97 protein-coding genes and 1 tRNA gene (2 of these 98 cut by a window edge) are annotated in these 115343 nt (G+C 34.0%); 59 read left to right on the top strand and 39 right to left on the bottom strand.

Annotated elements, in window-relative coordinates; genetic code table 11:
* Positions 1-327 carry the start of a LacI family DNA-binding transcriptional regulator gene (locus JS605_RS04220; protein ID WP_203256407.1) on the bottom strand. 711 nt of this gene lie to the left of the window's left edge, so 327 of the gene's 1038 nt are visible here — the first part of the coding sequence; its start codon is at positions 325-327; its stop codon lies beyond the left edge, outside the window.
* 172 nt (positions 328-499) lie between these two features.
* Here JS605_RS04220 and JS605_RS04215 point away from each other — a divergent pair, with 172 nt between their 5' ends.
* The 32 genes from JS605_RS04215 (at position 500) to tsaB (ending at position 40723) form a co-directional block, all read left to right on the top strand.
* Positions 500-3127 (top strand): TonB-dependent receptor, encoded by a 2628-nt coding sequence (locus tag JS605_RS04215; RefSeq protein WP_203256406.1) that lies wholly within the window; start codon positions 500-502, stop codon positions 3125-3127.
* 96 nt (positions 3128-3223) lie between these two features.
* A complete protein-coding gene (locus tag JS605_RS04210; RefSeq protein ID WP_203256405.1) occupies positions 3224-3586 on the top strand; it encodes a glutaredoxin family protein in 363 nt (120 codons plus the stop codon).
* Position 3587: 1 nt separating this feature from the next.
* Positions 3588-4940, top strand: a complete 1353-nt coding sequence (locus tag JS605_RS04205; protein WP_203256404.1) for an MFS transporter — start codon at positions 3588-3590, stop codon at positions 4938-4940.
* Positions 4941-4958: 18 nt separating this feature from the next.
* Complete coding sequence (locus JS605_RS04200; protein WP_239000247.1) at positions 4959-5897, top strand: carbohydrate kinase family protein; 939 nt, start codon at positions 4959-4961, stop codon at positions 5895-5897.
* Between the two features lie 9 nt (positions 5898-5906).
* Positions 5907-7469 (top strand): sucrose phosphorylase, encoded by a 1563-nt coding sequence (gene gtfA, locus JS605_RS04195; RefSeq protein WP_203256403.1) that lies wholly within the window; start codon positions 5907-5909, stop codon positions 7467-7469.
* A 103-nt stretch (positions 7470-7572) separates the two neighbouring features.
* The gene (locus JS605_RS04190) at positions 7573-9867 is read left to right on the top strand and encodes an NADP-dependent malic enzyme (RefSeq protein WP_203256402.1); all 2295 of its coding nucleotides are present in this window, start codon (positions 7573-7575) and stop codon (positions 9865-9867) included.
* Positions 9868-9922: 55 nt separating this feature from the next.
* Complete coding sequence (ruvA, locus tag JS605_RS04185) at positions 9923-10504, top strand: Holliday junction branch migration protein RuvA (protein WP_203256401.1); 582 nt, start codon at positions 9923-9925, stop codon at positions 10502-10504.
* A gap of 6 nt (positions 10505-10510) precedes the next feature.
* Entirely contained in the window at positions 10511-17800 is a 7290-nt protein-coding gene (sov, locus tag JS605_RS04180; protein WP_203256400.1) for a T9SS outer membrane translocon Sov/SprA, read from the top strand.
* Between the two features lie 275 nt (positions 17801-18075).
* Entirely contained in the window at positions 18076-18456 is a 381-nt protein-coding gene (gene gcvH / locus JS605_RS04175) for a glycine cleavage system protein GcvH (protein WP_203256399.1), read from the top strand.
* Complete coding sequence (locus JS605_RS04170) at positions 18449-18829, top strand: VanZ family protein (protein WP_203256398.1); 381 nt, start codon at positions 18449-18451, stop codon at positions 18827-18829. Before gcvH ends, JS605_RS04170 begins: the two co-directional genes overlap by 8 nt.
* Positions 18830-18891: 62 nt before the next feature.
* The gene (locus JS605_RS04165) at positions 18892-19611 is read left to right on the top strand and encodes an energy transducer TonB (RefSeq protein ID WP_203256397.1); all 720 of its coding nucleotides are present in this window, start codon (positions 18892-18894) and stop codon (positions 19609-19611) included.
* 268 nt (positions 19612-19879) lie between these two features.
* Positions 19880-20629 (top strand): energy transducer TonB, encoded by a 750-nt coding sequence (locus tag JS605_RS17665; protein WP_203256396.1) that lies wholly within the window; start codon positions 19880-19882, stop codon positions 20627-20629.
* Between the two features lie 219 nt (positions 20630-20848).
* On the top strand, positions 20849-22942 hold the full coding sequence (locus JS605_RS04155) for a gliding motility protein RemB (RefSeq protein WP_203256395.1): 2094 nt from the start codon (positions 20849-20851) through the stop codon (positions 22940-22942).
* Positions 22943-23490: 548 nt separating this feature from the next.
* The gene (locus JS605_RS04150) at positions 23491-23916 is read left to right on the top strand and encodes a DUF6252 family protein (RefSeq protein ID WP_203256394.1); all 426 of its coding nucleotides are present in this window, start codon (positions 23491-23493) and stop codon (positions 23914-23916) included.
* 221 nt (positions 23917-24137) lie between these two features.
* On the top strand, positions 24138-24704 hold the full coding sequence (locus JS605_RS04145; RefSeq protein WP_203256393.1) for a DUF6252 family protein: 567 nt from the start codon (positions 24138-24140) through the stop codon (positions 24702-24704).
* A gap of 84 nt (positions 24705-24788) precedes the next feature.
* Positions 24789-27455 carry a GPI inositol-deacylase gene (locus JS605_RS04140; RefSeq protein WP_239000246.1) on the top strand — a complete coding sequence of 889 codons (2667 nt, stop codon included), beginning with the start codon at positions 24789-24791 and terminating at the stop codon, positions 27453-27455.
* An 18-nt stretch (positions 27456-27473) separates the two neighbouring features.
* On the top strand, positions 27474-28082 hold the full coding sequence (locus tag JS605_RS04135; protein WP_203256392.1) for a T9SS type A sorting domain-containing protein: 609 nt from the start codon (positions 27474-27476) through the stop codon (positions 28080-28082).
* Positions 28083-28324: 242 nt separating this feature from the next.
* Positions 28325-29218, top strand: a complete 894-nt coding sequence (gene cyoE / locus JS605_RS04130; RefSeq protein WP_203256391.1) for a heme o synthase — start codon at positions 28325-28327, stop codon at positions 29216-29218.
* 1 nt (position 29219) lies between these two features.
* On the top strand, positions 29220-29801 hold the full coding sequence (locus JS605_RS04125) for a cytochrome c oxidase subunit 3 (protein WP_203256390.1): 582 nt from the start codon (positions 29220-29222) through the stop codon (positions 29799-29801).
* Between the two features lie 246 nt (positions 29802-30047).
* Positions 30048-31040 (top strand): cytochrome c oxidase subunit 3, encoded by a 993-nt coding sequence (locus JS605_RS04120; protein ID WP_203256389.1) that lies wholly within the window; start codon positions 30048-30050, stop codon positions 31038-31040.
* A 52-nt stretch (positions 31041-31092) separates the two neighbouring features.
* The gene (locus tag JS605_RS04115) at positions 31093-31473 is read left to right on the top strand and encodes a cytochrome C oxidase subunit IV family protein (RefSeq protein ID WP_203256388.1); all 381 of its coding nucleotides are present in this window, start codon (positions 31093-31095) and stop codon (positions 31471-31473) included.
* Between the two features lie 97 nt (positions 31474-31570).
* Entirely contained in the window at positions 31571-32296 is a 726-nt protein-coding gene (locus tag JS605_RS04110) for a hypothetical protein (protein WP_203256387.1), read from the top strand.
* Complete coding sequence (locus JS605_RS04105) at positions 32280-33032, top strand: SCO family protein (RefSeq protein ID WP_203256386.1); 753 nt, start codon at positions 32280-32282, stop codon at positions 33030-33032. Before JS605_RS04110 ends, JS605_RS04105 begins: the two co-directional genes overlap by 17 nt.
* Positions 33025-33558, top strand: a complete 534-nt coding sequence (locus JS605_RS04100) for a DUF420 domain-containing protein (RefSeq protein ID WP_203256385.1) — start codon at positions 33025-33027, stop codon at positions 33556-33558. The genes JS605_RS04105 and JS605_RS04100 overlap by 8 nt, the downstream gene beginning before the upstream one ends.
* 13 nt (positions 33559-33571) lie before the next feature.
* A complete protein-coding gene (locus JS605_RS04095) occupies positions 33572-33790 on the top strand; it encodes a hypothetical protein (RefSeq protein WP_203256384.1) in 219 nt (72 codons plus the stop codon).
* Between the two features lie 107 nt (positions 33791-33897).
* The gene (locus tag JS605_RS04090) at positions 33898-34599 is read left to right on the top strand and encodes an ABC transporter ATP-binding protein (protein WP_130936438.1); all 702 of its coding nucleotides are present in this window, start codon (positions 33898-33900) and stop codon (positions 34597-34599) included.
* On the top strand, positions 34592-35821 hold the full coding sequence (locus JS605_RS04085; protein ID WP_203256383.1) for an ABC transporter permease: 1230 nt from the start codon (positions 34592-34594) through the stop codon (positions 35819-35821). The genes JS605_RS04090 and JS605_RS04085 overlap by 8 nt, the downstream gene beginning before the upstream one ends.
* A 1-nt stretch (position 35822) precedes the next feature.
* Positions 35823-37067, top strand: a complete 1245-nt coding sequence (locus JS605_RS04080; protein ID WP_203256382.1) for an ABC transporter permease — start codon at positions 35823-35825, stop codon at positions 37065-37067.
* Between the two features lie 12 nt (positions 37068-37079).
* The gene (locus JS605_RS04075; RefSeq protein ID WP_203256381.1) at positions 37080-38201 is read left to right on the top strand and encodes an efflux RND transporter periplasmic adaptor subunit; all 1122 of its coding nucleotides are present in this window, start codon (positions 37080-37082) and stop codon (positions 38199-38201) included.
* Positions 38202-38203: 2 nt separating this feature from the next.
* A complete protein-coding gene (locus tag JS605_RS04070; protein WP_203256380.1) occupies positions 38204-39535 on the top strand; it encodes a TolC family protein in 1332 nt (443 codons plus the stop codon).
* 22 nt (positions 39536-39557) lie between these two features.
* Positions 39558-40052: a TlpA family protein disulfide reductase gene (locus tag JS605_RS04065; protein WP_203256379.1), complete on the top strand. Its 495-nt coding sequence runs from the start codon at positions 39558-39560 to the stop codon at positions 40050-40052.
* The gene (tsaB, locus tag JS605_RS04060; RefSeq protein ID WP_203256378.1) at positions 40052-40723 is read left to right on the top strand and encodes a tRNA (adenosine(37)-N6)-threonylcarbamoyltransferase complex dimerization subunit type 1 TsaB; all 672 of its coding nucleotides are present in this window, start codon (positions 40052-40054) and stop codon (positions 40721-40723) included. The genes JS605_RS04065 and tsaB overlap by 1 nt, the downstream gene beginning before the upstream one ends.
* Here tsaB and JS605_RS04055 read toward each other — a convergent pair.
* The 4 genes from JS605_RS04055 to JS605_RS04040 form a co-directional block, all read right to left on the bottom strand.
* The gene (locus tag JS605_RS04055; RefSeq protein ID WP_203256377.1) at positions 40720-41535 is read right to left on the bottom strand and encodes a mechanosensitive ion channel family protein; all 816 of its coding nucleotides are present in this window, start codon (positions 41533-41535) and stop codon (positions 40720-40722) included. The two genes, tsaB and JS605_RS04055, sit on opposite strands and share 4 nt — an antisense overlap.
* A gap of 76 nt (positions 41536-41611) precedes the next feature.
* On the bottom strand, positions 41612-41965 hold the full coding sequence (locus JS605_RS04050; protein ID WP_203256376.1) for a DUF1304 domain-containing protein: 354 nt from the start codon (positions 41963-41965) through the stop codon (positions 41612-41614).
* A complete protein-coding gene (locus tag JS605_RS04045; protein ID WP_239000245.1) occupies positions 41962-44067 on the bottom strand; it encodes a thioredoxin domain-containing protein in 2106 nt (701 codons plus the stop codon). The genes JS605_RS04050 and JS605_RS04045 overlap by 4 nt, the downstream gene beginning before the upstream one ends.
* 79 nt (positions 44068-44146) lie before the next feature.
* Positions 44147-44347, bottom strand: a complete 201-nt coding sequence (locus JS605_RS04040; RefSeq protein WP_203256375.1) for a dodecin family protein — start codon at positions 44345-44347, stop codon at positions 44147-44149.
* Positions 44348-44553: 206 nt separating this feature from the next.
* On the opposite strand from JS605_RS04040, the gene JS605_RS04035 reads away from it, so the two are divergent.
* Entirely contained in the window at positions 44554-46752 is a 2199-nt protein-coding gene (locus JS605_RS04035; RefSeq protein WP_203256374.1) for a beta-glucosidase family protein, read from the top strand.
* Between the two features lie 618 nt (positions 46753-47370).
* On the opposite strand, the gene JS605_RS04030 is transcribed toward JS605_RS04035, so the two are convergent.
* The 7 genes from JS605_RS04030 to JS605_RS04000 all read right to left on the bottom strand — a co-directional run bounded on the left by JS605_RS04030 (position 47371) and on the right by JS605_RS04000 (position 65630).
* Positions 47371-48999, bottom strand: a complete 1629-nt coding sequence (locus tag JS605_RS04030; RefSeq protein WP_203256373.1) for a PKD domain-containing protein — start codon at positions 48997-48999, stop codon at positions 47371-47373.
* 36 nt (positions 49000-49035) lie between these two features.
* Complete coding sequence (locus JS605_RS04025) at positions 49036-52353, bottom strand: VCBS repeat-containing protein (RefSeq protein ID WP_203256372.1); 3318 nt, start codon at positions 52351-52353, stop codon at positions 49036-49038.
* A 133-nt stretch (positions 52354-52486) separates the two neighbouring features.
* Positions 52487-53989, bottom strand: coding sequence for a RagB/SusD family nutrient uptake outer membrane protein (locus JS605_RS04020; RefSeq protein WP_203256371.1), 1503 nt, complete (start codon positions 53987-53989; stop codon positions 52487-52489).
* 10 nt (positions 53990-53999) lie between these two features.
* Positions 54000-57089 carry a SusC/RagA family TonB-linked outer membrane protein gene (locus JS605_RS04015; protein ID WP_203256370.1) on the bottom strand — a complete coding sequence of 1030 codons (3090 nt, stop codon included), beginning with the start codon at positions 57087-57089 and terminating at the stop codon, positions 54000-54002.
* A 168-nt stretch (positions 57090-57257) separates the two neighbouring features.
* Positions 57258-59897, bottom strand: a complete 2640-nt coding sequence (locus tag JS605_RS04010) for a glycoside hydrolase family 3 C-terminal domain-containing protein (RefSeq protein ID WP_203256369.1) — start codon at positions 59895-59897, stop codon at positions 57258-57260.
* A 240-nt stretch (positions 59898-60137) separates the two neighbouring features.
* Complete coding sequence (locus JS605_RS04005) at positions 60138-64415, bottom strand: hybrid sensor histidine kinase/response regulator transcription factor (RefSeq protein ID WP_203256368.1); 4278 nt, start codon at positions 64413-64415, stop codon at positions 60138-60140.
* Between the two features lie 309 nt (positions 64416-64724).
* Positions 64725-65630, bottom strand: coding sequence for a NifU family protein (locus JS605_RS04000; RefSeq protein ID WP_203256367.1), 906 nt, complete (start codon positions 65628-65630; stop codon positions 64725-64727).
* A gap of 134 nt (positions 65631-65764) precedes the next feature.
* Between JS605_RS04000 and JS605_RS03995 the strand changes: the two genes are divergently transcribed.
* The gene (locus tag JS605_RS03995) at positions 65765-66769 is read left to right on the top strand and encodes a PorP/SprF family type IX secretion system membrane protein (RefSeq protein WP_203256366.1); all 1005 of its coding nucleotides are present in this window, start codon (positions 65765-65767) and stop codon (positions 66767-66769) included.
* 66 nt (positions 66770-66835) lie between these two features.
* Here the strand turns inward: JS605_RS03995 and JS605_RS03990 are convergent, their stop codons facing one another.
* On the bottom strand, positions 66836-67990 hold the full coding sequence (locus JS605_RS03990) for a vWA domain-containing protein (RefSeq protein WP_203256365.1): 1155 nt from the start codon (positions 67988-67990) through the stop codon (positions 66836-66838).
* 16 nt (positions 67991-68006) lie between these two features.
* Positions 68007-68720 carry an SIMPL domain-containing protein gene (locus JS605_RS03985; RefSeq protein WP_203256364.1) on the bottom strand — a complete coding sequence of 238 codons (714 nt, stop codon included), beginning with the start codon at positions 68718-68720 and terminating at the stop codon, positions 68007-68009.
* 208 nt (positions 68721-68928) lie between these two features.
* Between JS605_RS03985 and JS605_RS03980 the strand changes: the two genes are divergently transcribed.
* From JS605_RS03980 to JS605_RS03960, 5 genes are all read left to right on the top strand, one after another.
* Complete coding sequence (locus tag JS605_RS03980) at positions 68929-71100, top strand: tetratricopeptide repeat-containing sensor histidine kinase (protein ID WP_203256363.1); 2172 nt, start codon at positions 68929-68931, stop codon at positions 71098-71100.
* Positions 71101-71159: 59 nt separating this feature from the next.
* On the top strand, positions 71160-71894 hold the full coding sequence (locus JS605_RS03975; RefSeq protein WP_203256362.1) for a LytR/AlgR family response regulator transcription factor: 735 nt from the start codon (positions 71160-71162) through the stop codon (positions 71892-71894).
* Between the two features lie 51 nt (positions 71895-71945).
* On the top strand, positions 71946-72461 hold the full coding sequence (locus tag JS605_RS03970; RefSeq protein ID WP_203256361.1) for a gamma carbonic anhydrase family protein: 516 nt from the start codon (positions 71946-71948) through the stop codon (positions 72459-72461).
* A 264-nt stretch (positions 72462-72725) separates the two neighbouring features.
* Positions 72726-73091, top strand: coding sequence for a cupin domain-containing protein (locus tag JS605_RS03965; protein WP_203256360.1), 366 nt, complete (start codon positions 72726-72728; stop codon positions 73089-73091).
* On the top strand, positions 73092-74030 hold the full coding sequence (locus JS605_RS03960; RefSeq protein ID WP_203256359.1) for a 2-hydroxyacid dehydrogenase: 939 nt from the start codon (positions 73092-73094) through the stop codon (positions 74028-74030).
* 120 nt (positions 74031-74150) lie between these two features.
* Here the strand turns inward: JS605_RS03960 and JS605_RS03955 are convergent, their stop codons facing one another.
* Both JS605_RS03955 and JS605_RS03950 read right to left on the bottom strand, forming a co-directional pair.
* Positions 74151-75458, bottom strand: coding sequence for a DUF7151 family protein (locus JS605_RS03955; RefSeq protein ID WP_203256358.1), 1308 nt, complete (start codon positions 75456-75458; stop codon positions 74151-74153).
* A gap of 100 nt (positions 75459-75558) precedes the next feature.
* Positions 75559-76845 (bottom strand): DUF7151 family protein, encoded by a 1287-nt coding sequence (locus JS605_RS03950; RefSeq protein ID WP_203256357.1) that lies wholly within the window; start codon positions 76843-76845, stop codon positions 75559-75561.
* Between the two features lie 287 nt (positions 76846-77132).
* Here JS605_RS03950 and pheS point away from each other — a divergent pair, with 287 nt between their 5' ends.
* Positions 77133-78152, top strand: a complete 1020-nt coding sequence (gene pheS, locus JS605_RS03945) for a phenylalanine--tRNA ligase subunit alpha (RefSeq protein WP_203256356.1) — start codon at positions 77133-77135, stop codon at positions 78150-78152.
* A 22-nt stretch (positions 78153-78174) separates the two neighbouring features.
* Here pheS and JS605_RS03940 read toward each other — a convergent pair whose 3' ends face one another.
* From JS605_RS03940 to JS605_RS03910, 7 genes are all read right to left on the bottom strand, one after another.
* Positions 78175-79272, bottom strand: a complete 1098-nt coding sequence (locus JS605_RS03940; protein ID WP_203256355.1) for an HNH endonuclease — start codon at positions 79270-79272, stop codon at positions 78175-78177.
* Positions 79272-79766 (bottom strand): hypothetical protein, encoded by a 495-nt coding sequence (locus tag JS605_RS03935; RefSeq protein ID WP_203256354.1) that lies wholly within the window; start codon positions 79764-79766, stop codon positions 79272-79274. The genes JS605_RS03940 and JS605_RS03935 overlap by 1 nt, the downstream gene beginning before the upstream one ends.
* The gene (locus JS605_RS03930) at positions 79711-80772 is read right to left on the bottom strand and encodes a DNA adenine methylase (protein ID WP_203256353.1); all 1062 of its coding nucleotides are present in this window, start codon (positions 80770-80772) and stop codon (positions 79711-79713) included. The genes JS605_RS03935 and JS605_RS03930 overlap by 56 nt, the downstream gene beginning before the upstream one ends.
* The gene (locus JS605_RS03925) at positions 80765-81763 is read right to left on the bottom strand and encodes a DNA cytosine methyltransferase (protein WP_203256352.1); all 999 of its coding nucleotides are present in this window, start codon (positions 81761-81763) and stop codon (positions 80765-80767) included. Before JS605_RS03925 ends, JS605_RS03930 begins: the two co-directional genes overlap by 8 nt.
* Positions 81760-82092: a helix-turn-helix domain-containing protein gene (locus JS605_RS03920; protein ID WP_239000244.1), complete on the bottom strand. Its 333-nt coding sequence runs from the start codon at positions 82090-82092 to the stop codon at positions 81760-81762. The genes JS605_RS03925 and JS605_RS03920 overlap by 4 nt, the downstream gene beginning before the upstream one ends.
* 95 nt (positions 82093-82187) lie before the next feature.
* Positions 82188-82631 (bottom strand): pyridoxamine 5'-phosphate oxidase family protein, encoded by a 444-nt coding sequence (locus JS605_RS03915; protein ID WP_203256351.1) that lies wholly within the window; start codon positions 82629-82631, stop codon positions 82188-82190.
* Positions 82624-83352 (bottom strand): hypothetical protein, encoded by a 729-nt coding sequence (locus tag JS605_RS03910; protein ID WP_239000243.1) that lies wholly within the window; start codon positions 83350-83352, stop codon positions 82624-82626. The genes JS605_RS03915 and JS605_RS03910 overlap by 8 nt, the downstream gene beginning before the upstream one ends.
* 76 nt (positions 83353-83428) lie before the next feature.
* Between JS605_RS03910 and JS605_RS03905 the strand changes: the two genes are divergently transcribed.
* Entirely contained in the window at positions 83429-83824 is a 396-nt protein-coding gene (locus tag JS605_RS03905) for a hypothetical protein (RefSeq protein ID WP_203256350.1), read from the top strand.
* Between the two features lie 164 nt (positions 83825-83988).
* Here the strand turns inward: JS605_RS03905 and JS605_RS03900 are convergent, their stop codons facing one another.
* On the bottom strand, positions 83989-84990 hold the full coding sequence (locus JS605_RS03900; RefSeq protein WP_203256349.1) for an NAD(P)H-dependent glycerol-3-phosphate dehydrogenase: 1002 nt from the start codon (positions 84988-84990) through the stop codon (positions 83989-83991).
* Positions 84991-85118: 128 nt separating this feature from the next.
* Between JS605_RS03900 and JS605_RS03895 the strand changes: the two genes are divergently transcribed.
* Positions 85119-86057, top strand: a complete 939-nt coding sequence (locus JS605_RS03895) for a nicotinic acid mononucleotide adenyltransferase (protein ID WP_203256348.1) — start codon at positions 85119-85121, stop codon at positions 86055-86057.
* 191 nt (positions 86058-86248) lie between these two features.
* Here JS605_RS03895 and JS605_RS03890 read toward each other — a convergent pair whose 3' ends face one another.
* The 6 genes from JS605_RS03890 to JS605_RS03865 all read right to left on the bottom strand — a co-directional run bounded on the left by JS605_RS03890 (position 86249) and on the right by JS605_RS03865 (position 91276).
* The gene (locus tag JS605_RS03890) at positions 86249-87145 is read right to left on the bottom strand and encodes a sugar phosphate isomerase/epimerase family protein (protein ID WP_203256347.1); all 897 of its coding nucleotides are present in this window, start codon (positions 87143-87145) and stop codon (positions 86249-86251) included.
* A gap of 56 nt (positions 87146-87201) precedes the next feature.
* Positions 87202-87780: a nicotinate (nicotinamide) nucleotide adenylyltransferase gene (gene nadD / locus JS605_RS03885; protein ID WP_203256346.1), complete on the bottom strand. Its 579-nt coding sequence runs from the start codon at positions 87778-87780 to the stop codon at positions 87202-87204.
* A gap of 9 nt (positions 87781-87789) precedes the next feature.
* Positions 87790-88374: a guanylate kinase gene (gene gmk, locus JS605_RS03880; protein ID WP_130936402.1), complete on the bottom strand. Its 585-nt coding sequence runs from the start codon at positions 88372-88374 to the stop codon at positions 87790-87792.
* Positions 88375-88410: 36 nt separating this feature from the next.
* Positions 88411-89268 carry a YicC/YloC family endoribonuclease gene (locus tag JS605_RS03875; RefSeq protein WP_203256345.1) on the bottom strand — a complete coding sequence of 286 codons (858 nt, stop codon included), beginning with the start codon at positions 89266-89268 and terminating at the stop codon, positions 88411-88413.
* 65 nt (positions 89269-89333) lie between these two features.
* Positions 89334-90242, bottom strand: coding sequence for a 3-keto-disaccharide hydrolase (locus JS605_RS03870; RefSeq protein WP_203256344.1), 909 nt, complete (start codon positions 90240-90242; stop codon positions 89334-89336).
* 125 nt (positions 90243-90367) lie between these two features.
* Positions 90368-91276, bottom strand: coding sequence for a hypothetical protein (locus JS605_RS03865; RefSeq protein WP_203256343.1), 909 nt, complete (start codon positions 91274-91276; stop codon positions 90368-90370).
* Between the two features lie 352 nt (positions 91277-91628).
* On the opposite strand from JS605_RS03865, the gene JS605_RS03860 reads away from it, so the two are divergent.
* The 10 genes from JS605_RS03860 to JS605_RS03820 all read left to right on the top strand — a co-directional run bounded on the left by JS605_RS03860 (position 91629) and on the right by JS605_RS03820 (position 99894).
* A complete protein-coding gene (locus JS605_RS03860; RefSeq protein WP_203256758.1) occupies positions 91629-91802 on the top strand; it encodes a hypothetical protein in 174 nt (57 codons plus the stop codon).
* 76 nt (positions 91803-91878) lie between these two features.
* Entirely contained in the window at positions 91879-93825 is a 1947-nt protein-coding gene (locus JS605_RS03855; RefSeq protein ID WP_203256342.1) for a tetratricopeptide repeat-containing sensor histidine kinase, read from the top strand.
* A gap of 10 nt (positions 93826-93835) precedes the next feature.
* Positions 93836-94501, top strand: coding sequence for a response regulator transcription factor (locus JS605_RS03850; RefSeq protein WP_203256341.1), 666 nt, complete (start codon positions 93836-93838; stop codon positions 94499-94501).
* A 98-nt stretch (positions 94502-94599) separates the two neighbouring features.
* Complete coding sequence (locus tag JS605_RS03845) at positions 94600-95652, top strand: type I restriction endonuclease (protein WP_203256340.1); 1053 nt, start codon at positions 94600-94602, stop codon at positions 95650-95652.
* Positions 95653-95996: 344 nt separating this feature from the next.
* Complete coding sequence (locus tag JS605_RS03840) at positions 95997-96338, top strand: YegP family protein (RefSeq protein WP_203256339.1); 342 nt, start codon at positions 95997-95999, stop codon at positions 96336-96338.
* A gap of 74 nt (positions 96339-96412) precedes the next feature.
* Positions 96413-96655 carry a DUF6804 family protein gene (locus JS605_RS17730; RefSeq protein WP_394369015.1) on the top strand — a complete coding sequence of 81 codons (243 nt, stop codon included), beginning with the start codon at positions 96413-96415 and terminating at the stop codon, positions 96653-96655.
* A gap of 81 nt (positions 96656-96736) precedes the next feature.
* Complete coding sequence (locus tag JS605_RS03835; RefSeq protein ID WP_203256338.1) at positions 96737-97144, top strand: hypothetical protein; 408 nt, start codon at positions 96737-96739, stop codon at positions 97142-97144.
* 2 nt (positions 97145-97146) lie between these two features.
* Positions 97147-98442 carry a beta-carotene 15,15'-monooxygenase gene (locus JS605_RS03830; RefSeq protein ID WP_203256337.1) on the top strand — a complete coding sequence of 432 codons (1296 nt, stop codon included), beginning with the start codon at positions 97147-97149 and terminating at the stop codon, positions 98440-98442.
* A 1-nt stretch (position 98443) separates the two neighbouring features.
* Positions 98444-99370, top strand: a complete 927-nt coding sequence (locus JS605_RS03825) for a hypothetical protein (protein WP_203256336.1) — start codon at positions 98444-98446, stop codon at positions 99368-99370.
* A gap of 2 nt (positions 99371-99372) precedes the next feature.
* On the top strand, positions 99373-99894 hold the full coding sequence (locus JS605_RS03820) for a DUF4236 domain-containing protein (RefSeq protein WP_262896312.1): 522 nt from the start codon (positions 99373-99375) through the stop codon (positions 99892-99894).
* A gap of 30 nt (positions 99895-99924) precedes the next feature.
* On the opposite strand, the gene JS605_RS03815 is transcribed toward JS605_RS03820, so the two are convergent.
* The 3 genes from JS605_RS03815 to JS605_RS03805 all read right to left on the bottom strand — a co-directional run bounded on the left by JS605_RS03815 (position 99925) and on the right by JS605_RS03805 (position 101441).
* A complete protein-coding gene (locus JS605_RS03815; RefSeq protein ID WP_203256335.1) occupies positions 99925-100734 on the bottom strand; it encodes an endonuclease/exonuclease/phosphatase family protein in 810 nt (269 codons plus the stop codon).
* A gap of 268 nt (positions 100735-101002) precedes the next feature.
* Positions 101003-101084: transfer RNA gene (locus JS605_RS03810), tRNA-Leu, on the bottom strand.
* Between the two features lie 3 nt (positions 101085-101087).
* Positions 101088-101441 (bottom strand): GIY-YIG nuclease family protein, encoded by a 354-nt coding sequence (locus JS605_RS03805; RefSeq protein ID WP_239000242.1) that lies wholly within the window; start codon positions 101439-101441, stop codon positions 101088-101090.
* Positions 101442-101585: 144 nt separating this feature from the next.
* Here JS605_RS03805 and JS605_RS03800 point away from each other — a divergent pair, with 144 nt between their 5' ends.
* The 4 genes from JS605_RS03800 (at position 101586) to JS605_RS03785 (ending at position 105237) form a co-directional block, all read left to right on the top strand.
* Positions 101586-102527, top strand: a complete 942-nt coding sequence (locus JS605_RS03800; protein WP_203256334.1) for a ribose-phosphate pyrophosphokinase — start codon at positions 101586-101588, stop codon at positions 102525-102527.
* Between the two features lie 23 nt (positions 102528-102550).
* Positions 102551-103186, top strand: coding sequence for a 50S ribosomal protein L25/general stress protein Ctc (locus JS605_RS03795; protein ID WP_203256333.1), 636 nt, complete (start codon positions 102551-102553; stop codon positions 103184-103186).
* A 167-nt stretch (positions 103187-103353) separates the two neighbouring features.
* The gene (gene atpD / locus JS605_RS03790; RefSeq protein ID WP_203256332.1) at positions 103354-104862 is read left to right on the top strand and encodes a F0F1 ATP synthase subunit beta; all 1509 of its coding nucleotides are present in this window, start codon (positions 103354-103356) and stop codon (positions 104860-104862) included.
* Positions 104863-104961: 99 nt separating this feature from the next.
* Positions 104962-105237: a F0F1 ATP synthase subunit epsilon gene (locus tag JS605_RS03785; RefSeq protein ID WP_203256331.1), complete on the top strand. Its 276-nt coding sequence runs from the start codon at positions 104962-104964 to the stop codon at positions 105235-105237.
* 486 nt (positions 105238-105723) lie between these two features.
* Here JS605_RS03785 and JS605_RS03780 read toward each other — a convergent pair whose 3' ends face one another.
* The 6 genes from JS605_RS03780 to JS605_RS03755 all read right to left on the bottom strand — a co-directional run bounded on the left by JS605_RS03780 (position 105724) and on the right by JS605_RS03755 (position 113179).
* Positions 105724-106353 (bottom strand): response regulator, encoded by a 630-nt coding sequence (locus JS605_RS03780; protein WP_203256330.1) that lies wholly within the window; start codon positions 106351-106353, stop codon positions 105724-105726.
* A gap of 53 nt (positions 106354-106406) precedes the next feature.
* Positions 106407-106850 carry a retropepsin-like aspartic protease family protein gene (locus JS605_RS03775; protein ID WP_203256329.1) on the bottom strand — a complete coding sequence of 148 codons (444 nt, stop codon included), beginning with the start codon at positions 106848-106850 and terminating at the stop codon, positions 106407-106409.
* The gene (locus JS605_RS03770; protein ID WP_203256328.1) at positions 106819-109395 is read right to left on the bottom strand and encodes a CHAT domain-containing protein; all 2577 of its coding nucleotides are present in this window, start codon (positions 109393-109395) and stop codon (positions 106819-106821) included. The genes JS605_RS03775 and JS605_RS03770 overlap by 32 nt, the downstream gene beginning before the upstream one ends.
* Positions 109396-109424: 29 nt before the next feature.
* Positions 109425-111380, bottom strand: a complete 1956-nt coding sequence (locus tag JS605_RS03765; RefSeq protein WP_203256327.1) for a PKD domain-containing protein — start codon at positions 111378-111380, stop codon at positions 109425-109427.
* A gap of 306 nt (positions 111381-111686) precedes the next feature.
* Positions 111687-112655, bottom strand: a complete 969-nt coding sequence (locus JS605_RS03760; protein ID WP_203256326.1) for a hypothetical protein — start codon at positions 112653-112655, stop codon at positions 111687-111689.
* Between the two features lie 89 nt (positions 112656-112744).
* Positions 112745-113179: a hypothetical protein gene (locus JS605_RS03755; RefSeq protein WP_203256325.1), complete on the bottom strand. Its 435-nt coding sequence runs from the start codon at positions 113177-113179 to the stop codon at positions 112745-112747.
* A gap of 131 nt (positions 113180-113310) precedes the next feature.
* Here JS605_RS03755 and JS605_RS03750 point away from each other — a divergent pair, with 131 nt between their 5' ends.
* The 3 genes from JS605_RS03750 to JS605_RS03740 all read left to right on the top strand — a co-directional run.
* A complete protein-coding gene (locus JS605_RS03750; protein ID WP_203256324.1) occupies positions 113311-113892 on the top strand; it encodes an RNA polymerase sigma factor in 582 nt (193 codons plus the stop codon).
* A 5-nt stretch (positions 113893-113897) separates the two neighbouring features.
* Positions 113898-114644: a tetratricopeptide repeat protein gene (locus tag JS605_RS03745; RefSeq protein ID WP_203256323.1), complete on the top strand. Its 747-nt coding sequence runs from the start codon at positions 113898-113900 to the stop codon at positions 114642-114644.
* Between the two features lie 128 nt (positions 114645-114772).
* Positions 114773-115343 carry the 5' portion of a TatD family hydrolase gene (locus JS605_RS03740; RefSeq protein ID WP_203256322.1) on the top strand. 197 nt of this gene lie beyond the right edge of the window, so the window shows 571 of its 768 coding nt (coding positions 1-571); the start codon lies at positions 114773-114775; the stop codon falls past the right edge of the window.

Raw genomic sequence — 115343 nt, 5'->3', positions numbered from 1 at the left:
TTGCTTTTTTTCTAATTCGTAAGATTCATCCGATTGGAGAATAATAACGAGATACCCTTTTTTTTCAGCTTGGGAAATAATACCTTTTATAACATTCGAAAAAAAATGATGTACAATTACAGGGATAATTAGACCAATGGTTTTAGATTCTCTAGTTCTTAGATTAACAGCAAAAGCATTGGGCTTATAATTAAGGGTTTTAGCAAGTTCTCGTACTTGTAATTTAGTTTTTTTACTAACATCAGGATAATCCTTTAGTGCTTTTGAAACTGTGGTTACAGAAATGTTTAATTGTTCGGCAATATCTCTTAGAGTAACAATTTTCATTAAAAATGAGTTTAATTTCAGGTAATAAATATATTAAAAATATAAAATCGAAAACGTTTTCGTTATTTTCGAAAACGTTTTCGATTAATAAAAACATATTTTATGTAGTACATAAATATAGATTTGATAAAAATTAACTAGATAATTTATCGAATAACTAAAAAAGACAAAAATGAATGCAATTAAAAAAAGTACGTTTTTATTAGTATTGATGTTGTTTTCAACAAGTGCATTAATTGCACAATCAATATCAGGAAACGTTAAAGACGAAGCAGGAGTGCCATTGCCAGGTGTAAATGTTATTTTAGAAGGTACTACTAAAGGAGCAGTTACAGATTTTGATGGAAATTATACTATTAATGATATCGAAAATGGCGATTACACATTATCTGCTACATTTTTAGGCTACGCAAAGTTTTCGCAACAGGTTGCTGTACAAGGTAATGCTATTACAGTAGATGTTATTATGAAAGAAGATGCTCAATCTTTAGATCAAATTATTGTAACAGGTGTTGTTAACCCTAAATCTAAAATAGAATCTAGTGTATCTGTTTCAACTATGGATGTAGAGTTAATAGAACAAGCTGCGCCAAGGAGTTCTGGTGAACTTTTTAGAAATATTCCAGGTATTCGCGCAGAATCTTCTGGAGGTGAGGGTAACGCCAATTTTAATGTTCGTGGTGTGCCAATTTCTTCAGGGGGATCAAGATATTTTCAAATTCAAGAAGATGGGTTGCCATTAAATTTATTTGGAGATACGTCTTTTGGAAACGCCGATAATTTTTTAAGAATAGATTCTAATATAGGAAGAGTTGAAGCTATAAGAGGTGGTTCTGCATCTACGCAAACATCTAATGGGCCAGCAGGTATCATCAACATGATTAGTAAAACAGGAGCTACGGAGGGAGGTTCTTTAGGGACAACTTTTGGGTTAGACTATCAAACCAGTAGATTGGATTTTGAGTATGGCGCACCATTAGAAAATGGCATGTCGTATCACTTTGGAGGTTTTATTAGAACAGGCGAAGGACCTAGAGATATAGGATATCAAGGTAATAAAGGAGGACAGTTTAAGGCAAACCTTACTAAAAGATTTGATGCAGGTTATGTGCGCGTGTACGCAAAACTATTAAACGATAGATCTGTGATGTATTTGCCAATGCCCATGTTATTGGAAGGAAATAATGATGACCCAACATTTTCAAACCTACCAGGTTTTGATATTACTAGTGATTCTCAACACTCGGCTTATTTGCAACAAAGTGCTGGTACAAATCCTTTTGATGGAGGAGGAAGACATGTAAATGATGTTAGAAATGGTAATAATCCTGTGTCTAAATCATTAGGTACTGAGTTTTCTTTTGACTTGGGAGGAGATTGGAAAATAGCAGGTAAAGCACGTTACTCTAATAATAGTGGAGAGTGGGTGTCGCCATTTACAGCAGCTGTAGGCACGGTTTCTGAAATTGAAACTACAGCCAGAGACGCTTCAAATGCTACAGGTACTTTGGTGTATGCTGATGGTGATAGAGAAGCATTTAACCCATCAAATGGTTTGGCTCAAATAATACACATGTTTGATGTAACGGTAGATGATTTAAGTAACTTTTTTAGTGATGTAAAAATCTCAAAAAAATTAAGTGATAATGTTGGCGTAACTGCAGGACTGTTTACGGCTACTCAAAACACAAAAATAGGATGGCAATGGAGTTCATTTATTTCTGAAGTTAAAGGTGGTGGAGAAGCAAGATTGGCGGATTTTGATGGTTTCTCAAGAAACGGACAATACTCTTATGGTACGCCAGTATGGGGTAATTGTTGCCAGCGTAGATATAATACTGTACACAATGTGAATTCGCCGTATGTAGGTGTTGATGCAGAGATAACTGAAAAATTAAATTTTGATGGAAGTATCCGTTTTGAAAACGTAAATGTAAACGGTACAATAGCTAGCGGCCCTACAAGTCAAGAGGCTTACGATTATGATGGTAATGGTACAATAGAAGGAATAGAGCAAGTGGTACCAGTAATTGCAGGTAATGCTGGGCAAATAGTAAACGACGATTATAACTTTGTGTCTTTCTCAGCAGGTTTAAATTATAAATTGAATCAAGGGTCAGCTGTATTTGCAAGATATAGTTCTGGTGCTTCAGGAAGGGCTCCAGATAGAAATAACTATGGTACAGATGGTAAGGCAGATGTGCAGTACGATGAAGTATCACAATTAGAAGTTGGTTTCAAGAAAAGATTAAACAATGGGGTGCTTAACCTTACAGGATTTATGAGTAATACCGATGAAGGGTTGAGTAATGAATTAAACAGATCTGTAGGTAATCCATTTAAAGCCTTAGGTCTTGAAGCTGAAACAGCACTTGCCTTTGGAGAAAACTTCAACTTTAATGGTTCGTTTACTTGGACAAAAGCCGAAATAGATGGAGGAGACAATAAAGGTAATAAACCAAGAAGACAAGCAGATTTGGTGTACAACTTATCGCCATCGTATAATTTTGGGGAGAACAGCAAGCATGGTATAGCATTAAGCATATTAGGTACAACAAAATCTTATGCACAAGATGATAACGACTTGGTAATGCCAGCTTATGCATACTTTAACTTAATAGGCAGAGCAGGTTTAACAGAAGGGCTTTCACTTGTATTGAGTGTAAACAATCTCTTTGATACAGTTGGTATCACAGAGGTTGAAGGAAATGGAGATGGCGCTTTTGGCTCAAATCGTTTAGTAAGAGCCAGATCAATTAGTGGACGTTCTACTACGTTATCATTACAGTATAAATTTTAAAAGGATTAGTTTAGTTTGATTTGCGGTTGTTAATAAAAGAGTTGGGGTTAAACAAGGTCCAACTCTTTTTATCATCAAAAACGAAACAGTTACAATATGAGAGATTATATTCTATGTGTAGTATTTAGCTTAACTTTTGGTTTCGTAAGTTTTAGTCAAGCTAAGCATTCAGATAAAGAGGTAATAAAATCGAATAAAGTGATAGTGTATGGCAGTGATACGTGCCATTATTGTACAGATACTAAAGTATTTTTAAAAGAACAGCATGTAGAATTTGTGTATTATGATGTAGATGTGCGTCTAGAAAAGCAAAAAGAGATGGTGGAAAAATTACAAAATGCAGGAATACCTCTAGATGCTATATCGCTTCCCGTAGTAGATGTATATGGAAGCTTAAAAATGAACGATGTAACTAATTTTGAAGGCTTTCTAAAAAGTTTAATAGAAAAAACGAAATAAGATGAAAATAGCAAAACCAAAATTATCCTTTTGGCAGATTTTTAATATGAATGTCGGCTTTCTGGGGATTCAGTATAGTTTTGGTTTACAACAAACAGCTGTAAATCCTATTTTTTCATTTTTAGGCGCAGAGCACGACCAGTTACCATTATTAAATTTAGCTGGCCCTGTAACAGGTTTAATTATACAACCTATTATTGGAGCAATTTCAGATAAAACATGGTCGCCACGATGGGGAAGACGTAAGCCTTTCTTTTTAATAGGAGCTTTGTTGGGAAGCTTATGTTTATTCGCTTTTCCGTTTAGTCCAGTATTATGGTTTGCGGTAGGGTTACTGTGGATTTTGGATGTAGGGAACAACATGGCAATGGAGCCATACCGCGCTTTTGTGGGCGATAAATTACCAAATAGTCAATTAAGTTTTGGCTACCAAATGCAAAGTTTATTTGTTGGAGCAGGTATCGTATTGGCAAATGCATCGATTTTTCTGTTTCAAGACTGGTTTGGTGGTACTGAAGAAGTTACCGAAAGTGTAACTTCTATACCAAAATGGTTATACTATTCCTTTTTTATAGGAGCTGTTTTGTCTATTTCAACCATACTTTGGTCGGTATTGAAAACACCAGAAATACCACCATCAGATAAAGAGTTAGAAGACATTAAAAGGCATAACAATTTATCGCTTTCCGAAAGGATAAAAACACCATTTCTAGAAATTGTTGACGCTATAAAGGAGATGCCCAAGTTTATGTGGAAATTATCAGGTGTGTATTTATTTCAGTGGTACGCTTTATTTGTGTATTGGCAGTTTATAGCACCTATGTTTAAAGAAAGTATGGGGTTTAATAGTTCTGAAGCATTAAGTCAAGCAGCGAAAATGAATACCACATACAATATATCAACAATAATTTTTGCGCTAGCCCTAGTGCCATTAGCTTTAAAATTTGGCGGAAAAAAAGTATATGTGTTTAGTCTGTTTTTAACAGGAATGGCAATGCTAAGTATTCCATACATTCAAGATTCGCTTTTGGTAATCTTACCTATGATATTATTTGGTATTGGTTGGGCTGCAATGATGGGTATTCCGTACGCTATGGTGTCTAAAATAGTGCCGCAAGAACGGCGAGGTGTGTATATGGGTATTTTAAATATGATGATTGTAATTCCAATGGGAATCCAAACGGTAACATTTGGCCCCATAGTAAAACATCTACTAGATAATAGTGCGGTTAAAGCTATAGTATTTGGCGGGGTGTTTTTTATAATAGCAGGAATTTTAGCGTTGAGGTTAAAGCAGCCAAAATCTACTGAAGGAGATGAAGGTATAGTTGTATCTGGAGGGAGTGGGCATTAATTTTTGAAAAAAATAATTTTGAAAGAGAATATAAGAGATATAGACATTCTATGTGTTGGAGAGGTACTTGTAGATTTTATAGGGCACCAAACAGGAGTGCTTATCAATAATACAAGAGACTATCATAGGTATTTAGGGGGTTCGCCAGCTAATGTAGCTATGAATTCAGCGAGATTAGGTTTGCAGTCCGTTTTAGTGGCAACAGTTGGTAATGATGGTTTTGGGGAGTATATTTTTGAGCGACTTACGGGTGTTGGTGTGAACACGAGTTACATTGAAACAATTAACGATAAACCTACAAGTGTTGTGTTTGTGTCAAAAACCGATAGTACACCAGATTTTATACCTTTTAGAAAAGCAGATGCTTATATAACTGAACATCAAATCTCGGCAGATTTACTTTCAAAAACCAACATATTTCACACCACATGTTTTGCTTTAAGTAAAAAACCTGCGCAAACAACGATATTAAAAAAGGCTGAAGAAGCGTTCAATTTAGGTTGTAAATTAAGTATCGATGTTAATTATGCTGAAAAATTATGGAACAGCCAAGAAGAAGCCATTAAGGTAATAAAATCGTACTGTAAATTTAATCCCTTAGTAAAGGTTAGTGAAGACGACATGTTAAGACTGTTTGGGCAACAACTTCCGCATGAGGATATTTTTAATTTCTTTCATTCAGAAGGGGTTGATACGATATGTTTAACCCTAGGGAGTAAAGGTGTAAAATTATCAGAAAAAGGGAGCGGTATTATCCAATTACCAGCTATACAAATAGATGTTGTGCAAGATGCAACGGGAGCAGGAGATGCATTTTGGTCTGGGTTTTTATTTGCTTATATAAAAAAACGCCCTATTGAAAAATGTTTAGAAGTAGCTCTACAGCTGGCAGCGTTAAAACTTCAAAATGTGGGAAGACTACCAGACAACATTAATATTTTATCAGAACTTTTATAAAATTAATCGATGTTAAAAGACTCTAATATCACAAACGGTGTTATGCTCAATGCATACCCAGATAGTATTGGTAGAACACTTACAGATACCATTAATATGCTTAAACGTCCAGAGTTTAAAGATGTGTTTTCGTTATTTTACATATTGCCAACATTCTTTAATAGTGATTTAGACAGGGGATTTTCTATAATTGATTATAATCGTAATGAAGAATTAGTGTCAAAATCTGATTTGGAAGATTTAGAGCAACTCAATATTCAACTAAAGTTGGATATTGTATTAAATCACTTATCGGTGGCATCCCCTCAATTTAAAGACCTGCTTAAAAACGGAAATCAATCAAAATACAAGGATTTTTTTATCAACTGGAATACCTTTTGGAAGGGTAATGGTACTATGGGAGAGGATGGCATAGTCATTCCTAAAAAAGAATTTCTAGACAAATTATTTATGCGAAAATCGGGGTTGCCAGTTTTAAAAGTGTCTTTTCCTGATGGATCAGAAGAGCCTTATTGGAATACGTTTTACCAAAAAATAAATCCAGATAACAGTGTTTTAGGGCAGATGGATGTTAACGCAACGTCTCAACTGGTTTGGGATTTTTACAAGGACACCCTGCAAAAAGTTAGTAGTTACGGGTGCAAAATATTGCGACTGGATGCTTTTGCATATTTGCATAAAGCTGTAGGAGCATCAAACTTTTTTAATAAACCAGGAACTTGGGATTATCTTGAGCGTATCAAGCAAATTGCAGATAAAAATAATTTAACGCTTTTACCAGAAATACATGCAGAATATGGTACATATTTGCATGATGAGGTAGCAAAAAAAGGATACCAAATATATGATTTTTTTCTACCGGGTTTAATGATTCATACTATCGAAAAAAAAGATAACACGGCGTTGTTAAACTGGGCTAACGAGATTATTATTAAAGGCTATAAAACAGTGAATATGTTAGGGTGCCATGATGGTATCCCCGTTTTAGATTTAAAAGGGAAAGAGTTAGATGGTACATACTATAAGGGGTTGTTGTTAGATGAAGATATAGAAGATATCATGAATATTATTATTGAACGGGGAGGCAGAGTTAAAAATTTATACGGCCCAGACGGTAAAAAAATATCCTATTATCAAGTTAATGCTACGTTTTTCAGTGCATTAGGGGAAGATGAACAAAAATTATTATTAGCAAGAGCTATTCAAATATTTATGCCAGGAATACCACAGGTTTGGTACCTGGATGTTTTCGCAGGTAAAAATGATTATAAAGCTGCGGATAATGCCGGCAGTGGCGGACATAAAGAAATTAATAGAACAACGCTTTCAGTAAAAGATATAGAAGAAGGGATTAAAAAAGATGTGGTTTTAAATCAGTTAAAATTGTTGAGGTTAAGAAATACATCAAAATCATTTTCAGGGTCTGTGCAAATCAATATGTCTTCACACAAAATTATCGATATCAAATGGGTTAATAAAAATGAGTTTGCCCACCTTAAGGCAAATCTTAACACATGTAACTTCACAATAGATTACACCGAATCAGGAGAAAGTAAATTTTATGCTTTCTAAGTTGTATTTTTTAGGTTTAAAAAGAAACATCAATTTCTTAAAAGATTAGGCGTTTACTTCGTAGGATTGTTATATTTGTTGGTTTAGTTGACAATCCATTATTATGAGCGAAGAAAGTAAGAGAAGAGAGGCACTGATATACCACGCAAAACCCACTCCTGGAAAAATAAAAGTAGTTCCTACCAAGAAATATGCAAGTCAGAGAGATTTATCATTAGCCTATTCTCCTGGAGTAGCTGAGCCCTGTTTAGAGATTGAAAAAGATAAGAACAATGCCTACCGTTACACAGCAAAAGGAAACTTAGTAGCAGTAATTTCTAATGGTACGGCAGTATTAGGTCTTGGAGATATTGGTCCAGAAGCATCAAAACCCGTTATGGAAGGTAAGGGATTGCTTTTTAAGATTTTTGCAGATATTGATGTGTTTGATATAGAGGTTGATACTAAAAATGTGGATGCATTTATAGAAACCGTAAAAAATATTGCACCAACTTTTGGGGGCATAAATTTAGAGGATATCAAAGCGCCAGAAGCGTTTGAAATAGAGAAAAGGCTTAAGGAGGAATTAGATATTCCTGTAATGCACGACGACCAACATGGTACTGCAATTATATCAGCAGCAGCCTTAATAAACGCTTTAGAACTTGCCAACAAAAATATTGAAGATGTAAAAATTGTGATAAGTGGTGCTGGAGCCGCAGCAATTTCTTGTTCGCGTTTGTACCAATCCTGCGGTGCCAAGCGGGAAAATATGGTAATGCTGGATAGCAAAGGCGTTATACGTGATGATAGAGATAATTTAACATCGCAAAAAGCAGAATTCGCCACACACAGAAAAATTGATACACTAGAGGAAGCTATGGTAGATGCCGATGTGTTTATTGGGCTTTCCATGGCAGATATCCTGTCTCCCGAAATGCTCAAAACAATGGCAAAAGACCCCATAGTCTTTGCCATGGCAAATCCAGATCCAGAAATAAAATACCAACTTGCTGTAGATACTAGAGATGATATTATTATGGCTACTGGACGTAGTGATCATCCTAATCAAGTAAATAATGTGTTAGGGTTTCCATTTATCTTTAGGGGCGCATTAGATGTTCGTGCCACAGGTATAAATGAAGCAATGAAAATGGCTGCAGTAAAAGCCCTAGCAGCTTTAGCTAAAGAGCCAGTACCAGAGCAAGTAAATGTAGCTTACGAGCAAACACGTTTAGCATTTGGTAGAAAATACATCATTCCAAAACCATTCGATCCTAGACTTATCGCCGAAATTCCACCAGCAGTTGCAAAAGCAGCAATAGAAAGTGGCGTAGCGCAAACAGAAATTACCGATTGGGATAAATATAAAGATTCCCTTAGAGAGCGTTTGGGTTCTGATAATAAGTTGGTAAGGTTACTTTTAAGCCGTGCAAAACTGAATCCGAAACGTGTAGTGTATGCTGAAGCAGATCAACTAGCTGTTTTAAAAGCGGCACAAATCGCACATGAGGAAGGAATTGCGATTCCAATACTGTTGGGTAGAAAAGAGACGATTCAAGATTTAATGAAGGAAATTGATTTTGAAGCCGATGTGACTATAATCGATCCTAAAACAGAGGAAGAAAATCCAAGAAAGGATAGGTACGGACGCACATATTGGGAGCAACGCAAAAGAAGAGGCGTGACATTATATGCAGCCAAAAGACTGATGCGCGAGCGAAACTATTTTGCGGCCATGATGGTAAATGAAGGGGATGCTGACGCCTTAATTTCAGGGTATTCTAGAAACTATCCCTCAGTGGTAAAACCCATGTTGGAGCTAATAGGCATGGCTAAAGGAGCAACTAGAATTGCAACTACTAACGTGATGATGACTAAAAGAGGTCCCATGTTCTTGAGTGATACATCCATAAATATAGATCCTACAGCCAAGGATTTGGCTAAAATTGCAGTAATGACCTCTAAAGTGATAAAAACTTTTGGTTTTGAACCTGTTATGGCATTAACATCGTATTCAAATTTTGGGTCTTCGGATAATGAACGAGCTTCAAAAGTAAGAGAAGCCGTGTCTATGTTGCATCGTCATTATCCAGATTTGGTAGTAGATGGCGAGTTGCAAACCGACTTCGCTTTGAATGATGAAATGTTACGTGACCAATTCCCTTTTTCAAAATTAGTAGGTAGAAAAGTAAATAGTTTAATTTTCCCCAATTTAGATTCCGCTAACATTACCTACAAACTATTAAAAGAGTTAAACGAGGCAGATTCCATCGGGCCCATTATGATGGGTATGCGAAAACCAGTACATATATTACAGCTAGATGCCAGTGTTGACGAAATAGTGAATATGACCGCAATAGCGGTTATAGATGCTCAGAACAAAGAAATGTGGGAGCTTGAAAAAGATATTCCGTAGACCACTAAAACGTAAATAATTTCATTACATTTGGCTGGTTAAGAGCGATTTTAATATGATTACGCATATACAAGGGAAACTTATTGAGAAAAACCCAACCGATGTTGTTATAGATTGTAATGGTGTTGGGTATCTGTTAAATATTTCCTTACACACATTCTCTCAGATTCCAGATAAGGAATTCTTAAAACTGTATACACATCTACAAGTAAAAGAGGATTCGCATACACTATTTGGGTTTTCATCATTAGCAGAACGTGAAATATTCCGTCTTTTAATTTCAGTAAGTGGTATAGGTGCTAGCACTGCAAGAACAATGTTGTCTTCATTAACACCAAAACAGGTTAGAGAAGGTATTGCTTCAGGAGATGTGCCTTTAATCCAGTCCATAAAAGGTATTGGTGCAAAAACAGCACAACGTGTAATACTAGATTTAAAAGATAAAATTTTAAAGATTTACGATATAGACGAAGTTTCAGTTTCCAAAGACAATACCAATAAGAATGAAGCGTTATCTGCTTTAGAAGTTCTTGGTTTTGCAAAAAAGCAGGCGGAGCGTGTTGTGGACAAAATTATAGTCGCACAACCAGATGCTACAGTAGAAACTATTATAAAACAAGCCTTAAAAAATTTATAAGAGATTTTGAACATAACTAACCATAGCTGTAATAAATCGATTAAAACCTATGTTGCCCTAATTGCCCTCCTACTTGTATCAGTATCGGTATGGGCGCAACAACCTACACAAGATTCAACAAAAACAGGTTTTAGTTTAGGTAAAATTAAATTTCCTAAACTTAACGGAATAGAATCTAAATACACTTACGATCCAGTAACAGATAGGTACATTTACACAGAAAAAATAGGCGAGTTTAACATTAACTACCCAATTATTTTAACACCGAAGGAATTTAAGGATTTGGTGGCCAAAGAAAATTTAAAAAACTATTACAAAGAAAAAATTGATGCCTTTGATGGTAAAAAGAAAGGTGCCGAAGACGAACAGAAAAATTTGTTACCAGAGTTTTATGTAAACTCAAGTTTTTTTGAAACCATTTTTGGAGGTAATACCATAGAGGTAGTGCCACAAGGTTCTGTAGAAATGGATTTAGGTGTGTTGTTTTCAAGACAAGATAACCCATCTTTTTCTCCAAGAAACCGTAGTAATTTTACCTTTGATTTTGACCAACGTATCAGTTTAAGCCTCTTGGGTAAAGTAGGTACAAGGCTTCAAGTAAATGCCAATTACGATACACAATCTACATTCGATTTTCAAAATATCATAAAACTAGACTATACACCAACAGAAGATGATATTATTCAAAAAATAGAAGTTGGTAATGTTAACATGCCCTTAAACAGCTCTTTAATAACGGGAGCCCAGAGTTTATTTGGGGTAAAAGCACAATTGCAGTTTGGTAGAACAACGGTAACAGGAGTGTTTTCAGAGCAACAATCCCAAGGTAATACAGTAGTGGCACAAGGCGGTGGTACTTTAGAGGAGTTTGATTTCTTTATTAGGGATTACGATGAAAACCGACATTTCTTTTTAGCACAATACTTTAGGGATACCTATGATGAGGCACTTAGAAATTATCCTTTCATCAATAACAGAGGATTACAAATTACGCGTTTAGAAGTATATATTACCAACCGAAGTAATAGAACAGATAATGTTAGAAATGTGGTGGCGTTACAAGATTTAGGGGAAAGTGATAAGTTGTTTTCAGGATCAGTAAATGTTACTGCTGGCCCTGGAGCTTTTCCAGATAACGGCAATAACAATCTAGATCCAACAGCCATTGGTAATGGATCTGTTTTAACAGAAGCCATTCGTGATATTGCTACAGCACAACAGGGGTTTGGAGCCATACAAAATAATGTAAATGAAGGATCTGATTACGGGAAAATTGAAAATGCCAGAAAACTACAAAACGGACAAGAATATACCTTTAATGCAGATTTAGGATACATTTCATTAAACCAACGTTTAACAGCTGATGAGGTTTTAGCAGTAGCTTATCAATTTACAGTGGGCGGACAAGTTTACCAAGTAGGGGAATTTGCCAACGATGGTGTAAATCCTAATGAAGTTGATACCAACAATCAAGGACAAGTTACCCAAGTAACCAACAAAGCATTGGTGTTAAAAATGTTGAAGAGTAGTGTCACTAATGTACAACAACCGATTTGGGATTTAATGATGAAAAACATCTACGATACAGGTGCTTTTAATTTAAGTCCAGATGATTTTACATTGAATATATTTTATAATGAGGCATCGCCGTTAAATTTTATCTCACCCGTAGAAGGCACAACATTTCCACTATTCGATAATCATACGCCCACAACCCCAGGGGATGATAGAGAAATAGAAGAAACCACGTTAATACGATTATTTAATTGGGATAAGCTTAATTTTAACAACGACCCACAAGGCAATGGAGATGGGTTTTTCGACTTTGTACCTGGAATTACGGTACAACCGCAAAACGGAAAGATTATCTTCACTAAAGTAGAGCCTTTTGGGCGTTACTTATTCGATGTGTTGGATGATGATAACAATCCAAATAATAACGATGCGGATTATGAAGCAGATGTGTATACCAATCCAAATCAAGAAAAGTACGTTTACGATATTCTCTATAAAAGCACAAAAATTGCAGCATTAGAAGAAGCAGATAAAAACAAGTTCAAACTAAAAGGGCGTTACAGTTCTAGTGGAGGCGGAGATGGTATCCCCATTGGAGCATTTAATGTGCCAAGAGGTTCAGTAAGGGTTACAGCAGGAGGGCGTGTACTGGTTGAAGGTGTAGATTATACGGTAAATTATCAACTGGGGCGTGTGCAAATTCTAGATGAAGCCCTAAAAGCATCCAATACACCAATTCAGGTTTCTACAGAAAACAATGCAGTATTTGGCCAACAAACAAGACGTTTCACAGGGATTAATGTGGAACACAAATTCAATGATAATTTCGTAATAGCTGGTACACTTTTAAATTTAAATGAGCGCCCCATTACACAAAAAGCAAATTTTGGCTCAGAACCCATAAACAATACCATATTCGGTTTTAATGGTAACTTTTCATCAGAAGTGCCTTTCCTAACCAGAATGGTAAATAAGCTACCAAATATAGATACAGATGTGCCATCAAATATTTCGTTACGTGGAGAGTTTGCGTATTTGGCACCTGGCGCACCGAATGGTACCGATTTAAATGGAGAGGCCACCTCATATATCGATGATTTCGAGGGTACACAAAATGCCATAGATTTAAAGGCGCAACAGTCGTGGTTTTTATCAAGTAGACCTTTAGATTTAGGAGGAAATGTTCCAGGAGATGACCAAGCAGGGATCCAAAACGGTTATGGTAGAGCAATGTTAAATTGGTATACTGTTGACCCCATTTTTTATAGCGTAAGACGACCAAGTGGCGTATCAGATGAAGACCTATCTAGTTTGTATACCAGTCGTGTATTTATCAATGAATTATTTCCAGAGCAGGATTTAGTTCAAGGCCAAAATTCAATTTTATTCACATTAGATCTAGCCTATTACCCTGAAGAGCGTGGCCCTTATAACTTCAACCCAGATGTTGACACTACGCTTCCAAATAACCGTTGGGCAGGAATTACACGTCAATTAACATCAACAGATTTAGAACAAGCCAATGTAGAATATATCGAGTTTTGGTTACAAGACCCATTTCAGGAAAATCCTGCAAATCCAGGTGGTAAATTAGTATTCAACCTAGGGAATATATCGGAAGATGTCGTAAAAGACGGAAGAAAACTTTACGAAAATGGTTTGCCAGAGGATGGTAATGTTGATCTTCTACCAATTACTGCAGCAGGTGCTGTGGTACCACTCAATCAATCCTTAGTATATGCATTTGATACTACGGGGCAGGAACGTACTAACCAAGATGTAGGGTATGATGGTTATTCAGATTTAAGAGAGAAAACGCCGATAACAACAACAAGTTCTGATCCCGCAGAAATAGCTAGGATACAACAAATTAATGATATTATTCAGCCGTTTAGAAGTTTAGACGATCCAGCCAACGATAACTACACCTTCTTCCTAGATGCTGAAGGAGGTATTTTTGAACGTTATAAAAAATTCAATGGTGTAGAAGGAAATACTCCAGATGTGTTTACAGATACACAACGTGGTACCAATCCCCAGCCAGATGTAGAAGATATCAATAGAGATAATACCATGAATACTATTGATAGCTACTTTGAATATGAACTAGATATCACACCAGCTACATTAAATATCAATAATGAGTTTATTGTAGATACTAAAAATGTGGAGGCACAAAGTGAAGATAATAGGCGTTTACTTGAAAATGGAGAAGTAGTATATCCAAAATGGTACCTGTTTAGAATCCCCGTAACTAAAAGTACCAGAGCGGTAGGTGGTATAACAGATTTTAGATCAGTACGATTCGTGAGAACCTATTTAAAAGACTTTAACCAAAATACCGTATTCCGCTTTGGAACCCTAGATTTGGTAAGAAGCGATTGGAGACGTTATAACCAAACCTTACAGGCAAATAATGACGATCCCACTGATGATGATACCGATTTTTCAGTAGGTATAGTAGGGACTATTGATAATGAAGGGTCTTATGTGCGTCCTCCAGGGATTGAACCAGAGCAGTTATTCAATAATAATACAGTAGTGCGCCAAAACGAACAAGCCTTAGTCGTTAATGTGTGTGATTTAGAATCTGAAGATTCAAGAGCAGTATTTAAAAACATCAATATAGATATGCGTCAGTACAAACGCTTAAGAATGTTTTTACATGCACAGGATGATGATTACGGATTTACCGATACGAATACTGAACGTTTGGTTGGTTTCATGAGAATAGGTAACGACTTAAATGATAACTACTATCAAATTGAGATTCCGTTAGTAAAATCCCCAAATGGGTCTTTAAGACGAGAAGACGTATGGCCATTAGAAAATGAAATTAACTTATCACTTGATATTCTGGGTAAAATAAAAGCTGAAGGTATTGCAAATGGTACTTTACTTGATGGAGAACCAACATATTATGACGTTATTGGAGACAACATAGTAGAGGTTGCAAATGAACTTACAGGCTATGTTACTGGGCAACATCGTGTAGCCATAAAGGGTAATCCAAATTTCGGGGATGTTAGAACATTAATGGTTGGTGTTAAAAATGCTACAAACAGTGATGTTTGTGCCAATGTTTGGTTTAACGAATTACGTTTATCCGATTTAGATAACGAAGGCGGCTGGGCTGCAGTTTTAGCCGTAGATAGTAATGTGGCTGATTTTGCAAATGTAAGTGCCACAGGTCGTATGAGCACATCAGGTTTTGGTGGTTTAGAACAAGGCCCAAGTGAACGAGCACTTGAAGATGTACAGCAGTATGATGTAGTTACCAATATAAATGCAGGGCAGTTATTACCTAAGAAATGGGGTATACAAATCCCGTTTAATTATGCCCAAAGTGAAGAATTAATTACCCCAAAGTTCGATCAGTTTTACAAAGATTTAAAATTACAAGATCGCATTGATGCTGAAGACACCCAAGAAGGAAAAGATCGTGTAAAAGAACAATCGGAAGATTATACAAGACGTCAAAGTATCAATTTAATAGGTGTAAGAAAGAACAGGACTACCGATAAAACACCAAGGTTTTATGATGTTGAAAACTTTACGTTTAATTACTCCTATAATAAAGTGGAGCACCGTGATTTCGAAATTGAAAATTCAGTAAATAAAACCTTGAGAGCAGGTGCAAATTATGCATTCAACTTCAATCCGATTACAGTAGAACCTTTTAAAAAGAACGATTCCTTATTCACAGGGAAATACTGGAAGTTGTTAAAAGAATTTAATGTGAATTTGTTGCCTACGAGTTTTGCGGTAAATACAGATATTAACAGGCAGTTTAACCGTCAAAGATTTAGGGAAATAGATTTAACAGGAGGTAATATTGGTGTAGAAGAATTATTTCGTAGAAACTATACCTTCGATTTTCAATATACCATAAACTATAACCTAACCAAAGCCCTGCAACTTAACTTTACTGCAGCAAATAACAATATTGTTAGAAATTACTTTTTAGGAGATGATTTAATTGCAGGAGAACAAGACCCAAGATTAGATGTATGGGACGGACTTTTAGATTTTGGAGATCCCAACAGGCAAACCCAAAGTTTAGGTATCAATTACCAATTGCCTCTAAACAAAATACCAACTTTTAGCTTTATTGACGTTACCTACCAATACAACGGAGAGTTTCTTTGGCAAAAAGGCTCAGATTTTTACGAAAGACCAACGGCAGATGGTGGTATAGGTGGGCCAGCGCATACTGTACAAAATTCTAATATCCATAAACTAAACTCGAGTTTAGATATGAGGCGTCTGTACAAATATATAGGTTTAGTAAAGAAGCCAACACGTACGGTAAGAACACGTACCAGAAGCACTGGAGGCCCTCCAGGAAAGGACGAAGGCGCAGATAAGGCAAAGTCTAAACGTAAAAGTAGTAAACCAGGAACAAAACTATTAAATGCAGGAATAGATATAATTACCAGTATAAAACGTGTACAAATTGGTTACTCAGAAAATAACGGTACATTTTTACCGGGCTATACAAGAACCCCTGGTTTTGTAGGGACGTTAAAGCCATCTTTTGGATTTACTTTTGGATCACAAGCAGATATTAGACAAGAAGCAGCAAGACGTGGTTGGCTAACAACGTTTCAAGAGTTTAACCAACAATTTACACAAACCCACAGTGAGCAATTGGACATTTCAGCGAGTTTAGAACCCGTACGAGATTTAAAAATTGATATCTCTGGGAACAAAACCTATTTTGAGAATTTTGCCGAAAATTTTAGGGTAGATCCAGTAACATTAGACTATGTTAATTTAACCCCTAATACCTTTGGAAACTTCAATATCTCAACAGTTTTAATAAAAACTGCTTTTGGTAAAAGTGACGAAACAGGCTCTGATGCGTTTAACGATTTTAGAGCCAACAGACTCACAATAGCAAGACGCGTTGCCGCAGCAAGAGGTGCAGATGTAAATGATGTAGACGCAGAAGGTTTCCCAAGAGGTTTTGGTAAAAACAGTCAAGCAGTGTTATTACCAGCGTTTTTAGCAGCATATTCAGGTCAAGATGCAAATAATATAAAATTGGGTGCCTTCAGAAGTGTACCAATCCCCAACTGGGATTTAAAATATACAGGATTTATGAAATTTGCTTGGTTTAAAAAGAATTTCAGACGTTTTTCAGTAACGCATGGGTACCGTTCTAGTTATAACATCAACCAGTTTCAAACAAATTTAGACTATACAGCCCCAGATTTTAGTTTAGACTTTGATAGTCAAGATCCAGATACCAAAGATCAGTCAGACAACTTTAAAAATGAACGTTTGTTTAGTAACATCAACCTAACGGAAATGTTTAGTCCGTTAATTAGAATTGATATGGAAATGAAAAATTCCATGAAAATTTTAGCAGAGGTTAGAAAAGACAGATTATTATCCTTGAGTTTTGACAACAACTTGCTAACAGAAGTTATAGGTAATGAATATGCTATAGGATTGGGGTATCGTATAAAAGACGTACGCATTAAATCTAATTTAGCGGGGCCAAAAAAACGTATTGTAAGCGATTTAAATATGAAAGCCGATATTTCGGTTAGGGATAATAAAACCATAGTACGCTATTTAGATTTAGAGAATAACCAAGTTACCTCAGGGCAAACCATTTGGGGGCTTAAATATTCTGCAGATTATGCGTTTAGCAGAAACCTAACAGCTATTTTCTATTTTGATTATGCCTTTGCAGACTATGCTATTTCCACAGCGTTTCCACAAACCACCATACGTTCAGGATTTACCCTAAGATATAATTTTGGAAATTAATTTGGTTTCCCCATATCCACAATAGTTTCCCTCCTAATAAGAAGGGAGTAAGGGGTGTAGAACTTATAAATAAACTCCGAAAATACTTTTTACAAGATTGTCCCCTTAAGGGGACTTTAGGGGTGTTTTGAGTTAATCAAATAAAGATATCATTTAGACAAGATGAGTTCAATGATATAACAGCGTAATCAAACAGTTTTTTAATTAACATAAACCTATTTGAAATGTAGTTTTGAATAAATACATTTGCGTAAACAACTTTTTAATTTTTTACAATGAACATACCATCAGAATTAAAATATACAAAAGACCACGAATGGGTAAGAATAGAAGGCGACTTGGCCGTTGTAGGGATTACCGATTTTGCCCAAAGTGAATTAGGGGATATTGTTTATGTTGAGGTGGAAACCGTAGACGAAACTTTGGATGCTGATGAAATTTTTGGTACAGTTGAAGCCGTAAAAACAGTTTCTGATTTATTTCTACCCTTATCAGGAGAAATAGTAGAGTTTAATGAAGGGTTAGAAGACGAACCAGAAAGTGTAAATTCAGATCCGTATGGAGAGGGATGGATGATAAAGATTAAATACTCTGATGCATCCCAAATAGAAAGTTTACTATCTGATGAAGCATATAAAGCATTAATAGGTGCTTAAAAAAGCTGCGCTTTATCTTGCAATTCCATATACCATTGCTCTAGCAGTAGTAAGCTTGATTAATTTAAGCGGAAAATTACCAGATATGGAAATTGAGTATGGCGACAAAATCTTTCATTTTTTAGCCTATGCCTTACTTTGCTTTTTATGGTATACAGTATTTTATTTTAAACAAAATAAGCCTCGGAAGAAAGCTGTGTTAAGTGCCATACTTCTATCGGTTATTTATGGTATAATTATTGAGGCATTACAAGGTACAATAACATCTCACAGATCGCTTGATGTTTACGATGCATTAGCCAATAGTCTAGGGGCAATGCTAACAGGAGGAGCACTTTTGTTGAAGAAAGTAAGAAGACAAGTTAAAAATTAACAAAGACTTGTTTTTTTCCTAAATAAGTACTTATTTTAGCAATCTGGAAAAAAATAAAAATTATGGAACCTAAAAAAAATCCACAAGCTAACGTAGGCAGAAACAGTTCGCTGTATTTTGCAATAGGTTTAGCACTAATGCTGTTTTTAGCATATTCCGCTATTAATTACAAAACCTATGATAAAGCGGACATTGATATAGGACAATTAAACTTAGAAGAAGAGTTAGAAGAGGAAATTCCATTAACACAGCAAATAGTAACACCTCCACCTCCACCGCCACCTCCTGCAGCTCCAGAAGTTATTGAAGTTGTTGAAGATGAAGAAGAAGTTGAGGAAACCGTAATCGAGTCTACCGAAGTAGATCAAGAAACTGAGATTGTTGAAGTTGAAGAGATTGAAGTAGAAGCAGTAGAAGAAGACGTTGAAGTGCCGTTTGCAGTAATTGAAAACGTTCCAGTGTTCCCAGGATGTGAAAAAGGAAGTAATGCGCAAAAGAAAAAGTGTATGTCTGATAAGATTGCAAAATTTGTAAACAGAAAATTTAATACGGAATTAGCGTCCGACTTAGGATTATCAGGAAGACAGCGTATCAATGTGATTTTTAAAATTGACAAAACAGGTAGCATTACTGGTATTCGTGCAAGAGCACCGCACCCAGGTTTAGAAAAAGAAGCTAAACGCGTTATTAGTCAATTACCTAAAATGAAACCAGGTAAGCAAAGAGGTAAACCAGTTACAGTACCATATTCGTTACCTATTATTTTCCAAGTACAAGATTAAGTTAGTTCTGCTTACGCAGATATTATAAAAATTAAAATCCCGCTACATTATTTGTAGCGGGATTTCTTGTTTTGGTATGCTTCTTGTGATTTTATCATAATATTAACATCACAACTATGATAATAAAATGAATAAGACCAATTCGCTGTTTTTTGCATGCTAACAGTTCTTGTCTTAGGAATTTCAATTGATTGTAGTTTTAGAAAAATCACAACAAATGAAAAATTCAAAACAATCTCACGACATCGTTCGGCAAAACGATGAAAGCGTGAAAAAACCACATCGGCATGATGCAAATTTACAAAAAAACTCAACCCTCTTTTTTCAAGTAGGCCTTATTGTTTGTCTATTAACTACATTAGGCCTATTGGAAATGCGCTTTGAAACAAAACCTGTATACGTTGCTTATGACTATGAAGATCCTGATGATGTCTTTGATATGGAGGCTATTAATTATAAGCCTTATGTGGAACCAGAGCAAAAACAACAAATAAAGAAGCAGGAAAAAGCGACCAAGAAGTTTATTAATAAAATTGAGAAAGCTAAAGATGATACCGATTTACCCGAAGATATCGTTGAAACACCTACAAAGAAGACGGCAGATCTGCCATTAAATCCTTATGCGGTAGACAACATTGAAAGGCCAGATATTCCAGATGAAATAGATTTTATTGTAATTGAGAATGTCCCTGTCTATCCAGGTTGTGAAGATAAAGTTGGAAACAAAGCTCGGAAAAAATGCATGTCTGATGCTATTACAAGATTAGTACAACGTAAATTCAATGGTTCAGATATTGCCTCTAGGTATGGCTTGGAAGGAAAACAAAGAATAAGTGTACAGTTCTTAATAGATAAAACAGGAAAAGTAACAGATATAAAAACAAGAGCACCACACGAAAAATTGGAAGCTGAAGCGAAAAGAGTTGTGAATAAAATTCCAGATATGAAACCCGGAAAGCAACGAGATAGACCTGTTGGTGTTCGTTATACTTTACCTATTATGTTTATAGCACAGTAATATTATAATTTAGCATGCACTAAACCGTTATCGTAAGAGATAGCGGTTTTTTTATATCAGCAAGAATATTCAATCGTCTTAATAAAATATACTATCTTTCAGTCCAAAATGTAATCATATCCATGATATGAAATGAGCTATTGCAATACGTTGATTTTTTTGCCAAAATATCCAATAGCGAATTACATCTGACCTTTTAAAAACAATAAAATCTATCAGATGAAACAATTTGTAGCCTTTCTACTGTTTATTTGCCATTATACTGCTTTTTCCCAAAATGAAAATATTTACGAAAAACCACCTATTTTTCCTAAATGTGCTAACATGGCTATTGATAGTTTACAACAGTGTTTTGATAGTCATGTATTTCAACATATAAAAGATAATTTTAAGGTGCCCCAAAATGTAATTGATGAAGATTACAAAGGTAAAATAGTGGTGCTTTTTGAAGTCGATACCACTGGAGCATTTAGAGTAATGTATGTGGATGCTATGTATGATACACTAAAACAAGAGGCGCAAAGGGTTTTTAATTTATTTCCAAAAATAACCCCCGCAACATATAGTGGACGCAAGACTTTTAGACAATATTCCATTCCAATTCAAATCCCAATTGAAGATTTTAAGCTGTCAAGTTCAAAAAACACGCAAGGAGTCAATAAAATAGAACAACAAGCCTTAGCAACAAAACAAGAATTTGATAGTGTGAATACTACACTAAAACCCTATACAAATAGGGCGTTAAGAAGTCAATTAAATATTCAATTTACACATAGCGATTATGCGAGGTTTGATAGGGTTATGAATCTTGTGGGCACCAATAGCCATACGGCACAAAAACCATTCTTGTACGAAGATGTTTCTAAATATTATGATTTTGAAGTAGAGAGAAAAACATTGAAAAAGGATGCCAAGACTTGGGCAGGGAAAAAAATATGGAATGAACATTTGGTACAGATTGAAGGTAAAGACTATTGGTTTACGATAGATCCAATTTTTGATTTACAAACAGGAACAGACTCAGAAGGGGGAAGCACCTACAACAACACAAGAGGTATTTGGGTTCAAGGAGGCCTGGGTAAAAAGTTTAATTTTTACACTACGATTTTTGAAAGCCAGGGGCGCTTTGCAGACTATGTAAATAGATATATCGAAAGTATTAGAGCCTCAGGTTCTGAGCCTGTAGTGCCAGGGAGAGGTGTTTCTAAACGGTTTAAAACTGATAGCTACGATTACCCAGCAGCAGAAGCATATCTGTCGTATTCGCCAGCAAAGTTTTTAAATGTTCAATTTGGACATGGTAAAAATTTTATTGGGGATGGATATCGTTCTTTAATTTTAAGTGATGTTACCAGTCCGCATCCATTTTTAAAATTAAACACCAACTTTTGGAAAATTAAGTATACCAATACCTTTATGTGGATGCGTGATGTAAGACCTGAGGTAAAAGAAGATGGTGCTTTTTTAACTAAGTATATAGCCAACCATTATTTAAGCTGGAATGTATCTAAACGCTTAAATTTAGGTTTTTTTGAATCGGTGCTATGGACTAACAGTAACAACCGAGGGTTTGACGTTAATTATTTAAACCCTATTATTTTTTACCGTGCCATAGAGTTTGAAACAGGGCAAGATGCTGGTAATGCACTTTTAGGAGCTTCTGGTAAGTATAAATTTAATGATAACGTTAATGTGTACGGACAATTTATTTTAGATGAGTTTTCTCTGGGCGATGTTAGGGCAGGCAACAAAAGTTGGAAAAATAAATTTGGTTACCAACTGGGGGTTAAGTATTACAATGCGTTTAATGTAGATAATTTGTTATTACAATTGGAATTAAACCGTGTAAGACCCTATACCTACTCACACAATACCATCGTTTTAAATTATGGGCACAATAATCAGCCAGTGGCACATTTATGGGGCGCCAACTTTAGTGAGGTTATATTAATTGGGCGGTACCGTAAAGACCGTTGGTTTGCTGATGCAAGACTTATTTTTGGAACCCGAGGGTTTGATGTTTTAGACGGAACAGATAACTTTAATTACGGTGGTAATATTTATCGCGTTGAAGGCGATAGACCAGCTGATACAGGCATTGAAATAGGACAAGGTATAAAAACCAAAACGTTTTATGGTAATTTGCAAGCAGGGTATATAATAAACCCCGCATCTAATTTAAAGTTGTTTACAGATATTACAGTTAGAAACTTTAACCCAGACATTAACACCGCAGCTACATTTAAGAATGATACCGTTTGGTTAAATTTTGGATTAAGAACCGATTTGTTTAATTGGTATTTTGATAATTAAAGTTATTGAAATACTAAGTAAAATGTAATATAGTTAGGTTGCAGTTACGAATTTGAAGACACATTTAAAAGTGTCTTGTTATTTCTTAAAATACATAGAGTAAACTATATTATTTCTGGAACTTTTTAATTTTCAACTGTCACAGATAATTGCGAAACCATAAATATCGCAAACGGTCATTCTTATATGAAATATATCCCATAAAAGAACCTTTAGCATATTGTCTTTTTAAAATTATAAAAACCTAACATTTGTCATAAAAAAACTACTAGTTTTTGTAAATTTACTACGTAATATAGATAATACAACTACTCAAAGTTTTTAAGTTAGAATACATCTCTCTATTATGTGTTTAACCTTAAAATATCTCTCATTTTAGTAGTATTAAATTAAAAATAGCTATACAAAAACTAACGTTAATTGCAGTAGTAATACTGAGTATATTTATACTTAGTGCTATAAGTTGTAAAAATGGTGATGATATCCCAACAAACCCCATAGATCAATTACCGATAGCAACGCAAACTGGGGTAAACACTATTGGGTGCTTGGTAAACGGAGAAGTTTTACTACCTAAAGGTAGTCCCTTGGCTGGTCCTATAAAAAGTGCATTTTATCAGTTAATTGATGGGGACTATTTTTTTAGCTTGAGTTTAAATTACAGAAATGGAAATGAGAGAAAAGGTCTCACGATTGAATTAAAAAGAATAGAATTAAGCGAAAATTCTGTTATAATTTTAGATAAAAATAGAGTTGTAGATAGAGATGATGATGGCGGTTTTGGGTACTATTATTTTACACCAGACTGGATGGATACCAGTCTAGGTAATGAATACTATAATACAAGTGATGTTAATGGAGAGATTATAATTACGAATCTAAATGAGTCACAACAAATCATTTCAGGAACATTTTGGTTTGATGCTGTCAATAATGATGGAGAAATAATAGAAATACGAGAGGGCCGTTTTTGATATGCCCTATTCCAAATAAAAATGAATGGTTTTACGCCAACAAAACCATTCAACTATAAATTAAACATTTCATAAATATTTAATCTAAAAATCACACAAATTTATGGAAGCTATTAAAATGTGCACCTCATTAAATTTAACAAAAGTATAATACAATTTACGGGTTTTCCATAGCATAACATATAAAGATATTACCTACATTTATATAAAAAACGTACACTATGAAAAGATTACTTTTACTACTATTGGTTATGGCTTTAAATGCCTGTAACAACGATGATGATACCCCAACAAACCCCATAGATCAATTACCGCCAGCAACGCAAACTGGAGCAAACACTATTGGGTGCTTGGTAAACGGAGAAGTTTTACTACCTAAAGGTAGCCCCTTGGCTGGCCCTGTAAAAAGTGCATTTTACCAGTTGATTGATGGGGAGTGCTTTTTTGGGTTATCTCTAAATAATAGAAATGGTGAGCGTAAAAAATCTATAAGGGTTTTTGTATCAAGAATTAAATTAATTAAAAATCAGATAGTTACTATAGATAAGAATTTTACAGATGATGGAGAATATACAGGAGGAGGAGGAGAGTATGGAGTATCTACAAGTGTTTTAGAAGGAACCATAGGATATGTTACTGCTTCAACTGTTACAGGGGAATTAACGATTACACATTTAGATGAATCAAAACAAATAATATCTGGTACGTTTTGGTTTGATGCTGTCAATAATGATGGAGAAATCGTAGAAATAAGAGAGGGCCGTTTTGATATGCCCTATTCCAAATAAAAAAGAATGGTTTTGCGCCAACAAAACCATTCAACTATAAATTAAACATTTTATAAATATTTAATCTAAAACCATAACAAAGTTATGAAAACTACAACTACCAGCATGCGCTATGCACAAAAGTACGCCCTGTGCCTTATTGTAATATGCGCTATGATGCTATCCATGGGGCACAACATTTTTGCGCAACAGGATATTAATACATCCTTTAAAACTTTAATGGATAATACGTTTCAACCACTGGAGAAGCACCGTGTGCCACATGGTATTCTATTAGATTTTGGCATGGAGTTTACCCATGTGCCTGCCTATAACGGTACGCTTACCGATACTACCTTTATTAACAAAAGAGTACTAAAGGAAATTTACAATACCTTGTTAATGAGTCGTATTACTACAACTTCAACAGGCTTTGTAACCTCAGAAGATTTTAATACAAACTGGCGTAACAATCGTAGCTCGAATTATATTGCATTATCTGGCTTGTTTTTTAATTACAGTAGATTTAATCAGAATGCTTACCCCAACAAACTTAATTATGTAAACAATAAATTTGATGATAAATATATTAATGGTGTCTGGCAAAACCCCTACGAAACTTTAAAAACTTTTGCAATAGCCACACCTATAGATGTGTACGACGGGTTAAACTTTAATGTAAAAGTGCCACAGAGCATTTTTTATAGTAATGCATCGTCCAGCATTAACAGGTTGGAGATAGATTTTGCAGACGGTAATGGGTATAGGCAAGTTGGCTTTAATCAAGAAGTATCCGTAAATTACACAACTGCAGGTAACAAAACTTGGAAATATAAGTTGGTACTAACCAATGGGCAAAGTTTATATGCCCAATCTAAAATTAAAATAACAGGAAGTGTTACATATACAGGAAATATTGCGGCTAAAACTTTAGGGCAAAAAGGTGTGGCCAATTGGGTATGCGATAATTCTGGGCGGTATCAGTTAGAGGCCGAGGCAGAAATTGCACATTTGGGTGTTTTCGGTACAGCTACCATTACCTTGGACGATGCTGGTAACGATTGCCAAATTACAAGGCCGTTGATTGTTGCTGAAGGTTTTGATGTAGGGGCGTTGTTAAATCCTGAAACACCACTTGGAAGTTCTGATATTGAAAGTTTTTTTGAAGAGATTAATGACTCAGGAAGTAATGATTTAAGGGATTTAATTATTGGAGCTTTCGCAATCCCAAATGACCAAGATTACGATATTATCTATATAGATTGGAACAATGGTGCAGATTATTTACAACGCAATGCCTATGTTTTGGAGGAGGTGATTAATTGGGTAAACGCTACCAAAGTTGCAGATGCCAATGGTGTAGTACAACAAAATGTAGTGTTGGGCCAAAGTATGGGTGGTGTTGTGGCACGTTATGCCCTTAGTGATATGGAGGCTAGGGGCGATACACACGATACGCGTTTGTTTATATCGCAGGATGCTCCACAACAGGGTGCTAATGTGCCTTTAAGTTACCAGTTTATGTATAGGCATTTAGTTAGGCAATATGTTACTACCTCCAATACATTACTGGGTAATGTTGTTACAATACCTATTGCAGATAATTTAGTTGAGAATGGCAGTATTGCCAACTATACATCTATACTAGATATGCCAGCAAGCAGACAATTGTTAAAAAACTGGTCTACATCCTCTTATACTATCGATAATAATTGGCACGATAATTTTTATAACGAATTAAGGACACTTAACAGTAATGGGGGCTATCCACAACAAGGGGGAATTAGGAATATTGCCATGAGTAATGGTAGCGAATGTGGTACACCACAAACTTACAATGCTGGAAGCCATCTTATTAATGTACAAATGAATGAAAAACTCTCCTTTTTAGAGAATCTTGCTTTTACCGTTTTAAGTCCTTTAGTTGGTATTTTTGGTGGTCTTACAATAGATGCTGACTTTTTTAAAGTTGGATTTTTAGGTAATATCCCAGGAAGCTCCAGATTTATAATTGATGTTCAAGCCAAAGCCTTATCTTATACTAATAATGCACATATTTATAAGGGATTAATTCGTTACAAGAAAAAAATAATAGGCTTGTTTGATTCCCAAGTAAGTATTACTAATGTAAACCAAAACCAACCTAGTGGTATTTTACCTTTTGATTATTATGGTGGTGGTTTTTTTGATACTTCTGGGCAAAATGATATTATTGATGTTGGTATTGGGAATATTACTGTGGCAGTAGAAGATAAATTTAGTTTTATTCCTACTGCTAGTGCTTTAGATATAAAACAAAATAGTAACAATCTTAATGATGCAGATTATTTAAGAAAATATGTTGGTGGGCAGATAACTCCTACCACATCATTCGATAATTTCGCTACTGCTTTCACTACTCCTAATGATGTACACAATAATAATGAGGAACATTTGGAGTTTAACCTACGCAACGGTGATTGGCTCGCTGCTGAGATTGATACGGGAACTGCCATTCAATTTACAGATTGTAGTTATATCTGTAGCGATGCAGGGATTTCTGGAGCTTCCACCTTTTGTAGTAGTGCAACCTATAGTGTGCCAAGTGGCGCAACTTTTTATAATTGGTCTATTACAGAAGGTAGTGGGGCAGCTACCCTATCAGGAACAGGTACTTCTGTAATTTTAAGTAGAAATGGTGTAGGTTCTGGTTATGTTACTGTTCAAGTTGAGTATGGCGATAATGGTTTGCAGTGTGGTAATGTAACTTTAACGAAAAGAGTTTGGGTATGAACACCTCAAATAGCAGATATGGTTGAATTTTATAATACCAGTGTAGGATCGGTAGGTTATTTGTGCTCATTTTATACAGGCAATCAATTTAGATTTACCATGAGTGGCGCCAACCATGTTAAAAAATTTCAATATAGAATGAAATTATGGAACAGTTCAACCTACGCTTACCAATCACGAACAAAATCAGCAATTAGTAGCACTGTTGTGGAAGCGGCACCTAGTAGTCTATCACCAGGAGTGTATCATTTTGAGATAAGGCTGGAGAATTCTTGTGGATGGTCTCAGTGGTTTACCTATTTTGTTCAATATAATGATTGCAATAATCAAGGTATGTTTAGGGCTTACCCAAACCCTACTTCAAATACTTTAACTATTGCAGCTAAAGAAAGTGATGAGGTAAGTAAAAGTAGTGCGTTTAATGAAACTAATACATTAAGTAGTGCAATGGCTATTTCAAGGAACGACAACACATTTAATTTCTATGATTTTAGTGGTAATAAGGTATTGTCTGGGCAGTTACAAAATATAACCGATGTAAATGTGTCTAAATTAAAGAAAGGCACTTACATTCTTGAGATTATTGCGAATGGACAAGAAGAAACACATCAAATTGTGATTGAATAAAAAACATTTAATATGTATTTGCAAAAGCCACTTATTGAGTGGCTTTTACTCTTTAGGATATAGTGATAAGACTTAGCTGGCAATAAAATGACAAAAATGACTAGGCTTGGTTTGTAATGGATTGAAATTTAAGAGATGTTTAATTGTGCATCCTTAAGTATTTTACTTTTAATTACATTGCTCAAATTAGTTTTAAGGCGTATCTTTGCACTCGCAAATAAAAAGCGATTAATAGGATAGCCTTGAGTAACTCAAAAACTTCAGTAACAGCACCTTCGGTAATTTCAGATTTTAAGGAAATCACTAAAATGCGCTTGTCTGTTAGTGTTGTGTTTTCCTCGCTTGCAGGCTATTTGTTAGGTGTTGAGGTTGTAGATTTTAAAATACTTACCTTACTGGCTTTGGGAGGCTATTTTATGGTGGGCGCTTCCAATGGTTTTAATCAGATTATAGAAAAGGATTTGGATGCGTTGATGAATAGGACTAAAAACAGGCCTATCCCAGCTGGACGTATGAGTGTAACAACAGCCTTTATCATCTCTTCCCTATTCACTTTACTTGGGATAATTATTCTATATAGTATCAACAAGCAAACCGCTATGTTTGGTGCTATTTCTATTTTTTTATATACCTGTGCCTATACACCTTTAAAAACAAAAACACCATTAGCAGTTTTTGTAGGAGCAATACCAGGTGCTATTCCGTTCATGTTAGGATGGGTAGCTGCAACAGATGATTTTGGAATTGAGCCAGGCACTTTATTTGCGCTGCAATTTTTTTGGCAATTTCCACATTTTTGGGCTATTGGTTGGTTTTTGTACGATGATTATAAAAAAGGAGGCTTTTACATGTTACCTACTGGGAAACAAGATAAGGGAACAGCCGTACAAACCATAATGTATTGTATTTGGACAGTGATAATTTCTATCCTCCCCGTGTTTGGATTTACTGGGCGATTACATTTATCCATCATTGCAGCAATTATTGTTTTTGGATTAGGATTATGGATGATTTATTACGCTGTAAGGCTGTTTAGGCTAATGACGGAGAAGGCAGCCAAACAACTAATGTTGGTAAGTGTATCTTACATTACGTTGGTACAGATAGTTTATGTAATTGATAAATTTTTAAGTTAACATGGATTTAACCCAAGGAACACCTAAAGAAAAGAATAGCAGGGCAAAGAAAATGATGCTTTGGTTTGGTATTGTGTCCTTAATTATGAGTTTTGGCGGATGGACAAGTGCGTTTTTGGTAAGTAGATCGAGACCAGATTGGGTTACCGATTTTGAGTTACCAAATGCTTTTGTTATTAGCACAGTGGTAATTGTGCTGAGCAGTATTAGTTTTATTTTAGCAAAGCTAGCTATAAAAAAAGGTAACCGTGCTCTTGCAACAGTTTTATTGTTAACTACTTTAGTGTTGGGTGTGCTGTTTATTATAAACCAGGTAAATGGTTTTAACCAGATTATTGATTTGGGATATAATTTTACAGGACCTACCAGTAATGTTACCATGTCTTACATTTATTTAATTGCTGCTGTGCATATTTTGCATGTAGTAGCTGGATTGATATGTGTTTTAGTGGTAATTTATAATCATTTTAAACAAAAGTATGATTCCGAGAATTTACTGGGTCTTGAGCTAGCAGCTACGTTTTGGCATTTTATTGATATTCTTTGGGTGTATTTATTTTTGTTCTTATACTTTGTGGGGTAAAGTGCTTGTACACAGAAAGATGGTATGTGTTTTAACTGGTGGATGGCGGGTAAGCCTGCATTAGGGATAGAACGGTATGTTTGAAATCCCCGACGATAGGAGGGATTGAGTAGTGAAAGCCCGACCCGACCGAAGGAGGGTAATGCCAATAAAAGAAAAAATCTGGGTCTATTTTTAGAGAGCGATATTTCGTTAGATGAATAAAATGATTATTTTTGTGCAACTTTTAAATAACAACCTTTATATATGAGTACAGCAGTAGCAGAAGGCAAAACTTGGGGCGGAGGTAATAAACCTTTACAGGCGAGTTATGGTAAAATGATGATGTGGTTTTTCATCGTTTCTGATGCATTAACATTCTCTGGGTTTTTGGCAGCCTACGGTTTTTCTAGATTTAAGTTTATAGATGCATGGCCTATTGCAGATGAGGTGTTTACTCACTTCCCGTTTTTACATGGCGTAGATGCACCGATGTATTACGTTGCTTTTATGACGTTTATACTTATTATGTCTTCTGTAACCATGGTGTTGGCTGTTGATGCTGGGCACCATTTAAATAAAGCAAAAGTTACTTTATACATGTTTCTTACCATTATAGGAGGTTTAATATTTGTTGGATCTCAAGCTTGGGAATGGAACACGTTTATTAAAGGCGATTACGGTGCTGTACAAACTAAAGGTGGTAACATTCTACAGTTTGGACACTATGTAGATAAGGATGGAGAAAAGATCTTTAAGCGTGTTGCTGTAAGGGATTTTGCTGTTTCTGCAGCTCATAAAGATAGAGCACAGCACGAAAGAAAGAATGGGTTGTGGTTTGTTAGCGAGGGTGCGTTACCTAACTATACTATGGATGAAGTGATTCATGGGTTACAGGCTAACAAAGATATCTTGGTAAGAACGCAAATACTTAACGAAGAAGGGGAAAAGACAGTTTTATCAAGAGAAGAATCCATAAACCAAATTATGAAAAATGGTAAGGTTTACGTTGAAGGTGCCAATCTTCATGTAAATGAATATGGGTCTCCTTTATTTGCTGACTTCTTTTTCTTTATCACAGGATTCCACGGGTTTCACGTATTTTCTGGAGTAGTTATAAACATTATTATTTTCTTTAATGTTGTTTTAGGTACTTATGAAAGACGCAAGAGCTACGAAATGGTAGAGAAAGTAGGATTGTATTGGCACTTTGTAGATTTAGTTTGGGTATTTGTATTTACATTCTTCTACTTAGTTTAATAAAAAAATATTAGCCAATAGCTAAAAGCTAAAGGCCAAAAGCAAAATTAAAATGGCACACGAACATAAATTAGAAATATTTAGAGGTTTATTAAAGTTTAAAAGTAACACTCAAAAAATCTGGGGTGTTTTAATTTTCTTGAGTATTGTAACAGCTATAGAAGTTGCGCTTGGTATTGTTAAACCAGAGTGGTCTATGGCAAAGTTTCTTGGGATGAAACTTTTAAACTGGATATTTATTGGTTTAACCATTGTAAAGGCATACTACATTACTTGGGATTTTATGCACATGCGTGATGAAACCAAAGGTTTGAGACGCATGGTAGTTTGGACGACTATATTCCTAATTATATACCTGATTTTTATTCTTTTACAAGAAGGAGGATATGTGTTTGATGTCTATGACGATGGTTTTATAAAAAGAGATTTTTAAGCACAATTTCGTGTTAAAATATATAACTAAGGTGGTTTTTAAGAACCACCTTTTTTATTTTTGCAGAAGTATTTACTAAAGGGTAATCTAAGGTTTTATGAAATATAAAAAAGCAGGTATATACGCAATTTTAGGAATTCTTTTTTTTCTTCCGGTTACCTTCTTATTGTTTTTATACCCAGCAACCCATAATTACACGCCACTTGATATTGTAAATGAAAATGTACTGGATTTAAGCGATTTTGATTCTGATACTGAAGACAAAATTGTTTTAAAAGATCATATTACCGTATTAAGTTTTTTGGGTGCTAAACCTATGGAACGATTAACAGCGACTTCTAATCTAAAGGAGTTAGTATATGATAAGTTTAAGGGCTTTAAGAAGTTTCAAATAGTTTTAATTGCACCTCTAGCAAGTAAAGCGGATGCTGAAAAATTACGAAAGGAGATTAGCCTTTATGAAGATTTACGTTTCTTACATCTTGTATATGGTACACCAGAGCAAATAACTAACCTGTTTAATAGTATAAAATATACCCAATCTTTAGATGAAAATTACGCCACAGATAATGTTTTTATTATTGATAAAGATTTGAGCCAACGTGGGCGTATTGATGATAGGGAAGATCGTGAAATAGAAAAAGATAAACCTATCTATGGGCTTAATTCATATAACTGCATAGAGGTGGCTACCATTAAAAATAAAATGAGTGAGGACTTACGTATCTTGTTTACTGAATATAGGCAAAAGCGCAAAGGCGAATTTAATTCTGATACACGAAGAGCAGACGATTTAAAAGGAAGAGATGAAACGAAAGAATAATTACTCTTACATAGGTATAGCATTTGTGATTCTGGTTTTTGGTATATGGTTTGTACCAAGAATTGTAGATAGGATAACTAATAATGATGTGTCGCGCAAGGAAAGCAGAAGCGATCAAAAACGAGAACAAGTGAAAACGTCTACTGCTTCTGATTTAGCATTTATTGAAAATAATGGTCAAAAGCGAAAAGTGCCAGAATTTAGTTTTACAAATCAAAACGGTAAGTTAATTACCAATAAGGATTATGAAGGAAAGGTATATGTTATAGAATTCTTTTTTACAACATGCCCAACCATTTGCCCGAGAATGAATAATAACTTGGTTAAAATTCAAAACGAGTTTAAGGATTTACAGAATTTTGGTGTAGCATCATTTACTATAAATCCAGAATACGATACTCCCGAAGTCTTAAAAGAATATGCTGCAACCTATGGTATTACAAACCCTAATTGGCATTTGATGACTGGGGATAAAGCAACCATATACGAGTTGGCAAACGCAGGGTTTTATATATATGCTGCCGAAAACAGTGTTGTAGAAGGAGGTTTTGAGCATTCTGGAAACTTTGCGTTGATAGATAAAAATGGCTTTATCCGTTCGCGAAAAGATACATTTGGAAATCCTATAATTTATTACAGAGGTATTGCTTCCCAAGAGGAAGGTGTTGATGATAATGGAGAAACCGAACAAATTGGTATTTTAAAAGAGGATATAAAAAAGTTGCTAAATGAATAATTCAGAAAAGTTACTCGATGAAAAAAAGTATAACACCTTAATTGTTGTATTGTCTATAGCTATTCCTGTTGTAGTAGCTGTTTTGTTTCGTGTTAAGATTGATGCGACACTACCTGTGTTTTTACCGCCAATATATGCAGCTATCAATGCGGTTACTGCTGGGGTTTTAATAGCAGCCTTAATAGCAATTAAAAATAAAAAGATTAAACTACATGAGCGCTTAATGAAGTTAGCTATCGTTTTATCTGTGTTGTTTTTAGTAATGTATGTAGCTTATCATATGACTAGCGATTCTACTAAATTTGGAGGCGAAGGTGCAGTTGCATATATCTATTATTTCATTTTGATCTCACATATTTTACTGTCTGTAGCAGTTATACCTTTTGTATTAATAACTTACGTTAGGGCTATTACCAATAATATAGAACGGCATAAAAAAATAGCCAAAATTACATTTCCTTTATGGCTGTATGTAGCTATAACCGGTGTGGTGGTTTACATTATGATTTCTCCTTACTATACCTAATGCTTTTAAAAAGATGAAGTCTAAAGTTGTCTTATTGCTTGTTTCCTTTTTCTTGTACTTAGAAAGTAATGCGCAATGTGCGATGTGTCGCGCAGTATTAGAGAGTGAGGAAGGGCAAACTGCAGCTGAGGGTATTAATAATGGTATTATGTATTTAATGGCGATTCCTTATATATTGGTTGCTGGTGTTGGCTACCTGATTTACAGGAAGTTCTATAAGTTAAAAAAGTAATAAAAGTTTTTTCACACATTTTTTGTAACATTTCTTTGTAATGTTAGTCTTATTGCAAAGTGCATTGGTTAAAAGTGACTAATTGAACGTTCTCAATCAATCAAAAAATGTTAAAAATAAACGCATTACACAAGTCCTATGCTATAGGTGATTCCAGTTTACATGTTTTAAAAGGTATAGATTTATCTGTAGAAGAAGGTGAGATGGTAGCTATTATGGGATCTTCAGGTTCAGGAAAATCTACCTTATTAAATATTATAGGAATGTTGGATGTTGCAGATTCTGGAGAATATATTCTAGATGGTTTGCCAATTGATAATCTTACCGAAAAAAAAGCAGCAGTGTACAGGAATAAGTTTCTAGGGTTTATATTTCAGTCCTTTAACCTTATTAACTACAAAAATGCACTAGAGAATGTGGCATTGCCATTATATTATCAAGGCTTAAAACGTAAAAAGCGTCAAGAGCTGGGGATGTTTCATTTAGAGAAAGTGGGTTTGGCAGACTGGGCGCACCATCTTCCTAAAGAACTGTCTGGTGGGCAAAAACAACGCGTAGCTATTGCCAGAGCCTTAGCCGCAAATCCCAAGTTACTTCTTGCAGACGAACCTACTGGTGCACTAGATACCAAAACGTCATACGAAATTATGGAGTTTATCCAACAGCTTAATGATGAAGGGAAAACCATTTTAATGGTAACCCATGAGGAGGATATTGCAAATATGTGTAAGCGTATTGTAAGATTGCGAGACGGTGTTATAATGGAGGATAAAAAAGTAACTCAAGTAAGAGCCAATCAGTATGTTTGATTTAGACCTTTGGCGGGAAATATTTCAAAGTATCAATAAGAATAGAACGCGTAGTTTGCTTTCAGGTTTCACTATCGCATTTGCTATTTTATTGTTTACCATACTTTTTGGTATTGCCAATGGTCTTGAAAACACATTTATTGAATTATTTGGTACCGATGCACAAAATTCCATTGTTGTATTTCCAGGTAGAACCAGTAAAGCTCACAAAGGGTTGCAATCTGGACGTAGAATAAGGTTTAAAAATGAGGATTATGACTATATACTTAAGGAGTTTGGAGACGACGTTGAGTTTATTACATCTAAAGTAAATAGAAATGTAGAAGCATCTTTTAAAGGAGAAAAAAATTCTTATCAAGTAAGAGCGGTACATCCAGAGCACATGTACATTGAGAATAATATTGTTGAAAAGGGACGATATATTAATAATTCCGATTTAGAGAATAAAACTAAAGTAGCTGTTATAGGCGAGGCCATAAGTGAAGATTTATTTGCAAATCAAGAAGCCATTGGAGAGTATATTAACTTAAGCGGAATCCCGTATAAAGTTGTAGGAATATTTTCTGATGACGAAGGAGATAGTGAAGAAAACGTTATCTATACGCCAATTACAACGGCACAACGTGTTTATGGTAATAACGATTATATAGATTTTATCCATCTTACCTATAACCCAAAATTAAGTTACGATCAGGCCATTGCATTTGGTAATTCGCTAACCTTAAAATTAAAAGAGAAGTTTGATGTAGCAAGAGATGACCAAAGGGCTATTAGGGTAAGAAACTTTGCAGAAGGTACCAAAGGCGTGAGTCAGATGATGTTTGTGTTAAACTTTATAGTATTGTTTGTTGGCCTAGGAACTTTAATAGCAGGCATCATGGGCATAAGTAATATTATGGTGTTTATTGTTAAAGAACGCACCAAAGAACTTGGTGTTAGAAAAGCTTTAGGCGCTTCTCCAAGATCTATTGTATCTATAATATTATTGGAATCTATCCTGATAACATCTTTAGCAGGCTATGTTGGGCTATTAATAGGAGCAGCAGTTTTAAAAATTATGGGCCCTGGTTTAAAAGATTATTTTATTACTAATCCAGGAGTAGATACATCAGTTGTAATAGGAGCAACAATTTTACTAATTATTTCAGGAGCACTAGCAGGATATTTACCTGCGAATAAGGCATCAAAAATAAAACCAATAGTAGCATTAAGAAACGAATAGAATGATAAAGTTTTTATTTGATGGCGATACATGGCAAGAGTTGTACGATAGTATTCGGAAGAATAAACTACGTACACTTGTTACCATTTTTGGTGTTGGCTTTGGGATATTTTTGTTAATAGTATTATTGGGTTCAGCTAAAGGGATGGAGAATAGCTTTAATAGGTTGTTTGGCGATTTTGCTACGAACACTGTTTTTATTTGGGGGCAGCGTACCAGCAAGCCTTTTAAAGGGTTTCAAGAAGGAAGAAGAGTGCAATTAAAACTAACAGATGCATATAGGGTAGAAGAGAATATTCCAGGAGTAGAATTTGTAGTTCCTAGAAATCAAAGAGGTTCCCAAGTTAATAGAGGTTTCTTATCTGGGAGTTTTCAAATAGGTGGAGATTATCCGCTTTTAGATGAAGTTGAAAAGAAAAAAATAATCCATGGCCGTTTTATCAACGAAAACGACATGCTAAACAAAAGAAAAGTAGCCGTTATTTCTGAAGATGTATACAAACAGCTATTTAAAAAAGATGAAAAAGCAATTGGAGCATATATAGAAATAAACAGTATAAACTTTAAGGTGGTAGGAGTATTTAAAGTGTCTAATATAAATATGGGGCCGCGCATTAATATGCACATACCATTTACAACTTTTCAGCAAATCTTTAATCAAGGAGGAAGAATTGGTTGGATGGTCATAACCGCTAAACCCGAATTTAATATTGTTCAAGTAGAAAAAGATAGTAAACTGTTGCTTAAGAATATGCATAATATTCATCCTGATGATCGAAGAGCTTTTGGGAGTGCAAACGCAGGGAAAGAATTTGGAAAAGTTACAGGGTTTTTAACCGGAATGCAATTTTTAACATGGTTTGTGGGTATAGCTACATTAATAGCAGGTGTATTTGCGATTGGTAATATTTTATTAATCACAGTAAGGGAACGTACTAAAGAAATAGGCCTGAGGCGCGCCATAGGGGCTACTCCTTTGGAAATAATGAGTCAAGTAATACTCGAAGCAATAGTACTATGCTTAATAGCCAGTGTTATTGGGATTATCTTTGGAGGGCTAACATTAATGCTAATAAATGCCACAGTGGGTCAAGGGCCAGATGCTACTTTAGTTAATCCATCAGTTTCAATTGCTGTAGTAGGCTTTGCACTTGTAATTTTAGTAGTCCTAGGGGTGTTAATTGGTTTAATACCAGCATTTAAAGCAAATAGTGTGAAACCTATAGAAGCATTAAGAGAAGAATAAACAATCAAAAAAATGAATAAAACAGTAAAAATTATTTTAGTTCTATTAGCGGTCGTCGCTTTAGTCTTTGTATTAAGGTATTTTATGGATGCTAATTCAAAAGATGTTGAAGAATTTGATGTGGCAGAACCATTTTACACAACCATTAGTTCGCAAGCTGTAGCAACAGGTAAATTAAACCCAGAGGAAGAGATAGAGTTAAAACCTCAAATTACAGGAATTGTGGATAAGATTATTGTAGAAGAGGGAGATAAGGTTAAAAAAGGAGATTTAATAGCCCAAATAAGGGTAGTACCTAACGAACAAAGTTTGGCTAATGCAAAAAGTAGAATCGCTACCTCAAAACTATCAGCAGACAATGCTACAACTCAATTCCAAAGAGATAAAAAGTTATTTGAAAAAGGGGTTATTTCCATTCAAACTTTTGAGAATAGTGAGTTAAGTTATAAGCAAGCATTAGAAAACCTAAGACAAGCGCAAAACGATTATCAAATTATAAAACGAGGCTCTATATCTGGTGGTAGTGCCGCCAATACCAATATCATAGCTCAAATTTCTGGAACCATTTTAGAAATTCCTGTAAGAGAAGGCGATCAAGTGATTCAAAGTAACAACTTTAATGCAGGTACAACTATTGCTACTATTGCAGACATGAGTAATATGCTTTTTGAAGGAAAGGTTGATGAAGCCGAGGTAGGAAAGCTAGAGGAAGGCAAGGCTATAAAAGTAGTGCTTGGTGCAATTAATGATAAGGAATTCCCCGCTAAATTAACCTTTGTTGCACCTAAGGGTATAGAAGAAAATGGAGCAGTTCAGTTTACAATTAAAGCAAATGTTACATTAGACAGTATTGCAAATATAAGAGCAGGTTATAGTGCAAATGCAGAAATAGATTTAGAAGGAAAAGATAGTGTTTTGGCTATAAAAGAGGCGTTATTACAGTACAAAAGATCTAGTGATAAGCCGTATGTGGAGATTCAAGATGAAAGCGGAAAATTCAAACGAAAAAATGTGAAAATTGGAATTTCTGATGGTATTAATGTTGAAATTTTAGATGGTGTTGAAGAAGGCGATAAAATTAAAGTCTGGAATAAAGCTTCTGAGGATAAGGAAGAAGAAGAAAACAACGATTAAGGATGGGTAAGGTTATTAAAAATACGATATTACTAAGTTTATGCTTAGCTGGGTTTATAGGGGGTTCTCAACAAAAAAAATGGACGCTTCTAGAATGTGTAAACCATGCTTTAGAAAATAATATCACAGTATCTCAAAACGAAAATTCCATTCTTTTGAACGAACAAGATGTTATTGAAGCCAAGGGGCAATTTTTACCTTCCTTGGGAGGAAGTATTAGGCATAACTTATCCATTGGTAACAGAGAATTGTTTCCAGGACAGTTTGTTGATAGAACCGATAATAGTACAAGTATTGGTGTGAGTGCAAACCAAACCATATTTAATGGGTTTAGACTCACGAATTTGTATAAACAATCACAATTAAACTTAGAAACCAGTAAGTTGGAATTGAGTAGAATTAAAGATGATATCTCTTTAAATGTGGTAAATTCATACCTTAATGTTTTGTTCAATAAAGAGCGTTTAGAGACGGCAAGGGCGCAGTATAATTTTTCAAAAAAACAAGTAGAACAGGTTAAAGAACTTGTAGATGCGGGTACGCAGCCAAAGGTTAATATTTATGATGCCGAGGCAACTTTAAGTACAGATGAACAGAATTTAACTGTTGCTGAGAATAATTATAATTTAGCGTTGCTTACATTATCGCAATTGTTACAATTGCCTTTTAACGGGTTTGACGTTGAGATTATTGAAATAGATAATCCATCAGAAACCTTGTTATATGATAATGTTTCCCCAATTGTAGATCATGCTTTTGAAAATAGAAATGAGATTAAAGTAGCTGAAAAACGAATTGAAAATGCTGAATTAGGCACAGAAATTTCTAAGTCAGGATATTATCCATCATTAACGTTTAATTATGGTTTCGGGTCAAATGCTTTTTTTACCAACGTACTGGATACCGAAGCAGATTTTATTTCTCAATTAAATAACCAAAAAGCGCATGCCTTTACTTTGAATTTAGGCATCCCTATATTTTCTAGATTTCAAAATAAAACAGCAGTTGCCAGATCTAGAATTCAAGAGGAACAGGCAAAATTAGGTCTAGAGCAGGCAAAATTAGATTTAGAATCTAACATCCAACGTGCTTTTACAGATGCCCAAGCAGCATTTAAGGCATACAGCGCAGCCAAAAAATCTCTAAAGTCGCAAGAGTTGGCATTCCAAAATGCTCAAGAACGTTATAATATTGGTGTTATGAATGCTTTTGAGTTGGAGCAATCTAGGGTAAGATTTATTAATGCGGAGTCTGCCTTAATTAATGCTAAATATGATTTTGTTTTTAAGACAAAAGTTTTAGATTTTTACATGGGAAAATCTCTTACTAATTAAGAGATCCCATGAAACTCTAATTATGAGAAAAATTGTATTGGTTTTTGTGTGCCTATCTTGTTTTGTTGTAAGCGCACAGAAAAAGAAGATTTGGGCAAAATCTTTTCTTAATAAAAAAGCACCCGAATTAGTTGTAGAGAAATGGCTTACCGATACTCCAGACACTAAGGGAAAATTTATCCTTTTAGATTTTTGGGCTACTTGGTGTGGACCTTGTAAAAAGGCTATTCCTAAGCTTAACAAGTATCAAGAAAAATTCAAGGACAATCTAGTGGTTATTGGCATAAGTGATGAAACTAGGGCTAAAGTAAAAAAAATGAAAACACCTGTAATGAAATATTACAGTGCTATTGATACCAAAGAACGTTTAGAGCAAAAGTATGAGGTAAAAGGTATTCCACATTGTGTACTTATAGATCCTAATGGGATAGTACGTTGGGAAGGTTGGCCAGATTTGGAAGGTTTTGAATTAACATCAGAAGTTATAAAAGATATCATTGAAAAATACAGCTCTTAATGTCTATAATACTTAGCTTAGAAACAGCTACTACTAACTGTTCGGTGGCATTATCAAAAAACGGAGAAACTATTGCTTTAAAAGAAGATGCCAGAAACGGGTATTCCCATGCTGAAAAATTGCATGTTTTTATCAATGAAGTTTTAAAAGAAATTAATGTTAAGCGTTCTAATATAGATGCTGTTGCGGTTAGTAAAGGCCCTGGCTCTTATACGGGTTTGCGTATTGGTGTTTCTGCTGCAAAGGGGTTGTGTTTTGCTCTAGATAAACCATTAATTTCCTTACCTACATTAGAGGTTTTAGCACAGCAAGTTTCTATTGATGAAGGTGTTATTATACCTATGTTGGACGCACGACGGATGGAGGTGTATTCTGCTATTTTTGATGCAAAATACAATCAAACAAGAGACACCCAAGCCCAAATTTTGGATGAAAGCTCTTTTAGAGAGTTCCTAGACCAAGGAAACGTATATTTTATTGGTAATGGTGTGGAGAAAACTAAAGAAATTATAGGGCATCCAAACGCTGTTTTTATAGAAAACAAGTTGCCATCTGCCAATGAGATGGGAGCTTTGGCTTATGATAAACACAAAATAAGCGACACCGAAGATGTCGCTTATTTTGAACCTTATTACTTAAAAGATTTTGTAGCTATAAAGCCTAAATCTTAAGCATCTTTATGTATTTCAACACTGTGTGGGTAAGGAATTTCAATGCCTGCTTTATCTAGTGCTATTTTAACATTTTCAGTCACGTCAAAATAAACATCCCAGTAATCCTCAGTTTTACACCAAGGTCTTGTTGCGAAATTCACAGAACTATCTGCAAGCTCTAAAACCGTAACGGCAGGGGCAGGATCTTTTAAAACTTTAGGGTGCGCTGTTAAAACATCCAGTATAACATTTTTTGTCTGTTTTATATCTGCATCATAACTAACACCAAATACTAAATCCACACGACGCGTGCCTTCAGTAGTATAATTGATAATATTTCCATTTGAAAGGGCACCATTGGGAATAATGATTTCTCTGTTGGATAAACCGGTAAGCTTAGTGGTAAAAATTTCAATTTCTTTTACAACCCCAAGCTCGCCTTGAGCTTCAATTAAATCCCCAATTTTAAAAGGTTTGAAAATCATAATTAATACACCTCCAGCAAAGTTTCCTAACGACCCTTGAAGTGCCATACCAACTGCCAAACCTGCAGCTGCTAAAATCGCTGCAAAGGAGGTAGTTTCAACACCTAACTGAGACAAAATTGCTAAGAATAATAATATTTTTAACGCCCAACCGATTAAATTAAGTAAGAATTTCTGTAAGCTCTCATCATAATTTTGTTTGGTCATTACCTTAGAAATTCCTCTATTAATTTTTTTAATGATCCAAGAACCGATAATCCAGATTACAATGGCACCAATAATTTTTATACCATATTCTACAATAAACCCTTGAGCCATATCAAGATATTTGTCTACGTTTTCCATAATTTTTTTAGTTTTTAGTAGTTACTAAATTAAAAACTATTGCTTAGTTTTTAAGTGATTAAATGATTAATTAATTTTAAATAAAACAAAAAACAAGAGCTATTATAGCAGGAACAGCTTGTACCAAAAATAGCTTTAATTGCTTTGTTGAATAAGACCCATAAATACCTGCTATGGTCACACATATTAGGAATAATACAGCTATTTCTTTATTTTTAGTAATACAAGAATAAACCAATCCAGCAGCTAAAAATCCGTTATACAACCCTTGATTTGCAGCTAATACTTTGGTGTCTTCGGCAAATTTTTTGGATTTTAAACCAAAGGTTTTAATACCTTTAGGGGTTGTCCATAAAAACATTTCTAGCACTAAAAAGTAAAGATGTTCTAATGCGACAATGACGATAAAAATAATTGCTATTGTACTCATTTGTTTAATAAATTAATGGCTTTATCTACTTCATCTACTGGTAGTTTGCAGGCTTTATTCACACAAACATAAATAAGAGTCTTATTTGGAGTATACCTATGTTTTAGTAAAGGCATGTTGTTTTCAGAAATACTTCCAGCTATTAGTTTGTTGGGAATATAGTTTTGATTTAATTCAGAAATCTTTTCTTTGGCTTGTTGTCCTGCAATGGCAACTTCATAAAACGGATTGGTATAATTCAACATTAAATCAAACCAATTAGAATATGCAGTGGGGTACTTCAACATTTCTGGTTTTACATTGTTTAGCATTGTTATTGCTGACGAGGCAAATAATGTGTTGTCAAAATAATGCGATAGCTTAAATAAGTTTTTAGCCATCATGGAATTACTACTGGGAATAACATTGTCGTGATATTCAATATTTCTGGAAACTAAAGATGCATCTTGGTTAGATGTATAATAGAATAGATTACTTTTCTCTTCATAAAAATGCTCAAAAACATACTTTGATAAATCGTTAGCAACCTTTAACCAGTTATCATTTAAAGTAGCTTCATAGAGGGCGATAAATGCATCAATTACTGTAGCATAGTCATCCAGATAACCATTAATTTTACTTTGCCCTTCTTTATAGGTATGGTTTAATCCGCCATTTTTCCGTAGTATTTTTGATACAATAAAGTTGGCATTTTTTACTGCAGCTTCTAAATAGGTTTTATTTTTAAAAACACGGTATGCATCTACATAGGCTTTAAGCATTAAACCATTCCAAGATGTTAAGGTTTTATCATCCATTCTAGGTTTTGGGCGCTTGCTTCTATTTTCAGAGAGTAGGGATTTCCAGCTAGATTTTTTTGTGTTTAGCTGTTCTTGTGATATTTTATGGTTTTTTAAAAAACCAATATTATCATCTTTTCTAATGAGCACATAATTGCCTTTTTCCCATAACCCGTAATCATTAATGTTGTAGTAATCAGAAAAGAATTTGAAGTCTTCTTTTAATAGTGCTTTTAGTTCTTCTTTTTGCCAAACATAAAAAGCCCCTTCTTCCAATTTACCTTCTGGAGTGTTGCTATCTGCATCAAAAGAGGAATAAAAAGCCCCTTCACTTGTTGTCATCTCAGATGCTATAAAGTTAAGTGTTTCTTCAACAACTTCTTTGTATAAACCATTACCTGTGACTAGATATGCATCTGAATATAAGCTAACCAATTGCGCATTATCATATAGCATTTTTTCAAAATGTGGTACGTGCCATTTACCATCAGTAGAATATCTAGCAAAGCCACCTCCAATATGATCGTAGACACCTCCAAAAGCAATCTTTTTTAATGTGAGGTTAACAAAATCCATCAGTGGTTGATTATTGGTTTGGTGTGCATAACGCAAAAGAAAATGGTAGTTATTTGGCATCATAAACTTAGGTTCACGATTGGTGCCGCCATACTTATAATCAAATTGCTCGGACCAATTTTCAACGGCATTAGAGATAAATGCTTTTTCAAAAATAGGAGCATCGTTATTTACCGCTACGACTGAGATAGAATTGATACCATTTTTAATATTTTCTGCTTGTTGTATGAGCTTATTAGGTTCCTCTCTGTAAAGTTTAGAAATTTGATTTAAAACACCTATCCATTGCTCTTTTGGTAAATAGGTATCTCCCCAAATAGGTCTTCCATCTGGTAGTGCCACAACATTTAAGGGCCACCCACCACTGCCTTTCATCAGCTGAACAGCATTCATATATATTTGATCTACATCTGGTCTTTCTTCCCTATCTACCTTTATGTTTATAAAGTTTTTGTTCATTACCTGAGCTACCAAACTATCCTCAAAACTCTCATGTTCCATAACATGGCACCAATGGCAGGAGGAGTACCCTACACTAATCAACATTAATTTATTTTCGCTTTTGGCTTTTTCTAAAGTCTCATTATTCCAGGCATACCAGTCTACAGGATTGTGGGCATGCTGCAATAGGTAAGGACTATTTTCACGTACTAAGGCATTTGTGTATTTATGTTGATTTTTGGATTCTTGATTCTCACTTTTACAATTCATAAGAATAACCAGAAATAATAGTAGTACATACTTCATAACTCAAAGTTAGTTAAAAAAGGGCATAAAAAAAGCGTCCAGATTAATGAACGCTAATAAACTTAAGCCTTATTTTAAACTACTTAACTTCAAAAGTAATTTTTACGTTTACTCTAAAATCTGTTATTTCTCCATCATCTACACTTGCGCTTTGGTCTTGTACATAAACAGAACGAATGTTTTTAACACTTTTTGCTGCTTGTGCCACTGCTTTTTTAGTTGCATCTTCCCAACTTTTTTCTGAGTTTGCTAAAACTTCAATTACTTTTAGTATTGCCATAATATGTCTTTTTAATTTATTAGGTATGTGATTTTTTAATTAAGACACGAAAGCAATCAATAGGTCACATATTAATGGTTTATTGCAGGTTGGTTTAAATATTCTAATATTTGCTTAATTCGTTCTAAACCCTATCAATGCTGTAAAGTAATTTTACATTCTGTATCATGAAAAGAACGAGTTTAAAATTTCAATAATAATTATTTATGACTGTAAAGCACCTTACCCTTGCACTTTTATGTTTATTCATTCTGTTTAATTATTCGTCTGCCCAGAATAGTGTATCTAAAAACGATGATGAGGTAATAACTAAGAAGATTGATAGTATATTACAGTTACTAACATTGGAAGAGAAAGTGGCTATGTGCCATGCACAATCAAAGTTTAGCACAAAAGGTGTAGAACGCCTTGGTATTCCAGAAATTTGGATGTCTGACGGTCCTCATGGTGTTAGGGCTGAAATTAGTTGGGATTCTTGGGATTATGCAGGTTGGACTAACGATGCAATTACAGCATTTCCTGCACTTACCTGTTTAGCAGCTAGTTTTAGTCCAGATCTAGCAGGGCAATTTGGAATGAGTATTGGAGAAGAAGCTCTGTATAGGGAAAAAGATGTGCTATTGGGACCTGGGGTTAATATATATAGAACTCCTCTTAATGGTAGAAATTTTGAATACTTAGGAGAAGACCCTTTTTTGGCCTCTAAAATGGTGGTGCCTTATATTAAAGGTGTCCAAAAAAATAATGTTGCTGCGTGTGTGAAACATTATGCATTAAATAACCAAGAGCATTGGAGAAGTACGATAAATGTAGAAGTGAGTGATAGAGCACTACATGAAATTTATTTGCCGGCATTTAAAGCTGCGGTTATAGAGGGTGGTACTTGGGCTATTATGGGTGCCTACAATAAATTTAGAGGGACTTATGCCACACATAATCCAATACTTCACAAAATACTTAAAACAGATTGGAAATACGATGGTGTGGTAATTAGTGATTGGAGCTCTACCCACAGCACAATGGAAGCAGCCATTAACGGATTAGATATGGAGATGGGAACTGGTACTGATGGTTTAGGTACAACAACCTCAAATCATTACGACTATTATTATCTAGCCACCCCTTTTTTAAAAGCCATAAAAAATGGAGACATCGATGAATCTTTGGTAGATGATAAGGTAAGACGAATTTTAAGGTTAATGTTTCGTACTACATTGAAGCCTAACAGAGGTTTTGGAAGAATTAATAATAAGGAGCATCATGAAGTAGCCAGAAAAGTTGCTCAAGGCGGTATAGTATTATTGAAAAATGAAGATAATTTTTTTCCAATTGAAGATAAACCGGGTTTAACAATAGCTGTAATTGGAGAAAATGCTACACGTTCTATGACGGCAGGTGGTGGTTCTTCTGAATTAAAACCAAAATTTGAAATTTCTCCACTTGAGGGGCTGAAGCAACGTTACAAGAACGCCAAAATAATTCATGCTATGGGATATCATACAGGCCCTTCTGTTTATGATAATATTATCCCTTCTAAACTGAATCAAGATTCACTTAGATTGGAAGCCATGGAGGTTGCTAAAAAAGCAGATATTATATTGTATGTAGGCGGATTAAATAAAAGCCATTTACAAGATTGTGAGGGCGACGACAGACAATCTTATGGATTGCCTTACAACCAAGAACGTTTTATTAATGATTTAAAAGACATAAACCCTAATTTAGGTATGTTGCTGGTAACAGGAAATGCCGTTGAAATGCCTTGGTTGTCAAAAGTTAATGGTTTAATTCAAACCTGGTATTTGGGCAGCATGGCGGGACATGCTATAGCTGATGTTGTAAGTGGAGATATTAACCCTTCTGGAAAAATGCCATTTACTGTGCCGAAGCAACTAAATGATAATGGTGCCCATTTTTATGGGGAACTGTCTTACCCTGGCGATGGTACCAATCAATATTATAAAGAAGATATTCTTGTTGGCTATCGTTGGCACGATACAAAAAAAATCAAGCCTCAGTATGCTTTTGGTTATGGGCTTTCATACACGGACTTTAGTATATCCAATATTTCAACAGATAAGAAAGCGTATACTGGAGATGACACAATTACGATAAAGTGTGATGTGAAAAATATAGGGAATGTTGATGGTTCTGAGGTTGTACAAGTGTATGTTGGGAAGTCTAAATCTAAAGTTAAAAGGGCTTTAAAGGAATTAAAAGGTTTTAAGAAAGTAGCACTTAGTAAAGGGGAATCTAAAGCGGTTTCAATAACAATTGATGTGAAAGATCTTTCATATTATAATGAGTCGATGTCTAATTGGCATCTTGAGAAAGGAACCTATATTGTGTATGTTGGTAATGCTTCAAACAACATAGCTAAGACTATCAAAATAACTATAGAATAATTTATTGTTCTTATAAAGCGATATTTGTTATCCCATTACTTTATTATGTAGGGTAATGGGGTTATTTTTATTGTTAGTTAATTATTTTAATACAAGTGCAATTATTATAACTCGATACCTACCAGCAGGCAGGGAGTGAAGAACGAGCGATGAGACATCACGTAAAGATAAGATTCCTCTATGGTTGCTATACAATATATTTTCATTGAAGTAGTACACGAGGTGTAGTGAAAGGCATCTAAATACCGTTATTTCGATTAGGTTTCAACTGCATTCAACCTAACAACAGATGTTAGCTTGTTTATTTTCATGATGAAGGTTAAAACCCTGCAATTCTTTTTTCAATCGATTTGTCAAAACTATACAAACAAAGAATGAAAGCCTTTAGTTTAAAGTTATGGATTTCAAATCTATGGTGATCTATCTTCAATTAAATAAAGATAAAATTATACCTAATTCACGTTAATTGGTAGGTATTTGGGTATTGTCACGAATATTTAATACAAGAAGCACTATCCTTTTCTAGGATAGTGCTTCTTGAGTTAAACATTGCAGTTTTCAGAGTTATGGTATTATAAAAACTAGTCTTATTAAGTCCTTGTTCGTTTAAATAATAGTTTAAGGTTTTATAATGTCATCCATGTAGAATGTACCCGTATCTTCGTTAGGTCCATTTACTATAAATACAATTTGTGTATAGGCCCCAACTTGGTTAGCTGGTAGTGGTGCAAAGTTCTCTGGGTCATCTGGCTCAAAGGCTTTAGTGGCGTTAGAGTAATCTAACGTTAACTCTTCCCAACCAGAACCTGTATGATTAACCTGTACGTTGGCAGACCTTGCTCCAGTAGGCGATATTTTTAAGTCTACGGAAAGTAGTGCAGGTATTTCAGAGTACAGTTTTATTGTAATAATCTTATCATCTGTTGTTAAATCTAACAGAGGTATATTAAAACCTGAACCTTGGAATAATCCTGAACCTCTCTGTATTTCTAAAACTCTAGGTGAGCTATTTACAGCATTTGGAAACGGATTATCTACAATTTGAATTGGTGCGCCAAAGTCGAAAGAGCCTTCTAATGGACCACCTTCAAAATCAAATACATATTGTGGACCTGCAGGTGCATCTCCAAGGCTTTGCTCAAAATCATCTAAAAAGAACGTACCTTGTGTACTACCGGGACCGTCAATAAAAAAGGCAATGGTGCCGTATTGTCCTGTTGGTGTTATGGATTGAAAATTTTCGGGGTCGTTTGGAATAAAAACTTTAGATGCGTTAAAGAAATTAAATTCTAATGTCTCCCAACCAGAACCTGTATGGTTAGTAACTACCTCTGCACCGCGTTCTCCGTTAACACCGTTTACAAATTGCAATGTGATAGGAATCGTGTTACCTGTATCGTTAAACACCTTAACGAACATTGTTTTTTTGTTGCTGCCAAAATCTATTGGTGTTGGTAAGTCGTATACAAAACCTTCAAATGCATTGCCTGAATTAGTTATGGCAGCAACATTGCTTTCTTCTTCATTTGTTCCAGATAAGTTAGGGTTTACTACTATTTCTGTAGAAACACCATTAAAAGGATTGAGTGTATAATCGGTTAATGGGTCATCAAAAGTGAGTAGTAAATCCAAAGGGCCTTGTTGTATTGTTATAAACTCTGCGCTTGAATTAGATTTACCTGTGTCTGGATTACTAGCTTCTATATCAATTTGAAAATCACCTCCTGCAGCATACGTATGTCTTATGCTGTTACCTGCATTTACAGTTTCTACTGTACCATCTCCAAAATTAATTTCAAACTGGGTAGCATTATCTGCTATTGGCGTAAGTTCTACTTCTTTTGCTGTTTCAGATACTATTAAACCACTTTCTATGTTAAGTATTGCTGTTGTTTCTACAGAAATATCTTCTGTTATCTCGGTAACTTTATCATTAGGTGAGGTGGCTAAAATTCTTATAGTATAATTGCCTTCTGGATATACATGCGTTGCTACTGCGTTTCTGGGGCCAATTAGCACTTCGGTATTATTTGGATCTCCAAAAAGAATTCTGTAGGATGCCACACCATCTCCTAAAGGGGTAACGGTAACAAGACCTGAATTGTCTGTTGCAATTTCAACCGTGGCTTGAACTCGAGTTGGAGCCTCATCTGTAAATAACACATAGTTAAAATCATTTTCTTCTTGGCAAGATGTTATTACCAAGACAAAACACAAAGCTGTTAAAAGTTTTAAAATATTTTTCATTTTTAGATTAGTTTTGGTTTCTATTTTTATTTCGTCTTAATTATTAAGTTTTATAAACTGCAGAAAGTCGTTGTTCTTTGCTGCTATCATATATTCTTGGTTGTTAATTTTTATAGAGGCTAGGTCTTTTACGTCCCCTGGAATAAACAGACCGCTTTTTATAGCGGGTATGGCTGTAAAATTACCATTGCCATGTCCTTTTAGAAATTTACCGTATCCAGCATCGGCTCTGGGTGTTTCTACCTCAGAGGCGTATAGGTTACCAGCTGTTACTAAATCTAAATTACCATCGTTATCAAAATCTTTAACTTGTATTTGGTTTATAGGGCTAATTTGTGCCTCGTTAGGTAATTTGTGTACTTTAAAACTTCCATTGGCGTTTTCTAAATAAACGCTTGCGAAAGAACTTACTTGGTAGTGGATGGCGTTTTTTAATTTGTCTTTTTCGTATACTTGGCTCAGGGTTGCGGTAGAGAATTCATCATAGGTTTTAAACTTTTCTTTAAGTTTAGGCATTTGGTCTGAAGAGCATTGCCTTCCCCTAACGGGATATTTTTTACCATCATTATAGTAACTAAGTACAATATCATTAATATTGTTATCATCAAAATCATTAAAGTAAATATCAAAAGTTTGATTTTCACTTGCCTTATATTTATAGTTTAAACCAAGATTTCCGCAAATGAGATCTTTGTCGCCATCTTTATCAAAATCGCCAGTTGCTAAACTAAACCACCAACCAGTTGTGTTCTCTAGACCTAGTTTAGAGCTAACATCTTCTAAACTTCCTTTTTTGTTCTTAAATACTTTTAAAGGCATCCACTCGCCAGCAACAAATAGATCTTTCCATCCATCGTCATCATAGTCTAGCCACAAGGCTGTAGTTACCAGACCAATTTTGCTAAAATGTTCTTGTTCACTTGTATTTATTTTAAACTTTGGGCGCCCTTTTAAGCTCACATTTTCTAATAAATAGCTGGTTGAGGGATAGGGGTAATTACCAGGTAATAATCTGCCGCCAATAAAAAGATCTAAATCTCCATCTTTATCATAATCTTCAACAACAACTCTACTGCCACTGGTAAACATTTTTGGTAAAGCTAGTTTACTCTTTATAAATTTACCTTTGCCATTGTTAATGTATAAGCGATCCTGTAGCATTTTAGAGTTAGGTTTAAACTCATTACCGCCACTTACAATGTAAATATCATTATCGCCATCGTTATCCGCATCAAATATGGTAGCTCCTATGTCCTCGTACATTCTGTCTTCTACCAGTATTTTTGTTTTTTGTTGAACAAAGCTTCCGTTAGGTTTCTGAAAAAACATACCTCCGGGATATTTACTTGCTGCTCCAACATAAAAATCATCCAAACCATCTCCGTTAAGGTCGCCTACGGCAATTCCTGGTCCAAATTGGGAAGTTTTATGAGGCAGTAATAGCTCATATTTAAAATCATCATAACTATTTTCCTTGTGCTTATAAGTGGCAATGGTGTCACCAAAACTCTGGAACAAAACAGTATTGTTAGTTACTGCTTTAGTATTGTAATTGTTACTAGCATTTTTATAGTCTAAAGTGATGTGCTGATTTGCATTAATATTAGTAAGTAGTTCTGCTTTACCGTCTGGCCATATTACTTTTACCTGTTTCACGCTTTTGGCATCTCCTAATCCAAAATGTAGCTTAGGCGCTACCGAAGATTGAAACCCTCTGCTTAATGTTAACTCTTGTGTTTGTTTTAATGCTTCTTGTTCTATTTCTATTTTAGTACCAATACCAAATGGGTTTTTTAAAGCACCTTTACATTTAAAAACCAAATAGTTCTTGGAATCACTACTTTTATTCTCAAAAACAACTGCGGTTTCATCGATATTATTTGTTATAATTTCTAAATCGCCATCGTTATCTAGATCTACATATACAGCACCATTAGAAAACCCTTCTTGCTGTATGCCCCATTGTTTATTAACCTTTGTAAATGTAAGGTCTCCATTATTTTTAAAAACGTAGTTATCTATTTTTTCGGAAGGGATTTTAAGACTTTTACTAAGTAAACTGTCTTTGTTTTTTTTCTTCCCTTTAAGGGAAATAAAATAATCTTTATTGTTAATCTCTCTTCTGGTGCCGTTGGATATGAAAACGTCTTTCCAACCATCATTATCTAAATCTGCAAAAAGAGGAGCCCAACTCCAATCTGTTGAAGATAGGCCAGCAAGTCTTGAAATGTCACTAAATTTAGGTAAGTTGTCTTCATAAATACCTGTGCCCATCTGCAGTGTGTTTTGCATAAACTGGTATTGAAACCCCACACTTTCTATGTTTTTAAACATTTGAGGGTTCATGCTTGCCATATTAGCTTTAGAGCGTCTATTAGACTCTGCATCCATATCCATTTGAAGAATATCCAATAAGCCATCGTTATTAAAATCTGCTATATCTACACCCATACCATAGAAGGCCGTGTGATTGGTAGTACGTTTAATTTGGTCTGTAAACGAGCCATCTTTATTGTTGATATACATACAATCTGGACTCCCAAAGTCATTAGAAACATACAAGTCTGTCCATCCATCGTTATTTAAATCGGCAGCAGTTACGCTTAATGATAAGCTATATTGTTTTACGTTGGCTTCGCTTGTTACTTTGGTAAAGGTTTTACCGTTATTTTTATATAGGTTATCAGTTTCGTCATCAGTAACCCTATCCATTCTCATTTTGTAGTTAAAACTGTTATAGTTAAAGGGTGTTATAGGATAGTTAGCTACAAATACATCAAGGTCGCCATCGTTATCATAGTCAAAAAATGTGGCGTCTACACTATTGCCAATATCATCAAGCCCAAAACTTTTGGCACTTTCGGTAAAAGTATTGTCGCCGTTATTTATGTAAAGCTCATTTTGCTTGGGTTGGGATTGCCCGCCCACAAGACAGTAAATATCCAAAAAGCCATCATTATTTACATCGGCCATAGTAGTGCCAGTATACCAGCGTTTATCTCCTGCAACTCCTGCGGTTTCAGTTATATCCTCAAACTTCAGATTACCTTTGTTGAGGTATAATCTATTTGCTACCATGTTACCAGTAAAAAATAAATCTTCGAGCCCATCATTATTTATATCGCCTACTGAAATTCCCCCACCCATGTACAAGTAGGGATAAGTAAAATAGTTAAGTGTATCACTTTCAGAAAGTATATTGGCAAAGGTAATACCTGTTGAATCACTTGTAATTTTTTGAAAAATGATATCCTCGGTTGGGTTTTTTACGGTACTGTTTTTTTCCTCTTTTTTACAAGAAACATAAAAAACTACCAAAGAGATACAAGTTATTATGTGATAAACTCTAACCATATTTAATGGAAAAATGAATATTGGTTTTTACAATTAAATTATCAATATTTAAGAGAGTAAGGTAAAGACATTACTCCCTTAAATTGATAAATAAAATAATTGAAACTAAATAAAACTATATTGTTTTTAAATTTTAATATCCTGGGTTCTGGTCTTCTGGGCCAATACCATCATTGGTATCTATTTCTACTTGGGGTATTGGCATGAGCCTATGTACATTTGGGTTGTAGCCCCTAGATTGACCAAAATCGTTTACGGTTATTTCTTGGGCATCTAGATTCCACCTGACCAGATCATCAAACCTTACTTGTTCGCCACAAAGTTCTATCATGCGTTCATGTACAATGGCATCAAAAACACCTGAAGGTGTGTCTACAGGAAAACCTGCTGCATCCATTTCTGGTGTACCGTAAAGTGGCATTTCTACGCGCGCTCTTATTTGGTTTAAAAAGTCTACAGCACCTTCATCATTTCCAAGTTTATGCTCTACTTCAGCTTGCATTAAAACAATATCTGCATAGCGTAATACTCTTGCATTGGTAGATCCATTTTGCTGAATTTGGCTGTTATCATACAGTTGTGAAAACTTAAACCATCTGATATTACCTTGATTCCAGATTAAATCGAAATTTGGGCCGTAAGGCACACCATTTTGTAAAATTGCTAGATTAAGCCTAGGGTCGTCTTCCTCAAACTCATCCATCAATTTTCTGGATGGGTTTAAGTTACCCCAAGCTGTGTATTCTTGTGCATGAAACGTTACTTCTGAAACGCCAATACCAGTTTGAGACCAAAGGTCTTGTTCTGTAGCGTCACCATTAAAAGACACTTCAAACAAAGATTCATCATTATATTCTCCTGAGTCGTTAAAGTTATCCACATAGTCTTCTAGTGGTAGTAACGAATAGTCTGTAATTTGCGCAAAAGTTTGTTGCGCTTCCCTATACATTTCTCTGTGTAAGTATACCTTACCAAGCATTCCCATAGCTGCACCGCTAGTAGCTCTACCATTTTCTGTGGCTCCTTTGGCATACAATAATTCAGAGGCGAGTTTAAATTCATTTATAATTACATCGTATACTTCGTCTGCGGTACTTCTAGGTTGTGGCGTAATTGTAGCTTGAGACTCCAATAATAAAGGAACACCGCCATAACGTTTTACCAGAAAGAAATAAAATAAACCTCTTAAAAAATGAGCTTGTCCTACAGCATCCTCAATATCGGCTTCTGTAAAGTTACCAGAAACTAGACGTTCTCTCATGGTAGCCTCCCCTTCTATAACAAAGTTACAGGCACCAATGCCGTTATAGCAATTGTTCCAGAAACGTGTTACCTGCTCTAGAGAGGGGGTTAATGAGAAATTAAATGAAGTTACAAAGTTAGGGTCTCCTCCAGATTGTGATTCATCTGAAAATGTATCTGGTAAAATATAGCCGTACCTTTGATAAAGTCCTGTATTTTGTAACTGCGCATAAGCCGCATTTGCTGATGCTTCGATTTGAGCTAATGATTCAAAAAAGCTATCACGGGAAAGATCATTTGTGTTTTTTACTGCAACTTCATCGTTACACGAAACAGATAGTATCGATATCAATATAACAATGACAGCACTACTTAGTTTAAATGTGTTTTTCATAATAATTTTTTTAAAATTCTAATTGTAACCCTACAATAAAAGTTTGTGGTCTTGGTGCTTCGCCACGATCTATATTGGTTCCTTGTAAAAGGCCATTTGCGCCATAGAACGGTGCTATTTCTGGGTCTAAACCTTCGTATCTTGTTAAAGTTACCAAATTTTGTCCTTGTAAATAAAGCCTTGCTTTAGATACTACACCTTTAAAAGTATCGTTTAAAAATTCCTTATCGAAATTATAACCCAGAGTTAAGTTTCTTAATCTAGCATAAGAGACATCCTGTAAATAACGTGTAGAAATAAAGTTGTTAGGGTTATTACCTTCAAATCTAAAACGTGGGATATCTGTAATATCTCCAGGGTTTTGCCAACGTCTTAATACATCTACACTATGGTTGGTTACATTTTCTTGTCCTTGTAAAAACCAAATATTTGCATTTAAAGCATCTGCACCATAGATACCAGTAAATAATATGCTTAGGTCGAAATTTTTGTATTCTGCTTTTATATTCGCTGCAAAAGTAAAATCTGGATTAGGATCCCCAATTACTGTTCTGTCAGCATCAGTTATGTCGCCGTCTCCATCTAAATCTCGGTATCTTACATCACCTGGTCTTGGTAAAAACACTTGTCCAGATCCAGGATCTAAATTATCTGCTCCAAGGTGGTCGATAATTTCCTGCTCATCGGAATAAACACCTTCGAATTCTAAACCATAAAAATGGAAAATAGGTTGGTTAGGTGCTAACCTACTTAATTGTTCGGAAAATGGAGGGTTAAAAGATGCTTGTCTAAGTTGTTGCGTTACTGAGCCTAATGAGATAACATTACTTTCTGATCTTGATACATTTCCCCAAAAGCTCCATTTAAAATCGCCTTCATAATCGTTGTAACCTAGTGTGAGTTCCAGTCCTTCTACTTCAACATCTCCAACGTTTTTAGGTAACACTACACCTGTTAAACCATCTCCTGGAATACCAGCTGATGGTCTTTGCGCCTCACCAACTATTAAGCCATCACTTCTGTTATTAAAATAATCGGCTGCAAAAGTTACTTTGTTGTTCCAAAGCCCCAATTCAAAACCGTAATTTTGATTAATACCTTGCTCCCAAACTAAATCTCTATTATTTGCTCCTATAACAGTGAAACCGGGTTGCAGTTGACCGTCTACGGGGAAGTTAAATCCTGCGCCTACTGCTGGATCAAATTGATTTACTCTAGTGCCAGAGTTAGGTAACCTATTGTTACCCGTTACTCCATAACTTGCTTTTAATTTAAGATTGTTAATGGTATTGCTATTCTCTAAGAACTTTTCTTTAGATACTACCCATCCTACAGATCCTCCAGGAAACCAACCTACGCTATTTTCTGGAGCGAAAAAAGACGATTTATCTCTACGTATAGAGCCTTGTAAAAAGTATTTACCATTATAGTTATAACTAAAACGGCCCAAATAGGATAGTAGTTTTACTGGAATGGTAAAACTATTAGATATACCATTCTGTACTTCTGGTATTTCTGAAGTTACTTCATTGTTTAAATCACCAGTTAATGTTTCTGTTTTGTCTTTCTGCTGCTCTGCTACTAAAGTGGCATTAAAATTATGATTGCCAATAGACTTGTTGTAATTTAAGGTATTGGTAAAAACAGTAGAAATAAGATTTGTTCTTCTTTTTGAAATGACAGTATTAAGCTGACCAAACTGCCCTGTAGTTACAAAGGCTCTACTGATATTATCTTGAAATTCGTATCGTGAATTTAAACCAAATTGAGAACGGTATGTTAAACCTTCGGCAAGTTTAAATTCTGCATATAAACTTCCAATCAAAGATGTAACCCTATTTAAATTGTCTTCGGTTTCTTGTACTCGAACTTGGTTTCTAGAGTTATTTACATCTCCTGCATTAGGTCCTGCAAAACTACCATCTGGATTTCTAACAGGGATATATGGTGCGGCTGCTATAACATTATATAGAGGTACACGACCCCCACTAGTTTGAGGTGCTATTGTTTCTGTATACCCATAAGCAAAAGTTTCGCCTATTTTGAAGTTGTCACTTATTTTGGCTTCACTATTTGCATTAAAAGTGTAACGCTTAAAATTTGTGTCAATATAAATACCATCTTGATCAAACGCTGAAAATGAAAAATTATATTTTGCTTTTTCTGTTCCGCCGTTGGCACCAAAATTATAATTGGTTAAAAGTGCTGTTCTAAAAAGTGCATCCTGCCAATCGGTATCAATACCATTCCCATCAAATGTAGGGTTGTTATTTATGATACTAACCAAAGTACCGCCATCTTGTTGAGCATTGATTTCTTTTATATATTGTACATATTGTTCTGTGTTTAACAGATTGTATCTTTGGTTGGATTGTTGAAAACCTGTATAGGTACTAAATGTAAATGAAGTTCTACCTACTACACCTTGTTTGGTTGTTACAATAATAACACCATTAGATCCTCTAGAACCATAAATGGCGGCTGCAGCTGCATCCTTTAATACATCAATTTTTTCTATGCTTGCAGGATCTATATTGTTGATGCTGTTGGTAAATACACCATCTACTACATATAATGGATCTCCATCTCCAAAGGTATTTAGACCTCTAATACTTACTAAGGTTCTGGATCCTGGTGCGCCACCGGCAGAAATGTTTACACCAGCTGCTCTACCTTGTAAAGTTTGGGAAATATCACTAGCAGGTATTTCACTAATCTCTTCAGATTGAACTGATGAGATGGAAGTTGTTAAATCTGATCGTTTTTGTGTCCCATAACCAATTACAACTACTTCATCTAAAGCTTGTATATCTTCATCTAATGTAATATTGAGAACAGAAGCTCCATTAACGGCAATTTCTTTGGTAATATAACCTAAGTAGCTTACCACTAAAGTGGCGTTTTTAGAGTTAAGGTTTAACGAATATTTACCGTCAAAATCAGCAGTTGTACCATTGTTTGTACCCTTTTCAATAACGCTTGCTCCGGGCAAGGGTACAGAACCATCTGAAACTATACCACTTATCGTTTGCGCTATGATAAGGTTAGTAAACATTAATACAACAACAAAAAGTAGTTTTTTTACATAATGTCTTGTCATAATTTGTGAGTGTTTAGTTAGTCTTTTCTTTTATGATTGATTTATAAAAGTTTAGTTACGCCATTCTTCAAAGCTAATTTTTATCTTAAGGTTATGTTAAAACTATTGTTGCAACATTTAGAACATTTCTTGCAAACGCTTGTATTTAAGTACTTAAGAGATGTTTTTTTATTTTAGAACAACAGTGCTCTCTAAAACATTAGAGGTTTTAGTATCTGCTATATCAAAGAATCCTGGTTGTTTGCCACCTACACTTATATTTAAAGATCCTTTCTCAACAGATGTAGAGCCATCTTCTTTTATAATAGCATACTGTTGAGGTGTTATACTAAAGTTAACCGTTTTTGTTTCATCTTTATCTAGATGAATTCTTTGAAAGCCTACTAATGATCTTATTGGACCTGAGGTATTAGATTTATGTGATAAGTATACCTGAACAACTTCATCTCCCGCCATTTTACCGGTGTTAGTAACGCTAACCTGAATTTCTACAGGTGTGTTGGCGTTTACCTGTTCTTTAATGTTTAAGTTGGAATATTTAAAGGTGGTGTAACTTAAGCCATGACCAAAAGGGAATAAAGGTGTGCCTTTAAAGTATTTATAAGTTCTGTTTGCCATGTTATAATCCTTGAAGTCTGGTAAATCGTTCACGGATTTGTAGAATGTTACTGGTAACCTTCCTGCGGGGTTGTAATCCCCAAATAATACATCAGCTATGGCAGTTCCACCAAACTCGCCAGGGTACCAAGCTTCTAATATGGCAGGAACATTATCTGCAGCCCAATTAACAGCTACGGCACTACCATTCATTAAAACTAAAATAGTTGGTTTGCCCAAATCTTGTACTTTTTGCATTAATTCTATTTGTGTTTTTGGAAGCGTTAATTTAGATCTATCCCCTTTATCAAAACCATCTAATAAAACGGGCATTTCCTCACCTTCTATGGAAGGAGATAATCCAAGACAGAGCACTACCACTTCTGATTGTTTGGCAGCTTCTATTGCAGGTGTTATTAAATCGGCGTCAGTTTTGGCCCAAACTAATTGTGCTTGTGGATCTGCATGATAATTGTAGTACTCTATCTTAATGGAGTTGGATTTACCTTTGGCTAATTCTATATCAAAATAATGTGTTTTAGGTTCATGGTCATCACTAAACTTAAAGCGAAGCGAATCGTTAAAGTACAGTTTGCCGCCACTACTGGCTCTCAAGCCTATACGGTACTTGCCGCTTTCTTTTGGAATAAGTTCTCCTGTCCACCGTACAGAAAAAACATCTTTGTTTAAACTATCCAAAGGTCTATTCGATACCCAAGTAAAGTCTACATTTTTATCGTTTCTTGTAAATTCTGGCTTCCCTTGCCAGTTTATGTTTTTAAAGTATGCTCCTTTTAAACCTTGAGCCCCATCATTTTTAAGGACATCAGTTGGAATAGCATCAAGCTTAGGCCAACCAACCGCAATATCACTTCCTAATGCATAATGCACTTTTGCATTTGGTAATTTTTTTTGAATGGCGGCTAAAGGGGTAATATGGTTTTTTGGTGTACCATGATAATTGCCCAATAGTACTTGTTTTGAATTAGCGTTTGGACCAATAACTGCTATTGATTTTATGGATTTATTGAGAGGTAATACATCGTCTTCGTTTTTTAGAAGTACCATAGACTCTTTCGCTACCTTTTCAGATAACTTATGGTGCGTATCACTTGCCACCACACTATACGGTATTTTAGACCATTTTACGTTATCATCAGGATCGAACATCCCTAATTTAAAGCGCGCTGTGAATAAGCGTGATAACGCTAAATCTACTTTGCTCTCATCCACTAACTCTTTAAGTACGGCTTCGGTTAAATTGGGATCGAATACGCTGCCACAGTTTAAATCTGTTCCGCGACTTACGGCTAAAGCAGCGGCTTCTTCAGGGGTGTTAACAATATGATGCTTGTCTTCTTCCCAAAAATCATTTATAGCCCAACAGTCTGATACCACATAACCATCAAAGCCCCAATCGTTTCTTAATATATTATTTAACAACAAATTACTGCCACAACATGCTTCGTCTCTATACCTATTATAGGCACACATAATAGAATGCACTTTTGCTTCTTTTACTGCTGCCTTAAAAGCTGGTAAATAGGTTTCGTACAAATCTTTATTCGATGTATGGTAATTATCTTGATGGCGCGATCTTTCCGGACCACTGTGTACAGCAAAATGTTTTGCCGTGGCTACTACTTTAAGGTGTGTATCATCATCTCCTTGAAGCCCTTTTATATAGTTAACACCTATGCGACTTGTAAGATAAGGGTCTTCGCCATAAGTTTCTTGTCCTCTTCCCCAGCGAGGATCTCTAAAAATATTGATATTGGGCGTCCAAAATGTTAAACCTTGGTAAATACCTCTTTTACCTTCTGAAACTGCTTTATGGTGTTTTGCACGTGCTTCATCAGATACGGCTTCTCCCATTTTAAAAATTAAAGGCGCATTCCAAGTAGCACCCATACCAATACCTTGAGGGAATACCGTCGCTTCTCCAGCTCTTGCTACACCATGTAAACATTCATTCCACCAGTTGTATTCTGGTATACCAAGTCGCTCTATAGCTGGCGCATCGTAACGCATTTGAGACACCTTTTCTTTGAGTGTCATTTGCGCTATGAGATCTTTTACTCTTTCTTCTGTATTTAATTCAGGATTCTGGAATTTATAAGCGTATGTTTGATCTTTAGAGTTGCATGAAAATAAAAGTACTACTCCTACGATTATAAAAAGGTAAACTCTATACGGCAAGATTAATTTCATTTTTAATTTAAGTTAGTTGTTTGGAAGGGTTAAACTAGAAAGGTAAAAAAGCATAAAATCAAGATTATTATTATGAGAATAAGAATAATTTCAACTATTGACTTTCTACGGATATATTTAAATTCCATGAAAACAAAACTATGTAAGTAGCTTACTTTTATTTGGTAAATGCAAAGCATTCATTAAAACATTTAGAGCAATAAAAGATAGAATTTGAGCTGTAGCTTTGATGATACTGTGTCACTCTTTGCTTTTAACTTCTATGCTTGTAGGAAGTACACCATAATGGTTTTTAAAGCATTTTGTAAAGTAAGAGTGTGACGAAAAACCAACTTTATAAGATACCTCTCCTACGGTAGCACTACCTAGTTCTAGTATTTGTTTTGCTTTTTGAAGTCTTATATTTCTCAAAAATTCGTTTGCTGTTTGGTTGGTTAGGGCTTTAATTTTTCGGTAAAACTGACTTTTACTTAAGTTAAGTTGGTTTGCAAGCACCTCTACACTTAAATTAGGATCGCTAATGTTCTCGTTTATGTAATTAAGCACTTTTTCAATAAACTCCTTGTCAATGGATGTTGTTTTAACGTTTTCTGGTAAATCACTAATTACACTAAAGTATTTGTTAAAAATTAATTTTCTGCTTGTAATAAGTTGTGCTAGTCTAAGTTTTAGAAGCCTTAGGTTAAATGGCTTTACCATATAGGCATCTGCACCTAATTCAATACCTTCCATTCGGTTATCAATTCTAGCTTTTGCTGTAAGCATAAGTAGCGGTATGTGACTTGTTTTAATATCGCTTTTTATGTTTTTACAAAATTCAAATCCATCCATTTCTGGCATTATTACATCGGTTATAATAATATCTGGGAGTATTTTTTTTGCGATTTCTATACCTTCAATACCATTATTGGCAATATGTATGATGTAATCGTCTTTAAGCTCTTCTGAAAGGTAAGTTTGAAGTTCTAGGTTGTCTTCTACGATTAGTAGGGTGTTAAGTTGCGATTTGGATTCTTTCTCTATGGGTTCAGCTTCTGATGGGGAATTCTTTGATTGATATACTTCCTTTTTTACATAAGCTTCTTCTTTTGTTTTAATATCAGAAACTTCGTTTATTATTTCATTTTCATTAAAATGCATCTGGCCTGCCGGTAGCTGAATTTTAAAGGTGGTTCCTTTATTTAAATCGCTCTTAACATCAATATTACCTTTGTGCAGGTGTACAAAGTTTTTTACCACCTCTAAACCAATACCTGTGCCTCCGTAATAGGCTTTGTTTAAATTTTCTGCCTGATAAAACCTTTCAAAGATTTTTTCAACTTGATTTCTATCTATTCCAGGCCCAGAATCCGAAATATTAATTTCAATGGCTTTACGTTTCTTGTCTTGATCTATTAGGGGAAAAACAATGTCTTCTTCGAGAATATTTACATCTAAATTTATCATTCCACCTTCTGGCGTAACCTTTACTGCATTGGATAGTAGATTAAATACTATTTTTTCTAACATACTTTTATCGGCCCAGATAGGAATATCTAAAAAAGTAGTATCCAGGGATAAGGATATGTTTTTTGATATAGCCTCTTCTTTAAAATGCCCTATAATATCTTGAACAAATTCTACAAGATTAAATTGGTGTGCCCTAATACGTACTTTGTTTAATTCCAGTTTTCTAAAGTCTAAAAGTTCTGTAATAAGCCTGTGTAATCTACTAGTGTTTTTATGTACAGTGTTAAGTTTTGTTCTTACAAGTTCTGGTAGTTGTTGCGTTTTGCTTGTTAAGATATCCTCTAGAGGATTCATGATTAAGGTAAGAGGCGTTCTAAATTCATGGGAAATATTGGTAAAAAACTGGAACTTCTTTTCATTTAAAGCTTCTTTTTGTTTTCTTGTTTCCCGCTCATAGGCAATTAATTGTTTTTCCTTAAGCCGTTCGCGAGTAATTCTATTTAAATAGTATAGAGCTCCCAAAAATAGAAGGACATAGGTAAATAAAGCCCAATTGGTTCTCCACCAAGGAGGTAAAATGGTTATTTTTAAATTTTTCGGAATTTCATTCCAAATTCCATCATTATTTGCTGCTTTAAGTTTAAAGGTATACGTGCCATAATCTAAGTTTGTGTATGTGGCATTCCTAGTATTTCCAACATAATTCCAAGAATCTTCAAGTCCTTCAAGATAATAGGCAAATTGGTTTTTTTCAGGTCTTGTGTAATTTATTGCAGTAAATTCAATAGTAAAAACAGATTGTTTATGAGTAAGCGTGATTTCTTCGGTCTCTGAGATGACTTTATATAATGGGCTATTTTCCGTATTGGGTATTACAGGTTCGTTAAATAATTTAAAATTAGTTAGGTGTACTAAAGGTTCTGTAGTATTTGTATTTATAGCATTAGGGTTAAAATAGTCTACACCTTGATAATTGCCAAAAAACAGGTTGCCGTTTTTGTCTTTAAATGAGGCATTTACATTAAAGTCGTTAGATAATAACCCATCATTTTGTGTATAGTGTTTAAATTCTTGTGTTTTTGTATTGAGTAGGTATATCCCAGAATTACTGCTTACCCATAAATTACCATCATTACTTTCAATGATTCCAGTTATATTTTCTCCATCCAGTCCGTTTTCTTTATTATACCAAGTAAATGTTTCTTCGGTTGTATTTAGTTTACATAATCCAGCTCCTCTGGTTCCAATCCAGATGGTTTGTTTATCAGATGCCTCATAAAGTGTTACTACATGGTTAGCGGTAATTTCATTATTAAATTTTTCAGACATCTTATCTCTAAATGATACTACATGAAAAATACCATCTGCATCTTTTACCACTTTGTATAATCCTTGTGTTGTACCTACCCACAAGTTATGTCTAGAGTCTACTAACACTTTTCTAATATCTACCTTTATGAGGTTTTTTTCTACAAAGGATTTGCCCGTATGGCGTGTTATCTTTTTAGATTTCGGATCAAAGGAATGAAGGCCTTTAAAAAAGGAACCTATCCATATTTTACCTTCGGCATCTTCAGTAATGCTTAAAATGGTATTGGAAGCAAGATTGCTATTGGTTTTGTTGTAATTTAAAAAGCTCTTAGAACCTTTGGGTAGCACAAATATTCCATCATTCCAGCTTCCTAACCAAATATTACCCTTGCTGTCTAAAAAAATACATTCTAAATAATTGCTCTTTAGTCCATTATAAGAACCAGAAATAGTTGAATTGATATGGGTAAATTTTTGAGTATTAAAATTATAGATGTCTACACCTCCCCCGTCTGTACAAACCCAGAGGTTTTCCTTAGCGTCTTTTAATAAGCCTGTAACTGATGGACTTGACAACGAATTTTTGTTATTGCGTTCACTTTTTAAATCTGAAAATTTATCATAAAACTCATCATAAATGCTTACCCCACTGTTGTAATATCCTAGCCATATTCTACCATCTTTATCTTTATATAAAGACCAAATAGAATCAGATAACAAACTGTTTTCGTCTTCTTTGTTGTATAAATAGCGTTTTAAGAGTTTGCCTTGATCATTAACATGTATTAGTCCATCGTTTTCGGTTCCGCATAAAAAACTTCCGTCTGATAATTCAACAATTGAAAAGATGCGCTGTTCGGTAATATTAGCAAAATTAATTCTGTATCCCTTTAAGCTTTTTCCTTTATCTTTTAAAACGATTAAACCATCAGATTCTGTACCAATCCATATATCATTATTGTCTATTAATAGTGAGTAAATAGGATTATTAATGGTGTTTATTTTTGTGTTTACCTTGGTGTGTTCAAGGTGATTTTCATTCAAGTTAAATTCTAATAATCCAGAATTAGAGCCTGCAAAAATCTTTCCTTCTGCATTACAAGCTAAAGCATAAATAATTAAAAAGGGGTTGTTAATGCTTGAAGAAGTAGCTACTTGTTGGACATTTAAAGTGTCTAAATTAAGTTTGTACAGACCAGATCCAAATGTGCCAATAAAAAGATTATTGTTATCATCTCCTGATAAACTCCTTACTGATAGTACTCTGTCTTGAGTGAGATCTTGATGTGCTAACGGAATTCTAACAAATTGATCTAGATCTCTATCATAAAGGTTTAAACCTTCCTCTGTGCCAAACCATAACCTGTTTTTTTTATCTAGAAAAGTGCAGTAAATGTTATTGTTGCTTAAAGAAGTGCTGTCGTTTAAAGTGTGTTTGTAATTTTTATAGTTAATACCATCAAAACGATTTATACCAACACCTGCCGTTCCAAACCAAATAAAACCAGCATGATCTTGAATTATACAAGTAACAGCAACTTTGGATTCTCCGTCATTTACGTTAATAAAATCGAATTTTTGTATGTTGTTTTGGGAGTTAATACTCAAGCATGCAAAAAATAAAACCAAACAGAAGTATCTGTATATGATGTTTTTCTCTTCTTTTAAAATTGATTTAAAGTGTTTCTTAACTCTTATTGGAGTTGTATGCTCTTTTAAAGCATTTAAAGCTCTCAATTTTAAAAAAGTTACAATCATATTCAAAATCTATAGTTTTTATTTTAGTCTCTTTATGATGTTAATTGATTAAGGTTTTTAGGGAACACTTAAATTTAATCATAAATATTTTAGAGAGTGTATATTGTAATTTAAAACTAGATTTTTCCTTGGATACGCATTGTAAAATTTAAAGCATATTTTGTAACAAAGTCTGCGTTACAATAACGCTGTTCTAATGATTTTAAGGCTATTAAAAATTCTTAGAAGTGGATAATATATTTTAAAAGTTAAAGCCAGAAAAGAAAAAGGGTTCTGGTACAGTAGATGTACTAATTTAACAAAACAACCCTACCCATTTATAGCTTCTACAGTTTCTACCTTACCAGGGAGCATTTGCTTAAGCATATTTTCTATACCATTCTTTAGAGTGAAAGTTGATGATGGGCAGCCGCTACAGGCACCTTGAAGTAACACGCTTACATTTTTAACGTCGGCATCGTATCCAATGAATTGAATATTACCTCCATCACTAGCTACGGCAGGTTTTACATACTCTTCTAAAATATTTACAATTTCTTTAGATGTATCGTCCAATCCTTCAAATTTTCTGTCGAGCTGTGTTACTGATTTTTCCATTTTTTCAGCAGCTTCGGGAAGTACGATGTCTTTACCATCAGCTATAAAATTTCTAATGAATTCTCTTAATTCAACAGTAATGTCTTGCCATTCAGCTCTATCATATTTAGTAAGAGAAACATAATTTTCTTCAATAAAAACACTTTTTACAAATGGAAAGTGGAATAGTTCTGTGGCTAAAGGCGATAATTTAGCATCATCTATAGAGGTAAATTCAAACATAGCCGTAGCAATCTTTTTGTTGGCAACAAATTTCATTACTGCGGGATTAGGCGTAGCTTCAGCGTAAACAGTAACTGGTGTTTGTTTTTTTGGAGTGGCTTCCTCTGTAATTACCTTACCGCCATCGTTTAAATAAGTTTCAATCTGTTGGGCTACTTCGTCTTGTACATCTTTCCATTCTACAATATCGTAGCGTTCTACTGCTACAAAATTCCCAGAGATATATACTTTTTTAACAAAAGGCAAATAAAATAGTTGTTGGGCTAGAGGTGAAGGTTTAGCATCATCTACGTTTTTAAATTCAAAACTTTGATGTTTTGTTATAAACTGGTTTACCTCAAACTTAACTATGGTATTATTGGACGTTTCTTGCACAGAAACCTTGAAATTGCTCATTTTAGCTATTTTTTTACAAAAATACTAAAAGAAAACCGAGATATGCATATATTTGATTGTGGCTAAACGTTTTTATGTAATTTTTTTTACTGTTAAGCGTTTTCCTAAAAACCAGTTTACCTAGATTGTAACCTATGAAATTGAAATATGTTTTTTTGCTACTGGTTGGGATGTTATGCATACCAAGTATTAAAGCCCAAGAGGGACTTCCTATATATACGGATTATTTAACGGATAATTATTATCTGATACATCCATCTATGGCTGGGGCAGCTAATTGTGCCAAGGTACGATTAACAGGAAGACAACAATGGTTTGGGCATGAAGATGCGCCACGATTAATGACATTAAGCGTTAACGGGCGTATAGGCGATTCTCCATCAGGGGTTGGAGGTATTTTATATGCTGATAAAAACGGATTTCATTCGCAAACGGGTGCTTATTTAACTTATGCACACCATTTATTGTTTTCTAGAAGCGAGGTAGATTTAAATATGTTGTCTTTTGGTTTAAGTGCTGGTTTTATACAATACCAGTTAGATGAAACTACGTTTCCTTTTGATGGGCAAGATCCTATTGTACAGGGTGTTGTGCAGAGTGCTACCAATTTTAATATAGATTTTGGATTCTCCTACCATTATTTAGATTTTTATGCTCATGGTACCATTAAAAATGTACTTAAAAATGCCGGAATTAATAATGATATTTTAATTACAAATAACTTAAGACGTTACTTATTATCAGTTGGTGGCGTTTTTGGTAAATATGGTAGCGATTGGAGTTTTGAGCCTTCAGTAATGTTTCAATACCGAGATGGTACACAAGAGTCTATGGTAGATTTTAATGCCAAAGCATATAAGCAAATGGAGTTTGGTACACTTTGGGGTGGTTTGTCATACAGACAAAGTTTAGATGGCGCAGAGTTTTTAAACAACTCTGGGGGTGTTAGTAGTCAAAAATTACAGCAATTTACGCCAATTCTGGGTGTAAATTATAATCAGTTTATGTTCGCCTACACTTATACGTATCAATCTAATTCTGTTGTGTTTACTAATGGTGGTTTTCATCAACTTACCTTAGGGTATAATTTTAGCTGTAGAAGAGAACGTTACGACTGTAACTGTCCTGCAGTAAATTAATTAATCTCTTTTTTCTGAAAGAAATAAACCTACAAGATTGTGTAAACCTTGCAGGTTGTTCTTACTCTACCACGTATACTCTTTCTTTTTAGCTTGGGTTTTAATGGCTTTGGTCATAGCATTTTCTAAACCATTTTCAGAACCTTTTTGTTTTTCGGCGATATAGGCCTTACGTTTTTTATTCAATTCCTGAATTTGTTGTTGTACAGTTTCTCGCTCCTGTTTCATTTTAGCGATGTAGCTTTTAATCTCTTCAGGAGTCTTGTTTTTAAGTACATCGGGTAACGCATCTTCCTCAAGATCATTAATTTCAAGGTTGTCATCAGCCACAGCATCAACCAAATCCCATTTGGAGTTTTTGTATAAATGCGAACTTTTACTCACTGTTCTACTTACAGCATTTGCTTTACTATAGCCACTAGCGTTCATGTCTTGTTTTGCTTGCATCATTTGCTTTTCTTTACCTCTACTCCCATAGGCAATATAAGTTTTGTTTAATTTGATATTAAGCTGAAGAATCTCGTCATCATAGGGAGAAGCAATATGTACTGTAGCTTTATTGTGGTTAATTGCCATGTAATCGCCTTGTGTTAAATCTGCCCCGTCTTTCCAATATGTAGATATCCCTTGGTTGTAATCGCCACAAAAAATAGTATTAACCGTAACATCTTTTTCTTTAGCATTTACTGATGCGTCTTTGTAATTTACTCTGCCTTGGGTAAAAGGTTCGTTTCCTGCAATAAATATTAATTTTAAATCATCAGGATTATTGCCCCAGTTTAATTGATTTAATGAAGTTTGAATAACCTGTCCGCAATACTCATTGCCACCATTGGTAGTTAAGGAAAATAGTTCTTTTGAGATTTCATCCAAGTCGTCACTAAATGCCAAAACTTGTCGTATATGTCCTTCTTCGCTATTTAATCGATCATTCCCATACTCGTATAATGCAATTTGTAAATTAGGTTTGCCATTACCACATTTTGCATAAGAAAGCTCGTTTACAATTTCCCAAAGTTGTGCCTTGGCTTGGTCTATTAAACCATCCATACTATTACTTGTATCTAGTAAAAGTGCCACTTTTATAAATTGTTTGTTTGGAGTGTGGTGCTTTGTTGTAATGGTATGAATGGCAACATCCTGTTTTTTGTTGTTTGCATTACAGGCTGTTAAACTTAAAACCGCCATTGCAAGTACTAAGGATTTAGATAATGTTTTCATAATTTTTTTTCGTTTTTTAATTTAAGATGAATTTTACTAGTACCGTTTCTCGTATGAGAATTGGTTTAAGATTTAAATCTTCTATTCTTTGTTTGTTGTCTATGCTATATCTTGAAATATGGTTTGCATTGATACCGCTTAATTGACCACTTAAGGCACTAATATTGTTGTTGATTTCCTGAATAAATAAAGCTTTTCCGATAGTTTGCCCAATAGTTTCAGCATAGTCATTGGCTTTTTCTTTAGCCGTTTTTAGAGCTTTTAATTTTGTTTCTCTTCTAAATTTTTCCAATTCAGTATGGCTGGTTTTTATGATAGAAATGTTAGAAATGTCGCAAGCATCCAGTGCTTCGTAAACTTCCCCTAATGTTTTGCCATCATTGACTATTAATTGGTAGTGCTTGTTCTTTATAACTTCGTTATTACCTAAAAGTTTTCTGTGATAAACTCCATTAAAGTCTAATACAGATAGATTTTTATCCACGTTAATGCCTAAAGTTTTTAGAGTTAAGATCATTTGATTCTCTTGCTTTTCAATACTTAACTTTCCTTTTTTATCATTCTCATCTAAAATAATTTTAAGAGAAATTTCATTCGGAATTATTTCTGTTTCCACAGTTCCTGTGACATCTATATAAGGCTGATCGATAAAGTTTTTAATTCCATGTTGGGCGTACCCTATGGAAGAACAAAGAATTGATAGGATAAATAATTTGATAGTGTTTTGCATTTCGATTTTTTTTTGATTGAGATTATAAAACTAAACCCAAAGTATTTTTAAAAAAAAGACGAATGAGTGAAACACACGTTTTAATGCGTAAGTGTATTATAAAAATGGGTAAAGTATCTTATTTAAACAGTAATACACATGTTTTTAGAGACGTCGCATTTTAATATAACAACGAAAGTGCGTAAGTTTAGCTGTTCTAAATTGAGATATGCAATTTCAAATCAAATACATATTATGTGTTATTCTCTTGCTTTTTGGGTGGAGTTCCAAAGCACAGGTAGATATTTTAAATAATTCGCCAAGATTTACGGTAAGAGGCTCTGTGGTTGAGCAGGATACCCGAGATGGTGTGCCAGATGTAAACATCCAGGTAAATGGAGGTGCTTATACAACAACCGATGCTTTTGGGGATTTTAGAATTGAAGTTAGAAAAGGAGACGAACTTATGATTAGGCATAAGGATTTTGAAACCATATATTATACCATACAAAGTAACGAACGTATTATTGTTGAGGTAGAGCAGAGTGATGAAACTGCTTTTACAAGTAAACGGTCTAAAAAAAATAGGGGAGCAGCATTTAATTCATATATAGACTCCGCCGAAGTGTATCTTAAAAAAGATGCGAAAAAGAGTATTCAGTTTGTTGGAGATGCATTAGAAACAAGTGTGTCTAAAAAACAGAATGGGGATGCTTACGAAGTATTGGGTGACATTTATATGTATTGGAAACAGTACGATTTGGCAGTTTCAAACTACAGAATAAGTCTTCAAAGTAAGACCAGTAACCTTACACGATTAAAATTGGCAAAAGCATATCGCTTAAATGGAAATTATCAAGAAAGTATCAAAACATATAAAGATATTGATAGAAATGCATTGTCAAATTATCAATTGGTATCACTTCATGAAGGTTTGGGAGATGTGTACAAAAGTATCAATGAGTTTGATACTTCTATCGAAGCTTATAATGAGGGTTTAGGGGTTGCTAAAACACACTTAATAGCGCCCAAAATCACAGATTTAAATTCTAAGATAGCAGAAGCATATAGTAGTAAAGGTGCGCTAGCCGAAGCAGAAGGATATTTTAATAAATCCTTAAAACTAGCCAATACACAAAATAAAAAGAGGGCCGTAGAAGAAAAAGTTAAAGTAGCCGATTTTAAGAGTAAGAACAATTTGTATAGTAGTGAGATTGAGCTTCGTAAGCAAGTACTTGATGACCTTGAAGATATAGAAGAAGAATCTGATTCTATTATAGATAACGAGAGTCCGTTAACCCTACAAAAACAAAACTATAAAATTGGTAATGCCTATGCTGAGCAAAGCGATTATGGTAATGCTATTTCTTACCTAGAAAAGAGTATAAAAGAGGCAAAAACTAAAGAAGATTTAGTAGTACAGAAAGATGCCACCAGAAGGCTTTCCGAAGTTTATAAAACCAAAGGCGATTTTACCAAAGCACTAGAGGCTTACCAAAAATATGTAGATGTAGTTGATAAACTATATCGGAAAAAAGAACAAGAGATATCACAAGCAGCCCGTTTTCGCAAAGATTTGTCAGCCAAACAAAACCGTATTACCAGTTTGGAGAATGACCGTGAGCTTTCAGAAAGTAAATATCTATTAACCATAGAGCAATCTAAACAACAAAAAATAATTATTTATTCATTAATAGGAGGGTTGTTTTTGTCGTTACTCGTAGCAGTTTTAATGTTTAAATACATTCGGCAACAAAGACTGGCAAATAATCTATTAGCTTTAAAATCATTGCGAAGTCAAATGAACCCTCATTTTATTTTCAATGCGTTAAATTCAGTAAACAGTTTTATCGCATCAAATGATGAGCGCACAGCAAATAAATACTTAACAGATTTTTCAAAACTAATGCGTGCAGTGTTAGAAAATAGCGAAGAAGATTTTATCCCATTGGGAAAAGAAATAGAATTACTGCAACTATACACACAATTAGAACATTTTAGGTTTCAAGATAAATTTGATTATACAATCCATGTAGACGATACAATAAAAGTGGAGGATTTTGTAATTCCTCCAATGCTCTTACAGCCATATATTGAAAATGCAGTGTGGCATGGGTTGCGTTACAAAAAAGACAAAGGGCATTTAAATATTTCTATTATCCAAGAAGTGGAAGACGAGATAAAGATAACGATTACAGACGATGGTATTGGTCGTAAAAAATCTAAAGCACTTAAAACCAATAACCAGAAGAAGCAAAATTCTAAAGGTATGGGCAACATTAAAAAACGCGTTGCTATTCTAAACGATATGTATAAAGATAAGGTGGATGTATTTGTAGACGATTTTAAAGATGATGAAGACACAGGAACAAAAGTAGTAGTAACCTTAAAAAAAGATTAGAGGATCCCAAACCCATAGAAGTTAAGAGTTTAATTAAAAAATAAATAATAATTAGGCGTATGAAACTAACATCAATCATAGTAGAAGACGAAGAAACCAGCAGGCAAATTCTAAAAAATTATTTACAGAAATACTGCCCTAATGTTGAAATATTAGGAGAGGCAGCTAATATTGATGAAGCTCTAATCCTTATAAGAAATAACGATTTAGATTTGGTGTTTCTAGATGTTGAAATGCCTTATGGTAATGCTTTCGATTTATTGGAGAAAATAGGCGATGTTAACTTTGAGACTATTTTTGTAACAGCTTATGATCATTATGCCATTGATGCGTTAAATGCACACGCTTCATATTACCTAATGAAACCAATTTCTATAGATGAGTTAATAAAAGCGGTAGATTATGTTACTGATATAAAAACAAAAGAAAATGCACTACAAGATGAAGTTTTAGTGCCAAAAACTCAGAGTGTAAATGGTAAAATAACTATCCCACAACAATCTGGTTTTGAAGTGTTAAACACTGCAGATATTTTGTACTGTAAAGCAGATGATAATTACACCGAAATTTACCTCAATAATGACAAGAGAAAAATAGTGAGTAAAACCTTAAAATATTTTGAAGATGCATTAAAGGATTCTGGTTTTTCCCGTGTACATAAATCCTATTTAGTAAATGTAAACGAAGTGGTAAAATACCAAAAAGGAAAAGGTGGGAGTGTGATATTAAGTAACGGAAAAGAAATTATGGTTTCTGCATCCAAAAAGGCTGATTTACTATCGTTTTTTAAATAATACACCATTTAGAGTAAAGCAAATAGTTAATAGAAAATATTAAATGTACCAATGCCAGTAATTCAAGAAGTAAGAGGAAAATCTCCTATAATACCAGACGATTGTTTTGTTGCCGAAAATGCAACCATAGTTGGAGATGTAACCATGGGAAACCAATGTAGTGTTTGGTTTAGCGCAGTAGTTCGTGGCGATGTTAACTTCATAAAAATGGGAAATAAAGTAAATGTACAAGATGGCGCAGTTATCCATGGTACCTATAAAACAGCACCAACAACAATTGGCAATAATGTTTCAATAGGGCATAATGCCTTGGTGCATGGCTGTACCATTCACGATAATGTTTTGGTTGGCATGGGCAGTATTATCATGGATGGATGTGTTGTAGAGTCTAACTGTATTATTGCAGCAGGTGCTGTGATTACTAAAGATACAATAGTAAAGTCAGGTTCAATTTATGCAGGAGTCCCTGCAAAAAAAATAAAAGATATAAGCGAAGAATTGATATCTGGCGAAATTAATCGCATTGCAGAGGCCTACATAAAATACTCCAGTTGGTTTAACGGTTAATTTGGGCTTACCCACAAGGGGTCGGGTCTGCCTGTTGGCAGACAGGCTTTCCGCTATATCTTTTCTGCGAAGCAGTTCCGAACTAGTTTCGGGATCTCATCAGTTAAGCCTATTTGGTTTTTTAAGTAACATAAGTAATTCTTAAGCTTTGCATAAAAGGATGCCGCTGCAATCCCTAACGCGGTTCTGTATGTTTTAGTCAAAAATCGCTATACTTCATATCAAAACATCAATACAAGTCATAAAACTTTGTAAGTTTACAGCATGAAATCTATAAATATCAAGGAAAAGCTATCTAAGTTCAGTAAAAACTGGCATCCGCATCAAATTGCAACGGTAGACAATATGCAGGTTATATTAGCAAAATTAAAAGGCGAATTTGTATGGCATAGTCATGATGATGAGGACGAACTATTTCAAGTTATAAAAGGCACATTATATATGCAATTTAGAGATAGAACAGAGGTGGTTAATGAAGGCGAAATTATAGTTGTACCCAAAGGCGTAGAGCATAACCCATGTACAAAACATGATGAAGAAGTTCATGTATTATTGTTCGAAAAACTAAGTACAGCACATACAGGAAATGAACAGCATGAAATAACACAGACGGAATACCCTAAAATATAAATGAAAATATTACACCTAGATACAAATCACGAATTGTTAATCCACCAACTTAACGATTTAGGTTATATAAATCATGAGGACTATACATCATCTAAAGAAGAGGTTGAAGCAAAAATTGCCAATTATGAAGGTATTGTGCTCCGAAGTAGATTTACCATAGATAAGCAATTTTTAGATGCTGCTAAAAACTTAAAGTTTATAGGTCGCGTAGGGGCAGGATTAGAAAATATAGACTGCGATTATGCGGAGGCAAAAGGAGTCTACTTAATTTCTGCTCCAGAAGGTAACCGAAATGCTGTAGGCGAGCACACATTAGGGATGCTATTATCGCTCTTTAATAAACTTAATAAAGCAGATAGAGAAGTACGACAAGGTAAATGGTTACGCGAAGATAACCGTGGTATTGAGCTAGATGGTTTAACCGTTGGGTTAATAGGTTATGGTAATATGGGCAAAGCCTTTGCTAAAAAACTTAGAGGATTTGATGTTGAGGTATTATGCTATGATATTAAGCCCAATGTTGGAGACGAAAACGCTACCCAGGTATCACTTCAAGAATTTCAAGAAAAAGCTGATGTGGTAAGTTTACATACGCCGCAAACACCATTAACGCTAAACATGGTAAATACCCAATTTATCAATCAATTTAAAAAACCGTTTTGGTTATTAAATACAGCTCGAGGTAAAAGCGTTGTTACAGCCGATTTAGTGTCTGCATTAAAATCTAGAAAAATTTTAGGAGCAGGACTTGATGTTTTGGAGTATGAAAAAAAATCGTTTGAAAGTTTATTTGCCAAAACAATCCCAGAGGCATTTCAATTTTTAATAGAAGCCGAAAATGTACTGTTATCTCCCCATGTAGCGGGATGGACTATAGAAAGCAAACAAAAATTAGCGCAAACCATAGTTGATAAGATAAAAGTTAAATTTCATGCCTAATAGGATAGTTCATCTAAATTATATTACTCTGAATTTTCTAACAATATAATCTCATATTATCACATAACATTACAATAGCAAATCAGCTTGTTTATTAGTCGCTAGTTAAAGCACCTAAAGCTATTGTTGACTTTGTCTATATAACATTAAATAAGATGATCCCGTCAAATACACATTACAATTATTTGGAATTAAATTTTCTGTTCTAAGTTGAATAGATAAATTTATTTCTTCTTCTGGTAAATCATCAAAAATGTTAGGAGATTCAATATGTATATACGTATCACTTGTAGTTGAAACTGTACTGTTGTCAATAACCCTGTCATTAGTAAGATCATATAAATCAGCGAAGGCTGTATTACTGGTGTTGTGTGAACGTATCTTTGGTATAAAAACTATAGAGTCAACACCAATCCAATTGCGTTTATCAAAATCAATTAATTCTCCTCCCATAGTAGAGAATTCAGAGGTGCAAAGACCAGAAATTCCACTAAAAAGTATCAACCTTATTTGTTCATCAAATCCACCATCAATACCGTTACATATAAATCTAGTAACAGTTATTTCGTCATCATCAAGTGTACCATTACCATTATCATCAACTCCAGAGTCTATCTTAACTCCACCGTTTTCACAATTTTCTCCGGCAGCCTCATCGGTAACGTTTACCAAACTTATATTTCCATCTACACCATTACAAGCATAAGCTGTCGCTCTTACCTCCTCATCATCAAGTGTACCATTGCCATTAGTGTCAACTCCTGTGTCAATTTTAAGTCCGCCATTTTCGCAGTTAGCCCCTGCAGCTTCATCAGTAATTTTAGTAAGGCTATTATTGCCATCTACACCATTACACACATAAGCCGTAGCGGTTATTTCATTATCATCAAGTACACCATTGGTATTTGCGTCTATCCCAGAGTCAATTTTTAAACCACCGTTTTCACAATTAATTCCCGCTGCTTCGTTTGTGGTTTTAATTAAACCATTATTACCATCTACGCCGTTACATACATATGCTGTTGTAGTGATTTCGTCGGTGTCTAATGTGCCATTAGCATTCACATCCATCCCAGAGTCTATTTTAACCCCACCATTTTCACAATTACTACCTGCTGGTTCGGTTATTACGGATGTTAGGCTAGTATTACCGTCAACACCATTACATATATAACTAGTACTTAGGATTTCATTACTGTCTAATGTGCCATTAGAGTTATTATCTATACCAACATCAACCTTTATTCCTCCATTTTCACAATTACTACCTGGAGCCTCATTAGTTATATTAACCAAACTGTTTAAACCATTTGCACCATCTATACCAGCAGCACCAGTAGCTCCCGTTTCACCTTGATCTCCTTCACAACCCATGAAAAATATGAGTATTAATCCTAAAAGTATATTTTTTGTGTTTGATAGATTCATGTTCTTAGTCTATATAAATTAATAGTTATGGTTTTTATTTTTGATAGTTGCGTTTTAATATTGATTTATTTTAGAATAAAAATTAAAAACTACTCCAAATTTAATTGCTTCTATATAATATTAAATAAGTTGGGTTTGTAACAATACCAGTGGTACAAAATTCACAAACGATATTTTCCGATGATAATTGAACAGCTAAATCAATTTTTTCTTCTGGTAAATCATCGAAAATATTAGAGGATTTGATTTGAATTATTTCAGTGCTAGTTGTAGAAATTAAAGTATTATCAATAACTCTATCATTGGTAAGATCATACAATTCAGCAATGACTGCGTTATTCGATCTTTCAGCTTTGATTCTTGGCACAAATACTATGGAATCCACGTCAACATAATTACGTTTATCAAAATCGATGAATGCTGGTGTTAAGATTGGCGGTCCATCAGTAAATCTACCTGAATCTCCACCTAAAAGCGAAAGTCGTATTTGCTCATCAAAGCCGCCATCTATACCATTGCAGATAAACCTTTCAACACTAACTTCTTCCTCATCCAAGGTGTCATTACCATTATCATCAACTCCAGATTCTATTTTAACCCCACCGTTTTCACAATTTTCTCCTGCAAGTTCATCAGTAACATTTACTAAACTAACATTGCCATCTACACCATTACAGGCATAGGCTGTCGCTCTTATTTCAGAATCATCAAGATTACCATTCCCATTCGTATCAACTCCTGTGTCAATTTTAAGTCCACCATTTGCACAGTTAATTCCTGCTGCTTCATCCGTAATTTTAGTAAGGCTATTGTTTCCATCAACACCATTACACACATAAGCTGTTGCAGTAACTTCATCATCATCAAGGGCGCCATTTCCATTGGTGTCTATTCCAGAATCAATCTTTAAACCACCGTTTTCACAATTAATTCCTGCTGCTTCATTGGTGGTTTTAATTAAACCATCATTACCATCTAAACCGTTACATACGTATGCTGTCGTAGTGATTTCGTCTGCATCTAAAGTGCCATTACTATTCACATCTACACCAGAATCTATTTTAACGCCACCATTTTCACAGTTATCACCAGCTGGTTCGGTTACTACAGATGTTAGGCTTGTGTTTCCGTCTACACCATTACATATATAATTTGTGTTAAGTATCTCATTCTGGTCTAATATTCCATTGGCATTATTATCAATACCAACATCAACCTGTGTTCCACCATTTTCACAATTTTCCCCAGGAGAAATATTTGTAATATTTACTAGGCTACTTAAACCAGCTGGTCCCTCGGCTCCAGTTTCTCCTTGATCTCCTTCACATCCAATAAAAAAAATGATTGTTAATCCTAAAAATAAGTTTTTGATTTTAGATAGATTCATGCTGCTGACTAAGTTTGAATTAATATAAACTGATTTCTCATTTAAATAATTACTTTTTGAGATTGTCTAATTATCAAAGTAATATGAAAACAACAAAAAAGTAATCACTTTTACTGAACCTAAAAGTAGGGGTTTTTGTATGGGTAACTCAAGAAATTTAGTAAATTTCGTTGAAAAGCTTTTTTTTTCTTTAAAAACCAAAGTGAAGATTTACTGACTTAAACCATAGTAATCTCTAAACTAATCCCAATTAAATTGATTAAATTTGCCCTCATTTTGACGCTATTATGATAGACAAGATTCAAGAACTCATTGCTGAAGCCGAAGCGTTTAAAGCGCAAACTAAAGAAGAGGTAGAAGCATTCCGTATAAAATATCTAGGTAAAAAAGGATTATTAAATCAATATTTTGCCGAATTTAAGAACGTGGCTAACGACCAAAAAAAGGAGTTTGGCCAAACTATTAATAAACTTAAAAAAACAGCCGAAGAAAAGGTAAATGTCTTAAAAGCAGAGCTAGAGAGTAGTGAAGAGGTAAAAGGTGTTTATGGAGACCTGTCGCGTCCTGGGCAGCCTATAGAGATTGGTGCACGTCATCCAATTTCCATAGTGAAAAATCAAATCATAGATATTTTTTCGCGTATAGGGTTTAATGTAAGTGAAGGTCCTGAAATTGAGGACGACTGGCATAACTTTACAGCTTTAAACTTACCAGAACACCATCCGGCACGTGATATGCAGGATACGTTTTTTATTCAAACCAATCCAGATATTTTATTGCGTACGCACACTAGCTCTGTACAAGTACGTTATATGGAAAATAACAAACCGCCCATTAGAACTATTTCTCCTGGACGGGTGTATAGAAACGAAGCTATTTCAGCACGTTCACACTGTTTTTTCCATCAAGTAGAAGGGTTGTATATTGATAAGGATGTAAGTTTTGCTGATTTAAAACAGACCTTACAACACTTTACTACCGAGATGTTTGGGAAAAGTAAAATACGCTTGCGACCTTCATACTTTCCATTTACCGAACCAAGTGCAGAGGTGGATGTATATTGGGGTTTAGAAACAGAAACCGATTATAAAATGACCAAAGGTACAGGTTGGCTGGAAATTATGGGTTGTGGTATGGTGGACCCCAATGTATTGGAAAATTGTGGTATAGATTCTAAAGTATACTCTGGTTTTGCGTTTGGTATGGGTATAGATCGTATTGCATTGTTATTACATCAAATTAGTGATATTCGCTTATTGAGTGAAAATGATGTAAGGTTTTTAGAGCAGTTTAAGAGTGCTTTATAAACTTTTACATATATAGTTAATCCTATGCGTCTAGTGCTGCCATTGAATTTCTGTGGTAAGTCAAATACGCTTTTCTTTCTTCATTTAAAATAGTTTTATCAAGTTTATAATCTTGCCAAAACGCTTTTACATCTTCTGGTATTCTATTAGAGAAAAGCATAGTTCCTTCATCTGTAAAGGAAATATATTTTAAGTCAAATAGAGAGTCTATTGTTCTGCTTAACAATAATCCGTTGTTGGGGTCATAAGCCTCATGCTCATTTGAATCTGCAAATGGTTTTATGTGGCTTGCAATTAAAACAGGATACTCTAGTTTTTCTGCAAAACACAACCTTTTGTTGTTATATTTTTCTTCAGATTCTTCAAAAAGTTGATTTTTATACAGTAGGTGTAAATATGGATTTCTTTTTTTCGATTCTTGTTCTAAATCTTCTCCAAAAATTCTTTTGGCATCTTCGGTAAAATAAAGTTCATATTTGCCATTGTTTTTTACAAAAACCACTTCATCTAGCTTTCTTAAAATATTTTTTAGGTAACCAACCTGATTATATTTACGTTCAATAAAATCAGGATCTAGGTCCTTTAATATCTCATCTATTTCTAATCTAGTTAGATAATTTTTATCAAGGTCGCTAATATCTACTGTCATCATTGCTATAATATCTTCAGATGATAAGAAGCCAACTTCTTCTAATGTAGAAATCAAAAAATTTATCTGACTCCAATTATGTGCTTTCGTTACAGAACTATTAAATTTAGAGTTTGAATAGATGATTTTCGATAAGAGCGTTTTTCTTCTTTTATTAGATTTTGCATTTAAATAATCTTTCGTATTCGGATGGTAGGATTGGTATCTTGGATTGACAAAACCTAGTTTAATACATTGATTAATTGCTTTTCTGGTTGAGATTAAGGGATCTTTGGCTCCCTTAGGTAGTTTTTTTATTATAGTTTGTTGAATCGCTTTATTGTCTGAAGAATGATAAGAGTAAGGTCCATTTAGATTTAGTTCATCGATTTTTTCTACAACCATTGCTAATGTTGTTCGAAATTTATCATCATTAAAATCTGTGTATTCCAACGTTAGTTTCCAATACTCCTCATAATTTTGTTTACCCATTAGTCAAACGTGTTTTTATTAATTGACCTTAATTTAAACAAAGGCACTTCATAATAAGGGGCGCCCTTGTTTTGTTTTATGGGATAGTTTAAAATTTCAGAACGCTTTATATATCCAAGAATCTGTATCTGGTTTGGTTCTACAGTTTCATTGTATTTAACGCCTATGTATAGGTCTTTAGGTTTGTCTCTTACATCATGAATTTTAGGCATCAAATAGCGAAAATAATTTTTTGTAGCAGATTTTATTTCAACTTTTTTAGAGTTAATAATCATATCACAATCATCAACAATACCAGAATCATCGAGCCCTTTCGCCGATTTTTCAATGGTAAAATTTTCTTCCAACCACTTACTTGCTAACATTTCACAAACAATACCGCGCCAAGCTTCTACATTAGAATAGCGCCAACTACCAGCTTTAATTTTTTTAAAAGCTTCAATTTGTTGTTTCGCAAATAACTTGTCTTTTTCTGTTACTTGGACTACTACCATATGCTTTATTTTTCACGATGAATAAAAACTCTTTATTCTTTTCTTTTTTGTTTTTACCCGTAATTTGGTAATTGTGTTTGCGCTCAATTACCTCTATAGTATCCGAGTATTTTTTTAGTAATTCGATAAGTTCATTTTTACTTGGATACGAAGAATTATTATAGCTTAAATACCAATATTTAAAATTGTTAAGTTTAGAAAACAGTTTGTCAAAAAGAGCGATTACAGCATGTTTATTGATAAAATTATTTTTAAATGGTGTTGTTATTTCTGATGTTATAAAATTATCTACTAAACCATAAAAACCAAAGTAATTATTCATTGTGCCCGTGTATGGAGGGTCTAAATAAATAATATCTGCCTTTACCTTTTCCAGTAGGTTAAATATATCATCATTATAGGCAATATTGTTTTTGTTATTGTTGAATATTGCTTGATTGTATTCATCTAAATTCTGGAGAAAGTGATGTTTAAACGATTGGTTATGATACGCTCTTCTTCTTTTGTATTTTTTATAACTGTACTCCTCATCCCTTAATTGAACAATTTTATCCCAATGTAATGTAAACCTAGAGTATGGCATTTTACGAATCATGGCTCTTCTCATTAAGGCGAATGCCAATGATTTTTTCTCATCAGACGCTAGCAAGTCGATATTTTGCCTATACAAATCGAGTGCTTTACATTCGTTAGGGAAGTAATAGACTTCTGAGTAATTTTTAAACATAAAGCCTTGAAATGGCTCTCCGCTAAAAATAGTTTCTACATCAGAAGCGTCTAGTAAAACATTGTTGTTTTTAATTAAAGCATTTGCAATATGATAATTGATTTTTAAAATATCGTTTGTGTAAACTTCCAGCCCTCTGCATTTTGCTTCGTAGCTTAAAGAACAACCGCCAGAAAACGCATCAAAAAGTGTTGTGGCATCAGTTGGAAATTGGTCACATATCCACTTGGCAATTTTTTCTTTATTGCCTATGTAATTTACTTTGGGATATTTAAACATTTTCACTCATTTTAATAATTACACTTGCAATAGCTTCAGCCATTTTTGGCGGCACAGAATTTCCTACCTGTTGTTGTTGGGATATTTTGGTGCCTTTAAAAATAAAATCATCAGGGAAAGACTGTAGTTTAGCTAATTCCCGAACGGTTAATGCCCTGTTTTGTTCGTAATGGAATATTTTTCTCATATCTCCTGTTACAGTTACAGATGGCTTATCGCTGGCGTATTTTATATATTTTCTAACATCTCCAGATTTTGGTCTAATTGGGACAGGTATTTCACTTCTATCCCCTCCATCTGAAACAAAACTCATTTTATGAAGCATTTGCTCTGTATGAGACATTGCTGTGTGGTTTGGGATGTTTGATTCTTGACCAGACTTTAATTTTGGATAGGCATGTAAAGCGTCTTTTACTGTTAAATACTGCGTTACCTCTTTTTCAGGGAAAACAAGTGTATTTGTAGTTTTAGAGCCAATAAAGATAACTCGTTTTCTAACTTGAGGAACACCGTAATCTGCCGAATTGAGAATTTTACAAGCAACATTATAGCCAAGGTTTTCAAAGTCAGCTATAATTTCTTTTCTGGTATTTCCTTTGTTATGGTTGTAGAGTCTAGCAACATTTTCCATAACAAAAAATGCAGGTTTAATAACTTTCACAACCCTAACAAATTCTTTGAATAATCTGTTTCTGGGGTCATCAATAAACTGTCGGCCAATGTTTCCTGCAATGCTAAAACCTTGGCAAGGAGGCCCACCAATAACAACATCTATTTTATTGAACTCTTTTAAATATTCAAGTTCAGAATTTGTGACATCACATATATCTTTTTGTATTAAAGTATGGTTAGGAAAATTATGCTTGTATGTTTCACAAAAACTAGGTTCGATATCTACTGAAAATACATTTTGAAAGCCTTTGTTATCAAACCCAAGAGAAAAACCTCCAGCACCAGAAAAGAGGTCGATATACTTTAAAGATCTGCTCATAATTCTAATTTCCCTTGTATTACGTTCACATTCCTGTAATAGTTTGCAGTATCTTCTGCTACTGAAAAAACAGAATCAGAACATTTATATTTTATGGCTTCTTTAACGAATTTATCAGCAAAAAATAAGTCTGTTACAACCTGTAGATCGGCTTGAAAAAGATCGGCGAGTTTTTTAAGTTTAGAGGTACTAAATTTTTGACTCCCATTTTCAATTCTGCATATGGCACTGGTGTTAATTCCAATTTTAGTGCCTAGCTCAGTTTGTGTCCATTCCCGTTTTTCTCTTTCAGTTTTTATGTAATGCCCGAAACTTGTCATTTGACCCATTTTTATCAAATGTAAACATAAATTGCGATTTTTATATCAAGTTATTAGTTTTTTAGATACTAACTTGGCATTGAAACCTCTAGATAAATTGTTACTTAAAATCCGTATGTTTTTTTAGCACTTTTAATTTGTGCTGCCTCGGTAGTTTCAGGATATAACACATATTTTGGAGCAATAATAGGTTTAACACTTTTTACAGAAATCTTAAAAATTGACGAAAATGGAAATTTACCCTCTGTTATTTTTAATAGTGGTTGTGCTAAGGTTTTAAATTCGGGATATGTTTTATGGATAATCTCTGCATTTCCTTTTATTTGGTAACCTTTTTGTACCAAAATATCAATAAAACTCAAGCAAATATTGTTGTTGTGTTTGATGTTTTTTGCTGATTGTGGAGAAGCTATGTTTGCAATTATAATAGTATCCTCATGATAGGTAAATACCTCTTTTGGGGATACATTTGGGATGTTGTCTTTTGAAACTGTAGCAAGCCAACATAACACACTGGAGTCTATATACTTTTTAATGTCTTTATTCATAAACTAAATCGGTAAACAACGTTTCATTAAACTCTTGTTTTACCTCCACATTTTTTGGGCCGAATTTACTGCGATTAAAAGACAACAAGATATTTCCCGTTTTTTGATAATTATCCCAAGGCATAGTGAATCTAGGTGTAGTATCATCAAACTTTGTAAAAAACGCCCACTGTTTTATTAAGTGATCGGTTTGATCTACATACACGTAATACTTGTTTTCTGGAGTAACACCTACATCGTTAAATGTTAATTGTAAAACATCGGTTGTGGTTCCACCTTCTAACGTCTCAGTAGCTATATGTTTTAAGTTAACACCAGGGTCTTGTAATTTCCATGGCATTACTAACCAATACGAGTCGTTAATCCACCATTTTTTACCTTTTGTTAGTAGTTGCTTTAGTTTGGCTTTATCGGTAACTTGCTTTCCGTTTTCAAACGCTTTTCCGTCTAGGGTGTTTACGTTTACTAAAATCACTAAAGTATCTTTTGGGCTTTCTATTCTAACATCCCCTGTCCATTTATTCCAATAAAGTACACGTTTCGCAAAATCCCATTTTATAAAACGTGTGTTGTTGTAATTTTCCCAACCACCAATGGCCTCTACAACTTTATTGGCAATTGCAATAGCTTTTTCGTCAGAAGATTGCGCTATACTTTTAGCGGTGCTAAAGTTTAAACATATAACAAATATAACTATGGATAAAATGGATGTGTTTTGCATAACGTGCTATCTAAGTTTTGTGAAAATTACATAATCTTTATGAAATAGATTACTTTTGAGACTGAATTTAACATGAGTGAAAAAAGATATAGAAATCCCAAAAGTTACAGGTGTTTATATTGCCGTGGTAAGCGAGTATAATAAGGTGCATAAATCGCAAGATTGGAATGCTTATATTATAAATGAAAAGGATACTGATTTAGAGATGGTTATTATTGTTTCTGAAGGGTACTCTGAGACAAAGAAGACAGCAGTTTTTAGAAAACGGATTGATAAACTTCCTGCTAAGAGTTATGCCAAGATTGAATTAATGCAAGAGGCACTATTTGCATTGCATAATAGTTTCAAGGTCTCTTTTTTTGAAGGTAATTCTATGTTTGATAAAACCTATGTTTTTAGAAAGAATACTATTAATGTAAATGCATTGCAACCTATACCGTTAATGAAAGTAAAGGGTGTTTTGGTAAAGTAGTTTTGTGTTCAAGTTGAAGGTTAAAACCCTCCAATTCTATTGCAGTTACTTTTGTTTAAAACTATGGATTTCAAATCCATAGTGGTTTATTCTCATACGAGGAGCCAAAACTTTTATTTGTGTTGCGTATTCCCCTTCTATGGATGATTTAGAGGAAGCTTTTACTAATCTAATTTTTCAGTTAATTTTTTAAATATCTTTTTTGGGCTTTTATTCTCATACAGAATATCATAAACCGCACGAATTATTGGAAGTCGCGTTTTATTTTTATTGGTTTCATTTAGTAAATGTGCGCTTTTTGTAGCATAATACCCTTCAGCAACCATATTCATTTCCATTTGTGCAGATTTTACGGTGTAGCCTTTACCAATCATATTACCAAACATGCGATTTCTGGAGAATGTAGAGTAGCCTGTAACCAATAAATCGCCCAGATAGGCAGAGTTATTAATGTTACGCTTCATTTTGTGCATTTTTTTAATGAAGCGTTTCATTTCTCTTATGGAATTACTCATCAGTATGCTTTGAAAGTTGTCGCCGTATCCCAAACCATGGGCAATTCCAGCGGCAATAGCATAAATATTTTTAAGCATAACTGCGTATTCAATCCCAATAACATCGTCGCTAATTTTTGTTTTAATATAATCGCTAGATAAACTATCTGCTATATGTTGGGCTTTTTTGGCATCCCAACAGGATATGGTTAGGTACGATAAACGCTCTAGGGCCACCTCTTCGGCATGACAGGGGCCAGCAATTACGGCAATACTTTCAAAAGGCACATTGTATTTCTCGTTAAAATGCTCGCCAACTAATAGTCCAGATTCTGGAACAATACCTTTTACTGCTGATACAATGGTTTTATCTGAAATATCAACCGTTAATTTTTCAAGTTCGGAATGAATAAATGCAGAGGGGATTACAAAAATAAGTACATCGGCCCAATTTGCCATTTCGTTAATGTCGTTACTTAACTTTAGTTGCTCTAAATGGAATTCTACAGAACTTAAGTAGTTAGGGTTATGCTGTTCCCTTAATAAATGCTCTTTGGTATACACGCTTCGCATATACCATCCAATTTCATCTAAGTTTTCACTAAGCATCTTAACAATTGCTGTAGCCCAACTTCCTGCACCAAAAACTGCATATTTTAAAGATTCCCCCATCTAAACATAAAAATTGTTTACCCTTCAAAAGTACATAAAATAAAGAAAATCTAAGGATTGAATATGCTCAATATATTTTTGGCACGCTGTTTGAAACTATAGTATTAGAAATCTAAAAACGAATGATTATGAAGACGACAAAATTACTTTTAAGCTTTGTGTTGGTGTCCACACTTTTTACTTCGTGTTATACTGAAGTACTAGTTGATGACTTTGTGGATGAGCCCGTAATAAATGTAAACCAAGTGTTAAATTCACATGAACTTTGGTATGTAGATATTAATCAAACTATAGGTTTTGGAGAGGTGCCTTTTTTACAAAAAGCGTTTACCGTTTCTTTTATTAATGGAGTGCTTCATGCCAATAATAATTTAGTTGGTATTGGCAGTACCGGCAATGGTTATGGTATAGATGTAGCAACATATAATGCTTATAATATGATTTTGGATGTAAATCATGATCTTGACGGATTTGTAACGTTTGACGTTTTTGTTGTTGATGGGAATACTATAGAGTTATACAATCCTAATACTGATACATCGTATTTTCTAGAAGGGTATCAACGTAGAAATTTTGATTATGATTTTGTGTTCTATGACAATATTCACTATTTCTTGCAGGAGTACGAAGCCTGGGAAAAAACATATACAAGTGAAATGGGTGTGCTAAACGAATTTGATAACGAGAATTATTTACAGTTTTTAGCTGGAGGCAACGATTCTACATTTAGAAGCTCTCAAGATGATTTAGGATTTAACCCAATTAATTTAATTTGGGACTATACAGGAGTTTATGGGATAGGAGATGTTGCGAATAATTTGAATTTGAAAACTTTAACATTAGATTATGATTTCTTTGACAATGAATTCTTTGAATTGACCGTTATAGATGACGGAACCATAGAGTTGTTCCATCCTTCTTCTGAAACAATATATGAGTTTCAAGGTAGAGGTTATATCCAGTACTTGAAGTCTGGTAGTACAAAAGATAAGTCTGCCAATAAGGAGAAGAAACGTAAGTTTAAAAAAGAAAGAATAGAAAACCCTAGAGAAAGTTCAAGGGTATAATATAAAAACATATGAAGTGAGATCCCGCCTTGGGGAGGGATTAGTTCAACTAAACAAATTTGCAATTGGTTTTTCAAACCATGCAAATTTGAGTCTCACTAAAATTTTTGGTTGGTTATTTAGTTTCGAAACCGTTTAAAGCAACTTGCTTTAGGCGGTTTCAATTTTTTAGACCTATATTAATAACTTTATTAAAGTGCCGATGTAAAGGTGCTAAACATATCTTTAAGTATTGCTTTTGTATCTCCTTCTTTAAGGCTTTCAAAAGACACATAACCCTTGTAGTTACTGGCTTTTATAATTTGTGCTATACGTTTTAAATCTGCAGGAACTTTAGTGCTATCTTTGGTTTTTACGTGTTCTTTTACAAACCAATAGTTGGCGTAAGGCGCTAACTTTTTCATTTCCTCATAAGGATTGTCTGATGGCAAACTGCCACAGTCTAATACCAAACCAAACCAATCAGAGTTTACACGATTTAGTACATCAATAATTTCATCACTTATAAATAAAAACTCATCATGATTTTGTAATCCTACTATAACCCCATGCTCTTCTCCGTATTTAGCACATGTTTTGTAATCACTAACTAACCATTCTTTTATATCGTTTTTTGTAAAATCTTTACTTTTATTTTTTCCTGTAAATACCCGCATAATAGTGGCTCCTAGTTTAGATGATACTTCTAGCCAATCTTTAATGAGAGCTTTATCGGAATTTCGAGCCGCTACATTTGGAGTAACAAAATTATTTCTTACGCCTGTCCAAGCAATGTCTAAACCTAAATCAAGGGCTTTTCTTTTTAAAGCAAATAACTCTTTATTGGATGGTTTTTCTGGATAGGAGGAAAAATAGTAACCCGTTAAATCTATAGCATCCATACCAATTTCGGCACAGAATTCCATCATATCAAAAAAAGACATTTCCCCACTGCGGAGCTCTGTGTTAAAAGAGTATGCGTTGATACTGTACTGTAATCTATTTGTTGGCGTAGTTGGTTTTTCTTTAGGGAATGCTAGGAGTTTATTAGCACTTAGTACAAGGGGTGCTAAAGCAGCAGTCTTTAAAAAATGTCGTCTTGTTTTCATAATTCTGTACATTTATAACAAGTAGGCTGTTAAAAAAAACATCTAATATGTTTAGTCTACCTATAAAAATTCATTTCATCTAAATACTCCCAAACCTTATGTGGTAGCATGGGTTTTACATTTTTACCCTCTTTAATTGATGTTCTAATAAATGTAGAAGATAATTGCATAATAGGGGCGTCTACAAAGTGAATTTTGGAGTGGTTATGGAATTGGGTTTCTACAGTGTTTTCTGAGATTCTTGGGTATACATAAATATGATGATTTTCTAAAATAACATCATAATTTTTCCACTTATGAAAACTTTTTAAATTATCCTCTCCCATAATTAATGCAAATGTATTGTTAGGATGTTTTTCTTGTAAATATGCCAATGTATTTACGGTATAATTAGGTTGAGGTAAATTAAACTCTATATCGCTTGGTTTTAGTTTTGTATAGTTTTTGGTGGCGAGGTACACCATTTCTAACCGTTGGTAATTGTCTAAAAGGGAGCTTTTCTTTTTAAAAGGATTATGTGGTGTAACTACAAACCAAACTTGGTCTAAATCACTGTATTCTGCAATATGATTTGCTATTACCAAGTGCCCAATATGAATTGGGTTGAAAGAGCCAAAATATAAACCAACTTTCATTAGGTGTGCTTAAGAATTAATGAATTTTCTAACCTTTTCTTCGGCTTCCTCCAAGGCGTTTTCTAGATTGTCATTAACAATAATGGTGTCAAACAGTGGTGCCGTGGCTAATTCAGCGGAAGCTTTAGCTACCCGCATATTAATTTTATCTTCACTTTCGGTCTTTCGTTTTTTAAGCCTTATTTTTAATTCGTCGATACTTGGGGGTTTTACAAAAACAGCTAGTGTTTCTTCTGGAAATTTTCTTTTAATGCGTAAACCTCCCGAAACATCAATATCAAAAATTACATTTTTTCCTTTGTCCCAAATACGCTCTACTTCGGTTTTTAATGTGCCATAAAAATTATCTCGGTACACTTCTTCCCACTCTAAAAACGCATCATTTTTAATTTTGGTTTTGAAGGCTTTTGCTGAAAGAAAGTAATAGTCTTTCCCATCCTCTTCTGTACCACGTTTATCTCTTGAAGTGGCAGATATAGAAAATTCTAAATTTAAATCTTCAATACCTAATAAATGTCTCACAATAGTGGTTTTCCCAGAACCTGAAGGTGCTGAAAACACAATAAGTTTACCTTGTTTTTTATCCTTAATCATAAATAATCTTGCTGTATACTGAGACTGCCAACCGAATTAGAGTACATTCAATAACTGTTCCTTAATTTTTTCTAGTTCATCTTTCATCTGTACCACCAATTGCTGCATTGGCGCATAATTGCTTTTGGAACCTATGGTATTTATTTCCCGTCCCATCTCCTGACTGATAAACCCTAGTTTTTTTCCGTTAGAATCTTTGGAGTTTATACTCTCGGTAAAGTAATTAAGATGGTTTTTTAAACGTACTTTTTCTTCAGTTATATCAAACTTTTCAATATAATATACCAGTTCTTGCTCAAAACGATTTTCATCGTATTTTTCCTTGAGTTCTTCCACTCCTTTTTTAAGTCGTTCCCTTACGCCTTCAACACGTTCAGGATCCATTTCAATTACTTTTTTAAGGATGATGCCAATATTTCCAACACGATTGTTAAAATCGCTTTCAAGCACTTTTCCTTCATTCAATCTATGGCTTACTAATGCTTCTACAGCATCATTTATCCCACCTTGAATAGCGTTCCATTCGTTTTCGTCTATTTCTTCTCGAACAGTATTTAAAGCATCAGGAAAACGTACAGCCATTTCTAAAAGGGTTGCATCTTCTGCATCTACTATGGCTTTTAATTGGGACATGTACTGTTTAACAACGGGAGTATTTATTTGGGTAGATGTATCTTCTGCAGTGGCTTCAACATAGATTGAAAAATCTATTTTACCTCTTACTAGTTTGTCAGCCAATAATTTTCTAATGCTTAGCTCTTTTTCTCTGTATATGGACGGCATACGAGCATTTAAATCTAAATTTTTACTATTGAGAGATTTTAGCTCTATGGTAATTTTTTTTGTTGGTAGCTGTAAAACAGATTTTCCATAACCTGTCATAGAATAAATCATAAACGTATGCTTTTAGTTATACAAAGGTAATTAAAACTTAATAACAGAAATGTATAGGCACCCTTTTAGTATTCGCAAGATTCGGGTTTATTTTTAACGTAATACGATTTGTAGTTTTTTGCATTTTTATCCATACAACCACACAAATCTAGTAGCTCTATATTTTTAAAATCTATGGGGTGACTTTCTGCTTGCAATGCAATGTAACCTTCGGTTAAAATTTGTCCTGCTCTATTTTCCCATGTTTCTTGATTTATGTTCCAAGCCTCCCAGTTCTCACCTTCATAATCTTTACTAGGTTTTGTTGAGCCTATTTGTGGTAATTTAAAATTTAATACGGTATCTTTTTCTATTATAAAAGCCATGGATTCTCCTCCTAAAACAATAGCTTCTGCATGAATCCACTGGTCTCCAAAATAAGTTTTAGAGTTAGACCTAATACAATGCCTGTAATTAATGGTATCTCCCATTACAACTACCGTACCTGGTGTACATACGTTACCCGTGGTGCGCTTATTGTTGTCTTCTAAACCTCCTAAAAGTTGTAGTTCTACTGATACGGGGAAGTATTGGTTGTATGCATTGCTTGTAGCAGATTGTGAGTGCAGCATAACCCCACTATTACGAACATTCCAGTGCGCACCACCATCTATCTGCTCTCCAACAAATCTGTAATCGAATTTTAGTTTGTAATATGAAAATGGTGTATTGTAATATAGGTGGGCGAATTTATTGTTGAATGTTTCATAGTTATCGTAAGTGATTCTGAGCATGCTATCTTTAACCTTAAACGTCTCGTTATAGTTGGTGTTTAAGTCTTCTCCTGCAAATTTTATCGTCCAACCTGATAAATCCTTTCCGTTAAAAAGGGATATCCATGTTTCAGAATTTACATCTTGCTTAGATGGTCTTTTCTCTGATTTACAAGAAAAAAGGATACACGTTACATATAGAATAATGATTTTGGTTTTCATTAGTTTGGAGGTTGATGTTTCTATTGATTGAGAAAAGTACAAATAAAAAACCGTAACAACTTTTTTGGAAAAGTATTACGGTTGTGTGATAGAGAAGATTATTGAACTATCTAATAGGTTTTATATCAATGAGTAAAAGAATTTGTATTGCCCGAATGCATAGGCACGTATTTTTGGATGATATATGGTGTTATTTCATCCAATGTTTTACCTGTTATGGGATGAAGTCCTGGGCTAGTAAAATATTCTATCTTACCATCTTTATTTTTAGTATACCATATTAAAGGTTGATTTGTTTCCTCTGCGAAGAAATCGGTCTTCATAGTTACTTCAATCTTCTTAAAGTTTGCAACCAACTTAGCATCATAACGCTCAATTTTTGTGCCATATTTTTCATGTAACGTTAGGTTACAAGGGACTTCTTCATATTTATTTTTTGCCCAAGCCATACATTTATTTTCTGATTGCTCAATTGGTTTGTCTAGTTCAATAGGTTTATCAAACATTCTGCTTTTTGCCACTATGAGAGTGGCTGCAAAAGCTATGCTAATTGAAAATGTTATTACCCATCTACGTTTCTTTTTTCCTGTACTCTGTCCTTTTTCTTTATTTGTTGTATCAACACTTTCTTCCTCATTCTCAGTATTAGATTTTTCTACAGGGATTGAATTTTCAGATTTTAGATATGTCTGCAATGGTCTGGGCTTAAAATCAATCAACCAACTTATCAACTCTAAATTTTCAGAACTAGTGTCACGAGTAATTCCTTTTAGATATTGTATGACAGGAACAAATTTATCTGCTTTATGTCCTTTTAATTTTTTTATATGTGATTCTTTATCTTCTTCTTTAAATTGAAAAAACTGATTTAAAATATATTCATCGTTTTTTTCTTTTCTTCTACTTAACAACCAAAGACATGCTAGTCTAATTTTTTTTCGAGTAGGTTCAGCTAAATAACCACTCATTTCCCCTCCTTTATCTGTATGATACTTTTTTAATATATCCTTTTTATAAGTTTCAGATGTTTTCATTTCAATCATTTGGTTAGAAATATTGGAATTTCCATAGAATTCTTAGGAATTATTGGAATATCTGGAATCATCTATAGCAACTGATTTTAACCTCAAGTAATTTTGTCTTATCGACTAGTTCTTGTTATGCATTGCTAACATAACAAATGTACAAAACTAGTTCTTACAGAAATCTGTAATGCAGTTAGTAATTAACGCATTGAGAAGTAGTTAAGGGCTGCTGCATTACAATTTCACTTCTCAAAAACAGCGGAGTACTCCACAAACACTCACGGGTGGTTGATTAACAAAAAACACATCTGGGAAAATCCCGGACAGCCACCCCTTTGTTTAATACTAAAATTTTAAAATCATGAAAACAATAACCATAGCCTTAATGGCAATCTTTTTAAGTATGTCTTTCTTTTCTTGCTCGCCAGAATCAATTTCTGGAACAGATGATCTTTATGATAATATTCAAGCTACAGAAGGGGATGATGGAGAAGTTGTAGCTCCCCCACCCCCACCTGGACCTCAAGAAGATTAACAATAAATACATAGAATTTGAGCTATACTATTGGGTATAGCTCTTTTTTTTTAATACATTTAAATAAAAGTCTATTTTGAACAAGTTATTATTCTTTTCTTTTATTATTTTATTCTTGTCGTGTACATCTGAGAGAAAAAATGAATTTTTTAAAATAGATATAGATACAGCAAAAGATAGCACCTCCTTTTACTACTATAAATCGATACAAGAAAACCTCTCTTTTGATAAAAAACGTCAAATAATAAATAAAGCTTTTAGATTAGTTAAAAATAATTATAACGACACTTTATTTCCTGAAATAATATACCAAAAAACCTTTTTTCACTATACCTTACAGGAATATGACAGTTTATTATTCTTTAGCAATTTTATCATCAATGCCAATCTAAATGAAGACAAATATAATTTAGGTCGTCAATACTATTTAAAGGCCTTTTATTTCAGTCAAATTGGACATAATCCTGATAGTGCATTTGTTAATTACAATCTTTCTAAAAACCAATTTCAACAGGTTAGAGACAGTAGTTGGATTGCTCAAAACCTTATAGGTATGGGGTTAATTCAAAAAAATCAAAATGATTTTTTTGGAAGTAAAGAAACTATAACAGAAGCATTAGAATATTTACAATCAAAAAAAGATTTAAAATACTTAGCTTCATCTTATAGTGTATTAGCCACAAATCATAGAAAACTGCTTAACTATAAAGATGCTATTAAATTTTACAATAAAGCCATAGAAATTACATCATCAACTAAAGACAAGCTAACCTATAAAAACAATCTAGCTGTTACCTACATAGATAATAAACAATACAAAACTGCAATTGTAATTCTAGATGAAATTAGCAAAGATTCGCTAATAGTAGACAACAAAAAAGAATACCCTAGAATAATAGACAATTTAGCGTATGCTAAATGGCTTTCTGGGCAAAGTAAAACTGAAAAACCTCTACTTAAAGCATTAGGCCTAAGAATTAAGAATAACGACAAACGTGGACAAATAGCCAGTTATACCCATTTAGGGGAATTTTACTCTAAAAGCAATAGAATGAAAGCTTCAGTATATTTCGATTCTGTGATTCGTTTGTCTAAAGATTTAAAAATGCCAAGAGCCGAAAAAGATGCTATTAAATTCTTAATGAAACTCTTTCCGAAAAATGTAGGGTTGCGTGATCGCTATGTCTTTTTGCAAGACAGTCTTTATGCTCAACAACTAAAAGTAAAAACGCAGTTCGCTAAGTATAAATATGACGATAAGCAAAAACAAGAGTCTATTTTACGCTTGCAAAAGGAAAAAGCAGAAAAAGATTTGGCGTATACCAAAGAGCGCCATTCTAAAATAATTTATTTAACAGCTTTTGTCTTTGCCTGTCTCATGATAGCATTTGCAATTTATTTTTTTAAAAGGCGAGCAGAAGTTTTAAAACAACAAAATGAACTAGAAAAGCTAGAAACTATTTATAGCACGGAAGCTGAATTGTCTAGAAAGCTACATGATGACTTTGGAGCTAAAATAAATCACTCTATGCTTTTGGTTCAAAACGATTCAGATAAATCTAAATTGCTCAATACACTTGATGATCTTTACAATCAAAGTCGTGATTTTTCAAGAGAAATAAATGAAGTTGAAACAGGAGCTAACTATAAAAGCGAACTCTTTGACATGCTTAGCCTCTATACTTCAACACAGGTTAAATTATACACTACAGGAAGTAAGTCTATAGACTGGTCTGTCGTAAATGATTTATGTAAAACTGTTTTGTATAAAGTTTTACGAGAACTAATGATAAACATGGTAAAACATAGTAAAGCAACAGTTGTGAAAATTATGTTTAAGGCCTTACCCGATGGCTTACAAATTAATTATTCGGATAATGGTGTAGGTGCATCAAAAACAGCTATGTATGGTAAAAATGGACTTCGGAATACAGAAAAGCGTATTCAAGCCATTGGAGGAACCATTATATTTGAAACTGATAGAGGAAAAGGGTTTAAAGTTGAAATTAAAACCCCCAACTAAAAGTTTTATTATGTTTAAAAAAGTTTTGATTGCTGAAGATTTTCAAGATACAAATGCTGGCATTGTTAGTGCACTATCAAATAAACTTAAAATCCCTGAATTACAAGAAGAACTCTACTGCGATAAAGCCTTTAATAGAATTAAAGTAGCTCTTTCTAAAGGAGCGCCTTTTGAATTATTGATTACAGACCTTTTGTTTAAAGAAAATCATACAGATCGTAAACTTACCTCTGGTGTAGACCTTATAAAGGCAGTAAGAGCGATACAACCATCCATAAAAATTATAGTAAATTCTATGGAAGAAAGCCCATCAAAAGTAAAATTGCTTTTTAAAGAACAATATATTGATGGTTATGTATGTAAAGGACGGCATAGTTTAAATGAATTAACGGTTGCTATACTTGAGGTATACCAGAATAATATTTACTTATCTCCTCGAATAAATATGACTTCAAGTCAAAATGTGATTGAACTAGATGAATTCGATATCTCAATTTTAACAGAATTGGCAAATGGCTTAAGCAAAAAAGACATTGCAAAAAAATTTAAACAAAATAATATCTCACCAAATAGCGAAAGCACCATCGATAAAAAAGTAAGTAAACTGTTTGATGATTTTGGAGCCAAAAACACCACGCAGCTTATTGCTATACTTACTAGAGATGGGTTAATATAATGATAGCCTTATTTAAATAATTTTAACCTCTTACAGATATCTGTAAGGGGTTGTTGTTTTATGAACTTAGTTTTGGGGTATTGTTAATTTAAAACTGCATGGAAATCCAAAACCAACTTAAATCCTTAGCTGATAAAATAACCAAGCTTAAAGATAAAATAGACACCGAAGAATCTACAAAACATGCTTTTGTACTGCCTTTTATAAATATATTGGGATATGATACCTTTAACCCTACTGAAGTTATCCCAGAATATACAGCGGATATTGGTCTTAAAAGAGGAGAAAAAGTAGACTATGCAATTTTTCAGAATGAACAACCTATCATCATAATAGAATGTAAAAACTGGAAAGAAGACTTAGACACCCATAACTCTCAGTTGTTTCGATATTTTCATGCTACAAAAACGCGTTTTGCCTTATTAACAAATGGAATAGAATATAGATTTTATACCGATTTGGATGCCAGTAACAAAATGGATGAAAAGCCTTTTTTAGAGTTCAATATTACTGCTCTAAAAGATAATGCAATACATGAAATTGCTAAGTTTCATAAATCTAATTTTGATATTGATAAAATAGTTGATAATGCTAGCTCACTAAAATATACTAAGGAAATAAAAAAGCTGATTTCAGAACAATTACAAGCTCCGTCTCAAAGTTTTATTAAACTTTTTGCAAAAGAAGTACACACGGGTATTGTGACCAAACGGATTTTAGATGAATTTACAGAGTTAGTAACAAAAGCTTTCAATCAAACTATTAGCGAAAAAGTTAATGACCGTTTAAATGCCGCATTAAATAAAGAAACCCAAAAGCAACAAGAAGATATCATTGAGGTAGAAGAAATAAGTAAAATTATCACTACAGAAGAAGAATTAGAAAGTTTTAGAATTGTGGTTGCTATTTTACGAAGAAAACTTCCTATATCTCGAATTGCCTATAGAGACACACAATCTTATTTTGGAATTTTACTAGATGACAATAATCGAAAACCTTTATGTCGAATTCACTTAAATAGTAGTAACAAGTATATTGGTGTTTTTGAAAAAGATAGAGGAGAAACAAAACACCTTATTCAATCCATTGACGAAATCTATGAATTTGAAAAACAATTGCTACAAACTGTGGATTATTATGAATCTGAATAAAATAAAAATCTTTTATATTTTTCATTTAGTAGCCTTCTTTTTACTGTTTACTTCTTTTAGTAAATCCAATGTATATATCTGTAAAGGTAAAGGGAGTAAACGTTATCATTACAACAAATACTGTCGTGGATTATCTAATTGTTCTACTAAGATTTATGAAGTAAAGTTGTCTAAAGCTAAAGCATTGAAAAGAACCTTATGTGGTTGGGAAGATTAGGGTATTAATTTAGCATAAGGGATAAAAAGAATGATGTACATCATTCTTTTTTGCTTTACAGATATCTGTAAGGATTTGTATTCTAACGGGCTTAGATTTGGAGTATTAATAATTTAAATACATAATAATGGGGCAACCAAAATTCGAAATTAAAAACAGCACTAACGACAAGTTTTATTTTAATCTTAAAGCCGGGAACGGAGAGCCTATACTAACGAGTCAAATGTACACCTCAAAACAAGGTTGTAAATCAGGTGTTAACTCGGTAAAAGTACATGCGCCAGAAGATAGCAATTATGAAAAAAAGGTTGCAATTAATGGTAAATACTTTTTTATTCTAAAAGCCAAAAATGGAGAAACCATAGGTAAAAGTGAAATGTATAATTCTACGCAAGCTAGAGACCATGGAATTGTATCTGTAAAGACTAATGCGCCTATTGCGGAAATTCAAGATTTAACAACGGATTAAGGGTATTAAATGTACACTAAAACCTTCCATAATACAGTACAAATCGTGTCAGTTCTCTGTGCGATACTGCTTTTGTGGCAGTGCTAAAAGCGCCAAGAGAATATTACTGGTTACTACGTACGGTTATTTCTATTGGTGCTGTTTTGGTTATTATTAAAAATATCACAGCGACCCATTGGGTGTTCTTGTTCTTGATTGTTACTGTTTTATTTAATCCTATTTTTCCGATTTACCTCTACAAAAAGATATTGTGGATACCTCTGGACATAATAACTGGCGTGCTATTTCTCATAGAAATTATTACCAACCCCCCCTAAAAAAGAAAAGAGCATAATTCAAGAACAAAAAAAAGAACAGAAAAAATATCGACGTGATCGCATCCTTTAAATAAACATATTATGGAAAAAACAAAAATATCAGCCGTTCTAAAAAGTCATTTTTTAAGATTATATCAAATCGCTCTTTCTGATGGGGAGTTTAGTGCTTTAGAAATTAAAATGTTATACGAATTTGCAGAAGAGCGTGGTGTTTCCAAAACACATTTAGATGAGATCTTATTACACCCTAATGATAACAATAATCTTATCCCTGAAGATATTGATGATAAACTCATGTTTCTATGCGATTTTGCTATTATGATATGGGCAGACGGTATTGTAACTGAAGATGAACAAGTGGCTTTGGAGAAATATATAAAACTCTTTGGATTTATGGATGAAAATATAAAACCATTGGCAAACCATCTTATAAATGCAGTTAAGGCAAATAAAAGCAAACAAGATATCTTAATTGAACTAAAAAAATAATTATGGGATTCAAAAATTTGATACAGTTAAAGCCTAAAGAGTTCTTATCTCAAATAAACGATGAGGAAGTTTCTCAAGAAGTAAGAAAACGGAGCTATCATGAAATAGGGTTTCGTCATAGTTCCAGGAACATGGGGAATTCTCAAACATTAGGTATTTGTCTAGATGCTGTTTATGCGAAATTCGAAAATGAAGAAAAAGAATTAAAACATAAGCAAGAAGAATTAAAACAACCCTATTTACAAGAACAGCGTGCTAAAGAATCTGAAATTAAAGGGTTTCAAGTGGCTATTGATAATGCAAATGAAAACATAAAACAAAAGGAAGATAAAAATAAAGACATTAAAAATATTATAAAAGAGCTAAGGTTTGAAATTACAGATTTGCCATTAAACCCTCATAATTATGGAGTTCCTGCAAAAAAGGGTGCATCAGTGAAATTTTGGATTGGCCTCATTGTCTTAATCCCAATAACTGTATATCTATTCATGTTTTATACTTCTGTAGTCTATTCGGCCATGGAAAAACAGTTTACTTATAGCGATTTGCGATGGTATGTGCCAAATGCTATTTTATTAGCTGCAAAAGATGGATTTCAAGCATTAGCAACAGTGCTATTTGCTCCCTTTATTTTTATAGGGTTGGGGTATCTTATTCATATGTTCTATCAAAAGAAAAAACTAATAGCCTATTTTAAACTTGCTGGAGTCGTTTTAGCAACATTAGTTTTTGATGTATTACTTGCCTTTTTTGTGGAGAAAAAACTATGGGAACTAAACGTAGCTGATGAAGATGCTACATTTGGGTTTGCAGAAGCTATGCAAAGTCAGGAATTTTGGTTAATTATCTTTTTAGGGTTTATAGCGTACCTTATTTGGGGCTTTATTTTCGATTTTGTAATGGAAGAAAACAAAGAAAAAGATAAAGTGAAAAATGCCATTCGTAAACGCCATGAACAAATTGAGATTCATCAAGAGCATATACACGATAACACTGCCAAAATAGATGAACTAAAGTCCTTAATTAGAACTATAAAAGAAAAGATTTCAGCTGCCAATGGTAGAATTCATGAATTACAAAGTATTATAGATGGTACTATTATTCCAACTGCAGAATATAAGCTATATGCCTCTGAATATTTACAGGGCTGGCTAACTTTTATAGGTGAGCAATTACGAATTGCAAAGCCTGAAGAGGATAAATTAATAGCAGAGTGTATTGAGGTATATAAACTTCATCTTGATGCTGTTGGTGTTCGACAAGATTATCAGAATACAGTATTTTCAAAAACCTTGTAAAATGAAAAAAGTAATCTTAACTAGTTGCCTATTGATTTTCTGTATGTCATGTGCCCATGATAAAAAAGAAAAGCCTAAAGACCTTACAGTTGATGAAAATCAAAATATATATGCTAAAAATGATTGCCCCGATTATTTGATGAAGCGAAAACAGGAAAACCTAAATATTAGTATCCTCTTAGACCTTTCTGATAGAATTGATTTGCCAAATCAACAAGTTAAAGACTCAGCTTATATTCTTTCATTAGCAAAAGCATTCAACACACATATTAAAAACAAAAAACTAGGATTGCTTTACGATAAAATGGAGGTGTTTTTTGAACCTATTCCCACAGACCCTAAAATAAATAAAATATCAAATCAGTTAAAAATTTCATATACAAAAGGAGTTTCTAAAAAAGAATGGATGCCCAAAACTATTAGTCTTTATGAAAACAATCCATCTTTAATTTATAACCTAGCAAGATCATCATCTAAAACATCAGGTTATCCTGGTTCGGACACCTGGCGTTTTTTTAAAGACCATGTAAAAGATTATTGTATAGAAAGTTGCCGTAGAAACATATTGGTTATTCTAACCGATGGTTATATGTATCATGAAAAATCAATACGAAATAATAAAAATCAGACCTCGTATTTAACACCTCAATCCTTATCTAGATTAGGGTTAAATACTCCCAATTGGAAAGAAATCATGGAAAAACGTAATCTAGGTTTTTTACCTGCTAATAAAAATCTAAATGATTTAGAAGTACTTGTTATTGGTATTGAAAATCAAAACCCTAGACATCCCTATGCTCAAGATGTTATTGAAGCTTACTGGTACAATTGGCTAGAGTCTATGGGGGTAAAAAAAGTAAAAATTAAAAACTCAGACCTACCTCCTAATATAGAAAAGGTCATTTTCAATTTTATTCTAAACAAATAACGATGTCATTTAGATTCAATAAAAGAATAAAGTTAGGCAAAAACATGGGAATAAATGTAAGCAAATCAGGTGTCACTCCTAGTTACAGGACAAAGCGAGGCAGTATAAGCACAAAAGGCTATTCTATTCGTACAGGAATACCGGGCTTATCCTATCGTAAAAAATTCTCTAAAACTAAAAACTCGGGATGCGTATTAGCTTTGGTTCCTTGGATACTTCTTATTATAATATTCTCTTGCTCAGCTAGTGAGCATATTAATGATTCTAACTCTAGCTTTTGTAGAGATACCAATTGTGCAAATTATACTTCTCAAGCTGCAGCCCAAGCTGCTTATGATGCGGACCCAGAATGTAGAAACGATTTAGATAGGGATAATGATGGTATTGCTTGTGAAGAGCCTGGAAATAGTGTAAAAAACTGCGCTACAACATCTAATTGTGGTTGCTCAGGAAAAAATAAAGCAGCATGTGAGGCAGACCCATGTTGCAAATGGATTGTAGGAACAGGATGTAAGTGTAATTAAAAAGCTTTTTGAGAAATAGTAAAGCGGTTACTAAATAGAAAACTTTAAAAAAACAGGTAAGTGATCAGATAACTTTCTCGCCTTCTCTAAGTTTTCGCAAAACTTAACAAAGTCAATAACCTTACTTTCTATTTTATTAACTTCTTTAGATGAAAAAATATTATCGATGGAATGGTTTAAATACTTATTTTGTTTACAAGTCTTTTTCAAGGTTGTTTTTTGATTGTTAATAGCAGGGGTAAGTCCTATACTTTTAAAATTATCAAATACGGGCTTTGTATCATTTGCATTGAAATCTCCGGTAACAATTAACGGTCTTCTGCTAAAATCACTTACAAAAGAAGCTAAAGCTTTAATTTCACTTTCTGGATCTTTATTGTAAGGTCTGGAATGAAAGTTAATAATTGAAAATTGTTTTTTATTTACATAAAAATCTAATAGAAATGGTTCTCTGTCTATTAGAGTATCTAATTCAGTAACTAATCGACCTCTGTTCTTTATTTTAATATGTTTGTTTTTCCAAATAAAAGCGTAACGTTCTGTAACATATTTTGAGCTACTTGTTGGATTACTTATTGCATAGTCCCACGCATTTCCTTTTCGATTTAGAATATCAGTAAGTTTAGCAACGGCCTGAGCTCCGCCATATCCTGCAACAACCTCTTGTATTGCGATAATATCAACATGTCTAACAATTTCTGCAATCTCATCTAATTCCTCACTACTTTTAGTTTTTCCAAAATCTTGTATATTCCATGATATCAAAGTGATGTTTTCTAACTGGGGAAATATATTTAAAGAAAAAAATAGAAAAGATATTACAAGTAATTTTCTAAGCATCTGTTTTATTTTAGAACATAAAATAAATAAAAATACTGTTCTTTTTATTACAGAAATTCGTAAAAATAGATTTAGAATTTCTTTTTGTTAAGGAGGAGATTATTGTAAATCCTGATAAAATATAATGAAATATCCTGCGTGACCAAATATTTTTGTCTTCTTTGCCCACATAAAAGTGTATACTTCTTAGAAATCTTAAAGTAAATTGATAGAACTTATTTAGTGGAGAATAAAAAAGCTCATATTTCTATATGAGCTTTTTTATCTGTACTCAAGGTGGGAATCGAACCCACACTTCCGAAGAAACTGGATTTTGAATCCAGCGCGTCTACCAATTCCGCCACTTGAGCAATTTATTTTGGTAAGTTATGTTTATCTCTAATGTTTCTAAGTTGTTCTTTGCCAACTCCAGATTTCCAATATTTCTCCCTTTTCCTTGCTTCGACTCTTGAATTATCTACTTGCTCGTAGTATATCAGTTCAAAAGGGCGATAAGCACGTGTTGTTTTTTCTCTTCCTTGATTATGTCTTAAAACTCTTTGCTCAATATCTTTGGTTAAGCCTACATAAATGTAGTTCCTTTTAATGCTAGATATTGCGTAAATATAAAACATAATCTTAAAGAGTCCGTTATTACAGCGCGCCTGCCTGTCGGCAGACAGGTCTACCAATTCCGCCCTGCCGACGGCAGGCAGGCACTTGAGCAATTTCGGACTGCAAAAATAATTTTTTTTATTGAATTTCAATCAAAAATACTATGCAATATACTTTTCAGGTTAAAATAAATGTATAAATTTGCACCTCGTTTTAAAAACCTATTAGTTTAAATCCTAAAAAACAACTAGTTAACCATGGCCGTTGTAAATACTGAAGCAAAAATTTTTGCTTGTACGCAAAGTACAGTGTTGGGCGAGAAGATCGCCAAAGCTTTTGGAGCGGAGCTTGGTAATGTTATAACCTCTACTTATAGTGATGGGGAATTTCAACCGTCTTATGAAGAATCTATTAGAGGTACTAGAATTTTTATTATTGGATCTACACATCCAAGTCCAAGAAATTTAATGGAAATGTTGTTAATGATTGATGCGGCTAAGCGTGCATCAGCAAGACACATTACAGCTGTTATGCCATATTTTGGTTGGGCAAGGCAAGATAGAAAAGATAAGCCTAGAGTGCCAATTGCTGCAAAATTAGTAGCTAAAATGTTAGAGTCTGCCGGAGCAACCAGAATTATAACCATGGATTTGCATGCAGACCAAATTCAAGGGTTCTTTGAAAAGCCAGTAGATCACTTATTTGCTTCCACTATATTTTTACCTTATTTGAGGAGTTTGAATTTACCTAATCTTACTATTGCTTCTCCAGATATGGGAGGTTCTAAAAGGGCCTATGCTTATTCTAAAGCGTTGGAAAGCGATGTGGTTATTTGTTACAAGCAACGTGCAAAAGCTAATGTGATATCCCATATGGAATTAATTGGCGATGTTACAGGTAAAAATGTGGTGCTAGTAGATGATATGGTAGATACAGCTGGAACGTTAACCAAAGCAGCAGACTTAATGATAGAAAGAGGGGCATTAAGTGTTAGGGCTATTTGTACGCATCCCATATTATCAGGGAGTGCTTACGAAAGATTGTCAGGATCTAAATTAGAGGAATTAATAACAACAGATTCTATTCCTTTAAAAGAAGAAAACGATAAAATTAGAGTATTGAGTTGTGCAGATTTATTTGCAGAGGTTATGGATAAAGTACATCATAACCGTTCTATCAGCTCAAAATTTGTAATGTAAATTAATAATTAATTATATATAAAATGAAATCAATTACAATCAACGGATCTCAAAGAGAAAGCGTGGGCAAAAAATCAACAAAAGCCTTACGTAATGCTGGACAGGTACCTTGCGTATTATACGGAGGGGATAAGCCAGTACATTTCTCTGCACCAGAATTGGCTTTCTCTAAACTTGTATACACGCCAAATGCGCATACAGTTGTGATTGCCTTAGATAATGGAGTTACTTTTAGTGCAGTACTTCAAGATATTCAATTTCATCCTGTTACAGATAGAATCTTACATATAGATTTCTATCAGTTATTTGAGGATAAGGAAATAGCACTAAACATCCCTGTACAACTTGTTGGTAACTCAAAAGGTGTTAAAAATGGTGGTGTTCTAAGAAGGAATAACAGAAAACTTCGTATCAAAGCATTACCTGCAAATCTTCCTGATTTTATAGAAATAGATATTACACCGCTAAAAATAGGTGATAAGGTGTATGTAGGAGATTTAGATAGTGAAAAATACAGGTTCCTTCATACAGATAACACAGTAGTTTGTCAAGTTAAAACATCTAGAACAGCTATTGCTGATGATGAAGACGAAGAAGAAGAGGAAGGAGCAGAAACGGCAGCTGCAGAAGCACCAGCAGCAGAGGCTTCTCAAGAATAGTTTTTCTCTAAAAGAAACTAAAAAAGCACTTCCAAAAAGGAGGTGCTTTTTTATTGGGAAAAACCTTTAAAATCGACTTTCATTTTAAATTAAAAAATATATCTTTGCAGCGCGAAATTAAAACGTGTTTCGCTGAATTAAATCGCATAATATTAAACAAATAAGTAATGTCTAAAGTTACAGGTAAAGTTGCACAAATAGTAGGTCCAGTAATCGATGTTGAATTCGCTGCAGGATCAGAACTTCCAAAAATTTACGATTCATTAGAAATTAAAAGACCAGACGGTTCAACTTTGGTATTAGAAGTACAGTCTCACATTGGTGAGGATACAGTACGTACCATCGCAATGGATTCTTCGGATGGTTTAAGTAGAGGGACTGAAGTTGTTGCTACTGGTGCTCCTATCCAAATGCCAATTGGAGATGATGTTTATGGACGCTTATTTAATGTAATTGGAGATGCAATTGATGGATTAGGCGATTTACCTAAAGCTGGAGATGCCGGATTGCCTATACACAGATCGGCTCCTAAATTTGAAGAATTATCAACTTCAACGGAAGTTTTATTTACAGGTATTAAAGTAATCGATTTGATTGAGCCATATGCAAAAGGTGGTAAGATTGGATTATTTGGAGGTGCTGGTGTAGGTAAAACGGTTTTAATTCAAGAGTTGATTAACAATATTGCAAAAGGTCACGGTGGTTTATCTGTATTTGCAGGTGTAGGAGAGAGAACCCGTGAAGGAAACGACCTTTTAAGAGAAATGTTAGAATCGGGTATTATTAAATACGGTGATGATTTTATGCATTCTATGGAAGATGGAGGATGGGATTTAACGAAGGTTGACAAAAAAATCATGAAAGATTCCAAGGCAACTTTCGTATTCGGACAGATGAATGAGCCTCCAGGGGCACGTGCTCGTGTAGCATTATCTGGATTAACCATTGCTGAGTATTTCCGTGATGGGGCTGGAGATGGACAAGGTAAAGATGTACTGTTCTTCGTAGATAATATTTTCCGTTTTACACAAGCTGGTTCAGAGGTATCTGCACTTTTAGGACGTATGCCTTCTGCGGTGGGTTACCAACCAACATTAGCGACAGAAATGGGTGCGATGCAAGAACGTATTACTTCTACTAAGAAAGGATCTATTACATCTGTACAGGCGGTATATGTACCTGCGGATGATTTAACTGACCCCGCACCTGCTACAACTTTCGCCCACTTAGATGCCACAACGGTATTATCTCGTAAAATTGCAGAGCTAGGTATTTATCCAGCTGTGGATCCGTTAGATTCTACATCTAGAATTCTTACTGCGGATATTTTAGGAGACGATCATTATAACTGTGCCCAAAGAGTAAAAGAGTTGCTACAGCGTTATAAAGAATTACAAGATATCATTGCGATTCTTGGTATGGAAGAATTGTCTGAAGAGGATAAGTTAGCTGTATCTAGAGCGAGACGTGTACAACGTTTTCTGTCTCAGCCATTCCACGTAGCAGAACAGTTTACTGGTATCCCAGGAGTATTAGTTGATATCAAGGAGACTATAAAAGGATTTAACATGATCATGGATGGTGAGTTAGACCACCTTCCAGAAGCAGCCTTCAACCTTAAAGGGACCATCGAAGATGCGATTGAAGCTGGAGAGAAAATGCTTGCTGAGGCTTAAGCCGAAAGTAAGTGCTGGACTTGTTTCAGTATCCTAGATAAAAAAAGCAAAATTAAAATGACCCTGAAATAAATTCAGGGTAGTTAAACAAGTTTAACTATGTATTTAGAAATTGTATCACCAGAAGCAACATTATTTAAAGGAGAAGTAGATTCTGTAGCTGTTCCTGGAGTTAATGGCGAGTTTGAAATGCTTAAAGATCACGCACCAATCATCTCTCTGCTTAAAGAGGGTAATGTTAAGGTATCTGGGAATATTACTTTAGATGAAGAAGTGGCACCAAAGTTTACCAAATCTGATAAAGGATATTGGTTACCAATTAATTCTGGAACAATAGAAATGAAAGACAATAAAATTATTGTTTTAGCAGATTAGAAAGTATCTTACAACTTAATATAAAAAGCCCCGAAACATATTGTTTCGGGGCTTTTTCATTTCAACTAACTAAAAAATGAAATAGAGTTTAAAAGAATATAACCAGTAGGTTTATTGCAATGGTGGCAATCACTAACACTGCAAGACCAATTGCAAATGAGGTATCTAAAATAGATTTTGTAGCTTTCATATGGATTAACAATTAAGTAAGGGTTTCGTTTAAAAACCTTGTGTTATGCAACACAAGGTTTTGGTAATTCTCTCTCAAAAGAATTGATTAATAGCTTGTGTAAAAGTATATGTTAACACTTAAAAAAAAAATACGCAGTTATACGTATTTTTTATAGGAGTTGTAGATTCATATAAAATGCGAAAGCCCTAAACCTTACAGTTTAGGACTTCCAATAATTCTCCCTAAGAACTAATTAATAGCATTGTAAAAGTAAATGATATTAAAGTATAATAAAATACGTAGTTGTACGTATTTTATAAGAAAGGTTTATTCAGGTTAGCCCAGATAGACAATGAGGTTGGTTTGTTGTCTAGTTCGAGTTTTGATACAATATTGCTTCTATGCTTATCTACCGTTCTTGGAGATATAGATAATTGTTTGGCTATTTCTTGAGATGTCTTACTTTCAGATATAAGCTTTACAATTTTTAATTCAGATTTGGTAAGTAAATCTAATTGTTTGGGTTTGTTATTTTGGTTGTGGTTTAGATATTCTGCGATTTCTTCACTAAAATAAGCTTGGTCATTTTGTACATGTGCAATGCAGGTTTCTATTTCCTCTATAGCAAACTCTTTTAAAATATATCCGTATACGCCAAACTGTAAAGCTTGGTCATATAACTCTTCTTCCTTGTCAAAAGTAATTAAGATAACCTTTGTAGGTAATTTGTTTTTTTGAACTTCTTCAGCAATCTCTAATCCAGTTTTTAACGGCATTCTTATATCTAGAATAGCAATCTTAGGTTTAAGTTTTACAATAAGGTTGTAAGCGCTTTTGCCATCTTCAGCACTGCCCAAGATATTGTAACCCTTAGAGGTTAGAAAATCTGTTAAGCCTCTAAGCATTAGCGGATGATCATCTGCTATTACTATGGATGTGTGCATTTAGGTCTTGGGATATTATTTGCTATTAGTTAATTATGTAATTCTATAGAAAATTACAGTTTTAAATATAGATATTTTTTCTCATAGTCAATTACAGCTTTTCCTTTTTTCAAAATATCTGCACCAATAATACCATCAACAGGTTTTGAGTTGTGATTTGTTAAGGCAGTATTTACATGAACTAAATTGAATAAAACCAAAACTACTTTATCGTGATGCCATTTGCCAATTTTCACTTTATTTTTTTTAGACATTTTGGTTTCCATATCAGTGGCACCAGCGCCAGCAGCTAAAATATTTGAATCTTTAACTTTAAGTTTAAAAGTTTCAGTGCCTTCAAAACCAACACAAGAACTTGATGCACCTGTATCAAGAATAAAATTTCCTTTTACACCATTAATAGCAGCCTTAATTTCAAAATGGTTGGTTTTAGTGAGCTTTAATTTGATTTTGATATAACCTTTTTCAAGAAGAAATTCCTGTAGTGTTTTTTCCATGAGAGCGCATAAATTTAAAAAGTAAAGGTACTATAATCAAAATAGAAATAATTCCTAAAACGATATAGGGTGTATGTATTGATGTGTTTTTTGGAACAATTTCTCCATAATACAAAAATGCACCCCAATAATAAGGCGATTTTTTAGCGTTACTAATGTCTTTATCCTTTAAGTAATCTAGTTTTGATTGTTGGTTTGAGGTATGCGCTGATTGGTTTTCGCTGTAATTTTTATAAAATGATGTCATTAATTTAGAGGTAGCCAAGTCATTAATTTGCCATAAAGAGAATAATACATTTTTCGCCCCAGCATACTGAAAACCACGGGCAATACTCATAGCGCCCTCACCCTTTAAAAGCTTGCCTATTCCCGTTTCGCAAGCACTTAATACTACTAAGTTAGAGCTAAAATCCATGCTATACAGTTCGTTAATATAAAGGGTGTCATCGTAAAAATCAATACTAGCAGGAGTTATAGAACTACCACTACTTGCATGGGTAGAAATATGTACTATACCATATTTTGCAGCTTTAGTTAAAAAACTACTTTTTGTAGCATGTTTATGCATCAATACTGTAGATGGTATTGTATTGCTGATGGCTTTGGCTTCATTTATAGAATAGTTTAATGCTCTATCTGTACCTTCAAAAACAGGGAAAAAGCCTAAAAGGTCGTTATTCGTTACCGTTTGGATATCAGTTGCATAAAAAAACATACTGGAATTGTATACAATACGTTTCTGTTTTATCAAAAAGGGCATTTTTGAAAATGATATGGTTTGGGTTGGTTGGGTAAGTAGTGTTTCAAAAGGTACAAAATTTAATATGCCATCAGGGATAAGAATTACGTTTTGTTCACTGGGAATAGTATCCAGTTTTAGTAGTTTAAATAGGTTGAATGCACTTTCAGTAAATTTTGGGATAGCATTATTTATTTTAGATGCGTTATCAAAAAAATGAATGTAATCTACAATATGGTTTTGGATTTTTGAGGTTATGTTTATAGAATTGATTAAAATGTCTTCAGGAGATACTACAAATTGATAAATGGTATGTTTTCCATAGAAATACTCTACTAAGAGAGATTGGTCTTCTACTAATTTTTTTTGTACATCTTCAATCGATACATAACTCTTATAATCTATATGTTTTTTTAAAGTTAGTTGTTTTATAGTGTTTAGCTGTAGGCTTATTTCTATTAGTTTTTTGTTTAAACTATTGATTTTTGAAACTCTATTTTTACCCAATTGTTCTTTAATAAGAAGACCTGTATGGTGTTCTTGTTGTCTTAAAAGATTATATTCTTTAATTAACAGGCTGTCATTAGGATGTTTTTGTAAGTATAATTTCTTTTGAAAAATCTCCTTTAAGGTAGAGGCTCTACTATTTTCAGAATATTCTAACGCTTTAAAAATGTAGGTTTTATTTCTTGTGTTCTGATAAAGTTGATAGAGTAGGTCTATGCACTTTTCACTACGTATTTTATGATTGGTTTGATTGAGGTGCTTAGACTCTTGCGAAGTCCAAGTATTACGTAATAAATTGGATACGTAAATGCTTAAATCATAATATTTTAAGGCATTGATAGGACTCGATTGAATCTCTGCGTACAAATCAAAAATATCAATAAACGTATTTTCAGCATAAACGTCTTCTGTTTTTGGTACGTTACCAGTTTGGAAATCTGGAATTAAAATTTTTAGCGCACTGTTTAAGCTATTAAGTACTTTAGTGTTTTGTTTTAACAATACATAAAGTTGTGCTTCTTCAACCAGATGTTTGGCTAAATCCCGTTTAGATAGTTGTTTATTAGAAAGGCGTTTGGCTTTAAGAGCATTAAAAGCGTTTAAAGCTGCTATATAATTTTGATTTTTTAGGGCTATTTTATATTTCTTTTCATCATCATCTAGCCGAATAGGAATTTCATCATTTCTTTCTATTTGTCCAGAAGCAATTTTACTGTTAGCATTTATAGAAATTAGCTTTTGTTTTTGGTTAGTTTGAAGTTTGTCGTGCTTTAAATAATCTGAAGTAAGTTTAATAGCAGCCTCGTATTTACTAATGGTGTAGTATAGTTGGGCAAGATTAATGATACCGCTTACTTTTTGTGTGTTATTTTTTTTTGCTTCAGCTAAAACAATGTATTGTTTAATAATGTTTTCAGCATTGGTATAATTGCCTGTTTTGGTGTAGAGGTTGCCTAGGGGGATTAAGCAGCTTTCTACAATATCAAAATTTGAAATTTTTGAAAGTTGATGGTTTTTAAAACGTTTTAGAGCGTTTTCATAGGTTAAAATAGCTGCTTCTAAACGCGAATTCTGGTCTAAAAAATAACCTTTGTGGCATTGTAAAAATACTAGGGCTAATTGTTCATCTTGGGTTTTTACCAAACTTTTAAATTTGGCTTCTTGTTGATGTATTGTTTTATATGATACATTGTTTGGGTTTTCAATAAATGCTTCTGTTGCTACGTAAATCTGTTCTTCTAGGTTTTGAGAAAAACTCATAGAGCTAAAAACCAGAAAAAGAGTCCATAGTTTGTGCATAAGGTAAGCTTTTTAGTGGGTCTTAGGCTTTAAAATTTCCAAATAGCATAAAATTGCCAGTAATTGAAATTATCCTCAAAATTAAGGATATAGCGTGCGCCCAGACTTGGTCCAATTCTTGCAAAACCAGCAGTGGCTTCAAATAATATCCCTGTACGTAAATTGGTAAACGAGTTTGTTTGTTTGCTTATTTCTTCATTACTATTAAATATTGGAGCGTCTGGTGATATGCCCTCAAATTGCTCAATTAATACAGTATTGTTACTTTTTTCATTAACCGAAATAGTATTTTGCAATCCTGCACCCAATCCTATATAGTTATTTATATTGTATCTCAGCATTACAGGGATGTCTAAGTCAATATTTTCGTAAGAGGTGTAAGTAGTTGTGCGTTGTCTAAACCTAAAGCCTTGTTCGCTTATAATTTCTTCGGCTACCTGAGTGTTACTGTTGTAAGAATGCAAATTACTCATTAGTTCTACTTGCCAATACCATCTGAACGCTTTATAGGGAGATAGTGTAGCACCTATAAAATAGCTTTCAGAGTTTTTTAAATCTGAAAAATGATTATATCCCGCTTTGACACCAATTGAAATGCCTGGCAAAAACCTAGTCGTAGAATAATTAGTGATAATTGGTTCGTTTTTGTCAAAAATAATAGCAGTTCTACTTTTGGTTTTTTTCTTATGGAAATCCTTAGCAAATTTTATGTTATACTTTACGAAACCTTTGGTAGAATCGTACACTTTTACATTTTTCTGTTCGCTCCCAGGAAGGTAAATATTTTTAAAGGTAAAAATGGCTTGGGTATTTGTAAATGTGGTGTCCAAACAACTATATGCTACTTCGTATTTGGGGCATATTTCACATTTTGGATACATATCAGTTACTTTTAAAGTAGATTTATCCAGCATTTCAGGGATATCCGTCTCTAATCTTATGGTTTTTGCAGGCCCCTCTCCGTTGTTTTGAAATTTAATCTTGTATTTTAAAGTTTTGAATCTAACAAAGCGGTAATTCATAAACGTACCGTTGGATGACATTTTATTAGGATCATGAGATGTAACTATTTCCATTTCCATATCCTTTATCTTATGATTATCATAATTAGAATCGGGTACATAGATGCCTCTTACAGAGATAATGGCGCTTGTATCCTTTACCATTTCGGGCGTGGTTTCAAAACTAAAAAACACATTGCGTTCTTCATTTGGAGACATGTTGTCAAACTCTAAGATACTCCAGTTTTTGTAATAGGCTTTAGATTCGGCAATGGTTAAGGGCAAGTTGGTATGGTCTGTAGAATCTTGGGCGATAACCCTTAAATTCAAAAAAGAATTGTCTGTTGAGGCAAGAAGAGTATTGTCCTCCGCATCAATTTTATCCGTATAGGCAAATGCCGATGTGCTTATGTCTTTTTCATTATAGTACGTTCGCGTATCTTTTAACACAAAATTATCAGCGCTAAACTTTTGTTCATTATAGAATATGTATAGTTTTCCTTTTGTGGTATAATCTTTTATGTTTTTATACCGCATTACGGTAACAATATCCTGAGATGGTACCGGTTCTCGGTTTCTTATTAAATCAAAATCGGTATCCATAGAGGCCATATCGTTAGAAGCTGATGACACTGAATTGATGGCGATTTTTTTTGGACGTGTTGTTGGCGGTTTTCCTGTATCATAATTATTAGTGGCCCATAATCTTACCTCATAATTACCTTTGGTTTTATAGGTGTGCTTAGGATTTTTTTCCTTGCTGTAATGCCCATCACCAAACTCCCAAAAAAAAGTATAAAATGCTTTTGGGGCTCCTGCTATTTGATTTAAGGTAGGTGTCTCAGGAGTGAAAATAACGCTATTATCTATGGTTTTGGCTTTAATAGTTGCAATGCGTGATAATGTATCGCCCTCAATAATTTCTTGACCAAAAACAGAACATGTGCTAAGACATAGGGCAAAAAGAAATAAGAGGTATTTCATAGAAACTAAGATTTACAAGGTTTAAATATATATAAAAGTGAGCACTTGTGTTTTGGTTAAAAACATAGGCTAGTGTAAATTTGAAACGATAAATAAAATGTTTGCCGTAAGGATTGCTACAATACAAATAGCAAGAATCGATATGGGAGCATTTTTTTTCATTACAATAATTAAGTTTACACCTTTATATCAAGAAAGAACGTATTTTGTTACCCCAGAAAACCAAAAAAACCAGAAACTTGGGAGGTCTCTGGCTTTTGTAAGTAGGTTAATAATTTAGGGCAACCATAATAAATTAGTCACGCATTAAGGTAAATTGTTTATTATTACAGTTAATTCTTCTTCAGTAGCTACTGCCGTATCACCTTCTGTAAATGTGATGATATCATTTTCGCTAATAGTTACCGCTTTAATAGCATACTTCCAGTTGTCTCCTTCTTCTGTAGCAAAGATGATATGGCATTCTAAACCAATAGGGATTTGTCCGTAATGCTCACTAAATAGTCCAGTGCCAGCATCATATGTGTCCAAGTATGCTAATCCGGTATTCTCACCGTCATAAGAAATATAAACAGCACTATTGGTATTGTTATATCCGTTAGGCACAGCTACTAAAATTGTAGTTTTGGGTCTTGGGTCGTTGTAAAAACGATCAACGTTAGACCATCCAAAGGATTGAAAAAATCCAACATATTCGTTGCCTTCAACAAATAAACGCCCTTGCCCAGTATTATCTTCTTCTTGGTTCCAAACTATGTTGCCATTAGCTTCTATTTCGCCTTCCCAAAGAGTCATGTCGTTATCTGCACCACCAGTTAAATCAGTAGGTATCATCATTTGAAAACCACAAGAAGTCTCTAAAACCTCTCCGTTTTGTGTGGCATTTACATAAAACTCACCACCAGAAACCAACATAGCTTTATCGCCATTTGGTAAAGCTCCCATGGTGGATTTATTGGTAGTTAACATATTACCTTTGTCAAAAAGTTCCACAAATTCCAAATCTACGTTTCCACTTACAGCATTTCCGTTTAATGTTAAACAAGTAGCATTAATATAAATTTGCACACCTTTTTCTGAGGTAAGGTTAATGCTACCATCATCAGTATTAAACGTAAAGTTTTGTGTTAGGTTTTCTAGTGCTGTGTCTTTTAAGGCGTTAAAATCTTCTGCCGATGGACGAATTATAATGTCGTTATCATCTGATGTCTCGCAGCTTGTAGTAATTAAAGCTGTCATAAATACTATTCCTAAAATTCTTTTAAAAGCATTCATAATAAATTGGGTTTTAAAGTTATTGTTCAAGTTTAAATCAACAGGGCAACAATTTTGTTACCCTGTTTTTGTAAAAATTTTTAAAGTTTTTATTGTTGAGGTTGACTGATAATGATTTTTGATACTATGGTATCACCAGAAGCCACAAGTGCAATCATTTTATGTGCGTAAGCCTCAGATGAAGAATACCCTTTGGCTGTACCTGTCGCGGTTTTAACTTCCCAGAAATAGTTTCTTTTAGCATTTATTTCAGATTTTAATACAAAGAAACTTTTGATTTCTGTTCCCGTAACGATCTCTCCAGAACTAGATAAAGCAATCATTTTTTTAGCTTGTTCTAGAGACAAAGACGTTCCAGAGTATTTACCTTTGGTTGTTTCGACTTTCCACTCAAAAACTTGAGCGATGTTATGTTTTGTAATTACAACTTCATTTAAGGTATTAATATGCTTGTTGTTGTTGGTAGCATTTAAATTTAACATTGATAACACTACGGTTGCGATAATAAAAATTGATTTTTTCATGATGTTTATATTTTTAATTAAATGTTTACGTTGTCATTATTGACACTTACGCCCTTATATCAACACCACTTAAAATTTGTTACCCTGTTATTTCAAAAGTTTTTTACTTTAGTAGCAAATACAAGGGGTTTATGACCGAAAAAAAAACTCACGAAGACCAGAAGTACATCAACGGATTGCTTCAAAACAACTCATTTGTGATACAATCTATTTATGATAGGTTTGTGCCCAAAGTGGTAAATTATATTAAACAGAATAGTGGCAGTGCGGATGAAGCCCAAGATATAGTTCAGGATACTTTAATTACTATTTATAATCAAGCCAGCGAGAAAGGATTGCGGTTAACCTGTCCGTTTGATGCTTATTTCTTTTTGCTCTGTAAGCGTAAGTGGCTTAATGTTATAAAAAAAACTTCTAATAAGGAGGTAACAATTAACGAAGAGGTGTTATCTAAAGGAGACGAGGCCCAAGAACTAGCTTTTGAAACGTCTATGTTTGGAGATAAACAGGAGCTTTTTAAAGAGATGTTTAACAAACTAGGAACTGCCTGTAAAGATTTGTTGAATGCAACATTTAAAATAAAATCTATGGAAGAAGTTGCAAAAAGTTTAGGTGTAAGCTATGCTTACGCCAGAAAAAAGAAATCTTTATGCATAGGTAAATTAACAGCATTGGTTCAAGGCTCGCCTAAATTTAACCACCTTAAATCGTAACTGTTATGGATGAGAAAAATTACATATTGTTTGAAGCTTATTTGTCTCAGGAATTATCCAAAGACGAAACATTAGATTTTGAAGAAAGATTAAGTACAGATCCAGAATTTAAACAAACATTCAATACTTATAAGGAGTTGTCTTCATTTTTGGAGCACAAGATTGGTAATGAAGAAAAATCAAATGCGTTTCAAAAGAATTTGAAGAAAATTTCTGAAGCACATTTCGCATCAACGGAAAAAACGTCCAATCCAAAAAAAACAACAAAAGTGTATCCTTTAATGAAATATTTGGTGGCTGCATCAGTAGCTGTGTTGTTTGGCGTCTTTACATTCAACCAGTTTTCCATGCCAACCTATGAGGATTACGCAACCTATGATAATGTGAGTTTTACGGTTAGGGGAGAAAATAACACGTTGCTTAAAACTGCGGAAAATGCTTTTAATACGAAAGATTTTCCTGCTGCAGAAAAAGCGTTTAAGCAATTAATTGCCGCTGATGAAAATAATACAGAATTAAAGTTATACAGAGCTATCACAAATATTGAATTAAATAATTTTGAACTAGCTGATGCTATTTTAAACAACTTAAAAGAAGGATATTCTGTTTATAAAAACAAAGCACTATGGTACTTGGCCATGAGTAAATTAAAACAGGAAGATTACAACAACGCTTTAGAGGTTTTAAAAAGTATTCCAGAGCATGCTGAGGATTACAACCAAGCTCAAAAGTTAATTAAAAAAATAGATTAGTTTATTTATCTCAGGGTGACTAATTAAGCATGTAAACTAATATAAATAGTGATTTATGCTTAAAAGTTGAAGATGTTTTAATTTATGTAGATTCAAAGAATTCGTGTCAAAAAAACTATTTTTACGACATGATTATTACGGACACCCATACCCACTTATATAGTGAAGCATTTGATGAAGATAGGCATAGCATGATACAACGAGCGATAGGCCTTGGAGTATCTCGGTTTTTTATTCCAGCTATTGATTCTACATATACAAAAGCTATGTTTCAGCTAGAAAAAGATTTTCCCGAACATGTTTTTTTAATGATGGGGCTACACCCAACGCATGTAAAGGATAATTATAAGGATGAGCTAAAACATGTTGAGGAACTATTGTCGAAGCGACAATTTTATGCGATTGGAGAGATAGGTATAGATTTGTATTGGGATACCTCTACATTGGATATCCAAAAAGAAGCATTTAAATACCAAATACGGCTTGCGAAAAAATATCAATTACCTATTGTAATTCATTGTAGGGATGCTTTTGATGAAATTTTTGAAGTTTTAGAGACTGAAGCTGATGATAATTTGTTTGGTGTTTTTCATTGCTTTACAGGCACAATAGAAGAAGCCCATAGAGCAATATCATATAATATGAAATTGGGAATTGGCGGTGTTGTAACTTTTAAGAATGGTAAAATAGACCAGTTTT

The sequence above is a fragment of the Hyunsoonleella ulvae genome (assembly GCF_016827605.1).
In the GTDB taxonomy this organism is placed as follows: domain Bacteria; phylum Bacteroidota; class Bacteroidia; order Flavobacteriales; family Flavobacteriaceae; genus Jejuia; species Jejuia ulvae.
The sequence above is the reverse complement of the archived record's forward strand: the minus strand, read 5'-3'. Positions and strand labels throughout refer to the sequence as shown.

Bases quoted from the DNA above. Each gene is read 5' to 3' on its own strand.
- tsaB (WP_203256378.1), top strand. From the start codon at position 40,052: ATGTCTATAATACTTAGCTTAGAAACAGCTACTACTAACTGTTCGGTG.
- JS605_RS03960 (WP_203256359.1), top strand. From the start codon at position 73,092: ATGAAAATATTACACCTAGATACAAATCACGAATTGTTAATCCACCAA.
- JS605_RS03915 (WP_203256351.1), bottom strand. From the start codon at position 82,631: ATGAATAAAGACATTAAAAAGTATATAGACTCCAGTGTGTTATGTTGG.
- JS605_RS03985 (WP_203256364.1), bottom strand. From the start codon at position 68,720: ATGCAAAACACTATCAAATTATTTATCCTATCAATTCTTTGTTCTTCC.
- JS605_RS03920 (WP_239000244.1), bottom strand. From the start codon at position 82,092: ATGGGTCAAATGACAAGTTTCGGGCATTACATAAAAACTGAAAGAGAA.
- JS605_RS03815 (WP_203256335.1), bottom strand. From the start codon at position 100,734: ATGCTTAGAAAATTACTTGTAATATCTTTTCTATTTTTTTCTTTAAAT.
- JS605_RS03800 (WP_203256334.1), top strand. From the start codon at position 101,586: ATGGCCGTTGTAAATACTGAAGCAAAAATTTTTGCTTGTACGCAAAGT.
- gtfA (WP_203256403.1), top strand. From the start codon at position 5,907: ATGTTAAAAGACTCTAATATCACAAACGGTGTTATGCTCAATGCATAC.
- JS605_RS04100 (WP_203256385.1), top strand. From the start codon at position 33,025: ATGAATAATTCAGAAAAGTTACTCGATGAAAAAAAGTATAACACCTTA.
- JS605_RS03775 (WP_203256329.1), bottom strand. From the start codon at position 106,850: ATGGAAAAAACACTACAGGAATTTCTTCTTGAAAAAGGTTATATCAAA.
- JS605_RS03850 (WP_203256341.1), top strand. From the start codon at position 93,836: ATGTTTAAAAAAGTTTTGATTGCTGAAGATTTTCAAGATACAAATGCT.
- JS605_RS04035 (WP_203256374.1), top strand. From the start codon at position 44,554: ATGACTGTAAAGCACCTTACCCTTGCACTTTTATGTTTATTCATTCTG.
- JS605_RS03765 (WP_203256327.1), bottom strand. From the start codon at position 111,380: ATGAAATACCTCTTATTTCTTTTTGCCCTATGTCTTAGCACATGTTCT.
- JS605_RS03830 (WP_203256337.1), top strand. From the start codon at position 97,147: ATGGGATTCAAAAATTTGATACAGTTAAAGCCTAAAGAGTTCTTATCT.
- JS605_RS04095 (WP_203256384.1), top strand. From the start codon at position 33,572: ATGAAGTCTAAAGTTGTCTTATTGCTTGTTTCCTTTTTCTTGTACTTA.
- JS605_RS03755 (WP_203256325.1), bottom strand. From the start codon at position 113,179: ATGAAAAAATCAATTTTTATTATCGCAACCGTAGTGTTATCAATGTTA.
- JS605_RS03840 (WP_203256339.1), top strand. From the start codon at position 95,997: ATGGGGCAACCAAAATTCGAAATTAAAAACAGCACTAACGACAAGTTT.
- JS605_RS03910 (WP_239000243.1), bottom strand. From the start codon at position 83,352: ATGCAAAACACATCCATTTTATCCATAGTTATATTTGTTATATGTTTA.
- JS605_RS04135 (WP_203256392.1), top strand. From the start codon at position 27,474: ATGGTTGAATTTTATAATACCAGTGTAGGATCGGTAGGTTATTTGTGC.
- JS605_RS04205 (WP_203256404.1), top strand. From the start codon at position 3,588: ATGAAAATAGCAAAACCAAAATTATCCTTTTGGCAGATTTTTAATATG.
- gcvH (WP_203256399.1), top strand. From the start codon at position 18,076: ATGAACATACCATCAGAATTAAAATATACAAAAGACCACGAATGGGTA.
- JS605_RS03760 (WP_203256326.1), bottom strand. From the start codon at position 112,655: ATGAATGCTTTTAAAAGAATTTTAGGAATAGTATTTATGACAGCTTTA.
- JS605_RS03785 (WP_203256331.1), top strand. From the start codon at position 104,962: ATGTATTTAGAAATTGTATCACCAGAAGCAACATTATTTAAAGGAGAA.
- JS605_RS03955 (WP_203256358.1), bottom strand. From the start codon at position 75,458: ATGAATCTATCAAACACAAAAAATATACTTTTAGGATTAATACTCATA.
- JS605_RS03940 (WP_203256355.1), bottom strand. From the start codon at position 79,272: ATGGGTAAACAAAATTATGAGGAGTATTGGAAACTAACGTTGGAATAC.
- JS605_RS03900 (WP_203256349.1), bottom strand. From the start codon at position 84,990: ATGGGGGAATCTTTAAAATATGCAGTTTTTGGTGCAGGAAGTTGGGCT.
- JS605_RS03770 (WP_203256328.1), bottom strand. From the start codon at position 109,395: ATGCACAAACTATGGACTCTTTTTCTGGTTTTTAGCTCTATGAGTTTT.
- JS605_RS04125 (WP_203256390.1), top strand. From the start codon at position 29,220: ATGGATTTAACCCAAGGAACACCTAAAGAAAAGAATAGCAGGGCAAAG.
- JS605_RS03795 (WP_203256333.1), top strand. From the start codon at position 102,551: ATGAAATCAATTACAATCAACGGATCTCAAAGAGAAAGCGTGGGCAAA.
- JS605_RS04050 (WP_203256376.1), bottom strand. From the start codon at position 41,965: ATGAGTACAATAGCAATTATTTTTATCGTCATTGTCGCATTAGAACAT.
- gmk (WP_130936402.1), bottom strand. From the start codon at position 88,374: ATGATTAAGGATAAAAAACAAGGTAAACTTATTGTGTTTTCAGCACCT.
- JS605_RS04030 (WP_203256373.1), bottom strand. From the start codon at position 48,999: ATGAAAAATATTTTAAAACTTTTAACAGCTTTGTGTTTTGTCTTGGTA.
- JS605_RS03975 (WP_203256362.1), top strand. From the start codon at position 71,160: ATGAAACTAACATCAATCATAGTAGAAGACGAAGAAACCAGCAGGCAA.
- JS605_RS03870 (WP_203256344.1), bottom strand. From the start codon at position 90,242: ATGAAAACCAAAATCATTATTCTATATGTAACGTGTATCCTTTTTTCT.
- JS605_RS03980 (WP_203256363.1), top strand. From the start codon at position 68,929: ATGCAATTTCAAATCAAATACATATTATGTGTTATTCTCTTGCTTTTT.
- JS605_RS03925 (WP_203256352.1), bottom strand. From the start codon at position 81,763: ATGAGCAGATCTTTAAAGTATATCGACCTCTTTTCTGGTGCTGGAGGT.
- JS605_RS04045 (WP_239000245.1), bottom strand. From the start codon at position 44,067: ATGAAGTATGTACTACTATTATTTCTGGTTATTCTTATGAATTGTAAA.
- JS605_RS04140 (WP_239000246.1), top strand. From the start codon at position 24,789: ATGAAAACTACAACTACCAGCATGCGCTATGCACAAAAGTACGCCCTG.
- JS605_RS04010 (WP_203256369.1), bottom strand. From the start codon at position 59,897: ATGAAATTAATCTTGCCGTATAGAGTTTACCTTTTTATAATCGTAGGA.
- JS605_RS03970 (WP_203256361.1), top strand. From the start codon at position 71,946: ATGCCAGTAATTCAAGAAGTAAGAGGAAAATCTCCTATAATACCAGAC.
- JS605_RS03875 (WP_203256345.1), bottom strand. From the start codon at position 89,268: ATGATTTATTCTATGACAGGTTATGGAAAATCTGTTTTACAGCTACCA.
- ruvA (WP_203256401.1), top strand. From the start codon at position 9,923: ATGATTACGCATATACAAGGGAAACTTATTGAGAAAAACCCAACCGAT.
- JS605_RS04115 (WP_203256388.1), top strand. From the start codon at position 31,093: ATGGCACACGAACATAAATTAGAAATATTTAGAGGTTTATTAAAGTTT.
- JS605_RS03995 (WP_203256366.1), top strand. From the start codon at position 65,765: ATGAAATTGAAATATGTTTTTTTGCTACTGGTTGGGATGTTATGCATA.
- JS605_RS03950 (WP_203256357.1), bottom strand. From the start codon at position 76,845: ATGAATCTATCTAAAATCAAAAACTTATTTTTAGGATTAACAATCATT.
- JS605_RS04080 (WP_203256382.1), top strand. From the start codon at position 35,823: ATGATAAAGTTTTTATTTGATGGCGATACATGGCAAGAGTTGTACGAT.
- JS605_RS04025 (WP_203256372.1), bottom strand. From the start codon at position 52,353: ATGGTTAGAGTTTATCACATAATAACTTGTATCTCTTTGGTAGTTTTT.
- atpD (WP_203256332.1), top strand. From the start codon at position 103,354: ATGTCTAAAGTTACAGGTAAAGTTGCACAAATAGTAGGTCCAGTAATC.
- JS605_RS03890 (WP_203256347.1), bottom strand. From the start codon at position 87,145: ATGAAAACAAGACGACATTTTTTAAAGACTGCTGCTTTAGCACCCCTT.
- JS605_RS04165 (WP_203256397.1), top strand. From the start codon at position 18,892: ATGGAACCTAAAAAAAATCCACAAGCTAACGTAGGCAGAAACAGTTCG.
- JS605_RS04190 (WP_203256402.1), top strand. From the start codon at position 7,573: ATGAGCGAAGAAAGTAAGAGAAGAGAGGCACTGATATACCACGCAAAA.
- JS605_RS03935 (WP_203256354.1), bottom strand. From the start codon at position 79,766: ATGGTAGTAGTCCAAGTAACAGAAAAAGACAAGTTATTTGCGAAACAA.
- JS605_RS03780 (WP_203256330.1), bottom strand. From the start codon at position 106,353: ATGCACACATCCATAGTAATAGCAGATGATCATCCGCTAATGCTTAGA.
- JS605_RS04085 (WP_203256383.1), top strand. From the start codon at position 34,592: ATGTTTGATTTAGACCTTTGGCGGGAAATATTTCAAAGTATCAATAAG.
- JS605_RS04215 (WP_203256406.1), top strand. From the start codon at position 500: ATGAATGCAATTAAAAAAAGTACGTTTTTATTAGTATTGATGTTGTTT.
- pheS (WP_203256356.1), top strand. From the start codon at position 77,133: ATGATAGACAAGATTCAAGAACTCATTGCTGAAGCCGAAGCGTTTAAA.
- JS605_RS04105 (WP_203256386.1), top strand. From the start codon at position 32,280: ATGAAACGAAAGAATAATTACTCTTACATAGGTATAGCATTTGTGATT.
- JS605_RS04020 (WP_203256371.1), bottom strand. From the start codon at position 53,989: ATGAAAAACACATTTAAACTAAGTAGTGCTGTCATTGTTATATTGATA.
- JS605_RS04090 (WP_130936438.1), top strand. From the start codon at position 33,898: ATGTTAAAAATAAACGCATTACACAAGTCCTATGCTATAGGTGATTCC.
- JS605_RS04005 (WP_203256368.1), bottom strand. From the start codon at position 64,415: ATGATTGTAACTTTTTTAAAATTGAGAGCTTTAAATGCTTTAAAAGAG.
- JS605_RS03895 (WP_203256348.1), top strand. From the start codon at position 85,119: ATGAAGACGACAAAATTACTTTTAAGCTTTGTGTTGGTGTCCACACTT.
- JS605_RS03965 (WP_203256360.1), top strand. From the start codon at position 72,726: ATGAAATCTATAAATATCAAGGAAAAGCTATCTAAGTTCAGTAAAAAC.
- JS605_RS04000 (WP_203256367.1), bottom strand. From the start codon at position 65,630: ATGAGCAATTTCAAGGTTTCTGTGCAAGAAACGTCCAATAATACCATA.
- JS605_RS03750 (WP_203256324.1), top strand. From the start codon at position 113,311: ATGACCGAAAAAAAAACTCACGAAGACCAGAAGTACATCAACGGATTG.
- JS605_RS04110 (WP_203256387.1), top strand. From the start codon at position 31,571: ATGAAATATAAAAAAGCAGGTATATACGCAATTTTAGGAATTCTTTTT.
- JS605_RS04065 (WP_203256379.1), top strand. From the start codon at position 39,558: ATGAGAAAAATTGTATTGGTTTTTGTGTGCCTATCTTGTTTTGTTGTA.
- JS605_RS03820 (WP_262896312.1), top strand. From the start codon at position 99,373: ATGTCATTTAGATTCAATAAAAGAATAAAGTTAGGCAAAAACATGGGA.
- JS605_RS04145 (WP_203256393.1), top strand. From the start codon at position 24,138: ATGAAAAGATTACTTTTACTACTATTGGTTATGGCTTTAAATGCCTGT.
- JS605_RS04120 (WP_203256389.1), top strand. From the start codon at position 30,048: ATGAGTACAGCAGTAGCAGAAGGCAAAACTTGGGGCGGAGGTAATAAA.
- JS605_RS04210 (WP_203256405.1), top strand. From the start codon at position 3,224: ATGAGAGATTATATTCTATGTGTAGTATTTAGCTTAACTTTTGGTTTC.
- nadD (WP_203256346.1), bottom strand. From the start codon at position 87,780: ATGAAAGTTGGTTTATATTTTGGCTCTTTCAACCCAATTCATATTGGG.
- JS605_RS03865 (WP_203256343.1), bottom strand. From the start codon at position 91,276: ATGAAAACATCTGAAACTTATAAAAAGGATATATTAAAAAAGTATCAT.
- JS605_RS03835 (WP_203256338.1), top strand. From the start codon at position 96,737: ATGGAAAAAACAAAAATATCAGCCGTTCTAAAAAGTCATTTTTTAAGA.
- JS605_RS03860 (WP_203256758.1), top strand. From the start codon at position 91,629: ATGAAAACAATAACCATAGCCTTAATGGCAATCTTTTTAAGTATGTCT.
- JS605_RS04075 (WP_203256381.1), top strand. From the start codon at position 37,080: ATGAATAAAACAGTAAAAATTATTTTAGTTCTATTAGCGGTCGTCGCT.
- JS605_RS04015 (WP_203256370.1), bottom strand. From the start codon at position 57,089: ATGACAAGACATTATGTAAAAAAACTACTTTTTGTTGTTGTATTAATG.
- JS605_RS03930 (WP_203256353.1), bottom strand. From the start codon at position 80,772: ATGTTTAAATATCCCAAAGTAAATTACATAGGCAATAAAGAAAAAATT.
- JS605_RS03745 (WP_203256323.1), top strand. From the start codon at position 113,898: ATGGATGAGAAAAATTACATATTGTTTGAAGCTTATTTGTCTCAGGAA.
- JS605_RS04155 (WP_203256395.1), top strand. From the start codon at position 20,849: ATGAAACAATTTGTAGCCTTTCTACTGTTTATTTGCCATTATACTGCT.
- JS605_RS04070 (WP_203256380.1), top strand. From the start codon at position 38,204: ATGGGTAAGGTTATTAAAAATACGATATTACTAAGTTTATGCTTAGCT.
- JS605_RS04040 (WP_203256375.1), bottom strand. From the start codon at position 44,347: ATGGCAATACTAAAAGTAATTGAAGTTTTAGCAAACTCAGAAAAAAGT.
- JS605_RS03825 (WP_203256336.1), top strand. From the start codon at position 98,444: ATGAAAAAAGTAATCTTAACTAGTTGCCTATTGATTTTCTGTATGTCA.
- JS605_RS03990 (WP_203256365.1), bottom strand. From the start codon at position 67,990: ATGAAAACATTATCTAAATCCTTAGTACTTGCAATGGCGGTTTTAAGT.
- JS605_RS04055 (WP_203256377.1), bottom strand. From the start codon at position 41,535: ATGGAAAACGTAGACAAATATCTTGATATGGCTCAAGGGTTTATTGTA.
- JS605_RS03845 (WP_203256340.1), top strand. From the start codon at position 94,600: ATGGAAATCCAAAACCAACTTAAATCCTTAGCTGATAAAATAACCAAG.